The sequence below is a fragment of the Chitinophaga sp. 22308 genome (genome assembly GCF_052045305.1).
GTDB classification, from domain to species: domain Bacteria; phylum Bacteroidota; class Bacteroidia; order Chitinophagales; family Chitinophagaceae; genus Chitinophaga; species Chitinophaga varians_A.
In genome coordinates this window covers 862,268-977,610 of the sequence record NZ_JBQEOP010000002.1, presented here as the reverse complement: position 1 = coordinate 977,610, position 115,343 = coordinate 862,268, and the positions used below count along the sequence as shown (strand labels likewise).

Here is a 115,343-nt window from a genome sequence, read left to right as displayed (position 1 = left end):
ACCGGCTGCATATGATCGCCGAACACATTTCACAGATACGGACAAAATACGGAGAAGCAGGGTGAAGGTTTTTTATATTCAATTAATATTGTATATTGTTGGTATTGACCATTTCCCAAAAAATCCAAAAAAGACCAAAAATGCTCTCTACCCTGACTTTCCTTGCCGCCGCGTTTTTCGTGGCCCACGTTGGACTTCTCTTTACCTCCTTTGGCAAAAAAGGTTTCCAGAAAACAAAATACCTGTGGTCACATATCACCCTGTGGATCACCGGTGTGTTGGCGTGTATCATTACCCTGCTCTTTGCAGGCAAATCTGTTTCCGGTGTGATTGATGTATTTGACACACCGATGAAGTCATCTTTGTTGATCGTATTGTCACTGGTATTGTCGCTGGTGGCGCATACCATTGTAAAAACGATGGTATTGCCTAAATACCAGTAATTAATTACGAATTACAAATTACGAATTACGAATTGAGGACTTCCTGTTGGAAGGTTATTTAAGTAACCTTGCTGTATAGAAGCCCTAAATTCGTAATTCGTAATTCGTAATTCGTAATTCGTAATTCGTAATTCGTAATTCGTAATTATTTTTTGACTACCAGTCCCTGGTTGGGCACGTACTTATCATATTCCATCACACGGGCTACGCGAAGCGCTTCTTCCTCTCCTTTCAGTTTGGCTACAATATGCAGTGCGCCGTCTATTCCGGCCGAGATGCCGGCAGTAGTGATGATGCGGCCATTGTCCACATAGCGGACGTTGTCCAGCACTTTGGTACGGGGCAGTTTTTTCCGTAAGTTATCAATCTGGTCGTGATAGGTGGTAGCCGTTTGATTGTCCAGCAGGCCTGCATTACCGAGAATGAAAGCGCCGGTGCATACGGTGAAATAGCGGTCCGTGTTTTTGTCGCGGGATTTTATCCATGCCATCACTTCGGGGTCTTCCGCGGTGGGGCCGGCATTACCGCCAAAGACCGCGAGCATATCGGCCGGCGGGGCGTCTGCGAGGCTGTAGTCCGGCAGTACTTTGAGTACTCCCTGGGCGATGACCGGTTTCTTTTCCTTTGCTACGGTAAAAACCTGGAAGCCTGCGTCTGTAAATACCTCGAGCGGACCGGCAAAGTCGAGGATCTCGATGCCGTCGTACAGGAGGAAACAAACACTCATGCGTTTCTCCGCGGTGTCTTTTTTCATAAGTTTCATACCACAATGCGGACATTTTCCGGGCTTATGAAAGATGATGGTGTCGCAGGGACCGCAGGGAGGACAGACATATTTTGCCTGGTCCTGCGCAAAAAGCAGGCATGGCGCCAGCAGGAGCATTAACAGCAGCTGTTTCATGAAATCAAGAATTTATATCGCAAAGCTAGGAAGCAGGCAGTATCAAATCGGGACAACGAGGCAACAGATCAGGCCAGTTCGACGGATTTTTTTGGCCGGACCAACCGGCGGAGTTGGTTGGGACTTTTGAAACCGCACTCTTTGGCCACCCAGGCCACCTTTTGGCCGGATTTTAACAAAAGTATGGCTTTTTCCTTCCGCAGTTTCTGGATATAGTCGCCGATAGTAGTGCCAGTGGCGGATTTGAACAGGCGGGTCAGGTTACGGGGACTGATAAACACCTGCTCTGCCAGTTCCCCGATCGTCAGTTTTTGGTGGAGATGGGAGATAATATAGTCCTGTACCGCATGTACCTGGTGATTTATATGCTGTCTGTTTTGCAGAAAGATACTATCTTGCGGAGAGGAACCATCACGACGCATGGGCACAACCAGTACTTTTGCCAACAGACTGGCAAATGCTATTCCATGACGTTCTTCAATGAGAGCCAGCGCCATATCAATACCGGTAGCGATACCGGCACTAGTGTAGATACGGCCGCTTTTAACAAACAATCTGTTTTCCACCACCTTCAGGCGCGGAAATTGCTGTTGTAAGGAAGTTGTTTGAGCCCAGTGGGTAGTACATTGCTGCCCGTCAAGCAAACCGGCAGCGGCCAATGCGAAGGCCGCAGTACAAACAGAGCAGATGGTAGCTCCGCTGGCGGCAGCAGCCTGTAACCAGGGAACCCACAAGGCGTCGTCCGCACGGTCCCACCGCCGCAGGTCCATTCCGGCAACGATCAGGATATCTTCCTTTGTCACCGTCACGGAAGTGGGTGGGTCTACTGAAGCGAAGCCTAAACCGGAGGAAGTACCAGGTTGTGGATAAGGAGAAACATATCGCAGTTCATAGGACTGGCCGCAGCAGATGGCCTCCACAAATACGGTCACCGCGCCCGCCAGGTCCAGCAGATGCACCCCGTCGAAAAGAAAAAATATGACACGATTGGGTATCATCTGACGAAATTAGTATATTATTGACAAAAAGTTACGAGAGGTAATATGAACAGGAAAGATGTCTGGAGATACAAATCTCTGGAACAATTAGAAAACAAACGTTGGGAACCCGCCACAGAAGATTCCGTACTCACAAAAAGGTGCATCGCCCTCAGCAAAGTGCCCGTCATTAAGTTAACAGCCAGCGACCTAAGGGTATTGATAGGTCAAGCCTTTAATCCAAATTATCTGGTACCCCTGGCCATCGAAAAACTGAAGGACGATCTGTTGGTGGAAGCAGACCTGTACCCGGGCGATCTGTTAAAAAATGTACTGGACGTTCCCCCGCCGTTCTGGGAAGAACATCAGGAGCTGCATCATGACATGAAACAGATGATCCAGTCACGCGCAGTAGAAGTAGCATCTGAGATTGATTTACCCGGTTATTGGCAATCGTAAGCCGGTAGTTCTACAGGACAAGATCATCCCTCAAAATCGAAAAGTGATAACTGTGGATTAACAGGCTTATCCGAAACAGGACCCGCTTCTCCGAAATTAGACAACGTTATACCCAACAAACGTATCTGCTTATCTTCCGGCCCGGTAGCTGCCAACAATTGTTTGGCCGTGTGCAATATTGTGTCCAGGTCTCCTACCGGATAAGGGAAGGACTGATTGCGGGTGATCTGCCTAAAATCGCTGTACTTGATTTTCAGTGTAACGGTACGCCCTTTCAGACTGTAGCGCTCCAACCTGCCGTAAACGGTGCGGGCTATTTTTTCCAGCTCTGCATGCATGTCTTCCAGGACCGTCAGGTCGTGGGGAAAGGTATCTTCTGCGCCCAATGATTTGGTTTCGCGGTGCGGTTGCACCGCCCGGTGGTCTATTCCCCGCACTATCTGATAATAAAAAGTACCCACCTTGCCGAAATATTGCTTTAGCTCCTGCTCCGTCAACTTCTTCAGATCACCACCGGTAAAAAGCCCCATCCGCTTCATTTTATCGGCAGTCACCTTGCCCACGCCATGGAACTTTTCTACGGGCAACTGCTCCATAAATGCTTCAATTGCCGACGGGCCGATGAACGTGAAGCCGTCCGGCTTATTGAGGTCGGAAGCGATCTTCGCCACAAACTTATTCACCGAAATACCGGCGGAAGCCGTCAGCTGCAGCTCTTCCCGGATAGCCATTTTGATCTGCCGCGCAATGTCAATGGCGGAACCTATGTTCAATTTATCTTCCGTCACGTCCAGGTAGGCTTCATCCAATGACAACGGTTCTATCAGATCGGTATAACGTGCAAAAATTTCCCGTATCCTGCGGGACACTTCCTTGTAAGCATCAAAACGGGGACGAACAAAAATAAGCTGCGGATATAACTGCAACGCCCTTCTGGACGACATGGCCGACCGGATGCCATATTTCCGCGCTTCATAACTGGCGGTGGCCACTACGCCCCTCCCCTCCGGAGACCCGCCCACCGCGATCGCTTTGCCACGGTATTGCGGGTTGTCACGCTGCTCCACCGACGCATAAAATGCGTCCATATCGATGTGAATAATCTTACGTTGTATGTTATTTTCGGTCTGTTCCATTTGTTCTTCCGCAGGCACCGTAAAGATACGACAAAACAGGCTGCTGAACCGTTTCAGCAGCCTGTTATTCAGCCGTGTTTTCCGTATAGTTAAAACATAGGAGGAGCCGCGTTCAGATCGCTGTCCAGGAAGTCTTTCACCATCGGTATCCACCAGTCTGCATGGATCATCATACCGATATGCGTAGTGCCCGGCAGGATGGCCAACCGGGACTGCGGCAGCCCGTGAATATCTCCCATTTTCCCGCCGCCTTTGGCTTTGATCAGGTCCAGCGCATGCTCGTACCGCACGCCGTCTGCGTCACCAATGGCCATAAATATGGGCGCTTTGATATTTTTCACTTCTTTGGTCCAGTCGTACTTTACCGCGTCTATACTCAACACCTTTTTGATGTACGCAGGAAACTGCGCCGAATCATTACCGTAGCTGAGATAGGCTTTTTCTATCGGAGAACCTTTGAACATATCTGCGTTCATAGTAGCGAAGCTGGCCTCCACATCGGGCCACCAGCCGTTATGCGCATAGGTGCCCGACAAAATCACCAGCCTGCGCAACTGCTCCGGATGGCGTATGGCAAACTGAAAAGCAATACCGCCGCCCATACTGTACCCGGCCACGTCCGCGCTGTCTACCTTCAGGTGCTTCAGCAGACCGGACACATCGTCCGCCATTGCCTCATAGCTGAATTTGCGCGGGATATCCTTTGTACGGCCGTGCCCCTGCATTTCAGCCACAATTATTTTCCGGTCTTTAGCCAGCACAGGAATAATGTGCGCCCAGTTCATGGGAATATTCATAAAGGAACCATGCAACAGCACCAGTGGTTTGCCGCTGCCGTAGACTTCATAATACATCTTCAGTCCGTTCACATCCGCATAACCGCTCTCTGTCGGTTTGATGCTGTCTTTGGCAACAGTATCTTTGGGCATGTTGTTGGTGGTGGTTTGCTTGTCTTTCGGTGATTGCCGGCAGGCCACGAACATTATAGTTACAAACGATAAAAAGATGATCAGGTGCTTCATACGATGTTGTTTTGTGATGGTACAAATGTCTGCAACATCCGGTTGCAATGTGCTGTATGTATGCGACTTTCTACCGGGTCAAATGCGACCTGTGTCATTTGAAATGTGTAATTTTAAGGGATGGTCAAAATAGAAACACTGGAAATTTTTTACAGGGATAAAATCGGACGGACGCCTGAAAACCTCCGCCGCGGGGCAGGACATTTTGATATATTCAAGACCGATTACACCACCGGCCATCCTCTGCCCCATCCTGCCGCCTACCGGCGACGGGACTTCTATAAGATCAGCCTTTCCCGCGGTAAAAGTGAAGTACAGTTTGCCGATAAAACAATTCAGATCAAAAAACAGGCGCTCCTTTTCCTGAATCCGCAGATACCCTGCAGCGGGGACCAGTCACAGGTGAACAACAGTTTTTGTATCGTCTTCAACCAGCATTTTTTTCATCGTTATGGTAACCTGTATGAATACCCCGTTTACCAGCCGGGCGGCACACCCGTCTTCGAGCTGACAGATGAGCAGGTGAATCAGGTGGAAAACATTTTTCAGCGCATGCTGGAAGAGAAAGCCTCTGACTATGTGTACAAATACGATGTCTTGAGAAACCTCACGCTGGAATTAATTCACTTTGCGCTGAAAACGCAGCTCAGTGCAGCCACGCAGGCCAAACCGCCACACAATGCGGCAGAAAGGATTGCCACGCTTTTTACCACGCTGCTGGAACAACATTACGCGATTGACGATACCACACAACAGGTATCCCTTCGCTCTGCTGCCGATTTTGCCCGGCATATGAATATCCATGTCAACCACCTCAACCGGGCGCTGAAAGCAGTGACCGGTCATACCACTTCCCACCTTATCGCTGCCCGTTGCCTCAGCGAAGCTAAATCGCTGCTGCAACAAAGCAGCTGGAGCGTGGCTGAAATAGCCTATGCACTGGGTTTCCTGGAGCCCGCGCATTTTAACGCCTTCTTCAAAAAACAAACGGGTATCTCCCCTCAGAAATTCAGGAATGTTTGAATTTTAAAACAGATGGTTTGAATTTCGCTTTTCCCCGGCCCGCCGGCAAATGACCTTTGCTTATCGATCAGCCATTGTGCCATTAAAAAATCGAACAAGCATGAAAACAAGAAAATTAAGGGACCTCGAAGTATCGGCCATCGGTTACGGATGCATGGGGCTAAGCATGGGGTATGGCGCCGCACCGGACAAAGCAGAAGCCTTACGTCTGCTCCGTTACGCCTACGACCTCGGCTATACGCTTTTTGACACCGCAGAAAGATACGCCATGGGCGCCAATGAAGCCCTGATCGGCGAAGCATTGCAGGACGTGCGGAACAACGTAGCGCTGGCCACCAAATTTATGATAGAGAAAAGCGATATCGGCCATTATTCAAAAGAAAACCTGTTCCGCCATATTAAAGGGAAACTGGAGCAGTCGCTTGGCAGGCTGCGCACCGATCATGTGGAGCTGTATTACCAGCACCGTGTCAACAAAGACATACCGGTAGAAGATATCGCCTGGGTAATGGGTGAACTGATACAGGAAGGTAAAATACGCGGCTGGGGCCAGTCACAGGCCACAGCGGAAGAGATCAGGAGAGCGCACGCTGTTACGCCACTCACCGCTGTGCAAAGTGAATACTCTATTATGGAGCGGCAATTTGAAGCCGACGTGATCCCTGTCTGCGAAGCGCTGAACATTGGCTTTGTTCCGTTCTCCCCTTTGGCCAACGGTTTTCTCTCCGGCAAAATCAGTGCTGACACCACTTTCAAAGGCATCGATGCCCGGAGGGTGATCACCCGTTTCAACAAAGACAACATCAAAGCCAACCAGCCATTGCTGGACCTGCTACATCATTTTGCCAAGGAAAAAAATGCCACGCCGGCACAGATTTCACTGGCCTGGATGCTGCATAAAAAAGATTTCATGGTGCCGGTCCCTGGATCACGCAACCGGGAAAGGATACACGAAAATTTTGGCGCCGCGGCGGTAACGCTCTCCCGTGATGAGTTTGCCGCCATTGAAACAGCCCTGTCGACAATACAAATTCACGGCAACCGTACTGATGAAGACCTTGCGCGGCTACGGACATTGACAGCCGAATGATCAAAAAAAATGCGCCACTATAAAAGTGGCGCATTTTTTTATAAGGAGATGATCACATAACTGGTTTTATCCAGAAGCTGTATTCCTGATTGTGGAAAGGTATCCGGTATTGTTCCAGCGGCCATGCGCCCCAGCTGTCGATGCCCTGTACGCCGGACTGCTGAAGGTCAATGTGCATGTAGATTTCAGGCCTTGCCACCAGTTCACCGGAATGGTATTGTTTTTTGTCTGCTTCCGGATCGAGGTCGTTCAGGCTGTAAGGCAACGCTGAGAAATTGAGCAGGCTGTCGGCGTATTCAAAGCGGAGGCCTTTGCCTTTTTTGTTGGTCATGGCCACCCAGCGTACATCTGATTTGTTGCCGCTTTCCTGTGGCCTTGCATACGGGAAATATTGCTGATCAACAGACTGATGATAAATGCCGACGAAAGAAGCTGTTTTCCGGTCCCAATAATTTTCCCATGGGCCGCGGCCGTAGAAATCGATCTGGCTAAACTGCTGTTGCAGCTGCAGATCGTTGCCCAGGCGCAGGAGCAGCGTGTGTTTGCCTTTTACGGCAGCGAAGCCGTTGGTCACTTTCAGGCTGCCATCGCCGTATACTGCGATGGTTTGCGTCACTACTGCATCCCCGTCCACGATTTCTTTTTTCAGGACTACTTCATAGCCGTTGGCGGTTTTGTTGACCGCAGCTTCCAGCAGTTTACCGTCAGCATAGGCGTTGCGCCATTTGCGGAGGGAGTGGTTAAAACCTGCGCCGATGTCATTGTCGGTAGGCGCACGCCAGAAAGCAGGCTGCAGGCTGCCTTTCAGCAGTTCTTCCCCTTTCAGTTCGTATTTCTCAAGGGCGCCTTGTTGCAGGTTGAAGCTCACGGAGAAGCCGTTGCCTTTGATCACCGCGTGGCCCGCCTCCTGTTGCAGTGTCAGCTGTCCCGGTTGGATGGCCGCAGGCGCTACTGCCTCACCTTTGCCCCAGGCAAATTGTTCCGCGGCTATTTCAAAACCGGCAGGCAGGAAAGGCTCCTGTTGCTTCAGGACATAACGCACATTGAGGAAATATTCTTTTCCTGCGCGCACAGTGCTTTTCACCGGCAGGTGGATGGCCGCTGTTTGTTGCGGGGCCACAGACAACGCTTTTACGGCGCCTTTTTCGATGATCTTTCCATCTTCCAGCAGTTCCCAGTTGAGCTGGTAGTTGGCCAGGTCCCGGAAGAAATAGCCGTTGCGAACGGTTACCGTATTGTTGCCATCATAGCTGCTTTTGATATGCTGGTACACTTTCTTCACTTCTATCGCCATGGGGGTGAGCCCGCGATGGGCGGTCACCACGCCTTTCACGCAGAAATTATTATCGCTGAAAGTCTCGTTCACCGGGCCACTCAGCGGGAAGTCGCCGCCATAGGCGAGTATCCGCCTACCATTCTTCACGGTATCAATTCCCTGGTCGATCCATTCCCAGATGAAGCCGCCCTGGAGGAAAGGATGGTTCTCGATAGCGGTCCAGTATTCCTGGAAGTTACCGAGGCTGTTGCCCATGATATGGGCATATTCGCTCATGATCATCGGGCGGTCAGGATTGCGGCCGGAATATTTTACGAGCCAGTCAGGGTCGGGATATTGCGGCACGATGATATCGGTATTATAATCCATTTCAGCGCGTTCATACTGTACGGGGCGTGTATCGTGCGCTTTCAGCCAGTCGTAGGCTTCATAGAAGTTGGTACCGTTGCCTGCTTCGTTGCCCAGTGACCAGGTCACTACGCTGGGATGGTTTTTATCGCGTTCGTACATACGCAGTACTCTTTCGAGATGCGGCGTGCGCCACTGTTTGTCGTTGGCCAGCGTATAGGCGAGATCGTAGTAGCGGCCATGTGATTCGATGTTGGCTTCGTCGATCACGTACAGGCCGTATTCATCGCAAAGTTCCATCCAGTAAGGGTCCGGAGGGTAGTGCGAATGACGTACGGCATTCACATTGAGCTGTTTCATCATCTCCATGTCTTTGCGCATGTCTTCGCGGGTGAGCGTGTGGCCTTGTGTGGCGTTGTGCTCGTGGCGGTTCACCCCTTTGAGGAACACCCGTTTTCCGTTGACCAGGAAATTGCGGTCTTTCAGCTCGATGCTGCGGAAACCGATGCGTTGCGGCACTACTTCCAGCACGTCACCGGCCTTGTTTTTCAGTGTCAGGTAAAGCGTGTAGAGATATGGTTTTTCGGCCGACCAGCTTTGTACGCCAAGTACTTCCTGATGAAACTGTATATTAGTTTTATAGTTGCCCAGTACGGGTTTCAGTCCACTGTTTTCTTCTTTCAGCACTGTTTTGCCGGTGGCGTCCACCAGTTCCATGGCCACCGCGAAAGTGTCCGGTTTACTGTGGTTTGTTTTTTTGTCTATCCTGTAGTTGCTGACTTCCAGGTTGATGTCTAACACGCCGTTGGCATAAGATTTATCCAGTGACGCGGCGATTTTAAAATCGCGCATGTCCAGTTTGGGCGTAGCGTACAGGAATACTTCGCGTTCGATACCGGAGATACGCCACATGTCCTGGCACTCCAGGTAGGAGCCGTCGCTCCAGCGGTAAACCTGTAATGCGACTACGTTCTGCCCGGGTTTTACAAAACGGGTAATGTCAAATTCAGCGGCCAATTTGCTGTCTTCGCTATAGCCTACCTTCTCTCCGTTGATCCAGATAAAAAAGGCAGATTTAACGGCGCCGAGATGAATAAATACCTGTTTACCGTCCCAGTCCTTCGGCAGGTCAAATTTTTTCCGGTAAGATCCCACCGGGTTGTTGTCTTCCGGAATATCGTAAGGAGGTTTTAAAGCGGCGCCCATTTTAGCACGGCCGGTAAACTCATACGGATGGTTGACATAAATAGGCAGGCCATACCCGTTTACTTCCCAGTTGGCGGGCACTTTGAAATTGTCCCATCCGCTGTCGTTAAAATCCGGTTTGTAAAAATCGACCGGACGTTTACGCGGGTCCTGTACCCAGTTGAATTTCCAGGTACCGTTGAGCGACAGGAAGTTTCCTGATTTGGTTTTATCACGCTGGCCGGCCAATACTTTGTTTTCAAAGGCAAAGGCGGAAGCCCGCATGGGCAGGCGGTTTACGGACACTACTTCCGGCGTCTGTAATTCCGATGGAAGCTGTTGCGCCCACCCTGCCGTGGCGGCAGCGGTAAGCGCCAGGGTAAGTAATCTTTTTTTCATTGTTCTGTGCTACGATGATAATAAGCGTATAAAGTACGTGTAATTATATTTAAAAACGTAAACAAATACACGAACGGGAACGGAGGATAATGCAGACGGTGACCGATTTACCGAACAACCTTTCTTTCCCTGATGGATTTTCTTACTTTTATCGGAAAGAAATCCCGCTTACATGATCAGAAAAGGAGAAGGCTTCAAAGGTCAGCGCGCTATCGTCATCCCCCGCAATATTTTGCAGGAGAAATGCGCCGCCGACCCGGTGATGCAGACGATGTACATCACGGACATCGGCTATTATCCCAAAGCGAAGTTCCACTACCGTAAACGCCCCAACGGCGCGCCGGAGCATATCCTGATCTACTGTACCGAAGGCCGCGGCACTATCCGGACCAATAAAAAAGACCATCCCATCAAGGCGGGCGACTGTTTCATCATCCCGAAGGGCTCGCCCCACGCCTACCAGGCGCATGAATCAGATCCGTGGACCATCTACTGGGCACACTTTGCCGGCCATACCGCTGATGCGATCGTGCATACCGCCATGCAACAGCCTGGCAGCCACCAGACATATCTGCCACATGCGCAAGAGCGGCTGGCGTTGTTTGATAATATCTACCAACAATTGGAAAGAGGCTACCGCACGGAGAACCTGGTGTATGCCAGCATGAGCTTCTGGGCTTTCCTCGCTTCGTGTATCTATCCCAGCGCCTATCTCCCGGGGAAAACAAAGGCAGGGCAGGATACTATAGATAACGCCATCGACTATATGAACCAGCACCTGGACCGTATGCTGACGCTGGAACAGATGGCGCGGTCCATCAACCTGTCCATCTCCCATTTCTCTACTTTGTTCAAAAGCAATACCGGGTATTCACCGATCGAATATTTTAATCACCTGAAAGTACAGAAAGCCTGTCAGTACCTGCATTTCACCCATCTGCGGGTAAAAGAGATCGCGTCGCTGCTGGGCATGGAAGACCCCTATTATTTCTCCCGGCTGTTTACCAAAGTAATGGGTATTTCACCAGCGCAGTACCGCACCAAAAAACAGGAACCGTAAAATAATCCATCAAATTCCGCAGATCCTCTATCCGCTTAGTACCGGCAGACGATTACTTTTACAGTGGTTCAATGAAAAAAACACATGCGCTCTACATCCACGTTCAGGGCAGCCCTGCTGCTGTCCGTTGTTGCCGGTATGGTGGTGACAGCCTGCCATTCACGCAAGCGCACTGACTTCAGCACGGAAGTCAAGCCTATACTCAACAAACACTGTATCAGCTGCCATGGCGGCGTTAAACAAAGCGGCGGCTTCAGCGTCCTTTTCCGGGAAGAAGCCCTTGGCAACACCAAATCCGGTAAACCCGCCATCATCCCCGGTCACCCGGAGAAAAGCGAATTTATCCGCCGCCTGACCTGTAAAGATCCTAAAGAACGGATGCCACAGAAAGGCGAGCCGCTCACCGCTGCGGAAGTGGAAGTCCTCACCCGCTGGGTAAAAGAAGGCGCCGAATGGGGCGAACACTGGGCTTATGTTCCCCTGAAACCCGTTCCGGTGCCGGATATCAACGTCGAGAACGGAAATGATATCGACCGGTTTATTGTAGAAAAACTCAAACACGAAGGACTGAAGCCCTCCAAACAGGCAGACCCGATGACACTGCTGCGCCGCGTCAGTCTCGACCTGACCGGCTTACCGCCCACACCAGCCATGGCAGCGGCCTTCCAGGCAGACCACAGTCCCGCTGCCTATCGACGTATCGTCGACTCCCTGCTGCAGTCCCCGCATTATGGCGAACGCTGGGCCTCCATGTGGCTGGACCTGGCCCGTTATTCCGACACCAAAGGCTATGAAAGAGATGCCAGCAGGAATATCTGGCGCTATCGTGACTGGGTCATCGACGCGTTTAACCAGGACATGCCGTACGACAGCTTCACCATCGCGCAACTGGCCGGTGACCTGCTCCCGCATCCAACCAACAGCCAGCTGATAGCGACAGCTTTCAACCGCAATACCATGACCAACGACGAAGGCGGCACACAGGACGAAGAGTTCCGCACCGCCGCCGTTATGGACCGTGTGAGCACCACCATGGACGTATGGCAGGGCGTCACCATCGGCTGCGTGCAATGTCACAGCCATCCCTACGACCCATTCCGGTTTGAAGATTATTACAAGCTGCTCGCCTTCATGAACAATACCCGTGATGAAGATACCCACATGGAACACCCCAAGCTGCGCCTGTACGACAGTATTGGCCTCGCAGAGGTGAACCGTATCAGCCAATGGGTGCAACAACACGGCAACACCGCACAGGTGGCCGATGTACAGCAGTTCATGAAAGTGCTGGAGCCTAAAGTACATGCGCACGACTGCGACAACTACGTGAACGGCGCTTTGTATGATACCAAATACCTGGGCGTGCGCCACAACGGCAGCTGCCGCCTTCCTGCACAGGCTACTGGCGGTAAAACACAGCTGTTGATGAACTACTGGACCGGCAACAAAGGCGGCACGCTGGAATGCCGGCTGGACAGCCTCAACGGCCCGGTGTATTTCACGCAGGCACTGGCGCCCACCAACGACCGCCGGGTGATTTCCATCCCGCTGAAACCCACTACCGGCAGACATGACCTGTACCTGAAGTTCCGCAACGCTTCACTGAAGCCTAACGACCCGGTATGTATGGTAGAATGGTTCGCCTTCCGTGACGACCTGCCAGGTAAAGGGCAACCCGGCTATGATTCCATCAACAACCAGCTCCTGGCATTGGTGAACACGCAACCACAGGACATCCCGGTGATGATAGAAAACCCACCGGCCATGCAGCGCACCACCCGTATTTTTGAACGGGGCAACTGGCTCGTGTTAGGCAAGGCCGTTACCCCGGACGTACCGCACTCCCTGAATCCTTTCCCTGCCAAAGCCCCACGCAACCGCCTCGGGCTGGCCGAATGGATCACCGATCCCGGCAATCCGCTCACAGCGAGGGTGATGGTCAACCGTCTATGGGAACAAATATTCGGCACCGGTATCGTGGAAACCGTGGAAGACTTTGGCACACAGGGCTTCCTGCCTTCCCATCCCGCATTGCTGGACTGGCTCTCTTACCAGTATATTCATCAATACCGCTGGAGCACCAAAAAACTGTTGCGCGAAATCGTGTTATCAGCCGCCTATCAGCAGGACGCCGCCACTACTCCTGAATTACAGGAGAAAGACCCTGCCAACCGCCTGCTGGCCAGGGGCCCGCATTTCAGGCTCACCGCCGAAGAAGTGAGAGACCAGGCGCTGGCCGTGAGCGGGCTGCTGAACCGTAATATGCACGGTCCCGCTATCATGCCGTACCAGCCGGAAGGCATCTGGCAAAGCGTATGGAGCGGAGAATACTGGAACCAGGCAAAGGATGGCAACCAATACCGCCGCGCTATCTATGTGTTCCAGAAACGTACCAGTCCGTACCCGTCCATGATCACGTTCGACGGTTCCAGCCGCGAAGTATGCCTGCAACGGCGTATCCGGACCAACACGCCCCTGCAGGCGCTGGTGACGCTCAATGACCCGGTGTACGTGGAAACCGCCCGCGCGCTTGCACAGAATATGCAACGCAACAACAACAACGACGCCGCTGCGGGTATCCGTTGGGGTTACCAGACAGCAGTATGCCGGCAGCTGACCGATAACAAACTGGCGGTACTGCAAAGGCTGTACAACCAGGCATTGCAGCAGTATAAAAAATCCCCTTCCGATGCAAAAGCATTGCTGCAATGCAAGGACGCGCCGCCACAGCTGGCCGAACTGGCCGCGCTGACGGTAGTGGCCAATGCTATTATGAACCTCGATGAATTTCTGATCAAATCATAACTAACGATATGTCACGTTTGCACGATAAACTACTTCGGGAAGCCAATGAAGAAACATTGCGCTTCGTCACCCGCCGGCATTTTCTGCTGGACTGCGTGACCGGTCTTGGCGCGGCAGCACTGGGCTCTTTCCTGACCAGCTGCGGCAGCAGTTCCGTCAAACAACCGGATTTCAGTGCCGACCCTATGGCGCCCCGTGCCCCGCATTTTCCCGGCAGGGCCAAAAGCGTGATCTACCTGCATATGGCCGGCGCACCTTCACAGCTGGAACTGTTCGACTATAAACCAGACCTGCAAAAGCTGCATAACCAGCTCTGTCCGCAGTCCCTGCTGGAAGGAAAAAAATTCGCTTTCATCCGCGGCGTCCCTAAAATGCTGGGGCCCCAGGCCGTATTTGCGCAACATGGCGAATCACGGGCATGGGTATCCGACCATCTGCCGCATTTCGCCACCATGGCTGATGAAGTGAGCTTTCTCAAAGCCGTGCAGACCGACCAGTTCAACCACGGTCCTGCGCAGTTGCTGATGCAGACCGGCAGCGCCAGGCTCGGCAGGCCCAGTATCGGTTCCTGGGTGACCTATGGCCTCGGCACGGAAAACAGCAACCTTCCCGGATTTGTGGTGCTCACCTCCGGCGGTAAAACGCCCGATGCCGGCAAAAGCGTGTGGGGCAGCGGTTTCCTGCCATCTGTGTACCAGGGCGTGCAATGCCGCACCAAAGGCGATCCCGTGCTGTTCCTCACAGACCCTGAAGGAATGGACCGTAACCTTCGCAAACAGTCCATCGAAGCCATCAACGATATCAACCGACAGGAATACGAAAGTTTCGGCGACCCCGAAACAGTGGCCCGCATTGCGCAGTACGAGCTGGCCTACAAAATGCAGATCTCTGTTCCCGATGTCATGGACATCAACAAAGAGCCGGCATATATTCATGAGATGTACGGCACGCAGCCCGGCAAAGAGTCCTTCGCCAACAACTGCCTGCTGGCCCGCAAACTGGTAGAAAAAGGCGTACGTTTCGTACAGCTGTACGACTGGGGCTGGGACAGCCACGGTACCGACGAGAACCTGGCCATTGATTACGGGTTCCGTAACAAATGCCGCGAGATAGACCGCCCTATTACCGCACTGCTGAAAGACCTTAAACAACGCGGACTGCTTGACGAAACGCTGGTAGTATGGGGCGGTGAATTTGGCCGTACGCCCATGCAGGAAAACCGTGACGGCAAAGACACCCCTTACCTGGGCCGCGACCACCACGTAGAAGCCTTTACCATGTGGATGGCCGGCGCCGGCATTAAAAAAGGATTTACCTGGGGAGAAACAGATGAAATAGGTTACGCCGCCATTAAAGGCAAAGTGGCCATCAACGATATACACGCCACTATCCTGCAACAGCTGGGATTTGACCATGAGAAGCTGACCTATCAGTTCCAGGGCCGCCCCTTCAGGCTGACTGACGTAGGCGGGCATGTGATCACACCGATTCTGGGTTAATATTTAAAATCAACCAATGCATACCAGCAGAAGAAATTTCCTCCGGCAGTCTGCCGTTATGAGCGGCGCACTGGCCCTCTCCTCCCTTCCCTCCTTTGCAGCCCGGCCAGCCAATGGCTACCGGTTGACCGTCATGGCCACCAACTGGGGATACCCTGGCAGTATCGGTGACTTTTGTCGCGATGCCAAAGACGCCGGTTACGACGGCATCGAGCTATGGTGGCCGCAGGACAAAGCAGCGCAACAGGCGCTGTTCGCCGCCCTCGATCAATACAAACTGCAGGTAGGCTACCTCGCCGGTGGTCACGACAGCGACTATACGAAACATGCCAATCAGTTTGAAGCCAATCTCTCTGCCGCCACCAGCACCGGTCCACGGCCGCTATACATCAACACACAATCCGGCAAAGACTATTTCACCTTCGAGCAGAACGCCGCCCTCATTGATATCAGCACGCGTATCACGCAGCGCAACGGCGTTCCCATCTACCACGAAACACACCGCTCCCGTATGCTGTTTGCCGCGCATATAGCGCGCCAGTTCATTGAGAAGAAGCCCGACCTGCGCCTGACGCTCGATATCTCCCATTGGTGCAACGTGCATGAGTCGCTGTTGGAAGACCAGGCCGAAACGGTGAACAAAGCACTGGAACGCGCAGGACATATACACGCGCGTATCGGTCACCCCGAAGGGCCGCAGGTCAATGATCCCCGGGCACCTGAATGGGGGAAAGCCGTGCAGGCGCATTTCAACTGGTGGGACCAGGTAGTGCGCCGCCACCAGGAAGCAGGCAAGCCGCTTACCATACTGACCGAGTTTGGCCCGGCCGACTATATGCCCACGCTGCCCTATACGCGGCAGCCGCTTGGCAATCAGTGGGACATTAACGTATTTATGATGCATCAACTCAAACAGCGCTACGGGAAGTAATGAAGATATTAGCCGCAACCGGAAACTGGAATCTATTCATTGGCAGGATTCATCCGCTGATCGTACACCTGCCGATAGGTATCCTGATCATCGCTTTTATACTGGCGTTGCTGTCACGCAGCAGCAAGCGCGCCGGCCTGCGGGCCGCGCTGCCGTTGTTACTGCTGACAGCCGCCCTCTCGGCCGTCGCCAGCTGCGTGGCAGGTTACCTGCTATCGCTCGACGGCGGTTACGACGAACAGTTGTTGAACACTCACCTGTGGCTGGGTATAGGCGTAGCCGTTAGCAGCACCCTGCTGTACCTGCTGTGCGTTGTCCCTGCCGGCAAACGGCTGGTACGGTTACAGCTGCCGTTGCTGGCAGTGGTGCTGGTACTGGTGTCCGCCGCAGGCCACTATGGCGGGTCGCTCACGCATGGAGACGACTATCTTGTGCAGGCTATGCCGCCCGCTTTACAGGCTTTCAGCGGCAAACCCAAAACAGCTGATAACGCGCCTGCCTATACGAACGTAGCCGATGCACGGATATACGAAGACCTCGTGGCGCCCGTACTTTCCTCCCGTTGCTACGGCTGTCACAATGCGCAGAAACTAAAAGGAGGGCTACGCCTGGAGACGCCGGCACTGATCCGCCAGGGCGGAGAACACGGACCGGTATTAAAAGACAGTATGCCGGAAGAAAGTGAGCTGTTCAAAAGACTGGTGCTGTCTGACAACGACGAGCACCGGATGCCGCCTAAAGGCAAGCCCCAGCTGGCCCCCCGCGAGGTAGAACTGCTTTACTGGTGGATAGCGCAGGGCGCGCCTACTGGTAAAACGGTAAAAGAACTGAAGCCCACCCCACGTATACAGTTGGTGCTGGAAGCCATGACGCCGGGCAAAGCGCTGGACCACAATGAGTTTGTGCCGGACGCAGCGCCGTCTGCGCCGGATAAAAAGAGTGTGGCGGCCCTGGAGGCCAAAGGCGTGAAAGTGTTGCCGGTAGCGGCCAACAGTCCTTTTGTTTCCGTTACGTGTATCAACGCGGCCGGCTTCAGCGACGCAGACATGACGTTGTTGCACCCGTTGCGGTCACAGCTGGTGTGGCTGGACCTGTCCGGCACCCGCATCACCGATGCGGCGTTGCCTGCTATCGGTCAGCTGACCGCCCTTACGCGGCTGGAGCTGAAACATACGGCTGTCAAAGGTTCCGCGGCCACGCCGCTGGCAGGCTGCCAGGAGCTGCGGTTCCTGAACCTGAGCGGCACCGCCTGTACGCCCGCTTTCCTGAATACACTGGGGAAGAATAAAAAACTACAGCAGCTGTATTTATACCAGGCTAACGCTGACGCCAACACGTTGCGGCAGCTGCAGCAGCAACTGCCCAAACTGCGTATCGATACCGGCGGTTACCGGCTGGAGCAGCTGGCATCAGATACCATTATCTATAAAAAGAAAACTGTTTAAAACCATTTACTCTTATCAGGGTATTGCCGGATGTCGGTCATATTGTTGACGATCACCGCTATCAGCAGCAGTATGGCCACTCCGGAAGCCACCGGCGACAACACGTACCAGAAGCCCAGCTTCCGGATGGCCGGTGAACCGGCGATCGCGAGCAATGCCGTAGCCCCTCCCGGCGGATGCACCGTTTTTGTCACCTGCATCACCACCAGCGATACCGCCACAGCCAATGCGCAGGCCAGCCACTCCCATTCCGGCCATGGTACCAGGTAACGGACCGTTACGCCCACCAGGGCGCTTAACAGATGCCCTCCCACCAGGTTACGCGGCTGTGCCAGTGGGCTTTGGGTATGACCGTATATTAATACCGCCGATGCGCCGAAAGATCCTATCAGAAACAGGTTGTCCTTCACCGGGAGATAAAAATGACTGAGCAGCCCAACGCAGGCAATACCGGCAAAAGCGCCGATAAATGACCAATAAATATTTTTCTTATCGATCAGCGTCTCCCGATATATAACATAGCGGGCTACCCGTATACCACGGCGTAGTCTGATGAATTTTGTTTTTTGATGATGTTCGCGGTGTGCGGCTTTCCTTTCTTGTACAGATAACATTTTACTACTGTCAGCTTGCCCCTCGGGACTTGTTTTTCCGCCGCAAAGATATGTCATCTCCCGTCAAATCCCCTATCAGCAAGAAAAACACTCTTTCTTTTTTATTTTTTTCAGAAAAAAAATATCTGCGCAAAAAGACTGCGCACATGGTCTTGCATCTTTGTATCATCGAAGCGGTCAAGTAAAAGTTACTTCATCATTTGGGATTTACTTTCACCATTACCGCCTCAACTAAAGCTGTCGTCTAAATTGGCAAGACACCGGTATAGGAGTTTCGGAATTACCAAAAGGGTCAACCGGGGCTTACTTCCTGAGGGAACCGGGAATGTTGGTTCGAATCCAGCCTGCTTTTCTATCAAGGTCAATTGTCGCTTACTACGTTTTTCTACAAAAAACCAGCGGCAAAATTATCTGATTATAAATGTTAAAAACGATGAACAAGATTCTAAAAGTAGCTTTACGTCAACAGGCCATTTACATTCCTTCAACAGCGCTGAACGGCGCGACAGGAATGAATCCTGATACCGCTTTACTGGTGGCCAATATGGCAAAACTGGGATTTGGCGTATCAGAGCCGCTGTTGCGCGCACTGGAACAGACCGACGCCGCCTGCCAGGCGCAGATACTGGAGCAGCTCCGGGATGTAATGGGTGTAAAACTGAACTGGGCGCCGCTGGTAAAAAACTGGCATGTACCTACGGGAGAATCTTACGCCGATCATATCATCACTTACTTCACCAACTTATTAGGACTTACTGGTGGAACAAGACTGGCCTGTGGCCACCTGATACCGCCTCATACCTTTCCGCTGGAGCGTTACAACGGCTGCCCATTCTGCGGTACCCCCCTGGAAACCGCTGCCATAGAACATTACGGACAGCATAAAAAACTGCGTGTACTCGAACTGTGGACACTGGCAGATGCGGAACAGTACCTGGAGAACCTGCTGGCGTCCCGTACCGCGCTGGATGCCACACAGCAGAGCAGTCTGCGTCGTTTGCTGGCGGAACTGCCTTTGCCGGCAGGAAAAATCGCGATGCGGGAAACAGCGATCACGGTTATTGATGTCCTGTTGGAACAGGGCCGTGCTGAAAAAGCACAGGCATTGTTCACCACGCCTACGGATATACTCCGTTACCTGTGGTTTAAACATACCGGGTTCCTGCAACTGGTAGCGCCCAAAACCATTATCACGCGGACAAAGCGCAACGGGGCCGAACGCCGCGCCACCCAAAAAAACGAGACCAGCAAAGCAGCCATCGCCGCTTCGCTGAAACTGAAATACCGCCGTGAAGATGCACAGATCGTCGCCCGCTGGATCAATGGTCTGTCTATGGACGCCGCAAAGATCTGCGCCGATATGCATCCTAAACGCCAGATGTGGGTCCGTTTCATCCGCGCCCTGCGCCTGGCTGAATACAGCAAACGTGTAGGTTTTGAGCACCTGCGTACCATTATGGACAAATTTTACCATGGTGACTACGAAGTGTGGCAGGGACGGCTGGACCAGTTCCGCCTGCGTCATGATGCCTCCAGCACTTTTTACCTGTTGCAACAGCGGCCGGGATTATTTGCCCGTTCCCTGTTTGCCAACATGCTGTGGTTTGGTCCGGAAGCCTCTATCGATGCGTTTTCCAAGGTCGCCGATAAGGTGCCTGCCCGGCTGTTGTTCACCCTGCAGATGTATGCCGGTTATTATTTCGACCCTTATACTACTCGCGTGGTGAAACCATTGGGAGGTACGGCCAAGCAGCTGCCGGCCAATAAAATGCTGACCATCTACACTGCCGAAGAACTGGACGGGATGCAGCAGGCCGTGGCCAATCTGTGCCTGGAAGCCACCCGTAAACGTTTTGCGGCTATCCCTGCCAACGGTCGTACCATGTACATCGATCCTGCGTTGTATAAAATACCACTCTCCATCGGTGACCGTAGCGAACAGATACAGGACCTGCCTGCAGCCCTGATGGGAACCCGTTTCCAGCTGGAAGGCAACAGTATCCGCCTGTTCATGCAATGGGGCAAAGGGCTGCCAGCCCAGCACCTGGATATGGACCTGAGCTGCCAGATCAGCTATGACCATCAACTGGACTACTGTTCCTTCAGCCGCCTGCAAACCACCGGATGCCTGCATAGCGGCGATATCCGCTCCATACCTAACAATGTAGGGACCGCAGAATATATAGAACTGAACGTGGACCAACTGGCCGCTGCCGGTGCCCGTTACGTGTCCTTCACCTGTAACGCCTACTCCTCCGGAAGCCTGGTGCCTGAAATGGTAGTGGGATGGATGGATAGCCGCCATAAAATGAAGATATCCGAAAAAACAGGCGTAGCCTACGATCCTTCCTGTGTACAACACCAGGTGCGTATCACCCGCGGACTGGCCAAAGGCCTGGTCTTCGGAGTGCTCGATGTAGCCGCCCGTAACATCATCTGGCTGGAAATACCGTATGAAGGCCAGGTAGTGCAGCAGCTAAACAATAACAACATCACCGGCCTGCTGAAAAAGCTGGACCAGAAAATGACCATCGGGCAACTGCTGGAGATAAAAGCCTCCGCACAACAACTGCAACTGGCAGATACCGCCGACGCCGATGAGATATACACCGCTAAATGGGCGATGGACACCGCCGCCGTGACGCAATTATTCGTTGATTAAAACGTCCCAGGGCTGAAGCCCTGGGCTACGTTTTGCTTTTCAGGTCCTTTTATGGTCATAGGCTCTTCACACCCGCCCCCCTTCATTTCACGAATTATCGTTATTTTCGGGCGGTCATGGTTTTGATAAAAAAACTGCTACTCCCCATATTGCTCTGTTGTAGTGTAACGGTAACCGCCCGCCAGGCCCCATCTTCCGGCAACAGTACAGACACAACGGCCCCCCGGGGCTTGTATCAGCGTGTGCTTCATTATCTGGCGCATACCAACGATGAGCGTAAACACAAAAATCTGGACCTCAGTTTCATCGGTGGCCCTGTCTACACACCGGAGACCAGCGCCGGCATTGCGGTGATGCTGGCCGCACAGTACCGGACAGACCGGACAGACAGCCTGTTGCCGGTTTCCAATGTGGCCGTATATGGTTCTGTGGCGCTGACCGGCTTTTACGGCATCGGTATTAACAGTACCACCATTTTCCCAAAAGACCGTTTCAGGCTGATGATAAAAGCGTCTTTCAGCTCACGCCCCGATAAATACTGGGGCATCGGCTATGATGCCGGTTCCGCCAAAGACGATTATACCGACTATCTGCTGCTCACGGAAAAATTACAGGCCGATCTGGCGATTAACCTCAGCAACCGGTTTTATGCCGGCATCAGCGCCCATATACAGAACGGACAGGCAAAAGACATCGATACCGCCGGCGGTAAACCGCTGATGCAGCCGACGCGCGTTTTCGGTATGGGCGCAGGCCCTTTCATCGTTTACGATACCCGTGACTTCATTCCCAATCCGGCCCGCGGTATCTATGCGCGGATAGGATACCGCTTCTATCCTACTTTCCTCGGCAATAACACCAGCTTCACCAAACTGGAACTACAGTTTGACTGGTACAAACAACTCTGGAAAGGCAGCATCCTGGCCATGGACTTCTATGCAGAAGAACACAGCGGCGATGTGCCCTGGAACATGCTGGCACAGGCCGGTGGCTCCAACAGGTTACGCGGCTACTATGAAGGCCGGTACCGCGACCGCAATTATGTCTCCGGGCAGGTAGAACTACGGCAACACGTATACCGTCGCAGCGGCGCCGTAATATGGGTTGGCGGCGGCAACATATTCCCCCGCTTCGATGCCCTTTCTTTTCAGCAAACACTCCTCAGCTATGGCATCGGCTATCGCTGGGAATTCAAAAACCGCGTCAACATACGGCTGGACTACGGCCGCGGACAAGACCAGTCCGGCTTCTACTTCGGCATCAACGAAGTTTTCTGATGCTATCCGACACGGCTATACGTTTTTATTCCATCAATTTTACCAGCGTATAGCATTAAAATCTTTCCTTTGCGTTTTTAATGTTCACAACGACGGATAGATGAGAATTAATTTTAGGCTGCTGATTACCTACGCGGCCCTGCTGCTGATTGTTGCCTGTACCAAAGACGATATCCGGGAAACCGCTCCCATTCAGCCACCGGCCACAGTCGCTGACAATGACCACCTGCTGCTTGGCAATCCCACCGATGCTAAGTCCAACCTGATTTTCCTGGAGAACTTCCTGATGGACCAAACCTATTTTGTGGAAGCATATAGCAAAAATGCCGGTATCCCCGTATGGGTTAGCTGGCATCTGCAAGCAGAAGACTGCCCGGGCACCATAGACCGCTCCAACGACTTCAGGCCAGACCCCAGCCTTCCGCAGGGCTGGTACCAGGTAAACGCCGGCAGCTATAACGGCAGCAATACCGGCTTCGACAGAGGCCACAACTGCCCCTCCGCCGACCGCAGAGCAGCCAAAGAAGCCAACAGCGCCACTTTCCTCATGACCAACATGATACCGCAGGCTGCGGCCCTCAACCAGGTGCCTTGGGCCAATATGGAAGATTTTATCCGTCAACAGGTGAAAGATGACAAGGAGGCTTTCATCGTTATGGGCAGCTATGGCAAAGGTGGACGTGGCAAAGGCCAGACAGCTTTCATGGAAACTCTCGACAATGGTAACATCACCGTACCCGGACAAGTATGGAAAGTAGCGGTCATTATTCCTAAAGGCACTAACGACCTGGCACGTATCAACACCGGCGCCACGGTCATCGCAGTGGACATGCCGAATGACAACGACCTGTACACCGGCACCGGTAAAGCCGGCGCCTGGAAAAACTATCTCTGTACCGTGGAAACACTGGAAGCCAAAGCGAAAGCGGCAGGCGTGCCGCTAAACCTCTTTCAGAACGTACCGGAAGGCATACGGACACAACTCAAGAAAAAAATGTACAACCTCTAACTGTCCAGCCAACGGCGAAAGTCCGCACTACGCGAATGGCTCACAAAAATGGCATCATCTTTACAATGCTCCAGCAGGATGTGCGTACGACCGTTGGAATGCAGCCTTATCTGCTGAAGCGCTTTGATATGACAGAGGTATTTCCGGTTGATCCGGAAGAACGTCCTGGCAGACAAGGTCTCCGCCAGTTCATCAAGCGACTGGTCAGTGACGTTCATTTCTCCGTCAAACGTATAGACGTACACGTGTTTGTCCTGTGCTTTAATATAGGCGATATCGTTACAGTCGATGCTTCTCATGCCGTTATGCGTGCGGAACATCATCCGTTCGCGGGTACCTGTGGCAGGCGCCAGGGAAGCGATCAGTTTTTTCAGCTGATCGCCGGCAGCGTCAGGCGCCTGAAGAGGCCGAAGCGATTCATATTTGTCCAGCGCCGCGGATAATTCCGCTTCTTCAATGGGTTTCAGCAGGTAGTCGATACTGTTCACTTTAAAGGCCCTGATCGCATATTCATCATAAGCCGTAGTAAAAATCACCGGTACCTTCACCACTGTCTGTTTAAAAATGGTGAAACAATCGCCATCAGAGAGTTGGATGTCCATCAGGATGAGGTCCGGATGCGGGTTGTTAGTGAGCCACTGCACCGTTTCCCCGATACTTTCAGCAACGGGACAGATGTGCCAGTCCGGGCGCAGTTTGCGGAGCATATTCACCAGCTGCCTTGCAGCGGCTGTCTCGTCTTCAACAATTAAAGCTATCATTTTTCGCTGTTTAAATCCTCCGGGAGCAGTGGGATTCCCACCCGCCAGCAGGTTTTATCAGATGTAATGTTTACGGTTTTATCGGTCAGCGGCTGATAACGGCCTGTAATATTGGCCAGTCCGATACCCATGGAAGTAGTCCCTGACTGCCGGAGCTGCAGGTTGTTCTCTACAAAAAGATAGTCGTCCGTGGAGTAAATATTGATGTGCAATGGCCGCTGGCGGGATATTTCATTGTGTTTGAGCGCATTTTCCAGCAGCATCAGCAGGCTGTGTGAAACAATTTGTTGAGACAGGACGCTGTCCTTCACTGCTTTGCTGTAAAGGAGTTTGTCCCCGAAACGTTGGCCGCTGATGCCCAGGAAAGCGTCTGCAATAGCCAACTCCGTGGCCACTGTCACCGTGCCACTGGTCTCCTGCGCTAAGGAATACCTCAAAATACGGGAGAGGTGTTTCACAAAATCCACCGCCTGTTCTTCATCTTCCCGGATCAGGGAAGTCAGCGTGTTTAATGCGTTAAAGAGGAAGTGGGGATTGACCTGATTTCTTAACAGGTCCAGCTGACTTTGCGCCAGGCGCTGTTCCATTCTGGCGGTGGCTTCTATCCCCTGTTTCCAGTGGTCAATGAATTTGCCGAGGGTGGCAGCCAGCGTGATGGAGAGAAACAGCATGGCCGAATACAGCATGTTCCGCACATAGCCCTGCCAGGCAGGATCGGGCGTATGGAAAATAAAGACCTCCAGTTTCATAAAACACCCTATCAACGTAGCGCCAAAACATGCAGACACCAGTATAAAAACCAGGAAGCTCCTTTCTGTACGGGTATTCCAGTTCAATACTTTCCGGAGAAAAATATCGTTCAATGCTTTAAACCCAAAGAACCCAAAGATAGTCATCAACAGGGTGGTCACAATTTCCGCTCTCATATCAAACTCCCCGGGGGTGTATCCCGATAAATTGTTGATGATATTGATCACCACCACAATAAGCAGTATGATAACATATGACTTGAGTACACCTTTTACTTTTCCCATAAACACCACGCGTATTTTCGGAGGATGAAATTACTGTTTATTAACGATGTAGTCGTTATACTCCCGTACTACCGATTCAATGTTATTAAAGCTGTAATCGCCCCCCGTCTTTATTCTGCGCACCAGCAGGGTATCTTCTTTGAGCCAGGGTGTTAGGGAAGTGACGAAGTCTTTCCGTTTTTTACCGATAAAACAATAGCCGGTGGTATCACCGCTTTTTCTGAGGAAATAGTTTACATACTTGTTGTTCATAAACACACCGACTCCCGCTGAGGCAGGCCCTGCAAACCTGCCGGCCAGCGCCACATAACGCATGTATCCCACTTTGCCGGGTTTAAAGTACAAACGGTACAACTGTAGCGGCCCATCAATCACCTGTTCCGCAAATACCTTATCAAAATGATAATGCCAGATACGTGTTCTGATGGTGACATTTTTTAGCGTACAAAAAGAATGGTTCTCAAATGAAAAAGCCTGGCAGCCGGAGACTTTTATCTTCTCGTTTTTGTCTCCCAGCTGTTTTTTGAAATCGAAGGACAACAGGCCCATTTCCTGCATGGAGATGAAGCCGTCAATCTTTTGTCCTGTACTGTCGATGTAGGACCCTTTGAGATATTTGTTGTTTTTCTGAGCAGCAGTAGTAAAGACAGTCAACAGGCATAGCCCTGTCAGCCATAGGTTTTTGTAATAGTGACTTTTCATACAGCATATTTATGATATACTGCAAAGCACCTGAAATTAAAGGCAATGGACTGGGGAAAGGCGATGAGTTTCCAGGCCGCGGGGATAAATGACAGCGTTCTGCCGATGACCGCTGCTAAAAAGCGGGGATATGAAAGACCCGGAGGATCAGGCCCCTGGTTTGTTTTCCATTTGTTTGATGATATTGTTGACTTCTGTTTCCGTTGCCCTCAGTTTCTGCTGACAGAACTCTATCAGTACGGACGCGCGTTTTACTTTTTCCGCCAGTACGTCTACCGAAACGGTTTCATTTTCGATTTCTTCCGCTATCTGTTGTAATTCGGTGTAGGCGGCTTCATATGTCAGTTCCTGGTTCATCATGTGGTGTTTTAGCAATAACGGTGGCTTCCAGCGAAGCATCGTGCAGCCTGACGGTGATGGGGCTGCCTGTTTCCACGGGAAGTGCGCTGTTAATAATTTTATCGCCTGCATATACGATGGCAAAACCGCGCTTCAGTATATTAACAGGGCTCATGAGTTTGAATAGTGTATCGTAGTGCGCCAGTTGTCCGCGCCTGTTTTGCATATACAGCCGGTTAAACGAGCGGATATTGGCCGTTATGTTCAGCAGGTCGTTCTGTTTACCGGCAATCACCGCCCGTGGCCTCGCCAGGATGGCGCCTGACAGTGTGAGCAGTTCCCGCTGGTGATGTTGCAATACTGACCGGGAACCATGTGACACCAGGTTGTGGTAGTTGTGCAACGTTTCCCGCTGCCGGTGCAGGATGGTACGCGTTTGATTGATCACGGCCGCATTCAGCTGGGACAGCGCCTGGTAGTGACTGGAAAAAAGTTGTTGCGCCCTGATCAGGATAGTGTGTTGCAAGGCTGACACCCCGTCTTCAAATGCCTTGTTGTGCGCAATGATCAGCTCCGCCGCTTTAGTAGGCGTTTTCACCGGGCTGTGCGCCATCATGTCGGTGATGGTTTCGTTTTTCTGGTGACCGATACCGGTGATAATCGGAATAGGGAATTTGGCGACCGCCCTTCCCAGCAGGAAGGTATCAAACAGCAGGAAGTCTGTTTGCGCGCCGCCGCCGCGGATAATGACCACGGCATCGTAGGCCACGCCGCTATTGTATACGTCAATTAACCGTTGCTGCACCAGTTCGGCTTTTGATTCGCCCTGCACAACGGTGAAATAGGTGTCTACCTGGAAAGCATATGCAAAACGGTTATGTTCCAGCGTATGCCTGAAGTCCTGGAAACCGGCCGAATTCCCGGAGGTAATAATGGCGAGTTTTTGTATCACAGCGGGGAGCGGCAACTGATTGTTGCGGGTCACGTAACGGTCCCCTACTTTGCGGATAAAGTCGGAACACTCTGCCAGCAAGCGCAGCAGCGTTTGTTGTTTCTGCTGTTCCAGCATACCGATGGTGAAGCTGGTGTCGATATCAAGCAGGGTGATTTGCAGGCCATGTACCTGGTGGTAGTTGACCGACACTTTCACCAATACATGTATGTCGTTTTTAAACTGCTGACCAGTGACATATTCAAACTCACGGATACGGACAGACCCGTTGCCCCAGGCCACCGCAGCCACCTTGGCCACGATCGCGCTGGAGTTGGCATCTTTCTCTACCAGGTCAAAATAGTGATACCCTTTCTGTGCATAAAAAGCATGGTTGGTCACATCCGCCACTACCCAAAAGGTAGCTTCTCCAAATACATTGGAGAGTGCCTGCTGGATTTTGCCGGTCAGCGCAGAAAGTTTGATGGTCTCAGATGCAGTCATGGTGGACTGTAAAGATAGGGAAAAGCGCTGGCATACAACGTATCACATCACCTCAGCGCCGGCCGCAGTATACGGTCTATGGTAGCGCTTTTCAGGCCTTTCCCGATAAACACCAGCGTGGAGGAAGGCGGCGTATCGCCCCAGGGGCCAGCCGGAACAATGGTGAGATAGTTGCCGGTAGACTGTACCAGGTATTTCTCCGGACTGTCCTTTACCGCCACATATCCTTTGATGCGGTATAACTGATCAGTATATACGTTAAAATTCAGTTCCAGTACAAATGCCAGCATCTGCAGATCAAACGGCTGTGGAGACTCAAACAGTACGTTATTGATTTTGTGCGGCGTTTTTTCGGCTGGTGTGTCACAGGAGGCATCGCCGGCCGCAGGGGTCAGTGCCGGTGCCGGCACGCGGCGTTCCTGCGGCAGCATGTCTGCCAGTACTACCTGCCCGTCTGCGGTGGCGGTGATATACGCCAGCGGGTTCACGTTTTCCAGCAACGCCTGTAACCGCACCAGTTCTGTCACCGGCAGGTCTTTGGTTTTATTCAGCACGATCACATCGGCGCAGGAAAGTTGTTTGCCTACTTCGGTAACTTCTTCCAGGCGGCTCTCCACGTTTTCCGCATCGGCCACGCAGATGGTGGACACCAGCTGAAAACGGGCTTTCACGTCGGGGAGGGCGAACATACCGATAATATTGCCGGCGTCCGCGATGCCTGTTGTTTCAATGAAAATCTGGTCCGGCCGCTCTTCCAGCCGCAGGATATTGCCCAGCACCTCCAGCAGTTCATTGTCGAGCGAGCAACAGATACAACCTGCCGTCAGTTCGTATATATTTTCAATTTGCGCCGCCACCAGTGACGCGTCGATATTCACTTTGCCAAATTCGTTTTCAATGACGATGTTGCGGCGGTCGCGGCTCTGTTGCAACAGGCTGTTGAGCAGCGTGGTTTTGCCCGCGCCGAGGAAGCCGGTCAACAGGTATACTTTAATTCTCTCTTTTTGCATGTCTATCTCGATAATATCTCAGAAAATAAATACCGGCCGCTATCAGCGGTAAACTCAGCAGCTGTCCCATATTGAGCAGGTATCCGCTTTCGAACGGCTCCTGATTTTCCTTCAGGAATTCTATGATGAAACGCGCGCCAAATACCAGTACCAGAAAGAGCCCGAAGAAACATCCCGGTTTTTGCGCCAATTTACTTTTTTTATACAGGAAGATGAAAAGGCCGAAGATAACCGCGTAACAGAGCGCCTCATACAGCTGCGCCGGGTGCCGGGGCTGACTGTCTTCCCGTGCAAACACTATCGCCCATGGCAGGCCGGATGGTTTACCGATGATTTCCCCATTAAAAAAATTACCTATCCGTACAAAGGCGCCGGCCAGCGGCACCACAATGGACAGCCTGTCCAGCAGCCATATCAGCGATATCCTGTACCGGCGGGCAAACAACGCGACTGCCCCAAGTATGCCCACAGCCCCGCCATGGCTGGCCAGTCCCTGATAACCCGTCCATAAAAAACGTCCCTTCTCCCACCGGAACGGCAATACGATTTCCGCCGGATGATGCCGGAAATAATCCCATTCATAGAACAGGCAATGTCCCAGCCGAGCGCCGATGATCGTGCCCACTACCACGTATACCAGCAGCCGGTCCAGTAATGCGATGTCTTTTCCCTCCCGTCGGAAGATGTTACGCATCACCACATAGCTGAGCACAAAAGCCGCCATGAAGGCCACACTGTAATAACGAAGCGCAAAGCCACCGATCCGGAATATCTCCGGCGAAGGGTCCCAGGTTAAATTATGCAACATTGTTGCAAATGTAAAATAAATTTATGGATTTCGGGATTTATGAATTTGGGGATTTCGGGGGAATTTTAGCGCGTTTGAAATAACCCGATATCCAGATATCCAAATGCCCAAATAATTCTATCTTTGGCGGCATGTCACTTTTTATCACGTCATTGAATTCGGGGAGCAACGGAAACTGTTACTACATCGGTAACGGGCAGGAAGCAGTATTGATAGACGCAGGTATTTCCTGCCGGGAAACAGAGAAGCGGATGACGCGCCTCGGGTTGTCGATGACGAAAGTGAAAGCCATCTTTATCTCCCACGAACATACGGACCATATCAAAGGGGTAACAGTGCTGGCGAAAAAGCACCAGCTCCCGGTGTACATCACCCAAAGCACGCTGGCCGGCGGTAACCTGGCACTGCAAAGGGTCATGTCATTTGCGGCGTATCAGCCGGTACAGATAGGCGGTCTTACCGTCACCGCTTTTCCCAAATACCACGATGCCGTGGAACCACACAGCTTCATGGTGTCCGGCAACCAGGTCAACATCGGGATATTTACAGATATCGGCGCTCCCTGTGACCATGTGCTGAATCACTTCCGGCAATGCCACGCGGCCTTCCTGGAAGCCAACTACGATGAGCAGATGCTGGAACAGGGCAGATACCCCTATTACCTCAAAAACCGTATCCGTGGCGGGCACGGGCACTTGTCCAACCGGCAGGCGCTGGAAATATTCACGCAGCATCGTCCCTCGTTCATGACACACCTGCTGCTCTCCCACCTGTCACAGGACAACAACAACCCTGTCCTGGTAAAGGAAATGTTTGACCAGCACGCCAACGGCACGCAGATCATTGTAGCTTCCCGCCATGTGGAAACAGCCGTATTTCAGATACACGCTACCAACTTTGTGGAAACTGTTGCAGCAACGCCGCAATAAAGTACACCAGCGGCACCGCCGCCAGAAAAGCGTATTTCCAGTATGCCCGCTTTTTACCGCGCAGCAGTCCTACTACGATCACCACGACAACGATCAGCCATATTAGCAGCACCGGGCTGAAGAAAAATGACATGAACAGCAGTTCATCAAAATAGTCCCAGATATGCAGGGGATGATAAGTCCGTTTCCATAGCCATGGCCGGAGATGATGCGCGGAAAGGTACGCCTTGAAAGCCGCTTCATTACTGAACCGCTGTACCTCGCAACGTAGTTCATTGATCACAAAAAAACTGTGGCCGTCTTCCCCGATAATATGGTTTTTATAGAAATACCAGTTTTTCAGGGCTACGGGAGAATGGAGGGAATCACAATTTTCCTTGTAGAAAAAAGCCATGGCAGGCGCGGTGCCGTCATATTCCATTTTATTTCCTCCCGGCGTGGGTTCATTCCAGGCAGACAGGCCTCCGGCATAGGTGGGGCAACAGAGCAGCATATAGCCGCATAACAACAACAGACGTAAACAGTACTTCATTTTTTGGCAGAATAGCGTTAAAGATACACAAATCCACTGGCATACTTATAGCGGATGTTTCCGTAAAACCTGTCAGCTATGAACACAAACACAGCCACTGTAGAGACGCTCAACGATCTCATCGGCATTAACAATGACCGTATTTCCGGTTATGAAAAAGCGCTGAAGGACAATAAAGGCAAAGATGCCGACCTGCGGGCGCTTTTCACGCATATGATCGACGAAAGCCGCACGATGCGCAACACCCTGGGCAAAGAGGTGCAGGGGCTTGGCGGAGAGATGGAAACAGGCACCACCACCGGCGGAAAGCTGTACCGCGCATGGATGGAGCTGAAAAGCGTATTTGGCGGCCATGACCGTCATACCATCCTTTCCGATTGTGAAACAGAGGAAGATGCGGCCATGCGTGCCTATACACAGGCCCTACAGGAAGAGCACCTGCCTGCTTATCTGCGTGAACTGCTGACACAGCAACGCTCCGTCCTGAAAACGGAACACGATAAAATAAAGAAGATGCGCGACGCACAGGCATAGGCACTATCTGCGATATTAATCCTTTTGACGCCAATACTTTAGCAGCGGGATTTTTTATCTTAGCAGTAGCATATCCCAAATTTGAAGCCGTTATGTTACTACTACTGAAAAACCTGCTCCGGCTGGCTGCGCATCTGCTCAAAGCCATCTGGCTGTTCTTTCCCGGGATTATCTTCCTCCTGCTGATCTTCTTCATCTGCTGGTCGCTGGACCAGGGCAAAGACGTGATTGTTGCCTATACCGAAAACCACTACCGTGAACGCATCCTGTTTTTCCTGGCCATTGGTTTCTGGGTTTATGTGACCTGGTATTCGTCCCGGATCATCGCTTATATCAAACGCACCCGCCTGATTGCCGATGTGAAGGACGAAGCCATGATCACCGATGCGGCAGCCACCAAGGCTTACAACGATCATAATGAACATTTTCCCATCAGCCAGTTTTTCCTGGATGAATCCCCAAGGGTATTGGGCCACGGCTGCTTCCTGTTGCTGGAACTGGCCATGCTGCAATCACCGGTATTGTATCACCCGCTCAGCAGCACCGTTTGCTGGATTATTTTCGTTACGGTACTTACACTGCTGTATTTTCTCAACCGGCCCCTTAACCGGCTGTCAATGCAGCCTGCTTTCCGGAAAGTGTTCATGGTGCTGCTGATATCGTGGCTGGCCGCTACGGTGGCCACCAGCTTCATACCACGTATCAGCATCCTGCTGTTGCTGGCGTTGCTGGTGCTGCTGCACGCCCTCTTCCTGTTATACACCCACCTGCGGCGGGTGGAACTGGACATTTCCGCCAGAAAAAGCCTGTTGCTTACTCATACGCCGCTGGACACCATAATGCGCTACTTTTTTATTCCGCGCACGGAAAAAAGTTTCTTCCGCTGGTTTATTTTCATCGGCTGTGCGGCGCTCGTCACTTATGTGGCCGCTATTTACAGTCTGGGCTTTGCGCGGCGGCTGGGGCCATTCCCCTTTCTGTTGCTCGCATTCGGCATGTTGTTGTTATTTGGCAACATTGTCACCGCCTTGTCTGTCCGCTACCGTATCAGCTTCCATTTTCTTTTTGTGATCACCGCCCTTATTTTCGGGTTGAAAGAAACGCATTACGTGAAGCTGACCACCGCTAAAAATGGCAACCACTATGAATCCAGGCCATCGCTGGACACGTACCTGCGGGCCTGGCTGCGTACCCGCCCTGTTATGGCCGACAGCAGCTACGATGTATATTTTGTGATGGCCAATGGCGGCGCCTCCCGTTCTGCTTACTGGACCGCGGCCGTACTTGGCGAGATCGAAGACGCCAGCATCCGCGAAGATGCGCAGGACCGCTTCTCCCGTCATGTGTTCTGTCTGTCGGGCACCTCCGGCGGCGGCGTGGGCGTGGCCACCTTCTTTTCCCTGCTGAGAGACAGGGCACATGAACAGCCACTGTACGCCAAATCCGCCATGACATACCTGAAACAGGACTACTTCAGTTATACGTTCACCCGCATGCTGGGGCCCGATTTTTTCCGTTATATCATCCGTACCTCACGGGCGGGCGACAGGGCCGCCGCACTGGAAGAATCTTTCGAGCGCAGTGCCGACGTGGCCGGTGATTCCCTCTACCGCGTACCCTTCGATGCCGCACTGTCCACCTTCCCCGCCATGCGGGAAGACACCGTGTTCCTGCCGGTATTATGCATCAACACAACGCGTATGCAGGACGGCAATCCCGGAGTGGTCACCAACCTGCAACTGGATGCAGGCATCTTCAACAACCGCGTAGATGTACTCAGTCTCCTGCGCAACGATTCTGATATCACTATCACCTCCGGCGCCATACTGGGCGCCCGGTTCCCCTACCTGAGCCCCGCCGGCAGGATACAGAACCAGTATTTTGTAGATGGTGGCTATTTCGATAATTCCGGCGCCGGCGTTATCCAGGAGATCATCCGGGGTATTATCAATATCGGGGAAGACGACAGGCACCTGCATGGCGACAGCAGCCAGCTGTACCAGCAGATCAGCCGCCTTCATTTTAAGGTGCTGCATATCACCAACAGCCCTGTGATCCCCGGAGAAGAACATTTCCGTTCCGTGGCACCGGTGAAGAACGACCTGTTTGCGCCCGTACTGACCATCGCCGGCGCATACGGCATGCAAACTACGGTCAACGATAAACGACTTTCCCACTATGTCAGCGATATCAACGATTACTATTACAAGAAAGCGTCCTACATACAGATACCGTTGTATAAAGACAGCCTGGAATGGCAACTGGACCCATTAAGAAAAAGGTTCCCCAAAGGAGAACCTTCCTATACCATGAACTGGTTTATGTCAGATACAACTATCCGGAGAATTAATATACGGCTGGCCAACAATCAGGCGCTCCATGATTTTATCGCCACAATAAAAAAATAATAAAATGGCTAAATAGTCCGGTATCCTATTTTACCGACATCCGGCGATAACGGCGGTATCCCCACCAGCCCAATACTGCCATGATCAGCAGCGGCCATATCTGGATAAAAAACAGGAGCAGGTCGCGCAGCAGGTTGGCGCCGTCCACTACGGCCGTACGTATTTCCGTACCAAAGCCGGCGCGGGAAACATAACGGGGGTTGATGATCGTTTCCATGCTGGCAGCCTGTGACTGGAACAGTTCCACCGTAAAGGTGGCATAGGCCACATCGTCCAGTATCTTCAGGTTGGAGATGTTTCTGTCTACTTTCGTTTCTTCCTGCTGGTCTTCATATTTCGCCACATCCAGTGTAGTGGTGTTTTTATCGGTCACCACCTTTGCCGCATGCTGGCCTGCTTTTTTATTTTTCAATGCGTTGGCCAGATAAGCCAGCGTATAGTCCTGGTCTGTTTTTGTACGATAATCAATCAGCACCGCCATAGAAGTGAGGATGCTCACCACAGAATCCAGGCTGGCCACAGGCACGCGTAAGGTAAGATTGGCCGTAGGCGTGTACAGCTGCATTCTTTTCAGTGAATCCGCCGTGTAGGGAAGGTCATACTGTCCTGCATACTGGTTCTTCATAGTGCTTTCCACTACAATGCCCTGTACCGAAGACACTACCTGCTCCATACGCGTGGAAGCATGGAACACGTCTGTTACGCGGCAGCGTACATCCGCTGTGCGCACGCGTTTGCGGGACGCAGCAGTTAAAGACGACATGTCACCGGAAAAGTCAGTGGAATCTGCCGACGCGATATACTGATCGGCGCTTTTTTCTGTCGTGGAAGCAGCATTATCATGGTAAGGTGCGCTTTTGCCACAGGCGGCAAGCACAATAGCGGGAATAACTAAATAACGGACTGGTATACGCATAAGGGGCATTTTTCCGTTTATACCAACAACCGGAAAAGGTAACCTTTCAGAAATGTTAAAAAAATCACAACCGGTCAAAAACAGATAAATAAAGTTATCTTCCTGTAATGAAAAAAATTTCTAACCATATCATCACCAGCTTATGTATACTGATGTTGGGAGCGTGCAGTGAACAAAAAGACTACGGGCCCTTTACAGTCATCACCAGCAAACAACGGTACAACAACCTGGAAAGTAAAAACACCGCCTACAATTATCGCATCCGTTACAAAGGACATAATATTTCACCGGCAGACGTCACTAACCGGTCCAATGAATCCGGCTACTACATTGGCGTACAGCCGCTGGACAGCCTGCCCGGAAAACTGCTGGTACACATTGCGCAGACATTCAACTTTCCGGTATACCTGATAGAAGAACAACAGGGCAAGCCGCATTACTGGTTTCTCTATAACAACGGCAATCAAATTCCTTATCAATTATTGCGTGACCGTTACCTGGTGCATGAAAAAGAATTCATTCCTGAAGAAGGTTATTTTCAAAACATTATTTTCGATCTGGCGGCAGACAAACAACAACCTTACCGCATGCCGGCATCTTCCGTAGCATACGATGTATCACCCGACCAGCGTGCCATTGCGGCCGTCAGTGGGTTCTTCGGTAAAGACACCTGCCTGATCAATACCGTTTCATTATCGGATAACAACATTACCAGTGAACGGATACCGGCTGCGCTGCAACAGCTGCTACGCGAAAAGCTCAACGACCGGATGACCGCCGCTGAGCGTAAATCCTTTTTTGACCGCTATTTCCGATGGAAAGAACAGAACGGTCAATACTATGCTGTGCTAAAACCCTAGTCGATCCGTGACGGACTTACCCCGAAATGTTTGCTGAACTCCTTACTAAAATGCTGTACAGTGGTATATCCTGCTTCATAGGCCACTGCCGTCACTGACAACTCCTTTTTCTTCAGCAGCTGCCATGCCAGGTCCAGCCGGTATTCTCTCAGATAACCGAATACACTGTTATTAAATACTTTCCTGAACCCAGCTTTCAGCTTAAATTCATTGAGCCCTGTTTGCCGCGCCAGTTGCCCCAGTGACGGTGGCTGATGTACATTGGCCAGCAGGCATTCCCGCGCTGTGTGTATTTTTCGTATATCCGTTTCAGATAGTTTTATATTCGTCTTTGCCGCCTGTTGCCGCTGTTCCTGTTGTTCACAACGGAGCAACAGCAGTTCCAGCGCTTTGGTTTGCAGGTAAAGGTCTTTCATCTTGCCCTGGAACCGGCAGGTATTAATATCGTTTATAACGATTTGCATTTGCCGGGTAACGGGCATATTTTCTTTGTGTTCCCATTCTTTCCCGGCCACCATATTATCTGCCACCTGGTACAGTACGGGACCTGCGTGTTCCGCCAGTTGCAGGAAACGTTCCGGTGCGAAGCCGATCAGCAGCAGCTGCAGGTTCTGTTGTTGATAGAAAACGCTGGATTGCGGATTGTACGGATTCCGGAAGAAGTTATGCTGTCCCTCGCCGAAGCTATGCGTGACACGGCTGTTATGGCCGGTGGCGGTGATTTTTCCCTGCTGCACGAACACCATTCCCGGGATAGGATCGTCCGGCGCGCTGGTTACGTAGAGGTCTTCCCGCACATTAATATTACAATGCGCCACATGTACGCCATCGCAGTAGTGCTGTTGCAGATCGATGTCCCAGAAAGGCAGCCGCAGTTGTCTTTCCGTCGTCTGCATCACTTCCTGCAGGCGCATGTTGTTTTGTTCTACATATAGTACATCTCCGGAGTTGTTTCTGAAAGTATTCGCCATAAAAAAAATCCGTTTAGCGTAAAAGTCTATCCGTTTGCCGCAACACCTTGCTGTGCAATTGTTGTCTTTTTGTATTGGGCATCGGTTGTGGTACCGACACTTCAGCGGGCAGTTACCCTGCGCCGCCGCTATGCTTTAACTTTTTTTTAACCAATGAGTATGAAATACAGGGCCTCTCCTGACGGGTTAGCGTGGTTCATTTTCTTTTTATTATACCGGGTGATGCGTTATCGCTACACGGAGGTCATACAGAATCTGTCGCGTTCTTTTCCCGAGAAATCGTATGGCGAGATCAGGCGGATAGCCGTTGATTTTTACCGGCATTTCAGCCGGCTTTTCACGGAGATGCCGGTACTGATGATGGTATCGGGGCGACGTATCCGGGAACGGCTGGTGCTGCATAATTCCGGGTTGATCGGGGAGTACCATGCACAGGGCCGGCCGGTGATTATTATGCTTGGTCATTATGGTAATTGGGAATGTATGTCATTGTTACCGCTGTTGTTACGTTGTCCGGTATATGCCGTGTTTAAACCGCTGAACAACCGTTTTTTCAACCAGCTGATGAAGCGGACACGTTCCCGCTTCGGACTGCGGATGTTGGCGATGGACGAGGCGCCCCGTCATTTGCTGCAACACAGCGTTCCCGGAGCTTATATCTTTATTGCAGACCAGTCGGCGCCCAACAGTCATCATGTGGTGGATTTCCTGCATCAGCCTACCCGGGTGATCACCGGTACGGAGCGGCTGGCCAAAGCGGTGGACGCTGCCGTTGTGTATGCCGTTATCCGTAGGCTGCAGGGATACCGGTGGGAGATCACATTTTCTTTAATTACCGATCAGCCCTCCACCATGGCTCCTTTTGAGATCACCAGGATTTTTAACGCACGCCTGGAAAAGGACATTTGCCAGTCGCCCGCCTACTGGCTGTGGACCCACCGGCGCTGGAAGACAAACTCACGCTCATGAATACACTCTTATTGGTGCTGGCCTGCCTCTCTTTGGCAGGACTGGCTTTCGTCCTCATACTGGCAGCGTTGCTGTACCTGATGATGATACAACACCGCGACAGTACGCAATAAAAAAGCTGCCAGCGTCCGGCGGGGGATGACCCTCCGCCGGCTGCCAGCAGCTTTTACATATCATTATACAGCGTTATTTTGCCAGTTTCACCCGTACCGCGTTAGGGCCTTTGTGTCCCATTTCCACTTCAAAAGTGACTTTGGAATTCTCCCGTACCCGGTCCAGCAATCCGTTGATATGAACGAAGATGCTTTCCTGTGTCCGCTGGTCTTTAATAAAGCCGTAGCCTTTGGATTCGTTGAAGAAAGTGACTATGCCTGTACGGATCTGGCTGACAGGTTCTCCTTCCTGTTGCCGCGCCACACCGATCTGAATGTCCTCCAGGTTGACTTCTTTCTTTTTGCTGGGGTCCGGAGGAGTAGAGGTAATGTTCCCATCCTCATCGATGTAGGCCATCATGTCTTCCAGACTTTTGCCTTTTTTACTTTTTGCCTGTCTTTCCTCTTTTTTCTCCTGTTTTTCCCTCTGTTTTTGCAGTTTTCTTTTTTCGACTTCTTTTTTACTGAGATTTTCCTTTTTACCGGAGTTTTCTGATGACTTATTCATAATTTTTCATTTGCCGGTAAATGGTCCCTCCGTTCAGTTTTTTTAAAGATTGCATTTACCTTCCCCGAAGATACAAAAAAATCACATACTACCACACATCTCAAATACGCTATCAGCAAAGGTTTCGTGATAACAGTAAAATCCGGAAAAACGCATGAAATATAATCATATATATCTACCGGCAAAAAGCGGGCGTATTTACAGGAGGATACTCCCATTCGTCATCCCCTTCGGGTAATCCTTGCACTTCTTCTCCCCCCTCCTGCTTTTTCAATCGGAACCGATGACCAGCCTTGAACTGTTACCGGATGATCACATCCCTGCGAGGATGCTTTCAAATATGTCCAGTTGTTCACCGCAGCTGGGGCAGCAGGCCGTACCGAACAGGAAGGGCCAGCGGGCTTTCAGCACAGGCATGTTCAGCTGCGAAAGGAAATGATACCCCCAGGCGTAACCGTTGGCCTCCGTAATGGTGATACCGTCCCAGGCCGGCGCCTGGTCCGGGTGAGGCGTTACCGGCATTTCCTCCTGCTCCTTTTTAAACACGGGGTCTTCCCGGAAACAAACCAACCCGTCTTCTTTCGGCCACACAAAAATATCTGTACCACAGCATACGCAGTGCGCGATATACTCCTCCCCTTCGTAGTAACGGATAAAAACGCGGGCAAAAGCGCGTTGACCGTATGCTACGGCCATAGCTGCCAGGAAATAACTTTTCCCGTCTTCCGCCTGCAGGCGCACGGTTGGTAGCAGCGCTGCGCATAACGCAGGCAGTTGCGCCAGTGCCTTCAGGTAATCATTATATATGCCGCGCACCTGCTCCGGCGCCAGGTCGGCGTTGTCAGCATATTCCGCCGGAATATTGTCCGGCGTAGGCTCATTGGCATCTTCCGCGATCAATACCGCCAGGCTGCAGAGGATATCGGCCTGCGCCTCCGCATCGGTACCGTTGGCCGCCAGCTCCAGCAGGTGGGGGATTGTCGCGAAAGTATTTTCGTACAGGGTGTTCTGATGATAAATTCGTTCCCAGATAATATCATCCAGCAGTTCTTTTGAATAGCCTGTCTTCAATTCAGCAATGGCTTCCGGCAGATTTTCATCGATGCCGTACGGGCCGCTCAGGAATTGCCAGGCCCTGTCGTCTAATGTTAACATAAGGGCAAGATATATCAATTACAAATGACGAATTACAAATTACGAATTACGAATGAAGGGATACCTTTTAGAACGGCATCTAAATAACCGCTCTGGAAAAAAGCCCTTCATTCGTAATTCGTAATTCGTCATTCGTAATTATCATTATTTTGTATTATTTTCATACCACACTCCTGTTATATCAACAAGACCACTTTTGGACCACGATAATGAAAAACAATGGTTGCTCGCCGTTGCCAGCGGCGATGAACGCAGCTTCCGGCAGCTGGTACAGCAATACTGGCCGCAGGTGTATGGGACCGCATTACGCCTCACCCGCTCACCGGAACAAGCCAAAGACCTCTCACAGGATATCTTCCTGAAACTGTGGAACAACCGTCAGAAACTTTCCGAGGTAGACAATGCCGGCGCCTTTATTTATGTGTGCGCCCGCAACCTGATCATGGACTTTCTCTCCAGGAAAGTACTGCGTACTGACAACCTGGACACGCTGACAGGCCACCTGCAGGCCGACCCGCTTCCCGACGCACAGGCACGCCTGGAATACCGGGAACTGGAGAGCACCCTCAGCAAAGCGATCGAACACCTGCCTGCTAAAGTGAAAGAAGTATTTATCCTTCACCGCTTCCAGGGGCTCAGTCACCCGCAGATAGCCCGGCAGCTGAATATCTCGGTGGTCAGCTCCCAAACCTATATTGTCAGGGCCCTGCGCAGCATCCGTGAATACCTCGAGCGCCATCCGGAGGGGATTTTCACGTTATTGGCCCTCCTGATCGCATTCTCTTAAAATATTTTTTCATTTTACTGTCTTACCCTGTTCCTGTTTTCCGTCCTTTATCATAAGAGGGAAAACAGATGACCTTAAACCAGCATCCGCATGTCTGACACATCATTTGAAGCACTGTTCAAAGGTTATATGAACGGCACGCTCAATGCGTCCGAGATACACCGTTTCCGCCAGATGGCCATGGAACGGGACAACAAGGCCCTGCTTTCCCGCCTGCTGGAGGAAGCATTCAGTAACCCTGCCTATGCGGAGGCCGCCGACTATGACCCGGCGGAAATGGCTGATGAAATTCTGCTGAAAGCACAACAACAGGACGTACAATTATCGATGTTGCCGCCAACACGCAAACCACCCGTTTTCCGGCCCTGGTTCAAATACGCGGCCGCAGCAGCCATCTTCGGCCTTCTGATGGCCGGCACCTGGAAATTCGCCTCCCGGCACAGACACAATGCCACTGCCCTGGCAGCCGGCAAACCTGTCAGGCCCGGCACCGCACAACCCGTGCTGATACTCGGCGACGGCTCCCGCGTAGCACTCGACAGCATCGCTAACGGCACCATCGCCCAACAAGGCAACGCCCGCATCGTTAAACTCGCCAACGGACAGGTAGCCTACCAGTTGACCGAAGGCAAGGATAATAACAACATCCTGTACAATACCATGCAAACACCGCATGGCTGCATGTACCAGCTCACCCTGCCCGACGGCTCACGGGTATGGCTCAACGCCGCCTCGTCTATCCGCTATCCCGCCGCGTTCGCAGCCAACAACCGGCACGTGGAGGTAACAGGCGAAGCCTATTTCGATATCGCCAAAGATGAACACAAACCATTTACCGTTACTGTCAACAAACTGGATATACAAGTGCTCGGCACCGCCTTCAACGTAATGGCCTACGCGGATGAAAACGCCATCAGGACCACCCTCGTGCAAGGCGCCGTCAACGTTATTAACGGGGCGGACAAACAGCTGTTACACCCTGGCGAACAGGCCACCATCGCTCCTTCCGGCGGGGCTTTCCTCATCAGCAAACCCAACCTGGATGAAACCCTCAGCTGGAAAAACGGTGAGTTTTACTTCCGGGACACCAATATCCGCAGCATCATGCGGGAAGTGGCCCGCTGGTATAATGTGGAAGTCAGATATGAAGGCGATATGGATGATATCACCCTTTCCGGAATTGTATCCAGGAATGAGGAAATCGGCCAGCTGCTGAAAGCACTCGAGATGACGAAGATGGTACGTTTTCGTATAAGCGGGAACGTTGTTTTCGTTTCGCCGGGGTCCCAGGGCTGAAGCCCTGGGCTACGATTAGTTCAGGGTTTAAACTGCAACATTAATAACTAACAAACCAAAATCAATAATTAAGTACAATTAAACCAACGTTCAACAACTAAATAGTAAAGCCAGAACAAACGCCACTCTTCTTCCGCCAAAACATTTTCAGCCCGGGGGTTAATGCCCCGGGGACCAAAATTGCCGGGGGCCCCCGGTGCAGGATAGTATTGGGTGAAACGTCCACGTTTTATGATTGCTTCATGTATAAAATCCACGAGTAAAAAAATATGAAATTCTTTGCCACGCGCATTCCCACAGCTGTGAAAATACAGCCGGCCAGGCCGTTGTGGGCAATACTGACCATTGCACTGCTGCTGGCAGGTACAGCCGGCTTTGCACAGAAAGTAACTGTCTCCCTGAAAAATGTACCGCTGGAAAAAGTGTTTTCCTCGCTGAAACAGCAAACAGGTTATTCTTTCATCTGGCGCGGCGAATCGGCTGCGGCCTACAAAAACGTATCCCTGGAATGCAAAGACGCGCCCCTGGAACAGGTGCTGAAATCATTCCTCGACGGGCTGTCCCTTACCTATCAGATCACAGACCGCATTGTGGTGGTGACACGCAAAGAAAGCAGTCCACCGCCAGACAACCAGGTGCAGGCCGCCCGGCTGCCTGTGTCAGGAAAAATTACGGACGATAAAGGTCAACCGCTGCCCGGTGTCAGTGTCCGGGTCAAGGGCACCGCTACCGGCGTCACCACTGATGCACAGGGAAACTACACCTTGTCTGTTCCAGGGCACAACAGCATACTGCTCTGCACCTCCGTCGGCTTCGAGTCGAAAGAAGTGGCAGTCAACGGTCAACAGGCGCTGTACATTGTACTGCAACAAAAAAGCAATTCCCTGAATGACCTGGTAGTGGTGGGATACGGCACCCAGCAGAAAAAGAACCTGACATCGTCCGTTTCTTCCATTAAAGGCAGCGAACTGACCGGCGTGGCCGTTACCAACCTGGACGCCGCCCTGCAGGGAAAAGCCCCCGGCGTACAGGTGGTACAGAACTCCGGCGCTCCCGGCGATGAAACGTATATTCGTATCCGTGGTAACGGCTCCCTCTTCGGAGAAAACCGTCCGCTGTACATCATCGACGGCGTACCGATGAGCAACCTGCCCGCCGCACAATACGGCGTATCCGGCGACGGGCAACGGATTACGGCCACCAACAACATCAACCCCAACGATATCCAGTCGGTGGAAATACTGAAAGACGCCGCCGCCACCGCCATCTATGGCTCCCGGGGCGCCAACGGCGTTATCCTCATCACCACCAAAAGAGGCGCAGAAGGCAAGTCACGCTTCAACTTCAGCATGTACACCGGATTTTCCGACGTACCGAAAAGACTGCCGCTGCTCAACGGCGACCAGTTCGTGGACCTGTTCAACGAATCCCGCACTAATGCCGGCCTCCCTTTAGACCCGGCCATTGTAAAGACAGGCAGGAACACCGACTGGCAGAACGCTATTTTCCGTTCCGCCCCTGTGTCCAATTATAACCTGTCTATTTCCGGCGGCACGCCGCGCACCTCCCATTACGTTTCTGTCGGTTATCTCGACCAGACCGGCACTATCGTAGGCGTGCAACATTTCAAGCGGGTCAACGGCCGCGTGAACTTCGATTTCATGGCCACCGACAAGATAAAGATCGGCGTGAACCTCACCGGTGTACATTCCATCAACAACCGTATGGACAACAGCTTCTCCGGACAGTCCGTGCTGGCGCTGGCACTGATAGAGAATCCCAATGACCCGATCTATAATTCCAACGGCACCTTTTATACAGATCCCAACCGCCGGTGGACCAATCCCGTGATGATCGCCAACTCCCTGCGGTTCCAGTCGGGCGTAGACAGCTACATCGGTAACCTGTACGGTGAATACACCATAATTCCCGGACTGAAATTCAGGACCAGCTTCGGCTTCGACAACCAGCAGGTGACCGATGACCGCTACCAGTCCAAACTGGTCAACAACCAATCACCGGCCACCGGCTTCGTATCCGTGTTTTCCCAGTTCCTGTGGGTCAATGAAAACACCCTTTCGTATACGCCGGCGCTCCGCGGCAAACACAAGCTCACCGCCCTGCTGGGACAGAGCGCGCAGGAAGCCAATGTGCGCCGTATCAGCGTTTCCGGTAATACCAATTCCACCGATATCATTCAGGCCGTTACCGGCTTCACCAACCTTTTCTCGCCGCTGGACTATCGCTCCAAATGGGGACTGGTCAGCTATTTTGGCCGGGTAAGCTATGGCTACGACGACCGTTACCTGCTGGAAGGCGTACTGCGTACCGATGGTTCTTCCCGCTTTGGCGCCAACAGAAAATATGGTTTCTTCCCTTCCATCTCCGCCGCCTGGCGTATCATCAACGAGCAGTTCATGAAGGACCAGCGTTTCTTCAGTGACCTGAAACTACGCGGCAGTGTAGGCGTTACCGGTAACAACGAAGGGCTTGGCAGTGACTTCCCTTCGCTGGCCACCTACTCCACCGGCTACAACTATGGCGCTGCGGCAGGCATCGCTCCTACCTCGCTTTCCAACCGCGATCTTAGCTGGGAAGCCACCACCGCCACCAACCTGGCACTGGACATGAGTTTTCTCGACAGCCGCATCAACGTTACCGTAGAAGCCTACCGGAAAATCACCAACCGGCTGATCTTTAAACTGGAACTTCCCTACACCTCCGGATTTAACCGTACCAACGGCGCCAACATCGGGCAACTGATGAACAAAGGCCTCGAGATAGGCATCAACACAGAAAACATCCGCGGTAAATTCACCTGGAACACCAACTTCAACCTCTATTTCAACCGCAATAAAATTACCAGCCTGCCTGAAACCGTGGCCGGCGATCCTTCCAGTTCCGACTTTACCGAAAGCCTGCCTGGCTCCTTCTACACCAGTCAGCCTACCAGTATTTTCCGTGTAGGCGAACCCGTTGGCTCTTTCTTCGGTTACCGCAACAAAGGCGTAGATCCCGCTACCGGCAATATGATTTATGACGATATCAATAAAGATGGCAAGATTACCGCTGCAGACCGGGTGATCCTTGGCAACGCGCTCCCGGACTTCACCGGCGGCCTGACCAACACTTTCAGCTATAAAGGTGTAGACCTCAGCTTTTTCCTCTACTGGTCGTACGGCAACAAAGTCTATAACCAGACCCGCAGCATGCTCGAGCGAATGAGCAACTACAATAACGGTGACGCCAAAACGCTGAACCGCTGGACGCCCACCAACACGCAGACCGATGTGCCTAAAGCCATCTTCAATGATCCCGTGACACCGGGCAGCCTCACCAACGGCGAGGTATCGCAACGTTTTGTGGAAGACGGTTCCTTCATCCGCATGAAGAATATCACGGTTGGCTATACGTTCCCTACCGCTTTGCTGAAACGCGTACGCATCAGCAGCGCACGGGTGTATGTGAGCGGCCAGAACCTCTTTATGATCACTAATTATTCCGGTTATGACCCCGAGTCACAGAACCAGTCCGTTAAAAACTCCCAGCTGGGCATCGACTGGGCCGTACAGCCGCAGCCCCGCACTTTTATGGCTGGATTAAACCTGAACTTCTAAAGCAGCAGACATGAAAAAAACAGGACTTCTTTTAATCGCTATAACTTTCGCCTCCTGTACCAAAGTACTGGACCAGGTGCCGGAATACACCATCGCAGAAGACAACTTCTGGCAAACCGCCAATGATGCGGAGAGCGCCGCCGTAGGCATCTATCCAGCCGTCCAACAGCTGTCGCAGCAGTTCCCGGTGGCTTTTGATGCCGGCTCCGACGCCACCACCGCGTTGCTTATCAACTATGCGCCTTTCAGTCAACATGGCATCCCGGTAGATAATCCAATTGTGGCCGCCTACTGGCAGAACAACTACACCGGTATCGGCAGGGCCAACGATCTGCTGAAAAACGTGCCTGCCATGAAAGACAGCCTGTTTACCGGCAACCGCAAACAGGAGCTGCTGGGAGAAGCACGTTGCCTCCGGGCTTACTTCTACTTTAACCTGCTCAAAGCCTATGGGCCTGTGCCACTGGTAACACAGCCCTATAACTCCTTCAATGCGGATTTTACCATAGAGCGTTCTCCCGTTGACGTTATTTTTCAACAGATCATTGCAGACCTGACCATTGCCGAGTCATCGCTGCCCGCCAGCTTCGCCACCGGCGCCGACACCCGTGGGCGCGCCACACAAGGCACCGCCAAAGCCCTGCTGGCCAAAGCATACCTCAGCATGAAGAAATATGACTCTGCCGCCATCAAGGCACAGGATGTCATCAACAGCCCTGTATATGCGCTGGTGAGCGGCAGTACCGCCTACAGTAATATGTTTACCGTGAGTGGCAAAAACAGTACAGAATCCATCTTTGAGATACAGTATGTCAGCTCTTCCGCGCAGGCCAATGGTCTGTACAGTTTTTATATGCCCGTTACCGGTATCCCTGCCGGTCAACAGACAGGCAGTTACCAGATAGCGCCTACCAACAAGATCATCAATGCCTATGCCGCCGGTGATATCCGGAAGAGCGCCAGCCTGGGCGTTTCCGCAGCCACTACGCCGGTGACCTATGTCAGCAAATACGTGCGGCTGACGAACGGCACGGAGCCTAACCTCATCGCGCTGCGGTTGGCAGATATTATCCTGGTGAGGGCCGAAGCGCTGGACAAACTGGGTAAACATGCCGAAGCTGTTGACATGCTCAACATCATCCGCCGTCGCGCATTCGGTCAGCCTACCACCGCTCCTTCCGCCTACGATTTCCCTGCTGCCGGTGAAACAGATGCCGATCTTACCATCGCCATCGAAAATGAGCGGTTCAAAGAGCTGGCTTTTGAAGGCCATCGTTTTTATGATCTCGCACGTACCGGTCGTGCTACCGCCGTACTGGGCATCAGCGCCGACCAGACGCTATGGCCTATTCCGCTGCGGGAGCTGGGCCGTAATCCCCGCCTTATACAAAATCACGGATATTAATCATTGTCTCTTTTCACCCTCAAACTCCACCGTATATGAAAAAAACATTTACCGTATTATCAGGCCTGCTGCTGGCATATGCCAGCAGCCAGGGCCAGTATATCACCACCTGGATGGGCAATAATTTCTCTGATGTCAACAAACATGTGGGCAACTGTGCCCGCTCTATGTGGGTATCTCCGCAGGGCGTGGTATATACCTCTTCCGGCTGGGATGAAAAAGGCCGTAACATCGGTATCTACCAAAACGGCACCACCCTTGGCTCCATGGGCGGCAACAAAGAATCGCAGGGCTGCGCCATCGGCGGTGACAATACCTATATCTTCACCGCACAGGAAACACCCAACAACGGTAAAGTGGGACGCTACAACCGCGCCACCAAAGTGCGCGACCTGCTCTTTACCGTAAATACCGGCACCAACGACGCCGTGCCAGGCATTGCCGTATCCTATGGACGTGTATACACCAGCGATCTTGTCAACAACATGATCAAGGTATTCACTACCGGCGGTGTGGCCATCAGGCAATGGTCCGTAGCTACGCCTGGCGCGCTGGCCATCGACAGCAGCGGCCACCTGTGGGTGGCACAGCTCAACAGCGGCACCGTGGCCAGCTTTGACACTACCGGTGTAGCCGGTCCCGTTATCACGCTGGGAACTACTGCGCGGCCTTCGGCCCTGTATGCCGACAGTGCCCGCGGCCAGCTGCTGATCGGCGACCAGGGACCGGACATGCAGATCAAAATTTACAGCAACCTAACGGGAACGCCTGTACCGTCCGGTACCTTCGGCGTACAGGGTGGGTACCTGGACCAGTCCACCGCCCTGCGCGGCACCGTGGGCGACAAACGTTTCACCCGTGTGGTAGGTATCGGCCGGGATGCGGCAGACAACCTCTATGTGCTCAACAACCCGTGGGGAGGCACATGGGACCTGGGCCGCAACGGCGCCACTGATATCCACTGCTACAACAGTGCCGGCAACCTTCAATGGACATTACAGGCGCTCAACTTTGAAGGCAACGCTTCTGCCGACGCCGGCAGCGACGGCACCTACTTCTACAGTGGCAACATCCTCTACTCCTATACCGGTACCGACGGCGGCACTTATGTGGCCAACACCGTAGATCCCTACCGCTATCCGCTGGACGCCCGCATACAAATGACGGACCACGGCAGGGGCGAACATTTCGGGCATCTCGCCAATGTGAACGGCCATAAAATACTCATCGCCAACAACCAGAACGCCGATGTATTTTACCGCTACTACTTTAATGAAGCGACGGACGGCCACATTGCCATACCGTTAGACACCATCAGCAAAGTGCGCAACGGCTTCTGCCTCGACTCCATCGGCGATGTATGGATATCGCAGGATAAGACCAATGCCATCCAGCATTATCCGCTGACCAGCTTCGCCGCCAACGGCAAGCCCATATACGGACCGGTGGTGTCCACGCCAACGCCCACTTCCATTATGCCGTTGAACCGCATTGAATATGTTCCCGCCAGCGATATGATGGTGCTGGCCGGCGGCAACACCGACTGGACGCTGATCGGCAACAGGATAGAAGTGTACCGCGGATGGAAAACAGGCAACCGCACCCCTAACCTGGTGATCACGCTGAGCCGTGCGCAGGCCAAATCCATGTCGGCCGCCGGCAACTATCTCTTTGTGGGATACTATGCTATTCCTGATATAGATGTGTTTGACCTCAGCAGCGGCGCACTGGTGCTGACCATGAACAGCAGCAACCCTGCCGTGTATGTGGGCAACGACGTGGATTCACAGTATGGCATCAAAGCCTATCATCGTACCACCGGGGAATACCTGATCACCAAAGATGATTACAATGCCAATAAAGTAGTGTTGTACCGCTGGACGCCGGCGCCACCGCCTCCCGGCCCCGACAGCACCGCCGCCACTTCCGCCATGCTCACCCGTAATGCCGGCGCAGCTTTCAAAGTGTTTCCCAATCCGGTAGATAAAACACTGTACATCGACCTGAAACAAAGCGCGTCAAAAGGGTTTAAGCTCGACATCTTTGATTTCACCGGTAAAACCATAAAAACCATACAGGCGGCCAATGCAGGTGCTATCACCGCCGATGTGGCCAACCTGATGCCCGGCTCCTATGTATTGCGCATCACCGATGCCGCCAGCAGCAAGGTCATAGGGCAACAGAAATTCATCAAGCTATAAAAAGAAAAAACGAATGAAATATTTATGGATACTCGGGCTGTTGGTCAGCAGCGGGTATAACGGTATGGCACAAATGAAAGCGCCAGCCGACTGGGTCCACTACGAAGAGGTGCTGGGCGTAAAAAACAATCAGCGGCATTACGACTATGATGTGAGCGTAGTGCGTGCGTCCTGCCCCACTAACGTATTGTGGCCCGGAGAACAACCGTCTTACACCCTGCAGGTGGTGAACCGGCTCAACGAGCCAATAATAGCCACCGGCAGCATTGAACTGATACCTTACGGCACCCGCGGCCTTCCCGGCGATATCTGGTTGCCCGAGATGGTCCGCCAGGGAGAAGTGACCACCGTTCCCGTGAAAGTGAACATCCCCGCCGGCGGATATATCAACATAGAACATTTACCCAGCATACCCGCCCGCTTTGGCGGGTATGCCCTGGTGATGGACCTGGGGCGGTATGGCCGCCGTATGATCACCAGCCTGGTGCGTACTTTCGCCGCTAACCCGCAACGGTTGCAGTACCCCAAACAATCGCTCGACGATATGGGCGCTGATTTTCTGCAACGTATAGGCGTGCAGGCGATCCGGATGGGCGTGGATTACACGCCTACTACCGCTCCCGACTACACGCAGAAAATGAAGGAACTGGACGCTAAAATAAAAGAGTACCAGTCCAAAAACATTACGGTGCTGCTCATGTTTGGCGCCGGCACAGCGCCGCTGCCACTGGGCATGCCGCGTTCTTTCCTCGATTCCAACCGCGTGATGAAAAAGACCAAGCAGGATTTTGTATGGGCGCCTGGCTCCGATGCTGATTTCCAGCTGTTCGTCAACCGGCTTTGTGTACAGTACGGCTGGCCCAGGGGGCCGGTCACCGCGGTATCGCTGTGGAACGAGCCCTGGGAGGGCGCTTCCATCTCCGGATGGCAGTCAGACATACTGCGCTACCGCGAGATATATACCGTGATGGCGCAAGCCGTGCTGGACGCACGGAAGAAAGGCGCCGATGTATTAGTCGGCGGTGGCGATTCCAACTCCAATGCCTGGGACAAACTTTTTGCCGATGGCAAAATGACCTTCCTGCCTGTTTTCGATTTCTGCTCCATTCATTATCAGGGCATTGAAACGCCGGCCCTTTATCCGGAGTGGGTTAACCGCCAATCACCCAGAGGCCGTGTTAAAATCTGGGACACAGAAAGCTGGGTAGGCAATACCGATGATCGTATAGGCCTTACCGTAGCCACTAACCGGGCCTCCGGCTACGACCGTTCCATGGGCATTTATGCCGGTTACATGTATACCGGCGGCCGTGGCAGCGAACATTTCACGCAGAAAGTACGGACGCCGGAAGGCACCAAAGAAATTACGCGCATCCCGGATACCTGGTCACAGGCGGCCGCGCTGGGCGCAGTGCAGCACCTGGTAGGCGAACGTAATTTCAACCGGCTGCTGTTCACCAACGGGCTGCCCTGGATCATGGTATTTGACGGACAAAACAATCCGGACGACGGTACCGCTGTCGTATCAGGCGATATCGGTGAAGCATTTGGTCCCGAAAGAGTGCTGTTCCGTGATGTAAGAGGTTTGCCCGAAATGGCAGACAAAGAGCAAATCAGGGCCGCGCTGGCTGCCGGCAGCGCTAATGCTGACAGCCTGCAACAGGCGCTGCAGCAATACCGCCCGCTGAGCGGCGGCCGTATGCTGCTGCCTGCCGCCTCCTATCTGCGGCTATACGATTTCTACGGCAACCAGCTGTTTGCAGAGAACGGGTATCTGACCATACCGCTCAACAGCCAGGGCTACTACCTGCGCACCGACGGTTCGAAAGGTGCTTTCATCAAACTGCTGGCCGCGTTAAAAACCGCGCGGATAGAAGGTTATGAGCCTGTGGAGATTATCGCCAAAGATATGACCGCCCGTATTTCACAGTCTCCGGTGATGCGGTTGCAGCTGACCAATATTCTGAACCGGCCGGTGAAAGGGCGTCTCGCTGTGGCGTTGCAGGGACTGCGTGTATCCGTTCCCGATACCGTGACGCTCGCCCCGCATGAAACCCGTACTATTCCCGTGCAGATCACCGGGGGCGTGGCCGCCGCCAATAACACCTATCCCCTCTCCGTGCATTTTGATGCCGGCACAGACGGGATGGCCACCCACTATGAAGATATGCATGTGAACGTGATATCGCGGTTAAGCATACGCGTAGATGGCAAGCTGGACGACTGGCAGCAGGCTTTACCGCAGACCGTCAGCAGCAAAGGCGCCGCCACCGTGAGCGTGACAGAGGCCGCCTGGTACCCGTTCAAAAACTTTGATACCAACGCCAACGGCTATGCCAACGGGTACTTCGCCTATGACGACCAATACTTTTATTTCGCCGCCAAAGTGGCCGACAGTACGCCGCATCCCGGCACGTACCGCTTTGCGCAGCGGCCGGACGACGAGTTCTTTTATCCCGATACCTCCTATGTACTGGACATGCAGCAGTCACTTATCATCAAAGAAAACAGCGTGCCCGCCACCGATGCGGGCGCCTTACAGCTGCCCAATGGCGACGGGCGTATCATGCACTACTGGGAAAGCGGCGACAATACCAATTCCTTCGGGCTGGACCTTCATCTGCCGAAAGCCACACAGGTAGCATTGTACCTGCCATCGCTGCGGGTGTCTTCCGCCAGGCTGGAAGTGTATGATAACGCCACCGGCAAAAACCTGTTCCGCCGTACACTCACCAACCTGTGGGGCGGCGCCTGGGAAGTGCTGCGCCTCGAAGGCGATGTGCGCATCGTGCTGCACAGCAACGCCTGGTGGTATACCGCTAAACTGGCCGCGCTCATGTTTGACCAGCCATCATCCGACAGCATTTTTGTAAAAGAGGATTTTGATACACGCGGCAACTGGAAAGGCGTATATGGCGCATGGGGGCATCACATCGTGGGAACAGCCGCGCGTTTACCCGCCGGCGTTACCATCACACCCGCCTTTAAAGAGATCAAACAGCCGTTGATATGGCCGGCAGGCGTACGGCACTACACCTATCAGAAAAACCCTGTAACGCCCGATAACTCAGGACTGGGGTATTCGTACGACAATGTATTGCTGGCGTTCAATATTATTCCGGAAGGGAAAGACGGTATGTTGTCCCATCCGCCGGGCACAATGCCGCGTTTTACCGGTTACAAATGCACCGACTATGAATATGCGTTTAATCCCGTAGCCGCCCAATATGGCGGAGGCACGGAGATGTGGCGGCTGCTGGTACCGGGGCTTAACCGGAAACACTTCTTTCCGCGGCAGCCTAAATCTGAAAAAGAGGGGCCTGTTACCAACAGCAAGCTGGTGGTCCGCCGTGAAGGCAATACCGTGATCACCGAATGCGCCATCCCCTGGAGCGAGATACCCGACGTAAAAGCCGCTATGGACAAAGGAGAACGGATAAAGCTTTCTTTCCGTGTAAACGACAACGGCGCTCCCGGCAGCTGCATGGAACTGGCCAAAGAACGGAGCGTGTCCAAACTCAATGCCCGTGCCTTTCACCCCGACTGGAAAGTACACTGGGCCAATGAAGTAGAATTTGGCGTGGAAAAGTAACTCAGTCTTTTGCGAACCGTATAATCATGTCCGTTACCTGGAAACTGCTGCGTGCAGGTTTCTTTTCTCCGGGTACTACCAATCTGAAGGGCCCTTTTCCGGCGGGCAGCGGTTGTCCGCCGGATTCATCTGCCAGTATCACCACTCTGTCCGTAAAACTGCTGTCCAGTTCCGCCAGCGAGAACAACACCTCATAACCATCGGCACACCGTACCAACAGGTATTTGCTGAGGTTCTCCCCTCTTAACGTTTTACCGGTAGTAACACCTGCCTGTTCCAGGATTTCCTGCACAGGCACGCCGGTATAGGCGTGATCGTTACCGTCGCGGTCTTTCAGGGAAACCGTGGTGCGTTTCATCTGGCGCAGGTTTTCAGGATAGAGCGTCAGCGGACGGGTTACCTCTCCGGATACTTTCACCGCCGGTTTTTGTTGAGCCATGGAGGTCGTACCTGTGAGCAGCAGCAGTCCTAAAAAACAGTTTTTTATCATCAGCTTAATTATTATCAAAAGGGTTGGAAAAGCGTGGGTCTGTAATAAACGTTGAATCCGTGAGCATATGCAGGAAGGCCAGCAGGTCCTTTTTTTCCTGCGAAGTCAGTAGCAACGGCTGTTGCAAAAAGGGGCTTAGTGTCCCGCTATGGACCACGTGTTCGCTGTAATGATCGATCACACTTTCCAGGTCGGGAAAACGGCCGTCATGCATATACGGCGCTGTAAGGGCGATATTACGCAGCGTGGCCACCCTGAAACGGCCTTTATCATACGCCTGCCCGGTGATCTGCTGCCGGCCTGCATCAGCAGGGAGACTGTCCAGCCCATTGTTGTGAAACAGGTCGCTATACGTTTTAGGGCCACCGTGGCAATGTGCGCAGCCGGCCCCGCGGATACCGCGCACCAGGTCAGTGTTGGCATAGAACAGTGTGATGCCGTTTCTTTCAGCAGCAGACGGCTGGTATTTCCCCTGTAGATACTGATCATAGCGGGAGTTGGCCGAAATAAGCGTACGTTCAAACTGCGCCAGCGCTTTCACGATGCCGTCAGCTGTAATAGTGTCCGAGCCAAAGGCCTGGCGGAACAGCGCAGGATAACGTGGCAGTTGTTGCAGTTTAGCGGCGGATATTTGCAGTGACTGTCCCATTTCATGAGGGGCCGTGAGCGGTATCGCCGCCTGCTCTTCCAGGCTGCCGGCGCGGCCGTCCCAGAAAAGTTGCCGTACCCACAGCAAGTTGGCCAGCGACATGGTATTGCGGGGTTGCAGCACACCATCGGCGCCGGCGCTGAAACGTTTACCATCGGTGAAAGCTTTTGTCTGCTGGTGGCACGTGGCGCAGCTCATCTGACTGGTGACAGACAACGCCTTTTCGTAAAACAAACGGCGGCCCAGCGCTATCCCTTCTTCCGTAACCGGGTTGCCGGCAGGCAAAAACACCCGGTTACCGAAATAATCCGGCCACGACAGGGTTACCGGCACAGGCACGCGCCTGGCAGGCATCTGCGCGGTCATGACGATCATCATCAGCAACAGTCCTGATAATATCATTTTACGGGACGACACTTTTTTGAGGGTAAATATAACAGAAAGCGGTCAACGTTCCCCTAAAGCGCAACTTCCGGAAAAAATAACACGCCCCCTGCGGAATGTATGTCCAACCAACGTACCTTGCAGGGCATTTTATCCATTATTCAGAAACCATATTGTTGTTATCATGAAAAAGGCAATTCTGTTGCTCGGTATCTGTGCCGTGGCAAGTACTACACAGGCCCAGTTATTTGACCGCATCAAAAATAAGGTACAGCAGAAAGTCAATGAGAAAATCGACAAAACCATTGACGACGTTACCGCCCCCAAAAAGAAAGGCGACCAGGGCACTACCAACTCCGGTAACACCACCTCCGGAGAAACCACCAATACCACGCCGGCAGCCGATAACAGCGGTACTGCCAATACAGATATCAAGTCCTATTCCCGGTTTGATTTTGTACCGGGGGAAAAAATCATCATGCACGAGAATTTCGCGCAGGATGCCGTGGGCGAATTCCCCGGCCAGTGGAACACCCGTTCCGGCGCAGAGATCGTGACGGTGAGCAACCGGCCCGGTAAATGGCTGGCCATGAAACAGGACGGCACCTTCTACCCCGAGTACCTGGCCAGCAACCTGCCGGACAACTTCACGCTGCAGGTGGACGTGATGGCCAGCAACGGCATAGCTGGCATCGGCATGCTGACCATCAGCATGCTCAAAGCCGCCAATGCCAATGAAAAATTTGACCTGGCCACTGACAATCAGGTCTCAGCGCCTTCCTTTAAAGTAAGCCTGGCGCCTAAATCGTCCGGAGATGGCTTCTTCCGTTATTCCTCCAATGTGATCGGCAGCAATACTATTAATGGTATGCCGGTGTTCAACGTACCGAAGAAAAACTATGTGCGCGTTTCGCTCTGGCGCCAGAAACAACGGGTACGCGTATACCTGGACAGTACCAAAATACTGGACCTGCCACGCGCACTGGATGCCGGCACTATACTCAATACCCTCGCCTTTAACGCGTATGCGCCCGACTATGACAAAAAGGACGGTACTTTTTACATCAGCAATATTACCCTGGCAGTAGGTGCGCCGGACACCCGCAACAAGCTGATGACCGAAGGCAAGTTCATCTCCCATGGTATCCTGTTCGATACCAACAGCGATCAGATCAAACCGGAGTCTTACGGCGCGCTGAAAGATATCGCCAATGTGCTCACGGAAAATGCAGCCGTAAAAGTGAAAATTGTAGGCCATACAGATGCAGACGGCAACGACAAACTGAACCTGGACCTTTCCAAACGCCGCGCTGACGCCGTAAAGGCAGCCCTGGGCAAAGATTTCGGTATCGATGTGGCGCGACTGGAAACAGACGGCAAAGGTAAAACCCAGCCTATCGATAATAACAACACCGAAGTAGGCAAGGCCAACAACCGCAGGGTAGAATTTATCAAATTATAAATAACGGGCACCATGCACTATTTTTAGTGTCATGAGAAAATTCCTGTTATGCATACTGACTTTGAGCAGTCTTTCCGTGGCTGCTCAAAGTCCGCTTCCCTGGGACCTTTCCCGTCTTCGCGAGACACCCCGCACCTATCCTGCCGACTCCTGCCAGGTACCCGGTTTCCGTTCCTTCTTTTATGAAGGCCTTCCTTACAAATCAAATCCCACAAGGGTTTTCGCCTATTATAAAACGCCAGCCGGCACACCGCCGCCGGGAGGATGGCCCGCCGTGATATGTGTACATGGCGGCGGCGGCACTGCCTTTCCCGCATGGGTGCAGGCATGGGTAGACCATGGTTTCGCCGCCATAGCCATGGACCTGGAAGGACATCTGCCTTCCGGCAGTCATCCCAACAGACCGGCGCATGCCTATGGCGGGCCGCCGCGTATAACCACCTTCGGCGACATTGAACTGGCCAAAGAGGAGCAATGGTTCTATCACGCCGTAGCCGACGTGAGCAGAGCGATGTCACTGCTCCGGTCCTTCCCGGAGATCGATTCCCAACGGATAGGCATACACGGTATTTCCTGGGGTGGCGTGATCACGTCTGCCGTTATCGGGATAGACGACCGTTTCGCCTTTGCCATTCCGGTGTATGGCTGTGGTTACCTCTATCAGACCACCGCTCCCGGTTTTAAAATACATTTTGATGCGATGACGCCCAGGCAGCTGGCTACCTACAAACAGCAGTGGGACCCGTCGGTATACCTGAAGAACAGCCATGCGCCTGTCCTTTGGGTAACGGGCACCAACGATCCCGCTTTTCCGCTGGACATCTGGCAACAGTCGGTCTTAACAGGCCAGGGGCCGCAGCTGCAATCGCTGGCCATCACCAGTAAACATGGCCACCAGTGGGAACAGCCGGAGATATTTGCTTTCGCCCGGCAAGTTGTAAAAGACACTGCAGCACTACCGAAATTTACGCTTGCAGCAGCCGAAGACGGACAGTTGGTCATTGCACTGCCGCCAGGATATGAAGCCGCCAAAGCAGCATTGTGTTATACCACTGACACTGCCAACTGGCAGCAACGGCAATGGCATAGCGCTCCTGCAATGATCAGCGGACAAAAAATAAAAGCGGCAGCACCGGAAGGTGCTACCGCTTTGTTTTTTAATATCACCGGTAAAGATTCCCTGACTTACAGCTCAGTGGTGTGCCCTGTTGTGTACCGCAGGAAATAATTACAGCTTGCTTTTCCAGGTGTTGTTGTCCGGTGTGGCATCCATAAAGAGGTTGCCGTCCAGCGAGATAGAGGCCACTGCTTTGTTTGCCGGTACCGTCAATTGCAGCGTACGCGGATTTTTCTTCCACACCGCCGGTGTCTGATGCACTGTCGATTTGGTGCCATCAGTATAGTTCACTACAACGTCAAATGGAATAGCAAAACCACCTTCGTTGCTGATGTTGAGCGTGGCTGTTTTTCCTTTGGCCAGCACACTTTCCAGTTTCAGATCGATGTAGTTATTGCTGAAGAACCAGTTCTGCCAGAACCAGTTGAGGTCTTGTCCGGCCGCAGCATTGAAGCAATAGAAAAAATCCCATGGAATAGGGTGTTTTCCATGCCATTTGTCCATATAAGTGTGCAGGCATTTGCGAAACAGGGCGTCTCCCAGCAGGTCTTTCACCGCCAGATAGGACAGTGAGGCCTTACCGTAGGAGTTGACAGAATAACCGTCGCCCGTCACCTGGTTGGACATGGTAATGATGGGTTGGTCTTCTTCTGCGGACGGGTCGCCGATGTAACGGGCCACGCGGAACTTTTTGTAGAAGTCGTCCGCGCTGGCTTTTCCTTTTTCGTGTATGCGTACAAAATATTCGAACGTAGTGGCCCATCCTTCATCCATATAAGCATAGCGGCTTTCATTGATGCCCATATAGAAAGGGAAATAGGTGTGCGCCATTTCGTGGTCCTGCAGCAGTTGTGCAAAATCAAGGTCCTGTCCCAATGAGCCGTCGTTGACCATCATCGGGTATTCCATGTCCGCATATCCCTGGAAGGCAGTCATCACCGGATAAGGATAAGGTACGCCTGGCCAGTGATGCGAGAAGTATGACAAAGCCGTATGCGCAAAGGCCACCGACTGGCGGAAGTCGTAGGCCGTATCATTGTAGGCCGCCTGTATGCTGGAGCGGCGGCGTGTGGTGCTGTCCACCATCACGCTGGCAGCGTCCCATACATAGTGGTTGCTAAGGCCCAGGGTTACGTCCACAATATCGTTGTAACTGAACTTCCAGGTATTCCAGTCCTGCTGACGGGTCACTTTTCCGGCCAGCATTTCTTCGCGGGTGGCGATGTGCATGACAGCATCGCTGCCGTAGGATGTTTTCAGCCGGGCCGCATATTCCGGTTGCAGTACATCCGCAGCGTTCAGCAGGTTGCCCGTTCCCCATACCACAAAATTCTTCGGCACTTTTACTGCCACTGTATAGTCACTGAAATCATTGTAGAACTCAGCGCGCCCCAGATGTTGCAGCATGTTCCAGCCGTTGTAGTCATCGTATACGGCTACACGCGGATAATAGTAGGCCAGGAAATAGGTGGTACTGTCGATAATGCCTTCCCGCCCGCTTTCCACTGACAGTTCATAGTGCCAGCTGATATGCATTTGCAGGCTGTCTTTCGATGCCAGCGGTGATGGCAGTGATACGGTGCCTACAGTGCCGTTGTCATTGTTGTATGCAACCGTTTTGCCATTGATCACCAGTGTGTCGATCACCATACCGGCAGACAGGTAATCTTTGCTGACATATCCCGAGCGGGGTGATTGTGGCTTGTGTTGATTACCAATCAGATCGAGCACAAGCGTTTCCAGTGCGTCCGGACTGTTGTTGATATAGGTGATGGATTCCCTGCCATATACCACCGGAGAAGGAGGATTAACAGTAAGATGAATATCGTACCGTCCTTTGTTCTGCCAATAGTTGGGACCGGGATTACCGCTACGGGAGCGGGTTTTATTCTCATACGCCTTCCTGATGTTACGTGGTTCGTACAATTGTTGTGCCTGTGCAGCCATCGTTGTAACAGCCAGTAATAACAGGACGTTTAAACATCTTTTCATAAGCCTGAATTGTTGCAGCCTTAAAAATAGGAAAAGTTGGCCCAAAAAAATGGTGTTGTTCAGTCTGCTCGATGGCATACAGGCATAATGATTGTGGTTCGTTTCATAAAACGACAGCCATGAGCACATTTCATATCGATTATCACGGACAGCTGCTGGCCGTTTCACAGGAGTCGGCCGACAGTTTCCTGGTATCATTGCCCAACAGGACCATGCAGTTAGTGAGGAAACAAGACAGTGACGGCGCTGACTTCTGGTTTGAGAAAGACACGGACAATGAAACGCCTGAAACAGCGGAACTGGGCGCAGCCATTAAAGTGGTATTGGGCAGCTGACCCGACATCTCCCTAATTTTAGGTATTTTTTAATTTCGTGTCCCGTGGTTGATGTTCAACTGCGGGACTTTCTTTATCTTTACATATTACTTGATACGACCGGCCGCTTAACCCAATTATTACTGGATCATTTTAGATAGGAAACCTTACTTGATTACTATTCACCTGATATGAAAAACATCTATCGCCCATGATGGCACATTATGATGTCACCAAACTGGAACATCTTGAAAAAAAAACCGACTGGAAAAGGAATTACGCGCATTTCACATCTGGTAACAAATCGTTGTTATTGCCTACCCTGCTGATTATTGCAGGCAGTCTTACGCTGTATGCCCTCAACGGGGGCAGGCTGCTGCAGAGCGGCTACGGGCTGACGGCCGGGCTGATTACAATAGCCGGAGTAGCGCTCTTCGTTATCATCTCCGGAAAAGGGAAACAACAAGTGTTGGAAAACATCTCCCGGAAACCTGTATGTCTCGCCAAGATCATCAAATCCAATGAGCAGCAACAGCTGTACTATGGTATCTTCAGCACCAGCGATACCCGCTGGGACACGGCGCTGCTGCAAAACATTTCCGACCGGGTGGACAATATTCCATTTGACACTAATAATCCTGATGACAAAACTATTGTACGGCTGTTGCGCGCTTCGCAGGTGGGGGTTAACATGCAGACTTACTCCCTGCCCGCTTCCTTCACAGGCGGGCATCAGATCTACCTGAAATCTTTTGATTTTAGCATCCTCGACAAAGCGACGTGTGACTACATACAGCACCGCAACGGTATTTTTCCGGTACTGTATGTAGACAACAGCTATGTGCCGGTAATACTGAAAGATTACATTATTGCTTAGCAGGCGGCACCATCTTGTGGAACAGTGTGTCCAGCCCGCCATAGAGGCTGCGGTGCAGTATCGTGAGATGGTTCTCTGCCGGCATAGGCACGTACTTTGCGTTGATCAGCTGCGGATTGGCCGCCGCCAGTATCCCCGCAAAACGGGTAGCGTCATTTTTCATCACAGCGCCTTCTTCTCCTACGGACAAGTACACACTGACCGGCTGCTTCAGGTTGGCCTGCAACAGTGCCGGCGCTTCCGCCAACAGTGACTGGTTGCTCCACCAGAAGCTGGGGCTGATGATGGCATACTGCTCAAAGAGCGAAGGACGGCGCAACAGCACTTCCGCCGCCAGCAAACCACCCAGCGACTGCCCTACCAGCGTACGGTTGGGCCTTACACGGTAATGCTTCGAAATATAAGGCTGCAGGTCTTTCTCCAGGAAAGCGATAAACTTCGCGGAACCACCGGTAGTGGGATAGGCTTTTTTATCTTCCGCAATCGTGGTCGGGAAAGTGAAGTCCCGTTTACGGTCCACATTGGCGATACCTACCAATATCACCGGCGGCATAAAACGGATCATGGTCAGGTACTGCACCAGGCCCGACACATGTATAAAGTCCTCATTGGCCGATCCATCCAACAGATACACCACCGGATAGGTGGCCGTGTCTTTACTGTAGCCTTCCGGCAGATAGATATTTAATGTTCTGGATTCTCCAAGCTCGCGCGAGGTTATTTTATCAGTTACACCAAGCACAAAAGGGGTTTGCTGGGCCTTTGCCACTATAATGCTGCCCAGTAACAGGCAGCTGATTAAAAATTTCTTCATAAAAAAACAGGTCAACTTGTTGTTCGTGCCCGAAGATAACGGCTATTTGTTTATCTTTTTTGCGATTTTATGTGTATGTTACCACTGCGGTGCTGTTGCCGGCACTGCCCAAAATTCGCACTATATTAGTAACCAGGTCAGAAAGGGAGCGAATATGTCTATGCAATCAGATACACTGGAGCCAGCCAGTCTTTTTAAAGCCTACTACCAGCGGCTGTGTTATTTTGCCTTCCAGTTTACGGGAGACAAAGACCAGGCGCGTGATATTGCACAGGAAGCCTTTGTCAGCTACCTGGGACAACGCGGGCAGGTAGCGCCTCACCCGGTGGCCATCAGGAATTTTCTGTACACCACCGTCCGCAATGCCTGTCTGAACCTTTTACGCCATGAAAAAGTAGTGGAGAAATTTGCCGCTTCGCAGCCTGTTCCTCCGTCCGATGACGCCACCGTGGTATTGACCATGATCCGGTCTGAGGTACTGGGAGAAATTAATCGTGTACTACAGACACTTCCTGAAGCATGTCAGGAAATCATCCGCCTTGGTTATATAGAAGGCCTGAAAAACCAGGAGATCGCCCAACAGCTGAACATCAGCATCAATACCGTCAAAACGCAGAAGAAGCGGGGCCTTCACCTGCTACGGCAACGGCTGAACCCTGAAATTTACAGCCTGCTTTTCCTTTAATTCTTTCTTTTGAAAAAAAACTTTCTGTGTTTGTCACCCCTTTTTTGAGGTAACGTTTCTTTATCATGGAAACGACCAAATGGACCAACATCACGATACTTTTGACCAAGCCGCGCTGATATTGCGTTGCCTGCGCGGAGAAGCCACCAGCGCCGAACAGCAACAGCTGCAAATATGGCTGGCGGCAGATCCGCGTCACGAAGCGTTGTTCCGTGACCTGCAAGACCCGGAGCAACTGGCCGCCGGTATTGCCTTCCAGGAAACGATAGACGTACAGGCCGACTGGGAGGCCGTGCAGGCCCGCATTTCCACGCCGCCGCCTGTCCGCAGGCCGGTATGGATAAAACTGGCCGCATGGACCGCCGCCGCTGCCGCCGTGGTCACCGGCATTGTATGGTTGTACTCCCGGCCGGAAAACAGCAGGGATGCCCGGATTGTAGCAGACCAATCGCACACTTTCCGTAACGACGTGCTGCCCGGCGGCAACCAGGCCGTATTACAACTGGGCAACGGCAAAACAGTGACCTTGGGCGGCAAGGGCAGCCAGACCATCACCGAAGCCGATGGCACCACTATTCAACGGGGCAATGGCAGTCTTGTTTATACAGATGCCAACGACAGCGCCACCACCAGCTTATACAATACGCTGACCACCAACAGGGCCGGGCAATACCAGCTGACGCTGGAAGACGGCACCAAAGTATGGCTTAATGCCGCGTCCTCCCTCACTTTCCCCGTTCATTTCAACGGAACAGAGCGGAAAGTGGCCCTTACCGGCGAAGGATATTTTGAAGTGGCAGCCAATGCCCGTCAGCCTTTTAAAGTGACTGTCAACGGCGTGGACGTGCTGGTACTGGGGACCAGCTTCAATATCGGGGCCTATGACCATACCGTCAACACCACACTGGTCAGCGGGGCCGTTAAAGTACAGTTGCCCAGCAAACGGTCCTGGCAGCTTGTACCCGGCCAGCAGGCCCGTGTACAGCACGAGCAGGTGTCCATCACCTATGCCGATACCGAAAAAGCCATAGCCTGGAAAGAAGGCATCTTTTATTTTAAAGACGATGATCTCCGCGACATCATGGAGCAGGTGGCCCGCTGGTACGACCTGGAGCTGGACTTCAAAGGCCCCCTGCCCACCGGAAAAATCAGCGGCAACATCAGCAGGCAGGCAAGACTGTCACAAGTACTGGAGATGCTGAATTATGTAAGCGGCGCCCATTTTGATATCCGGGGCCGTAAAGTCAGCGTAGGCCTATAACGTAAACGAGTACACGCGAATTAACAATACCTGTAATGAAGAACACTGAAATGCCAAAATTAACGGGACATAACCGCTATTAATCTAAAATTCAAACTGATGATGAAAAGATTTATTTCCGCCTGCCGGCGGGGCATGCTATTCCCTTTGCCTGTAAAAATCCGTGCGGCGGCGCACCTGACCGCCCTACTGCTGTTGCTGGCCGCGCTGAGCGTATCGGCCACCGGCTATGCGCAAAAGATCACACTTTCCATGCAGCAGGCGCCGCTGGAACAGGTGTTTGCCGCCATCCGTCAACAGACAGGCTACTATTTCCTGTATAACAACGAGCTGCTGAAAAAAACCGGTAAAGTCAACGTACAGGTAAAAGATGCAGACATCACCACCGTGATGGACCAATGCCTCGCCGGGCAACCGCTTGCCTACAAGATCATTGACCGTACCATCTCCCTGAAAGAAGCGCCGGTAAAGCAGCCCGCCTCCCACCTCGCAGCAGACACCCTCATCACCGGTAAAGTGACCGATGAAAAAGATGTGCCGCTGCCCGGTGTGACCGTTACCGTAGAAGGCTCCACCAAAGGCACCGTGACCGATGGCACCGGCAGATACAGCATACAGCTGCCCGCCGGCGCCAAAGCCCTGCTGTTTTCTTTCATCGGTTACAGCAAACAACGCCTCGAACCCAATGGCAGCACCCAGCTGAACGTGAAGATGAGCGAAGGCCCCAAAGGTCTGTCAGAAGTAGTGGTGACCGCGTTAGGCATCAAAAGGGAAAGTAAATCGCTCGGTTATACCGTGGCGGAACTAAAAGGCGCTGATCTTTCCGAAGGAAAAGAAGTGAATGTGGCCAATGCCCTCTCCGGTAAAGTGGCCGGCGTACAGGTAAGCCGCCCCGCCTCCGGCGCTGGCGGTTCTTCCAAAATCGTTATCCGCGGCAACAACTCCCTGCAGGGCAACAGCCAGCCGCTGTACGTGGTGGACGGCGTGCCACTCGACAACCAGAACATCGGCGCAGCCGGCAGCACCGGCGGTGTAGACTATGGCGATGGCATCTCCAATATCAACCAGGACGATATCGAAAGCATCTCCATCCTGAAAGGCCCCAACGCCGCCGCCTTGTACGGCCAACGGGGTAGCAACGGCGTGGTGCTTATCACCACCAAGTCCGGCAGCTCGCGCAAAGGCATCGGCATCAAATTCAGCAGTGACTACTCTATCGGCCATCCACTGGTGACGCCCGATTTCCAGGATGAATACGGCCAGGGCCTCAATGGTGATTTCACCCACTTCCGCGCTACCGATGGCAAGATATACACCATGGAACAGGCTAAAGCACAAGGCCTGAAAGGAATGCCCAAAATGAGCGCTGGCCGCGACCGTATCGCCCGCAGCAGCTGGGGCCCTAAAATGGAAGGCCAGCAATATGAAGACCAGTGGGGCAATATCCTCAGCCTCACTCCTCAACCCAATACCTACAAACAATTCTTTAACCTGGAAAAACAACTCGTCAATAATATCAGCGCCGAAGGCGGCAATGATAAAGTCAACTACCGTTTTTCCTACTCCAATACGCACGTAGACGGCTATGTGCCTTCCAATACGCTGGACCGTAATACGTTTACCCTCCGCGCGCAGGCATCCATCACACCGAAGCTGCAACTGGATGCTAAAATGAACTACATCAACCAAAAAGGAAAAAACAGGCCTACCCTCTCCGATGCATCCGATAACCCCGCTTATCTGTTCATCAGCCAGCCACGCAGCATGCCTATGTCTATCCTCGCAGACTACGCCTGGACAGCGGCAGATGTGGCCAAACAGCTCGGCTACAGCGGCGTTACGCCCGGACTGGAAAAAACCTATGCCACCAACAGTTCCACCGCCAATCCTTACTGGACCATCCATAAAACTTACAACGCCGATCAGCGCGACCGTGTGCTGGGCATGCTCCGCCTGTCGTACGACTTCACCAAATGGCTGAAACTCACAGCCCGCGGCGGTACCGATTTTTACACCGAACAACGCCTGCGCTACCGCGCCAAAGGCACCTATCAAAGCCAAAACAGAAACGGAGATATCGAAGAAAGAGTGCTGCGGGTAAGGGAAGACAACTACGACGTGTTGCTCAATGCCAACCTGCCACTCAACAAAGACTTTACGCTGGGCCTCAACGCCGGCAGCAGCCATCAGAAAAAATTCTACCGCATGACCGGCAACACCGGCAAAGAATTCATTGTACCGGACCTGCATGTGATCAATAACACACTGACCAATTCCTACCTTTTTGATCTCCAGGAATCTGAAATCAACTCCGTGTATGGCTTCGGCCAGCTGTCCTTCCGCGACTACTGGTTCCTCGATTTCTCCGCCCGCAACGATTGGTCTTCTACCCTGTCCGCGAAAAACAATTCATTCTTCTATCCTTCCGTGAGCACCAGTGTGATCATGACCGACATGCTCAACCTGAAAAGCAATGTGCTCACCTACTGGAAGCTCCGCGGCTCAGTAGCACAGGCAGGCAGCTCCGGCAACCCTTACCAGTTGACCGGTACCTACAGCCTCGATCAGTTCACCCATGGCGGTCAGCCGCTGGGCTATTTTACCTCAGTGATCCCTGACCCTAACCTGAAAAACGAGCTGACCACCTCCGTGGAATTCGGCACAGACCTACGGTTGCTGAATAATCGTTTAGGCATCAGCTTTACTTACTATAACGCCGCTACGAAAAATCAGATCCTGGACGTGCCGCTCCCGCCGTCCAGCAAGTTTGAAGCACGCCGCATCAACGCCGGTGAAATCCGCAACCGCGGCATCGAAGTGTCTATCAACGGCACTCCGCTGAAACTGGCCAACGGCTTCACCTGGGAAAGCGCCTTCAATTTCTCCCGTAACCGCAACGAAGTGGTGTCCCTTACCGCCGGCGTAGAAACCTTTGTGCTCGGCAGCGACAGGGGCATCAACGTGATAGCCGCTCCCGGAAAGCCTTTCGGCACCATGATCGGCACCGGCTTCGCCTGGCTGAAAGATGAAAACGGCAACCGCCTGATAGACCCCGCTACCGGGTTGCCGCTGCGTACACAGGGCCGCCAGCTGACAGAACTGGGTAACGCGCTCCCCGACTGGACCGGCGGTTTCTCCAATACTTTCCGTTATAAAGGCTTTACCCTCGGCACACTGATAGACATCCGCCAGGGCGGTATGGTTTACTCCCAAAGTAACCGGGAAGAACTGATCTATGGCACCACTAAAAAGACGCTCGCCGGCCGCGACGGCAGTTATGTGGCCAGCGGCATGATCGCCGCCAAAGACAACAACGGCAACTGGGTAAGCACCGGTAAAGCCAATACAATGGCCGTAAAAGCACAGGACTACTGGAACGTAGTAGCCAGCGACAAAGAAAACGTAGTGTCTGAAGAGATGATGAACGATGCCAGCTACATCGCGATGCGGGAAATAAGCCTGAGCTATCAGCTGCCCGCCCGGCTGTTCACCGGCAAAATCATCAAACGTGCCGGCATCGGTATTTATGGCCGCAACCTGTTCTACTTCCAGCGTAAAACAGATGGTTTCTCCCCCGAAGCATCCGGCTTCAACGTCAACAACTCCTCCCTGGGCCTGGAATCTACCGCGCTGCCCATGATGCGGAACTTTGGCATCAACCTGAGCCTGGATTTATAATCAAAAAAAGAAAAGAGATGAAAACACGTAACCGTTCCATATATGCCGCCCTGCTGCTGGGAAGCCTTTCCCTCGGCAGCTGCACCAAGAACTTCAACGAGCTGAACACACCGCCCACCTCTGTCACCAATATAGATGCGGCCATCCTGCTCTCCAAAGTACAGAAAGACGCCGCCTTTGCAGAAGGTACCGAAACAGCCAATATACAAGTCGGCTCCTGGGTACAGTATTGGGCCGGTGGCCTGGTAGCACCCACCTCCCGGTATATACAACAACCTGATAACAATATGTGGGCGAACCATTACACGCTGCTGCGCAATCTCGGCCAGATACGCAACCAGGCGCTTAAAGGCAAGGAAGACGACCCCACCGGCCGTACCAAACTGGCCATCGCCCGCATCGTGGAGATCTATGTATGGCAACGGCTGACCGACCTCTTTGGCGACGTGCCTTTTTCGCACACCACAGAAGACGCCGGCAATGTGAACAACAAACCGGTTTATGATAGCCAGGAAGCTATCTATAAACAACTGATCACCGATCTGGACGCAGCCATAGCCAAACTGAACAGCAGCGACGCCTCCTATGGCAACGCCGACTTCTACTACAAAGGCAATGTCGATAACTGGAAAAAATTCGGCAACTCACTCAAACTGCGTTTAGGCATGCGCCTCAAATACGCATCGCCGCAACTGGCTGAAAAGACTGTTCGGGAAGCTATGGGCGGACCGTTGTTCACCGACAATAAAGATAACGCTACCGTACCTACGTTCAACGATGCACAGACCACCAACGCCCATCCCATCCTGGCACAGTTTATCAGCGGCAGCCCCGATCTGCGTTACCTCGCCAGCGCTTTCGTTAATACGCTGAACAATAAAAAAGATCCGCGGCTGCCTTTCATCGCAGCGCCTACGGTGAATTCAAAAAACAGCGGCACACCGGTATACCGTGGTATTGGCGTAGCACTCACAGATGCATTGCTGGCAGGTATCATCAAAGACGATTACTCTACAGCATCTACCACTACCTATTTTAACAGAACACTGGCTACGCCCATTCCCTGTTATGTGTTCACCTACGCGGACGTCTGTTTCTTTAAAGCAGAAGCCGCACTGATGGGCTGGGGCGCAGCACCTGCCGATGCAGAAAAATTCTACCAGGACGGTATTAAGGCAGCCATGGCCATGCAGCCGTATAATATCACTGCTATACCGCAGGCGTATATCGATGCTGAATTCTCTTTCGCCGGTCTCACCCCCGAACAACAGCTGGAGAAAATCATGACCCAGAAATGGATACAGCTGTTCGGCCGCGATTACGAAGCATATGCCGAATGGCGCCGCACCGGCTACCCTGTGCTTACGCCCGGCCCCAATCAGGGCTCTACCAATGGTACTATTCCGCGCAGGGCAGTATATTCTTCGCTGGAAACATTGCTGAACACAGACAACTATCAACAGGCAGTGAAAGGACTGTCTAAAGGCGATACCTATCTCTCTAAAGTATGGTGGGATAAAAAGTAACCCAGGGCTTCAGCCCCGGGAATCCCGGGAGCCTTGGGCTACAAAGCGAAACCGCCGTGCTTTCAACAGCACGGCGGTTTCGCTTTTATGATATTCTGCGTGTTACCACACGTCCGCATCCGGATTAAACGGCACCACTCCCGTTATTTCCAGCGGCAGTGTTTTTCCGTTTCGCAGCAGGTATACATACCGATCATTTCTTTTGCATAACAAAGGGTAAGTGAGTACCGCTGATTCCGCGTACGGATTATCGGCCGGCGGCAACATCACCTCTTTGAACTGCTCTGCTGTCACGGCTTTACCGGCAGCATCCAGTATGGTAAAACGCGCCTCTTTGTATACCAGGAAACCGGTGTTGTTTCTACCAACGAACACTCTGTCATAAAGGGCCGGTACCAAAACTTTACCATCACGATCAGCCATTCCTTTGCTATAGGTACGGGTGTAGTTGTCTTCAGATTTATATAAGGGCAAATAGGTACTGTCTTCGTAATCGTAAATATAACCGTGTACGTTATAATCATATTCGAGGGGCACCAGTAGCTTACCAGTTGTATCGGCGTAGCCATATTTCCAGGCATAGCCATTTTGTTTTGCCAGGAGTATAACGCCCTGTTGCAATATCGACACGCCATCGTAAATGGCCGGCACCACTTCCTGTCCAATTGCATTGATGACGCCCATTTTACCGTTTTTTGTGACAGACGCCACGCCAAAGCCAAACTCACCGATAGCGCATGATAGCGTAGTATCATCCTGGTATTTCCTCACCATTGGGAAAGGTGCTGAAACCGGTTTACCAGTGCGCACATCCCAGAGCCAGGAACTACGGCCGTCCGACACGATGAGCGTATTGGCCACGCGGGCCTGGGCAATATCCTTATATGGCAGGGCAGTGATTTTGCCTGTGGCCAGCGAGAATACCGCCGTTTCCCTGTCTTTCATCAGCAGGTACTGGTCCTTATTCAGCGGACCGACAGAAGTATATACAGGCGGCACCAGTTCTTTACCCGCTAAACTATACAGGCCATACACCAGGTCGCCGGATTCGTTTTCCGCGGTAACGCTCAACAGCGTACTGTCTGGTGCTATGGGATTGATGTATTTGAATTTGGCCGGAATGATTTCCTGTTGATTACCGATATCGAAAACACCGGTGCCATTGCCGGTTTTGACAGCCAGAAGCCGGTCTGTCAGCCGCTCACAGGCATCGTACTTTACCGGCAGCAGCAGCGTACCATCTGCATTGTACAGTCCCGGTTTTTCCTGGTAAACGACCTGTATCAGTCCTTTGTCCCTGCCGGAGGTGATCCGGTCCACCTCATGAAATGCCGGGGCGATCACCTTTCCGTTTGCCGGGTTAAAAAAGCCATACAACGCTTTTTGTTTCAGGGCGAAAAGGGTGGCGCCACCGGAGACCTTCAGCGGTTCGATATCGTTATAATCTTCTGGCAGCATGGGTTTGCCGGTGCTGTCAAACACATTGTACATGCCGTTGCGCGCTGCAATAATGTAGTCATCCGTGCAGGACACTTCTTCGTCCAGCACGGGCTCAATGATGATACGTCCGTCAGTATTGACGATGCCGGTTTTATCCCCTTTGCGGACCGTGAGATAAGGCCCGGTGGCATAGTCTCCGTACGGATCAGCAATATCGTCATATACAAAATCGAGCACCTGTTGCCCGTTACGATTGATCAGTCCAAAGCGGCCGCCTTTCTTCAGTTTCAGCATACCGTTGCCGATCACTTCCATCTGGCTGTATAACGGCGCCCCATATACTTTTTTTTGGGGGATGTTCACCACCACGTCTTTACCGTTCTGTTTGAAGCTGCATACCCACTCATCGCTGCGCATCATGGAATGACTGTGCTCAAAAGCAAATGGCACCAGCACTTCATTGGCTGCGCTGATGATTCCCCACTTGCCGTTTTTCTTTGCATAGAGATAATCACTTTTGCTCCCGCAGCCGCCACAGTAGTCAATTTCGTCGTATACCGCCGGAATTGTCAGCTGCCGCTGCTTCACATCGTATATGCCCCATTTTCCGTTTTGTTTTACATCATAGCGGTCATCGTCCAGTATGCCTGCCTTTTCAAACTGCAGCGGCAGCAGTAGTTTGCCCCAGGTGTCCGCATAGGTCATCTTTCCCTGTTTATATAGGGCGAGGTAAACATTGAAAGCCACTTCCAGCTTGTCGTATTCGGGTTTCAGCACCCACTGCCCTTTTTCGTTGACCAGCCCTTTCTTGCCGTTGCTGCTTACAATGGCCATGCTGCAATCGTTATTGGCAAAGATGTTTTGCTCAGAAACACTGTCTACCGGGTGATAGACCGCTTCTATCTTATCAAAGACTTTCTGACCGGTCGTATCAATATACCAACTCTTTTCCTTTGTGGCTATACGGGCGAACCCGTTGATGAAAACTGAGCCTTGCTGTGCCACCAGCGTATGTGTGGCCAGCAGCAGGCCAATCAGGCCCGTCCATGCTTTTTTATTGATCATAACCCTTTCTTCTTTTTAGAACGCCAGGGCAAAGGTTTTCCCTGTTCATCCAGATACAAATACCATTCACCCTGTTTTACCAGCACCGGGAACCGGGAGTTCGTGCCCCAGTCCTGGTTCTGTTCCAGGTCATCATACACCGGCGGAATGATGGCAGTGCCGTCTGCCGCTACCATACCTGCTTTGCCGTCTTTGGTCACATCAAAAAACCGCGTGTCTTTGTTATAGCGGACCTCCTCGTACACCGCCGGCAGTAGTTCTTTTCCTTCCCCATTCAACACGCCTTTTTTGCCATTGCGGGTCACAATGTAGAGCGCAGTATCATAAATCCGGTCGATGTCTTCATACGTCAGCGGCAGGAACACCGTACCATCTTTGCGTAACAGTCCTGCTTTATCGCCTTTTTTCATTTTTACCAGTTCATTATCCGCACTTTCCATGTCATCTAACTCCAACGGATATACTTCTTTTTTGTTGATATCGATAATACCTGCGCGTTTTTCCTGGTTGACAGCTACCGCCAGTCCATTGCAGAAATCACCTACGTATGTGTACTGATCAAAGACGACCAATTTTCCGGTGGTGTCCACAAACTGGTTTTCCCGGCTGCCTGCCTTTACCTTCAGCAGACCGTTGTTGAACTGTATGGGCCTTGTTTTGTTGGAGTCCGGCACCAGCAGGCGGTTGTAGGAAGATGCAGCGAACTCCCAGGATTTATTTTGATACAATATCTTTCCTTCTTTATTGATCAGCAGCGTCTCGCCAACATCATTGGTATAACGTCTTTCCACGATGAGGTCAGGGCTTACTGCATCGAAGGCGCCGTATGGGGTCAACGGGCGGATAATTTTGCCTGTCTTGTCAGCGATACAGGCGCTGTCGCCTTGTTCAAGCCGGAGCATCTCCGCGTTCTGCCACCGGATGCTGGTATACTTTGCCGGCACCGCCATCTGGCCTGTAGCGATATTGAACATCCCTGTTTTTTCGCCTTTCATCACGCCAATGAAGTGAGGTTTCTCCGCACCGGCTGCATCATCATCGTAATTGCTGGTGCTATAGCCTACTGCCAGCCCCGCAAACTGCACGGGCATCAGCAGCTTACCGGAAAAATCCGCCAGACCGCACAGAGTATCCTTTACCGGTACTACATATACTTTACCATTAATTGACAGCGGGCCGATATCGCTGTATTCGTAGGGCATCAATTGTTTGCCTGACACGTCATAAAAAGCAGCTGCATCGCCTTTTTTCGCCACCATATAGTAAGGCGGCACATAGCTTAATGGTGACGGCAATGCGCCCAAAACACTGCTACCTTTGCTGTCGTACAGGCGGATTTCCGTATGGACGGCAGGAATCACTTCTTTGCCGGTCGTATCCGTCAGGCCGCAGAGGTTTCCTTTCCATACCTGGAAGAGTGGCCCCATGCGGGACACCTTTGAATACTGTAACGGCACTGTAAGTTTGCCGGTGGCCACTTCCAGCAGGCCAATCTTACCCTGCTGCGTTACTGCCACCAGTTTGTCAGAAGGGCCTTCCGCGATATCGTCATACACGGCAGGCGTCAGCACTTTTCCCTGACGGTCCATCAGGCCGCATTTTCCGCTGGGAGCATAATAGCTGAACAGCTGCCCGCCATTGTTCCAACCGATAAAACGCTCGTACTTTGGCGGCACCAGCACCGTGCCGTCTTCCAGTGCCAGTCCGAATTTGCCTTGTGATTTTACCAGGATGGCATGTTCCGGCACATACGCGGGAGATACCTCTTCGTACTTCGGCTCCTGCAACACTTTGCCGGATTTCATATCGCACCAGCCATATAACCCGTTTTTCTTTATGCTGAATACCTTGGAGGTCAGGACATCAATAGCACTGTATTCCGCCTGGCATAACACATTGCCCAGGCTGTCCACCGCTCCCATCTTACCCTGCTGTTTAACGGTGACCAGGCAGTAATTTTCTTCCGGACTGTCTTTTTTATTTTCACCCAACACGCGCACGGCATCGTAACGGAACGGGGCAACGATATCACCCTTCCGGTTGATGGCGCCATAAGCGCCGTTCTTCACTACCGATGCGATCTGGTAGTAGCTGACCTGTTCCAGTTTGTCCACCACTACTTTACCGCTGCGGTGCAGCAATTGCTGGTGGCCATTGACCAGTATTTTGGCAAATTCCCCCTCAAAGTGGTCAAGGTAACCGGCTGTTTGCGGCGCCTGCGCAAAAGCGGTGCTGGTCAACAAGAGCAGGCTTCCGGTGAACCGGGCGACAAATGTTTTTTGCTTCATATCATCGATGGGTTTCTGATCATTATTTAACAGGGTTACGCAGTACCTGCAGGGTTCCGTCTGCGGTTTTCACGGCCGCATGACTTTCGGCAAAATCCGATATTTTTTTATAGACCGGAGGTATCACCATTTTTCCGGTGGTGTCTACAAAGCCCCATTTATCTTCCACCTGTACCGCCATCAGGCCAGCAAAGAAAGCACGATGGGAGTCATATATACAATGGCCTTCGGCATTGCAGAGCGGTGTTTTGCCGGTGGATTGCCCGGTGGTATTGTATATCTGCAGATAGCCGTCACGGTTACCCTCCGCGTTACCATTCACCTGAGTAAAAAATACACCGCAGGAGACAGGGTAAGGCTGGTCAGCAAAGGTGGGCGCTATCAGGAAATTTCCTTTTTTATCCATCAGCCCCCATTTATCGTCCTGGTAAAAGAGGGCCGCCCCGTCAACAAATTCTTCCAGCCCCTTTACCGCTGTGGTGAAGAGCGGTTTACCGGCACTGTCGATGACCAGGGTGGTATATTCCGGTCGCCCGGCGGGTAATTTATTGTATAACTGCGCCAGCTCACTATTGCCCGGCATACTGTCCTGCTGTATTTCCTTTCCGGTTACCACGGCCACACCATCAGAAAACTCACGGGCCCACGCATAGGCAGGGGGAATCACCCAATGACCGGCAGTATCCACAAAGCCGTACAGTTTTCCTTTTCGTACCAGCAGACGGCCGTTATGAAATGAAAGCGGCCGGGCTTTTATTTCGGTATAGGCACCGCCGTAGGTTTTATCGATGATGGAGTCTATACGGATAAACGCAGGGCCCAGGGCCGTTTTCCCCTGGCGGTCGATATACTCCCATACATCATTTTTTCTGACGGCTGCCCGTCCGCAAGAGAAGTCGTAGGCATCTTCATACTGGCAGGGCACCACCAGACGCCCCTGCCGGTTGACGTACCCATAGCGGATAGTCCCGTTCACTGACTGGCCTACGATGGCCAATCCTTCGCGGAAGGTGCCGGCTTCCCGGAATTGCGGCCTGATGACCATTTTACCGGTGGTATCTATATAACCATAGTTTCCGTCGGGCGTCAGCGCCCAGGCAAGGCCTTCTGTAAACAGGCCGATATCACGGATATCTTTATCGGGAACAAAGGCAATAAGAGGTTGTTGGGCAACAGCTGCTTTGGCAAACAGACAACATGCAATCAATAAAACGATGTTCTTCATCCTGTCAGGGTGTGGTTAAAACAGGCACAAAGATGACAAACTTTAGGGATTTACGGCAATTTTCAGGGGCTACATGACATCTACAAGCAGAGAAAAACATCTATCTACAAAACATATACAACGACGGCTAAACGCTCCCTGATGGCGGATTAATCCGCCATCAGGGGCGCCAGGGCCTTTCCTAAAATTCTTTGCAACAGGCTTTTATCGTCTGTCATAATTTCAGCCGTTCCTGTCAGTACCGGTTGCCGCGGGATCTGTTTACCTGCGGTAGACAACATGCCTTGTGTGAGCTTTACTTCCACCAGGAAGCTGCTATCTGTTTCCGCGACAGCGTCGGCCATCACGGTGCCGGGAAGCAGGCCGTAGGTGTCTGACGGGTAGGCCGTGAGGCGCAGCATTACCTGTTGACCGGCTTTCACCCGCCACGCATCGGCGGCAGGGATATATCCTTTCACCAGGAACGACTGTTGCTGCGGCGTTACCCTGACAGGCATCGGCAGTACGTCGGGATAACGGAAGAACCAGGCCCCGATGAGGGCCAGCACCACCGCTACGGCGATCAGCGTGATACCGCTGCGGACCATCCACGGCGGCATCTTGCCCATAATTTCCTGTACTTCCTCGCTCCTCACCTCGGTGAGGGAGGAATGCAGTGTATGGCCGTTAATACGTTTTATCGGTTTATTTTCCGGCATAACATTTATCCTCCCAGTTCCAGTTGATTTTTTACCAGTTCATAATAATTGCCCTTCCGTGCAGTCAATGTGGCGTGGTTGCCGGTTTCCACGATACGGCCCCGGTCCAGCACAATGATCTGGTCAGCATTTTTCACGGTGCTGAGGCGGTGGGCGATCACCACTACCGTCTTGCCACGGAAGAACTGATCCAGGTTGTCCATGATCACCCGTTCGTTGTTGGCGTCGAGCGCGCTGGTAGCTTCATCGAAGAACAGGTAATGCGGATTTTTGTAGATGGCGCGCGCAATCTGTATTCTTTGTTTCTGGCCCGCGCTGATGCCGTTGCCGGCGTTGCCTATTTTGGTCTGGTAGCCCAGCGGCAGGTCTTCTATAAAATGACGGATGTTCGCCATTTCAGCGGCATGCACCAGTTTTTCGTTGTTAATGGTTTCATCGCTGATGGCGATGTTTTTGGCGATGGTGCCGGAGAAGATGAACCCGTCCTGCATCACATTGCCGCATTGACGGCGCCACCATTTGGGTGATAAGTCCAGCAGGTCATGCTCTCCTACTTTTATCTGTCCGCCGGTAGGCTCATAAAATTGCAGCAGCAGTTTCATGAGCGTTGTTTTGCCGCTGCCGCTGGTGCCTACAATGGCCGTCACTTTTCCTTCCGGCACAACGAGGTTGATATCCTGCAATACAAATGGCGATCTTGCGCCGCCGTATTGAAAAGACACATTTTCCAGCACGATATCACCTTTGCCCTCAGACTGTGATGGCGGCGGTATCACCAGGTCGCGCGTTTCTTCCTCCGGACGGTTGTGTATCTCTCCCAACCTGTCCAGGCTCATTTTAGCGTCCTGGGCGGACTGGATAAAAGTCAACAGCTGGTCCAGCGGGCTGTTCATCTGTCCGATGATGTAGCTCACAGACAGCATCATACCGAGGGTGAGGTTTCCATTCATCACCTCACGGGCACTGATAAACGAAATCAGGATGTTTTTCAGCTGATTGAAGAAAACGGAGCCTATTTGCTGGTACTGTCCCAGCGCAAGGCTTTTGACGTTGATCCGGTACAGGCCGGCCTGTACATGCTCCCATTCCCAGCGCCGGGCTGTTTCACAGTTGTTGAGTTTAATTTCCTGCATACCGGTGATGAGCTCAAAAAGCACGTTCTCATTGTCGCTCATACGCTGGAAGCGCCGGTAGTCCAGCGCTTTACGGCGGCGCAGGAAAAAGAAGATCCAGGTAATGGCCGCTGCGCTGAACAACACGAACACCAGCAGTATTTTCATACTGTACACCGCCAGTACCGCGGTAAACACCAGCAGGTTCACGAAAGAGAACAAGGTTGACAGGGTAGTCCCTGTGAGGAAAGTCTGGATACGGGTATGGTCGCCGATGCGCTGGTGGATATCCCCGATCATCTTACTGTCGAAAAAGCGGATCGGCAGTTTCATCAGTTTGATCAGAAAATCGGAGATGATATTGATATTGATACGGCTGTTCATATGCAGCAGTATCCAGCTTCGGATCATCTCAATGGCCGTGGAGCCGGCAAACAGCACCAGTTGGGATATCAACACCAGGTATACGAAATGTACATTGTGGCGGTTGATGCCATAGTCCACCAGGCTCTGTGTGAGGAAGGGCATAATGAGCGACAGGAGGCTGGCCAGTATCAGGCCCAGGAACAGCTGCACCACGTATTTGCGGTACGGGCGCAGGTAGCTGAACAGGAAGCGGAAGCCGGTGGCTGCGCGTTCCGGCGCCTGTTGCCGGTGGAACTGCTCTCCCGGCTCCAGCATCAGTACTACGCCATGGGTCTGTTTGCCTTGCCAGCAGTGGAGGAAAGTGTCTTTGTCCACCTTGACAAGGCCATGGCCCGGATCTGCCACCAGTATTTTGTCTTTGGGATTGTGCCGGTTGTAGTCCTGCGGCGGCAACACCACGAAGTGTTGTTGGTTCCAGTGCAGGATACAGGGCAGTTCCACATTTTCATCCAGTTGTTCGAAAGTGATCTTCACGGCGTTGGTGCGGAACCCGATTTTTTCTGCGGCTTCACTGATACCGAGCAGGCTTACGCCTTCCCGGGTGATGCTGGCCAGTTCGCGCAGGTAGTCGAGCGGATATTCGCGGCCGTAGTGTTTGGCCACCATCCGCAGGCAGGTAGGCCCGCAGTCCATCGCGTCCAGTTGTCTGTAAGTAGTAAAAGCCATTTATTTCAGTGTTGCTTCCATCGCCAGTTGTGATAAATAATATTTCTCCAGGAAATGATAGATCACCATTTCGTGTTTGCGTTGTTTGGCCACAAATATCCTGTTGAGGAACATATGAATATGGCTGGCCAGGATATCGAAGTAGCGGTTGTCGTTCTGGTAATGCTGCCGTATCTGCTTTGCCAGCGGGGCGGTGACGGCCGACCGTTGACGGAAGAACTCCACTGCTTCTGCTATTTCGTTGGCCTCATCATTTTCGGCGCGCAGGAAAGAAGCGATTTCCTGCTGGTGCTTACGGTATTTGTCGTTGAGTGGCTTGTGCTGTACTTTGGCGCCGCCGAATTCGGACGCAAAACCTTCGCGCAGGCCAGCCAGCAGTTGTTTGCGTTCTGTTGGCGTGAGACCGAAATCTTCCAGCAGCATATCTGTTCCCCGCAGGGCCATGCGCCAGCGGTAGCTCTCTCCTTCTGCGCCTTCCAGCATGTTCACCACGCCCAGTACGGCGAGGCTGTCGGCGCTGAAAAGCTGTTCGCTGATCTCTATCGTTGCGGCGCCGTAGCGTTCTATTTCACGAATATAGGTATCGCATTGGATTTTAGACACCTGCCCGTTGTCCACCATTGGCTGTAATCCGGTCTGGATGCGGTGCAGGATCTCATCATTATTACCGGGACGATGGCGGTTGCGGAAGCGGAGGCGGATATGTGGCAGGGGATCGCCGTAGCGGAGGAAGAAGAAATCTTCAAACAGGCCATCTTCCTGCCATTGCGGCAATTGTTCCGCAAACCAGGTGGCCAGCAGTTCTTCGGCCACACGGAAACCGCAATATACTTTTACGTATAGCCATTCACTGCCGGGGGCAAAACTGCGTTCCGGCAAAGCTGCCGGCGCTGCCGCCGCAGTGGCGGGCCGGGGCTTGTCACCCGCTTTTTCCGCCACGGGCACGCTACGCATGGGTATCAGTACTTCATGGGCGTATTCGCCGTTGTGGATGTCCCGTACGATACCGCTTTCTTCGGCCAGCAGACATTCCTTCAGTTTTACGGACGACATTTTCTTCACATGGTCGATGAGCAGTCCCACAGCGGCAGGCGCGGTGAGGTCCAGCAACAGCTCATTGTCTGCTTCGGCGAGCAATACCTTGTCCGGCATTTTCTGCTGTTCACGGTACTGATCAATGAAACGCAGGTTTGCTGCCGCGTCATCGCCCAGGTGTTCCACCTCTTTGGCGGTGAGCGTCCACATGGCCCTGCTGAGAATGATGTTTTTATACACCACGCGTGGCAGGCGTTTGCGGTTGGCGAACACGCCCCAGTCCCAGTGCAGGAAGGAGATCAGCGACTGATGTTGCAGATCGCACAGGAATTTGTAGATGGGCAGGCTGTTGTAACCGTAGTTATGGGCGGAGCTCAGACGGGGCAATATGCGTTTGTTGAGCCGTTTGCTTCTAAGGACTACTTCATTCTGTCTGACAGACACCATGATATCGGCCACCGGTATGCGGAATTCTTCCGGTGTGCCGGCCACGCCGATATAGGGTATCTCATAAGGGCGCAGGGTGGGCCTTATCAGCACATTGGCCGCGCGGGCTTCGGGGAAGTGCACTACTTCCGCGATGACCAGGTCGGGATAAGCGGCGGCTTCTTCATCGAGGATGGCTTTCACTTTTTCTGTCAGCACTTCGTCGCCGTTGCAGAAGCGGCCGAGCAGGTTGGCGGCAGACGGGCCGCCCATGGAGTTGAGGGCAAAGCGGTAGTCGCCTTTATCGGCCGCTTCGGCGGAAGGTCCCAGCAGGCTGCCGAAGAGGTAGCAGCTGCGGGCCATATTCACCGTTTCGGGATCGCCGAGTTTTTGCAGGTCTTCGTCAGTGATGGCCACTTCCGAGAGGTCCTGTTGTAAAAACTGTTCGTATTTGTCGAGGCCGAGTTGTTGCAGCGGCGACCAGTTCACGGTCTGGTTTTCGCTGGCAGGCGCGCCGGCCACATCTTCCACGAAGGGGGCGTGCACGGTGTTTTCGATAGCGGCGCCGTAGCCGATGCCTGTTTCACCGTCCAGTACCAGGTTGAGCGGCACTTCCTGTGATTCATAGCGTTCCATGAAACGTGTCATGAAAGACGACATTTCCGATTGTCCTTTGGAATAGCCGAGGCAGAGCGCCATCAGGCTATGTACCTGTGACAGGATGTCGTTGACCAGCGTTTCGCTCAACTGGCATTGTTGTGCGGTCTTGAACAGGTCTATTTGCAGCAGGTCTTTGGGGATGCTGACGGGGAAGGCGGTTTCACACTGTTGATGGATGGCGGCCAGGCGGGAGCGTTCAAAGTCCTGCTGCCGGAACAGCTGTTGCAGGGCAAGCAGCGCGTCGCGGAAGGTACTGGCCTCGGGGATGGATAAAAGGCGGTCTGTGAGGGATTGCAGGTTGTCTTCACCTGTAATTCGTGGCTCGGTGTCTGCGATGAGCAATTGTGATTCTATCAGTTCACGGACGAAGCCGGTGGCTTCTTCTTCCGTCACGGAGGGGTCTTGCTCATGTATCACCTGTACGATCTGTGCGATCGTCAGGCCGGCGGCGGCTTCCCGGATGATAGCGGTCATAAACACCGAATCTTCCACTGCGGTGAGCAGGTATTTGCGCCTGTTGTTGTTGATGGTATATTCCGCGTAGCGGTATTTATCACCGGTTTTATAGATGCTGTTATTGGGATAATAGCGTAATGCCATGCTGATGTCCGGCTGCTGGCTGATATGATTACAGATACGGGTATAGTAGTCCATATCGAGGCGCACGTATTGATAGGCGTCTTTCATATCATTGAGCAGCAGTTGGGTATCAGCGCCGATGGTGCCGGTGGTACAACCGGCGAAGAGTCCATAGGGCGTGCTGCGGGAGCAGGCGCGCACCCAGTATTTATACAGCGATTTACGCAGCTTGTCGGTCTTCTTCTTGTTGAAGGACGCCGGATCACTGAGGAATCTCTCCAGCTCTTTGAGCAGGTCGCCGGAGGCGATGCAAAGGGCGTACAGGAACAGCGGGTTCTTGTCCGCCAGCTCCTGGAGGCTGTCTTCCAACACGTCACGATACCTGTTCACCGGGTATAGCGGGCTTCTTAATAGGAAAAATCCTGTATGTGATAAGGCCATAGTCGTTCCTTTTGCAGATGTTTACAATAATTTTCAGGAGAGCAGAAAACACTCGTCCCATGGCAGCGGCTGTGAGTGCAGCTGTGACAGCATAGACAGTCCTACGCCGCTGCTGCCGTCCAGCAGGTCCCATACGTATTCCCACTGTTTGTCTTTTCCCAGCCACATTTTAATCCCGTGTTTACTATGGTCTTCCGGGAAAGTGATTTTTTCGACCGCTTTCTCCTGCCAGTGATTGGCACATTGCAGGAAGGCTTCGTCCTGTGTTTCAAACCAGAATCTGCGGTAGAAAGCGGCGATACCGCCGGAGCCGTGGCACAGGCAGTTGTCCATGATACCGGCGGCTTCGTCGGTATCGCGGCGCATATTGTAACGCATGATATGCAGTGCTTCCTCTTTCCACAGTTGCTCGTTGAACAGTTTACCACAATACCACAGCATCATGGCCACGTTCAGATCGCCGTAGCACCAGGATAGGCGGCTTTGGGTGGACTTGCCATCCAGGATGGCCGGGTACAGGGCATGAAGGGAGTCATCGGTAAAAGTATTTTTATGTTCCATGATGAACGGAATACTTTCTGAGATAAGGCGGTGGCACAGTTCCTGTGCGATACCGGCCTCGTATATTTTTGCTACAATAATCAGCAGGGAGCAGGAGCCGTGGGCGAGGCTGAAGGAGTTACAGAAGATGCCTTCGGGTTTATCGTGCGTATAGAAGAAAGGCAGGCTGCGGCCTTTGTCGGTCATGACGCTGTTGTTCCAGAGGGTTTGTACAAAATATTCAAGGTGTTCGGCCACATCGGGGCGGCTGGCGAACCTGATGAGGAAGTTGCACATACCGGAGCTGCCATGCAGAAAGTCATAGTTTTGGTGTTCGAGGTGGAATTTACTTTGCAGGATAGTGGCTGTCACGAAATCGGAGGCCAGTTCATTGATATCCAGGTCAAGGAATTCGTGGCGGGTAAGGTGTTCCAGCAGCCAGAAAGGGCCGGTATGGCCGTTGCAGAAGGAGTAGTTGTCTCCTTTTTCCGGTGCGTATTCAGCATATATTTCCTCCAGCAGTGCGGTGGCGTTGTCCGCCTGGTCGTCGGCATACTGCTCGTAATAAAACATGAACAACAGGGCGCCCCAGGGTCCTTTGAACAGGCTGGTGTTATAGTCGGCTCCGTATTTACGTTCCCGTAACATGGGAATGAGGTCATGATAGATGTATCTTAACTGAGTGGCGGTATTATTCATTTGGCAGCATAGATTTAATGGTGTACAACAGGGAAAGACGGGCTTTCCCTGTTGGGAAAAGAACGGAGACAGGGGGTGTGCTCATGCAGGAGTTTCTCCCTGGTCATCCGGTGACCGATACCCTTTTACCATCAGGGTATCTGGCAGCAGGGTGAGTTAGGCGACGGACGCGTAGCTCTGCAACTGGAGATAGCACGTGTATCTTCAGTGCAAACGATATCGCGCGTAACGGCGCCTCCCACCAGATGCTGCTGCTGGGATTCGTTCAATGATGCGACAGTTTCTTTGTTCAGTAGCAGTTTTCTGCTGAGATCGATTTTTTTCTTTTTCATATGGGTGAACAGAAAAATAAGCCCTCCCCTGTCTGTAGCCATGGGGCGGATGTTCGGCTATGACAGGATCAGATGGTTGTTCTTACACAACCGGCAGGGCAGGTCACTTCATCAGTTTCCACGCAACATGCGCTCCACCAGGTGATGGGGGCTCCACCAGCGAGTTTTGCCTGTTCTTGTTGGTTCAGTGTTACAACGGTGTCTTTTTTGAGGAGCAGTTTTTTGCTCAGTTGAAGTGTTTTCTTTTTCATGATCGTGTGGGTTTTAGGTGGACACAGGTCTTAGCCGTCCGCGGTTACGGCCGATAGTATGTCCGGGTTTTGGGAAAATTTATGCAGTTGGTTGAGAAGTCCGGACGCAGCCTTCAGGACAGGTTACCTCACGGGTGTTTTCACAGCAGGCGCTCCACCAGGTCAATGGAACACCACCGGCGATTTTGGTTTGCTGTTGCACATTCAAGGTTGCAACGGCGTCTTTTTTCAGTGACAGCTTTTTACTGAGTGCCAGTTTCTTTTTCATAATTGTGATAGTTTATTGATAAGGATTTCAAATAAAAAATCAAGCGCGTCCGCACCCACGGGTGGTGTATACTACGCAGTCATCAGGACAAGTAGCCTCATTGGTGTCCACGCAGCAAACGCTGAACATCGTTCTGGGCATACCACCGGCGATTTTGGCTTGCTGTTGCGGGTTTAACGATGCAACCGCTTCTTTTTTCAGGGACAGCTTTTTGCTGAGCGTCAGTGTTTTCTTTTTCATAAGATCAAGATTACAGGAGGGTTAAAAAATCAGGGTACTCTGCATTCGCCAACGCAGTATGTTTCGGGCTCTGTGAGGCAGCAGACGGTCCAGCAGGTAACACAGGAATACACCTGTGACAGTGCTGTCTGCGGCGCGGCCAACGCCCCCACTACCGCTTTATTCAGCGAAAGTTTTTTACGGAGATCAGCTTTTTTCTTTTTCATACAACGGATATTGAATTTTGGTTACCGTATCAGAAAACAGCAGAAATCAGCAAAGCTCGCAGAAAGAAACAGTGGTGGCCTGGCAACAACGGGTGGTCCGGGTCAACGGCGCTCCGCCAGCTACGCCTGCTTGTTGGGTTACGGTAAGTTCTACTACTGAATCTTTTTTCAGTTGCAGTTTTTTACTGAGTGTGACTTTTTTCTTTTTCATATGCAGTTTGATTTGAGGGAGGTCATACCCCTCTGTGGAGGGGTATTTTCCGGGTTAAAAATTAAGCTTCAGGGCAGATGTAGCATTGGTCCTGCCCAGGCATATACGTGATACAGGTTTGGACTACTGTCTCGATGCAACGGGGCATCACAGTAAAAGGCCCGCCACCTACAACAGCCTGCTGTTGTACGGTCAGCGTGGAAATGGCAGCTTTGTTCAGGGACAATTTCTTGCCGAGGGCAATTTTTCTTTTTCTCATAACAGGGTTTTACGGGTTAAATCGGGTTTACCATCGTTGATGCCGGGTTAACAGCCATCACTACATGCAAACATTCGTTGGACGGGGATGGGACTCGCAGGTCCATTGCGGATCATAGGTGTCGCAATTGGTGGAAAGACGGCCACCTTTTAATCCTACCTGCTGTTTTACGGTCAGGGAGGCTACCGTTGCTTTGGCGAGGGTCAGTTTTTTCGCCAGGTCAATTGTTTTCTTTTTCATATCTGATTAATTTCATAAGGCCCTCCCCTGTCTTTAACCAAGCAGTAACGCCATGGGGCGGATTTTCAGCGTATAGACTTAAGGGTGATGGGAATTGGCAGATTCAGATCCTGATTTATATAAGTTGAACATAGACATATCGGAAAGCGGCTATTTTGAGATTTTGACCTTTTGAAGATAAATAATTTATCAAGAAAAACAAATTTTAACCCGGATTCTTTGGATTTGGGAGGATAAAACTGATCAAGCTGCTTCCGACGCGCCTTCTCCCTTGCCATATAGTTATCATGACAGCCGGCTACTCCCTGATGCCCTTTTTTCCACCCGTATAACTTCTCTGTAAACCATCATGGTTTCAGCGGTTTCGGTTGCCAGTTTATAAAATAAGATGCTAACGAAATACCTATCATTGTAACAGCTTTTCCCTCAAACCTGTTCCAACCCATGAAACGATACCTTGCCATCTTTGTGCTCCTGTTTTCCGTCAGTGCCCACGCGCAAAAGCGCCCGCTCAACGACACGGACTTCACCACCTGGAACCTGGCCCTCAATCCCAAAATCAGCGACAACGGCCGGTACGCATCATTTTATATCTACAATCAGCCACCCGGACAAGCCACACAGGTCATACAGGCCATCGATCATTCCTGGAAAAAAGAGCTGCTGGCATTTCAGCCTGTTGCCTTTACGGCCGACAGCAAACTGGCGGTCACAAAACTGACGGACAACCACCTCCTGTTAGTAACATTGGGCACTTCAAAAGAAGAAAAGATAGCATTGGTAAAAAAATTCTCCCTGTTTCAACAAACAGACACAGGATGGCTGGCCATTCAAAAAACAGATAACCACCTCGAAGTCCGTAACCTGACATCCGGCAAGGCTTACCACTACGATCAGGTTACAGACTATGTTACCAGTGGCAACGGGCACCTCCTTTTTCTTAAATGTAAGACAGACACCAACACCTATACTATCCGGACGGTAGACCTCTCCGATCATAACACCCGGGAAATTTATACGGGAAAAGAACCCGTCAACATTATCACGGATGAAAAAGGAACGCAGTGTGTTTTTATAACGGTCAACAAAGAACAGGCGCCCTCCTGCTGGTATTACCACCGCGATCAGACAGGAAAAGCCATTATGGCAACTCCGCGCATGCAGATCAACGACCGGCTGACGTTCAGCTACTTCGACAGGTTCAGCAGTGACGGTTCTTTTATCTTCTGTACGCTGACCGCCCCCAAACCTGCGCCTGATACGCTTAATTCTGCGAAGCTGCACCTGCGCACCTTCCTCGATACCAAGCTCCATGACAACAATGAACCGCTCCGCTGCCAGGCAATTTGGTATCTCCATAATAATACCATCCTTCAGACACAGGACAAAGACGAATCTACCTTCTACATGGCAGCCTATTATCCTGGCTTCTATAACCCGCGCAACAACTACCAGCTACTCGACAAAACGCTTGCCCACAAAGGAGAATGGAACTGGAATGAAGCAGCCTTGCCGTCCCGGACGCTGGTCAACCTGACCGACGGCTCCAGAAAAATGATCACCACCCCCGGTGACCGCAACAGCGCTTCGTACACCCTCTCGCCGCAAGGCAGGTGGATCATCTATTTCGATGCGGAGCAGCAAAACTATTTCAGCTACAATATTGCCACCAGCGAACGTAAGAACATCACCGCCGACATATCCGCCAACTGGACCACCTACGATAATGACGACATTCCTTTTGCACCTTATCTCAATCTCCCGCTTGGCGGTTTCAATAACGACGAAACAATACTATACCTGTGTGACCAATATGATATTTACCAGATTGACCTCACCGGCAAATCAGCGCCTGTTAACATAACAGGTGGTTATGGAAAAACTAATAACATTGTATTCCGTTTTGCCTTTCCGGCCAACGAACACACCGGCAAATCCATTTTACTGACCGCTTTCAACCGCGCCACCAAAGAAGACGGTTTCTATGAAATCACCAACGGAAAACTTCGCAAACTAAGCATGGAACCGGCTTTGATCACAGGCCCGGAAGAAAGCAAATATTTCATGCGCGCCGCCCCCGTCAAAGCAAAAAATGCAGCCGTATATCTGGTACAGAAAATGGATGCCTCCAGCGCGCCCAATATTTATGTTACGAGAGACTTTGTTCATTTTGATGCGATCAGCGACGTTCACCCTGAACGGCAGGTCAACTGGCTGACGACCGAGCTGGTAAACTTTAAAACCCGCGACGGGAAGGCGGCACAGGGCATCCTGTATAAACCGGAGAACTTCGACCCACAAAAAAAATATCCTGTTATCTTTTACTATTATGAGAAGATCAGTGAGTGCCTGCACCTTTACATACGGCCGGAACCCAGTATGGGGCCAATGAACATTCCCTATTTCGTCAGCAACGGCTTCCTCGTTTTTACGCCCGATGTACATTTTGAAATAGGGTATCCGGGCCGCAGTTCCCTGAATACGGTGATGGGCGCTGCTGACAGACTGGTACAGCTGCCCTATGTGGACTCCACCAGGATGGGCCTTCAGGGGCACAGTTTCGGCGGCTTCCAGACCAACTACATCATCACGCATACCGGCCGTTTCGCGGCCGCCTGTTCAGCCGCCGGCTTTACTAATTTCGTCAGCGCATACGGCTCTATCATCGGCTCCGGATATTCCAGACAGGGCCAGTACGAGTTATATCGCGACCGTATCGGCGCTTCACTGTGGGACAGGCCGGACCTGTACCTGGAGAACTCTCCCGTGTTCAACATCGATAAGATACAAACGCCTTTACTACTCATGCATAATATGGACGATGGTGATGTGCCCGTAGGGCAGGGAATTGAGTTTTTCACCGGTATGAGGCGCATGGGCAAGGTGGTTTATTTCCTGCAATATGAAGGACAGGGCCATAGTATCTTCGACAAGCCTGCGCTGGATTATAACACGCGCATGCTGGAGTTTTTCAGCTATTACCTGAAGGGCGCACCGCTTCCGGCATGGATGACCAACAAACAGGCCAACGTTCTGAAAGTCACGGGGACGAAGGCCCCGCTTCACCTGCTAACAAAATAATAAACACAAAAGCGCGAAGCTGTATGGCTTCGCGCTTTTGTAATTTTTTTAATCCGCGTGCGTTATTTCCAGGCATGACGCAGGAACCGTAACCAGTTCCCGTGCATGATGTTCTCAATATCTGCGGCTTTATAGCCTCTTCCGGACAACATATCCGGTAACTTCTGCAGGTCTGCGATCGTTTCCAGATCATAAGGGCATTGCTCTTTTCCGAAAGCGCCGTCCAGGTCTGTACCGATACCTACATGCAGGGAGTTGCCGGCTATCTGGCAGATATGGTCCATGTGATCGATAAGTTTTTCGAGATTGCAGTGCATGCCTTCAGGGGTGGACTGTGCCCGTACCCATCCCGGGACCATCATCCAGGCATCGAGTGCGCCTCCTATGACAGCGCCTTTCTGCACCAGTGTTTTGATCATATCGTCGCTGAACTGGCGATTGTGGTCCACCAGGGCGCGACAGTTGTTATGACTGGCCCATACCGCGCCGTTAAAGATGTCCATGGCGTCCCAGAAAGCATCGTCGCACAGGTGGGTGGCGTCGAGTATCATGTTCAGCTTTTCCATCTCCCGGACCAGCTGGCGTCCCTGTTCATTCAGATGGCCGGTAGCGTCGGTACCGTTGGCATAACGTCCGGGCCCGTAGTGGGCAGGTCCTACGGCACGGAGGCCGTTTTGGTAAGCCCTGTGCAGGTGGTCCAATGTCACCAGTGAATCGGCTCCTTCGAGGCTCAGGATATATCCAATGGGTTTGTTGTCATTGGGCGTGCCATCGTTCCACAGGGCGATATGCTGTTCCAATGCAGGCAGGTCTTTGATCATTACCATTTCACCGGCATCTTCCATGGCCTTGTACCATGCCAGCTGTCCCTGTGTCTGTGCCCATGCCTGCTCAGGCGAATGCCAGCCCGGCAAAGGATTGTCAGGCGCCACATAACGTCCTATCTGTGTGGCCACTACGAGGCCGATGTTTCCTTTACGAAGCTCGGGAAAAGCCACTACGCCTTTAGCCCTGTCCGGTTTATCCTGTAGACCTGCCTCCCGGCTGCGGATGGCCATTACCGGCTGCCGCAGGTCCCTGTTCCATTCCAGGGCGTTCATACTGAGGTCGAGGTGTGCATCAATCGTAAACATAATAAAAGTAGTTATCGTACTATCCTTCCCGAAGGGCCGTTGGCCATCAGGTCGGTCACTTCCCGTTCATTCACCAGTGCCCAGTCGCCGTGGATGCTCTGTTTGAGCGTGCCACAGGCTACAGCGAAATCGATGATACGCTGTGGCGGGTACTGTTTCATGACGCCAAACAAAACACCTGCTGTAAAAGCATCGCCGGCGCCTATCTGGTCGGTGACCTGCGGAACAGTAAATCCTTCTGAAAAATAATACTGGTCGCCCTGTGCGAGCGCCCCGAAATACACCAGCTGATTGCCCTGTATTTTCCGGAAACTCATGGCCAGTGTTTTCAGCTTCGGCATGTGCCGGCGCAACTGATCGTAACACTGTTCAAATCTTTTCTCCGGCGGGAGCTGTTTATCTGTTTCAATATTGTAATATACGTTCACTGCGTCCAGATCGGCCACGGTCATATCGCTGTGTTGCAATAAGGCAGGCATCACGGCAGAAGGGTGCTGTCCGTATTTCCAGAGCGTGGCACGGTAGTTAAAATCTGACGAGATGGTAAGACCTGCTGCACCAGCTGCTTCCAGCGCTTCCGCGCAAACGGCCGCGCTGCTGGCGGACAATGCGGCAGCCACGCCGGACCAGTGAAACACATCGATGTCTGCCAGTACAGATGACCAGGCGATATCCCCCAGCTGCAAAGTGGCGAAAGAGGAACCGGCACGGTCATAGATCACACGCCCGGGGCGTATGCCGTTACCGGATTCGGTAAAATACAACCCCAGCCTGTCGCCGCCACAGACAACCCTTCCGGTGCCTACGCCATGGCCACGCAGCTGTTGCAGTCCTGTTAAGACCAGGTCGTTGTCCGGCACCCGGGTGATATACTCCGTGGATATGCCCAGGCGGGACAACAGTACGCATACGTTAGCCTCCGCACCGGCGTAAAAAGGAATATATCCGTCTGACTGACCGAAACGTTTACCGCTGTTGCTGTGAAGCCTCAGCAGAAATTCACCGAAGGCCGCCAACCTGACTGCTGTTGTTCCATCCCGCTTTTGCATGATCCAAATTTTAAGGGAAAGATAATATTTTCCCCGGCATCTGCTGCAGCCATCTTAATACAATTCAAACAAGGCTTCTATCTCTACCGGGATATTGTCGGGCAGGGAACCGAAGCCTACGGCGCTGCGTACGCCGATACCGTTTTCTTCTCCCCAGATGGCGGCAAACAGTTCGCTGCAACCATTGATGATATAAGGATGCCGTTCAAACTCCGGCGTACAGTTGACCATGCCCAACACTTTGATCACCCTTTTCACTTTCTCCAAACCTACATGTGTGTTGATGGTAGACAACATCGTCAGGCCCACCTGCCGGGCGGCCAGTTTACCCTGTTCCATGTCCATCTCACTGCCTATCCGGCCAATGATCAGCGACTTGTCTTGCTGCACCGGTCCGTGGCCAGACAGATAAAGATACTTCCCGTCAATCAGGAAAGGTTTGTACACGCCCAGTGGCGTTGGCGCCGGTGGTAATTCCAGGCCTAATGCTTTTAATTTTTCTGCTGCTTTGTTTTCCATATATTCTGGTTTAATAAATGCTTTAATGACCAATCAGCGCGTTGAGCGCCAGTACCCCCAGCAGGCCCATGACGCCCACAATAGTTTCCATCACGGACCACGACAGGAAGGTGTCTTTTATGCTGATGTTAAAGTACTCTTTGAACATCCAGAAACCGGCATCGTTGACATGTGAGAACATCAGGCTGCCCGCTCCTATCGACAGTACCATCAGGTTAGGATCTACCTGCCCCGTGGCAATAAACGGCGCCATCATGCCTGCGGCCGTGAGCCCGGCCACGGTAGCGGAACCAATGCTGGCGCGGATGACAGCGGCCATCAGCCAGCCCAGCACCAACACCGGGATGTGCCAGGAACTCATGGCCCCGGCTATCTGCGCACTCACGCCGCTACCGGCCAGCACTTCCTTCAACGCACCCGACCCCGCTATGATCAACATCACCATGGCAATGTCTTTCACCGATTCTGCGTATATGTTCATGATGTCTTTCAGCGACTTCCGCTGCGCGACGCCCAACGAAAAAGTGGCGATCAGCAAACAACACAGCATCACTACCGATGCATCGCCGGCAAAAGAGAGAAAACCATGCAGCCGCGAATTCACCGGGGTGATATGCAACACCCCGGTGGTGATAACAAGCAACAATACCGGCAACAAGGCCGTTAAAAAACTGTTCACTGCTCCAGGCAAAACATGCGCCTGATTTTCCTGCGACTGAAAAAGAGGAGATGGCGACGCCGGTATTTTTTTCAGATAACGGGCAAATAACGGTCCCGCCACTACGATGGCCGGCACCGCCACTATCAGGCCGTATATCAGCGTCAGTCCCATATTGGCGTGAAACTGTGTCACCAGCGCCACCGGCGAGGGATGCGGCGGTAAAAAGCCATGGGTGACAGACAAAGCCGCCAGCGTGGGTAACCCGATATATACCGCCGGCAGCTTGTATTGGTAGACCACAGAAAATATCAAGGGAACGAGCAACACGAAGCCCACACCGTAATACAACGGGATGCCGATAATAAAGCCAGCCACCAGCAATGCCCACTGTATGTAACGCGTACCGAATAAACGGATCAGCGTCTGCGCGATCTGCCGCGCCGCGCCGCTCTCCGCTACCAGCTTGCCCAACATGGCCCCCAGGATGATGATGATCAATAACCCGCCCATCGTGTCACCGATGCCTTTCTGCATGGCGCCGGTAATGGACTGTAACGGCATGCCCAGCCACCAGCCCGCCAGTGCGGACACGATCAGAAAAGCCACAAAGACGTTGCATTTGGCCAGTGTTACCAGTACCATCAGCAACAGGATGCATAAAACAACGATCAAAAATGCCATGCCGTATAAAATGTAATGCTAACGTGGAATCAATACGCACAGCATCAGTTAACAATAATTTCGTCCGCCAGCAACATAGCCCTGCCTCCGGCGCCATATTCGCCGGCAGGGACCACGCCCCTGTTGATGGCAGTCACTTTAATATACCGCGCCTGTACCGGTTTTACGGTCAACCGTACGGCATTAATACCATTTACCGGGAAACTATCAGCCACGGCTATACGCTCAAAGCTTTTACCGTCTGAAGACGCTTCAAACACCAGCGACACAGGCGCCCACATTTTCTGCCAGTGATAGTTGAGCACATTGGCGCCCACCAGCTTTATTTCCTGTACGTTGCCCAGGTCTATGGTCGCCTGCAGGTCCCGGGCAGAGAAGCCCAGCCACTGCCCGTCATTGAAACGGTGCGTACCGGCGATCCCGTTTACCAGCAATGAAGGCGCAGCGGTATATTTGGTATTGGGCGGTTGCTGCCATGTTACCCGCGCGCCGGTAGCTTTGCAGATTTCAAACGGTTGACGGAACAACCGCCCCACTGGTTTGCCCTGCACAAACAATTGCGCCTGTAATATGGCACTGCGGCCAATATGAACAGGGCCCTTATACGCCGGGCTACCGGCAACGGGCACACTCCCATCTGTTGTATAACGGACCACTGCGCCCGGCTGATGTGCGTGCAGGCTCACGTACAGACTGCCAGGGGCCAGGCTGTCCAACCGGTAGTTGATCTCTTTATAGGTGGTATAACGGTCACCCGTTAACGCAGCGAGCCTTTGTGTGAACTGGTTGTAATCCCTCACGGTGGCTGGCGACCAGGCCCTTTCGGCCGTCGCCTGCAACCGGGGATAGATCATATAGTTGGCCTTTGTTTCTGTAGACAGATATTCACTCCATATGCCGCCCTGAATGCCTGCGATATAAGGCAGCAACGCCGTATCACCGGCAGCCACCAGTGGCTCATAACCATACACAGCTTCCAGTGGCGTATAACCAGCCGCCGCGGTCTGCTCCTCAGGGTACAGTGACTGGTAGTGGTCAAAATACAATTCATCTTCCGGTGTCATGATCACCTGCTGCTGTTGTCTGGCGGCCATCACCGCACCTTCCACGCCGCGCCAGCTCATCACCGTGGCGCCCGGCGCCAGCCCTCCTTCCAGGATCTCGTCCCAGCCGATGATACGGCGCCCTTTGCTGTTCACATAATCGCTGATACGGCGGATGAAATAACTCTGCAAGGCGTCTTCATCAGCCAGATGTTCCACCTTCATCCGTTGCTGGCAGGCCGCACACTCCTTCCATCTCACCTTTGGGCATTCGTCACCACCGATATGAATATACGAAGAAGGGAACAGGGCGATCACTTCATCCAGCACGTCCTGTAAAAAGAGGAAGGTGCTGTCCTTACCTGCACAGAACACATCATCGAAGATGCCCCAGAACTGAGCGGTTTTATAAGGGCCACCGGTGCAGCCCAGCGACGGATAAGCCGCCATGGCGGCCAGCGCATGGCCGGGCATTTCTATTTCCGGAATTACATTAATGTGCCGGGCGGCGGCATAGGCCACTACTTCCTTCACCTGCTCCTGCGTGTAGTAGCCGCCGTATTTTTCACCGTCGAAACGATGCGGCAGCTCTTTCTTATGCCCGATCATGGTCTGATCGCGCCAGGCTGCCACTTCCTGCAGGCGGGGATATTTTTTGATCTCAATGCGCCATCCCTGGTCGTCCGTCAGATGCCAGTGGAAATTGTTGAACTTATACAACGCCAGCTGATCAATGAAATTTTTGACATAGTCTATTGAAAAGAAATGCCGGCTCACATCCAGGTGCATGCCACGGTACCCAAAGCGGGGATAGTCCGTGATCATCGCTCCCGGCAATACCAGTCCGCCGCCGGCTGCCGGTTTCCACAGCTGCCGCAGCGTAGCGATGCCATGACCGATGCCCGCTGCATCATGTGCCGTCAGCGTCACCTGCTGCGGCGTTACGCGCAACAGGTATCCTTCCGGCTGTTTCACCGCCAGTGAATCGATAGACAAACTAACGGCAGCGGCTGTACGTCGTTTTACCGGACGGTCGCTAACGGCCTGCATATACGATTGCAGCAACGCTGCGTCCTGCTCCAGGCCGGGCATGGCCTTTATTGCCGCGCGGGCGGTAATAAAAGCGCTGTCAGCTGTCCAGGAAGCGGCCACCGGCAAAGGAATCAGGGCTGCCGGAGCGGCAACCCTTTTTCCTTGTGCGAGGAGGCATGTATGAACCGTTATGAGTACAGAAAACAGGAATACTCTTTTCATGATTATTTGTCCCACCATATTCTGGTTGTTAATAAATCTGGTCCTTGTCTCTTTACGGCTTCATTGTAGTTGGGCCCGTTGATACCCTGCTCTGTCTGCGAATAGGGCAGCCTGCGCGGGATGGTGCCGCCTGTTACATTACCGGTGTAGTTCACCGGCACCAGTACCGGGTAACCGGTACGACGCCAGTTCGCGTAAGCCTCCTGCTCGTCAAGCAGCAACGCTACCCAGAACTGGGTATGGATCTGTTCCATCTGTGCATCAAAGGAGCCGCCGGTATTCAGGGCGTTATCCGTCACATATTGGCTGATACGCTCCGGCGCGATGGTGCCCGCAGCGCCAAACAGGCTCCAGTTGCGCAAGGCGGCAGTCACACCGTTGGCATACAGCTGTGCTTTATCACCGGAGCTCCAGCCACGCAGCGCTACTTCACTGAGCAGCAGGTTCATCTCCGCATTGGTCATCACCAGCAGCGGTGAAGCATAGTTGAGGATAGTAGCCGGGTTAGGCTCTGAATAAGAAGCGGGGTTGGCCGGTTTCACATCGGTACCGTTGGCCATGCCTTTTTGTAAAGCGGCGGTAGTATCCGGGTTGCCGTTCGTCCATACCACGGACACTACGCCCAGCCGCGGATCATTATGGTTTTTCAGGAAATCGATAAACGTCTTGCTGAACTTGCCCCATTCCTGGTTGCTGGCGCCTTTGGAAGAAGGCACATAGTCCTGGTTTACCAGTTCAAAAGCAATGGGATTGTTGTTATAGGTCTGCGGACCGTTGGAATATCTTACCACCGCATTGTCTGCTGCATCGGTGATCACGCCGCCGGCCACTGCTTTCTGTGCCCAGTCTTTGGCGATCACTTTGGTGCTGGTGGCGCGGGTGGTGCGCATGGCCAGCCGCAGCATCAGGGAGTAGCCGAATTTTTTCCATTGGGCGATGTTGCCTTTATAGATCAGGTCTGCATTGCCAAAGGTGGTCTTGGAAGCATCGAATGATTTAATAGCGTCTTCCGTTTCTTTCAGCAGCGCGGCATAGATATCTTCCTGCGCATCATATTTAGGCTGAAAGAGATTGGATTTACCACGGGTAGCCTCGCTGTAAGGCACATCGCCGTACAGGTCAGTGATACGCTGCATGAGCAGTACTTTCCAGAGACGGGCCACCGCGAGCTTGTTCACATTCTCCGGCGCCTGCGCTGCTTCGATGATCTCGGCCAGCGTGGTCATCGTATTCGTATAGATGTTCCGGTAGTAAAAGCTCTGGTAGAAATCATTGACGGCGTATTTGTCACCGGCGCCGGAGCCGGCCATCTCCTTGGCGATGGCATAATGCTGGATATACGTGCCGCTATGCAGGTACGAGGTGAAGAAATAAGCACGGTCCAGTGGCAGGTTACCTTTCAGCAGACTTTGCGTGAACAGCAAATCAATATTTGGTTTTTCGGAAGCATTCGGGTTTACGTTGAGCGCTTCAAAGTCTTTGTCACAGGAAGCTAACCCCAACACCGCTCCTAAGAGCAAAATGAATTTATATCTGGCAATACGTTGCATGAGCTGATCAATTTTAAGAATGAACTAAAGTTTTACCTGGAGATTTACGCCATAGCTCCGGGTACGGGGCACCCCGAACATTTCAAAGCCTTGCGCATTGGAGTTGCTGAAGGTTGATTCCGGATCAATATTGGGCGCATTCTTATACAGGATAAACAGGTTCCTTGCTACGAAAGAAACGGTAGCGCCCTGCAGTTTGGCAAAGGCAAACACTTTCGTCGGGATGTTGTAGCTGAGCACCACCTGACGCAGTTTGATGAAGCTGGCGTCGTATACAAATTTCTCAGAGAGGTTTTTGTAGTTGTCGTAGTACGCCTGCAGACCGGTAGCGTAGGTAAATGTTTTGGTAAACGGTTTGCCGTCCTGGTCTACGCCGGTAACGGTAAGACCGTCTTCCCTGCCTGGCAGGGTGATCTTGTTCAGGCCGAAGCGGGTAGCATACAGGTTGGTAGCGGAATATACATGTCCGCCGAATTTACCGTCGATCAGGAAGCTCAGGTTAAAACGTTTGTAGGTAAAGTTGTTGGTGATACCCGCAGAGAACGGGGACACGCCGGTGCCGAGGTCAGTCAGGCCGGTACGCATTTCATAGCCGGTGGCTTTGTCGTATACGGTATTGCCGCTGGCGTCTTTCAGTACTTTAAAGCCTTTGATGGTGCTGTAGGCTTTGCCGATTTCCGCAAAAATATAGGCGTAGCTGTTAACGCTTACGTCCAGCTGGAGGCTGTTGATGCCTTCAGTCAGTTTCAGCACTTCGTTTTTATTATAGGCCATATTGTAGCTGATGTCCCAGGAGAAATTCTTCTGTTTGACCGGCACGCCGGTCAGCAATACTTCCACGCCTTTGTTGCTCATTTCGCCTACGTTGAGGATAGCGAAGTTATACCCTGACGCCGGGGAGATGGCCGCCTGCATGATATCGTTGGTGGTTTTGCGGCTATACACCGTAATGTCAGCAGACAAGCGGTTGTTGAGCATACGCGCTTCGATACCGGCTTCGAAAGTAGTAGAGAGCAGCGGCTTCAGGTTGGGGTTGGGTGCTTGCAGCAGACCGGAACCGCTACCCTGGGAAGTAGTCTGGGTAGGCGTTTGCAGCGGTTGGCCGAGGTGGCCGCCGCCGGAAAGCACGGAGTAAGTCTGACGCAGGATATAAGGCTGTGGCGTAGCACCGCCTACCTGTGCCCATGACGTACGTACTTTGGCGTAGTTGATCCAGGAAGGCATTTTCACTGCTTCAGACAGCAGGAAGCTGGCACCTACGGAAGGATAAAAGATGTTGTTGTTTTGTGGCGACAGCGTAGAGAACCAGTCATTGCGGCCGGTGGCGGTCAGGAACAACAGGTCTTTGAAAGACAGGTCCACGGAGCCGAACAGGGAGTTGGTGGCCTGCCGCTGGTTTACGTTGGTGGTGTTAAGGCTTACCACGTTGGACGGGTCATAGAAGCCGGGCGCGAAGAAGTCCGTACCGTTCAGGTTTGTTCCGTCAGATATGGATTTGCGCCTGTTGCCGCCTGCCATGGCGGTGATGGCGAGGTCGCGGCTCAGTTTGCCCTGGTAGTTGATGGTCAGTTCGCCGTTGGTTTCAGTGGCGATGGTATTGTACTGCTGATAGAGGCCTTTCGGAGCGAAGAGCGTACCAGTGGGCACGATACCGGTGTAGTTGATGTTCAGATAATCATGGCTTACACGACCGCGCACGAAGAGGTTGTCCAGCAGGTTGTATTTGATGCTGGCGTTACCGATAAAACGTTTGCGGTCATCGTTGTTACGAAAGCGGTTAGCTACAAAGTAGGGGTTGGAAGCGAAACCGGAGGGGTTCCATTCCACTTCTTTATCGGTGGCGTCATAACCCGGATTGAGGTTACGGATATCTACGGTGTTGGCGATCATGTACGTGCCCCAGTTAACGTTGCCGGGCGCGTCGGAGACGCTGCTTCTGTTTTTGGCCTTTTCCACGTTGTACTGCGCATAGGCCTCAATGGAGAGGCGTTTGCCCAGGTTGGAGGCAATGCTTACCGAGCCGATTTTTTTGTTGAGCGACTGGCTGGGCACCAGGCTGCGGTTGTTCATATCGGACAGGGATACACGATATTTTGTGTTTTCGTTGCCGCCGGAGAACGCCAGTGTATTGGTGAACGTGTTGCCGGTGTTATAGAAGTTTTTGATGTTGTTTTTCTGGGCCACATAAGGGCGTTCCACCCCGTCGAACTGGACCACGTTGCTGCCGTCGATTTTCGGTCCCCAGGAGAGGCGGCCTGCCGCGATAGCTTCAGCTTTGGTGGTGGGCTTTTTGCCTTTCTCGCCGGAGCCGTACTCATATTGCCAGTCAGGAATAATGGACGGTGTTTCCAGGGTGTAGGTGGTGTTATAGTCTACGCCGATGCCTTTCTGTGCCACGCCTTTTTTGGTGGTGATAAGGATAACGCCATTGGAGGCGCGGGCGCCGTAGAGGGCTGCTGCCGGGCCGCCTTTGAGCACGGTGATGGATTCAATATCGTCGGGGTTGATGCCTGCGATACCGTCGCCGCGGTCATAGTTGAGCCCATTGGAAGCGCCGCTGGTGATGGTGCTTTGGGTGGTGTTGTCGATGGGCATGCCGTTTACCACGTACAGCGGCTGGTTGTCGCCGTTGAGGGAGCCGTTGCCGCGGATGATGACACGGCTGGAGCCACCGGGGCCGCTGGCGAGGCTGGAGGCGTTCACGCCGGCGATTTTACCGGTGAGTGCGTCTGCCACGTTGATTTCGCGGGCCTGTGTGAATTCGCTGCCTTTTACTTCGGTGACAGCATAGGCCAGTGCTTTTTTCTCTTTTTTGATACCCAGTGCCGTTACCACCAGTTCACCCAGCGCTTTGGTATTTGTTGTCAGCTGGATGTTGATGTTGGACTGTCCCCGGGATACTTTTACCTCTTTACGGTCGTACCCTACGAAGGTGACGGCGAGGGTAATTTCACCGGTGACGGAGGAAGGTATTTTAATAGAAAACTGACCGGTTTCGCTGGTCAGGGCGCCGATGCCTTTAGCGCCGACGAGCGACACGGAGGCGCCGATGATTTTTTGTCCGTCGCCTGCGCTGGTGACGGTCCCGGATACCAGGTCGGACTGGGCATAGCTACAGACAGAAAATAACAGGCCCAGGAGTGGCAGGAATATCTTCGGAAAGTTGGCCACGGTTATGATATGCTTCATCATGTGGTTTGGTTGATAGTTAGTTCTTCAAATAATGCGGAAATTACAGGGATAAAAATAGGAATTCCTGCGAAAACTGCAAATTATTTGCAATTATTTTGCGGTCAACATGCAAAAAACACTAATAACAATAAAACAATATCAACATAATTGTTTAAAAGTCAAACATTTAAATCATTACAAAAAATGCAGAAAAATTATTTATCTTCCAAAAGTGCAAAATTCTGTCGGTTCTGTTATTTTTGCCCCAGACCCATGTTATGGCCATGCAAAAAAGGAGCGGTGCGTTTTTTGCATATGCCCGTTTTTTTGTCTATCATCACCCTTTGAATTTATCAGATGCTATGGATAGTATGAACACACAGGACCAGATACCCCCGGTTTCCCTCACGAAGAAGTCCAGGAAACAGCTTATCATTCAGCAGGTAAACATCCATACCCGTATCACTTATAGTGAATTGGTAAGCCTGATCAATGTTTCTGAAGACACCATCCGCCGGGATGTGAACGAGTTGGCAGACGACGGGGAAGTTGTGAAGATCAAGGGAGGCGCCATGTCCATTGCCTATCATTATGGCCACGAGTCGGAGACCTATGCGCAAACCAATAAACTGGTCATTGCCGAGAAAACGCTGCAACTGCTGCGGGATGACATGATCGTGCTCATCGGCGGCGGCACCACCATCCGCGAATTCATCAAAAAAATCCCCCCTACCCTGCGGGCCACCTTTATTACCGTCAACGTCTTATCAGCCGTGGAACTGCTGGACAAGCCCATGATCAAAACCATCGTGATCGGCGGCCAGATCTCTGCCTACAGCCAGATGACCGTCAGTGGCGAAGTGTTTGAATACCTGTCCAATATCAAGGCTGACCTGTGCATCATCGGCACCAACGCCATCGATCCGGTCAACGGCCTCACCGACGCCGACTGGGAAACTATCCAGGTCAAAAAAGCCATGATCAAAGCTGCCGATAAAGTGGCCATCCTCGCTATATCCGAAAAGCTCAACAGTTCCATGAAAATGAAAATCGCCGATTTACAGGACATACACTATCTCATCACTGAGCTGCCGGCCGGCAGCGAGGCATTACAAGGGTATAAAGCCAAAAACCTGGAGATACTGTAAATGCCTTTTAACCCCAGGGCTGAAGCCCCGGGCGACATTCTGTTATTTGGTTTTCTTTAATAAAGCCCCGTGTTGAGGCTGAATGACATGTTTTCCCTAAATAAGCCTGAACAGGTCTATTCGTATAGCTAACTACCGTTATCCTGCCAGACAGAACATGCACCCTTGTTTTCAATGACAATTTCATGACAATAATATTTACCCCGACAGCGCCCGTTCACTGCTTTTGTCATGCAGAGGGATTTATATATTATATTGATAATCAATTATTTAATTTAACACAGAATCAGTCACCCACCAAAGAATAATCATTCATTTATACTTCTTTTTAGAAAAAATATGACAATCATAAAAATATCTGGATATTTTTTAAGAATTTAGCGCCTACCTTTAAAATTATGAAAATGAGCAAAATACCCGCTACCTTATTTGACAAAGTATGGGATTCACATGCGGTCAGGAAAATCGAAGACGGTCCTGATGTGTTGTTTATTGACCGTCACTTCATTCACGAAGTAACCAGCCCGGTAGCCTTTCTGGGACTGGAAAACAGGGGCCTGAGCGTGATGTTCCCTGAAAAAACCTTTGCTACTGCCGATCACAATACGCCTACTATCAACCAGCACCTGCCGGTACAGGACCCGCTTTCCGCCAACCAGCTGAAAGCACTGGAGTCCAATACCGCTAAATATGGCATCTCCCACTGGGGACTGGGCAATCCCCGCAATGGTATCGTTCACGTGGTGGGACCGGAAAACGGTATCACCCTGCCAGGCATGACCATTGTATGTGGCGACTCCCACACTTCCACCCACGGAGCCTTTGGCGCGATCGCTTTCGGCATCGGCACCTCCGAAGTGGAAATGGTGCTCTCCTCTCAGTGCATCATGCAGCAGAAACCGAAGAAAATGCGTATAACCGTTACCGGTACCACCGGTAAAGGCATTACGCCAAAAGACGTAACGCTTTATATCATCTCCCAGCTCACCGCCGCAGGGGCCACCGGTTATTTCGTGGAATATGCGGGTGAAGTATTTGAGCAAATGAGCATGGAAGGCCGTATGACCGTCTGCAACATGAGCATCGAAATGGGCGCCCGCGGCGGTATCATCGCTCCGGACGAGACCACCTTCGCCTATATCAAAGGCCGCGAAAAAGCCCCGCAAGGAGCTGCCTGGGATAACGCTGTCGCCTATTGGAAAACATTAAAAACAGAAGAAGGCGCCACCTTCGACAAAGAATACACCTTCAACGCCGCGGACATTGAACCGATGATCACCTATGGCACCAACCCCGGCATGGGCATGGGCATCACCCAACGCATCCCGGTGGCACAGGAAGCCGGAGGCAGCGCCGCCAGCTACGAAAAATCACTGCAATACATGGGCTTCCAGGAACAGGAACCTATGCTCGGCAAAAAAGTGGACTATGTATTCATCGGCAGCTGTACCAACGGCCGCATCGAAGACTTCCGCGCTTTCGCCTCTGTCGTAAAAGGACGCAAAAAAGCAGATGGCGTGACCGCCTGGATCGTTCCCGGTTCACACATCGTAGAGCAACAGATCCGTGAAGAAGGTATCCTCGACATCCTCACCGCCGCCGGCTTTGAGCTGCGCCAGCCCGGATGTTCCGCCTGCCTCGCCATGAACGACGATAAAGTTCCGGCCGGCAAATATGCGGTCAGCACCAGCAACCGCAACTTCGAAGGCCGCCAGGGCCCCGGTTCCCGTACCATGCTCGCCAGCCCGCTGGTAGCCGCTGCCGCCGCCGTAACCGGCGTGGTAACCGACCCGCGCGAACTGATCTGATCCCTTTTCTGTCATCCTTTAACAACACAAACAACAACATGGCTTACGATAAATTTACGGTACTGAAAAGCTCGGCGGTGCCGATGCCGATTGAAAACGTGGACACCGACCAGATCATCCCGGCCCGCTTCCTGAAAGCGACCGAACGCAAAGGATTTGGCGACAACCTGTTCCGCGACTGGCGATATAACGCTGACGGCTCTCCGAAAAATGATTTCGTTTTAAACAACCCGATCTACTCCGGTAAAATACTGGTCGGCGGTAAAAACTTCGGTAGCGGCTCCAGCCGCGAACACGCTGCCTGGGCCATCTACGACTACGGCTTCCGTTGCGTGGTGTCCAGCTTCTTCGCCGACATCTTCAAAAACAATTCACTCAACATCGGTATCCTGCCCGTACAGGTAAGCCCGGAGTTCTTACATAAAATATTCACCGCCATAGAAAGCAACCCTGCCTCCGAACTGGTGGTAGACCTCCCGGCACAAACCATCACCATCTCCGCTACCGGCGAAAGCGAGACATTCGATATCAACAGCTACAAAAAGCACAACCTGATCAACGGTTATGACGACATCGACTATCTGCAGGCCATGAAAGAAGACATCAAAACCTTCGCCGCCAAGAGTATGTATTAACGATAATTATTCAGCCTTATGCCAGTACCGCAGCGCCACATTGAAATAATGGACACCACCCTCCGCGACGGTGAACAAACCAGCGGCGTTTCCTTTTCGCCCTCGGAAAAACTGACCATCGCCCAGGTCCTGCTCACAGAAGTAAAAGTAGACAGGATTGAAATCGCCTCCGCCCGCGTGTCGGACGGCGAACTAGCGGCCGTGAAAGCGATTACCAAATGGGCGAAGACGAACGGCCTGCTCAACAAAGTGGAAGTGCTCACCTTCGTTGATGGCGACGTGTCTGTACAATGGATGTTGCAGGCCGGCGCCAAAGTCATGAACCTGCTCACCAAAGGTTCACTCAACCATCTCACCCATCAGCTGAAGAAAAAACCGGCGGAACACTTTACAGACGTCGGCGAAGTCATCGCCCTCGCCCGCCAAAAAGGACTGGACTGCAACGTATACCTCGAAGACTGGAGCAACGGCATGCGCCACTCCCGCGACTACGTATATCAATACCTCGATTTCCTGCAACACCAGCCTGTTAAAAGGGTGATGCTGCCCGATACCCTGGGCGTGCTCACCCCCGGCGAAGTACAGGAATATATCAGCGAGATCGTGCAGCGGTACCCGCAGATGCATTTCGATTTCCACGCCCATAACGACTACGACCTGGGCACCGCCAATGTGCTGGAAGGCGTGAAAGCCGGCGCACATGGCATCCACCTCACCATCAACGGGATGGGCGAAAGGGCCGGTAACGCGCCCCTCGCCAGCGCTATCGCCGTACTCAACGATTTTCTGCCCGGCGTTAAAACAGCCGTGTCTGAAAAATCACTCTACAGCGCCAGCAAACTGGTGGAAACCTTCTCCGGTATCCGTATCCCGGCCAACAAACCAGTGGTGGGCGACAATGTGTTCACCCAAACGGCCGGCATCCATGCCGACGGCGATAAAAAGAACAAACTGTATTTCAGCGACCTGATGCCGGAACGCTTCGGACGTCAACGCCTGTACGCACTTGGCAAAACCAGCGGCAAGGCCAATATCGAAAATAACCTGCACCAGCTGGGCATACAGCTGTCCGATGCCAACCTGAAAAAGGTGACGCAACGCATCATCGAACTGGGCGATAAAAAGGAAGTGGTTACACAGGCCGACCTCCCCTACATCATCTCGGATATTCTCGACAGCAGCCGGATAGAGGAAAAGGTGAAAATAGAAAACTATGTGCTCACCCATTCCAAAAACCTCCACCCTTCCGTGACGCTCAGAATATCAGTGGAAGGGGAACTTTTTGAAGAACATTCGCAGGGTGACGGTCAATACGACGCCTTCATGAATGCCCTGAAAAAAGTATACCAAAAGAAAAAACGCGAACTGCCGGCACTCACCGACTATTCCGTTCACATCCCTCCCGGCGGTAAGAGTGACGCCCTGTGCGAAACGATCATCACCTGGAGCTTCCAGAACAAAGAGTTCAAAACGCGGGGACTGGACAGCGATCAGACCGTGTCTGCCATCAAAGCCACCCAAAAAATGCTCAATTTAATCTGACATCATTATCATGGCAACCAAACATATTTTAATTGTTCCCGGCGACGGGATCGGACAGGAAGTAACGGCCGTAGGAAAAAAAGTGCTCGACAAAATAGCTGCCCGCTTTGGCCATACCTTCACCTATGACGAAGCCCTCGTGGGCCACGCCGCCATAGAAGCCACCGGCAACCCGCTGCCGGATGAAACACTGACCAAAATGCGCGCCTCCGACGCCATCCTGTTCGGCGCCGTAGGTCACCCGAAATATGACAACGACCCTTCCGCCAAAGTAAGGCCGGAACAGGGACTGCTGAAGATGCGCAAGGAGCTGGGCCTGTACGCCAACCTGCGCCCCATTAAACTGTTCGACGAACTGCTCGATGCTTCCAGTATCAAACCGGAAATCCTGAAAGGCGCCGACATTCTGTTCTTCCGGGAACTGACCGGCGACATCTACTTCGGTGACAAAGGCCGTAAAAACAATGGCGATACCGCCTTCGATATCGCGGAATACAGCCGCTTTGAAGTAGAACGCATTGCCCGCAAAGCTTTTGAAGCCGCCCGCACCCGCCGCAAAAAACTCTGCTCCGTTGACAAAGCCAACGTGATAGAGACCTCCCGGCTGTGGCGTGAAGTGATTCAGAAAATAGCGCCCGAATATCCTGACGTGGAAGTGGAACACCAGTTCGTAGATGCCACCGCCATGCTGCTGATAAAAGACCCGCGCCGCTTCGATGTGGTGGTGACCGCCAACCTCTTTGGCGACATCCTTACCGATGAAGCGTCCCAGATAGCCGGCTCCATGGGCATGCTGGCTTCCGCGTCCGTAGGTGATGGCACCGGTGTATACGAGCCTATCCACGGTTCCGCGCACGACATCACCGGCAAAGGCGTGGCCAACCCGCTGGCCTCCATCCTCTCCGCCGCCCTCCTGCTGGACATCTCCTTCGGCATGAAAGCAGAGTCCGACGCGGTGATCAACGCAGTAGACCAGGTACTGAAAGCCGGTTTCCGCACCCGCGATATCGCCAACGCACAAACGCCGACCGATATGATCAAAGGCACCGATGCTATCGGAGAAGAAGTACTGAAAAGAATATAACCTTTTTAATACCCAACGCCCGCCAGAAGCCGCTATGGCCTCTTGGCGGGCGTTTCATTTTAGCGTAACTTCAGCTATCATTCTCCAAAAACATATCTTATGGGACCATTGATCATTACCGCCTCCATGCAGATGGCCAAACCACCACAGGAAATCTTCGACGCCATCGTTGATCCGGAGAAAATGAGCAATTACTTCATCGCCTCCGGCAGCGGCCGGATGGTGGAAGGGGAAACCGTCGTATGGGCGTTTGCAGAAGAGCCGACCAGGTTCGACATTCCCGTAAAGAAAATCGTACCGGACAAAGAAATCCACTTTGAATGGGAAGGCGCTGCACAGCATCAGACACAGGTAAAGATCGAGCTGGCGCCCACCAAAAGCGGCGGCACCCTGGTCACCGTTACAGAAGGCGAACTGCCACTGGACGCGAAAGGGTTAAAATGGTTCTCACAAAATACTTTCGGCTGGACCAACTTCCTCGACTGCCTGAAAGCTTATCTCGAATATAGTATCAATCTGCGCAAAGGCGCTTTTGACTTCGTACAGGCATCATCCTGATATAAAATCAGACGGCGGCAGGTCATCGCCCGGACACAAAAAAAAGACCGGTCCATACGGGCCGGTCTTTTTGTATAAAATATATTGTCGTTATTCGATGTCCAGTTTCCGGAGAACGTTGTTGACAACCCTGTCGCACCGGATAAGGTGGAATGGGAACACCACATCGTTTTTATAGAAGTTGGAAATATGTTCACGGAGCATCAACTTCGCCCTGATCTGGCGGACTTTCACATTGACCCGGGAGATATCCAGCACTTTGGCCGTTTCGGCGACATTGAGTTGTTCCAGTTCCCGCAGTACGAAAACGGCCCGGTATTTCTCCGGGATGCTCAGCAGCGCTTTTTCCAGCACTTCGCCCAACTCTTTGTTAATGACTGTGTCCACAGGTGTTTTGGTTTTCGCAGTATCCTGACGCTCCTCCACAGCTGAAATATCCTCGCTGGCCCCTCTTTTCGCCCTTTTCAGGTGCTGGTGGCACTCATTGATCATAATCCTTTTGAGCCAGGTGCCAAAAGCGGCTTCCTGCCGGAACTGGTCCAGGTGCTGATAGGCGTTGATGTAGGTCTGCTGCATCACATCCTCCGTGTCCATGTCATTGTTCAGGAAAGACATCCCGATCCGGAACAGACTGGCGTTATAGCGGCGCATCAGCGTTTCATATAACCTTTTCTCTCCTGCCAGCACCCTGGCGATAATTTCATTGTCAGTAAGCGTCTCAACGGGTTGAATAATACTCATTCAGATAGTAATTAGATGGTTAAAGTGAAAATAAGTTACAAAAAATGGAAACATTTTGTAACCTTTTCTGAAATCCGTACTCTAATCCATATCAACAGGCCCATAAAAGCCTGACTATTAACCTAAGTAAACCTAATAAGCGCAAACTAAAACAATGATCACAGGCCGAAAACATCAACAGACCGCCGTTACCCTGCCACCTTTAACGCACCAGCGTATCCAGGAGTTGAAACAAACCCCTAAAGGCCAGCATATTATGCAGGAAGCGTTCCAGGTCTTCCCGGAACTGGTCAAATCCCTTACCGCCGCCTTACAGGAGAAACTTACCCGTTTTGAACAAGCCCGTACTAAAGATGCCGGCTCCCCGGAAGGATTGACCCTCAACACGCTGGTGGATGATTACCAGTTTCTGGAATTCGTTCAGCATATTATGTTCGTGAAATGGAGGGAAGAAAAGAATAAACAGTATTCCCCCGAAGATACACAGGTGAATTAACCGGTTGTATTTCAGGCGTTCATTGTTCCTGTTCTTAACAGGTACAGGTTTCCATGCCCAAATTGCAGGGTTTGATATACCTCAAAGCCCCTTTTGGTGGGCCTCCATGGCACCCGACAAGATAAATACCTGGTAATTTTTTTTGGAGGAAAATGATTTCCTGCTAATTTTGCCGCCATGAGATAACTATTTACACCTTCCTTCGCGGGTATCCTGCCTGCCGCCGTCCGGGCTTCCTATTGCCGGGCGCTTTTTTTTATTTATTTATTTCAACTTTTACCTCCTGTATTCATATGCAATCTGCATATCATCCTTCCCGTTTGCTATTCATCGTGTTGGTGGTAGTGATAGACACTGCCGGTTTTGGTTTGATTTTCCCGGTACTTCCCCAGTTGCTCCGCGAGCTGCTTCATGCCGACATCAGTACAGCAGCCCGTTACGGTGGCTGGCTGGCTTTTGCCTATGCCTCCATGCAATTTGTATTTGCACCGGTGCTGGGCGGACTAAGCGACCGTTACGGCAGGCGGCCGGTGTTGCTGTTTTCCCTGCTGGGCTTTTCTGTTGATTGTTTGTTCCTCGCTGTTGCGCCCAATGTGCAGTGGTTATTTGCAGGCCGCGCCATTGCGGGCATCACCGGCGCCAGCTACGCCGTTGCCTCCGCCTGTGTGGCCGATATCAGCACCAGCGAGAACCGTACCCGTTATTACGGGTTGATCAATGCCGCCTTTGGCCTCGGCTTCATCATCGGTCCGGTGCTGGGCGGATCACTGGGACGGTGGGGCACACATATGCCCTTCATCGCAGCGGCAGCGCTCAGCTTCTTCAATTTCCTGCTGGGATATTCCTTTTTCCCTGAATCCCTGCCGGTGGCGAAACGCCGGGCTTTTGACTGGAAGAGGGCCAATCCGCTGGGCGCTTTGCGGCACCTGACGCGCTTTCCGCTGGTCAAATCACTGATACTGTCTATGCTGCTGGTATCTTTCGCCACACACAGCATGGAGAGCGTGTGGGCTTTCTTCACCATAGAAAAGTTCTGTTGGAGCAACCAGCTGGTGGGTTATTCACTGGCTTTAACCGGCGTCTTGTCCATCCTGTCACAAACATGGCTGGTAAGCGCATTGACTACCCGGCTCAGTGACCGGCAGATGGCCATTATCGGACTGTTATGTATGACCATTGGTTACCTGTTGTTCGCTTTTGCCGGATGGCAGTGGGTATTGCTGCCTGCCCTCATTATTTACATTGCCGGCAGCATACAGGGCACCGCAATGCAGAGTATTGTCGCCGGCGCCATGCCCGACAATGAACAGGGTGAGTTGCAGGGTGGACTGGGCAGCCTCATGGGACTAACCACGCTGCTGGCACCGCCGCTGCTGACCAGCAGCTTCGCCTGGGCCACGGCGCGTACTTCACCGGTGTATTTTCCCGGCATGCCCTATCTGATAGCAGCGGTGCTGACGGTATGCGGGCTTTTACTGTTGCTGAAAGGGTTTCGTCAGTCAGCGCGGTAGCTTTTTCGTATAGCCATATCATGCAGGCACGGTAGCAGCAGTAATACAATCCACGACCAGGACAGCATCACAGGAGTTAAGGCCTGCGCCCCAGCAGGCGTTGAACTCGAGCACAAACCAGCCTGTTTGCGGGGAACAGGCGATATCCACAACAACGGCGGCCGGCAAATCGCCGGCATGATGCTGCAGAAAGGCGTTAACAAATGCTTCTCCGGCGAACAGGTCGGCTTCCCCCTCATACAGCGCGATGTCTTTCACCTGGCCGTTCAGCACAAAACAACGGGCTTCGGCTATAATGGGCGAAACGATGGACGACATCATTACTGCCTCTTCCGGAGGCAGTGTGCCCGTTGCCTCCCGGAAATCGGCCAGCGTATTAAAGATGCCGGGCCTGAACATTTTTGGGATAACAGGTTTTACAAAAACAGGGAAATCCGTCTCCCGCAGGGCGCCTGCTTCGCGCAGCGAAATAGTCCGCTGGCTCCAACGGACGCCTAACCGGGTAATCAGCGTATCATCCGGCGACAATAGTTCAGCGCCATACAGTTGTGCCAACACAAAAGCAAAAGCCTGATTGCCATACACCGCCACGGGCCGTCCGGCGATCGTTTCATCGCTGACCCAGTATTTACCCAGGCGGCGGACTTCCCCGCCCCTGTCAGCCCATGCGGCCGCCACTGCGTCCAACTCCACGTCTGTCTTTTCAGGAATTAATAATATTGGTAACATATCTCCCGGAAATTAGTAAAAAGCAGACAGCACCACAACTATTCAATAAAATCATTGAATAGTTGATTTTTCCGTATTTTTATACCTTATGAAAACAGCTGCGAGAAAATTCAAAGACACGGTTTATGCAGAGTTGTCCAAAACCGCGAAAGCACTGGGCAACCCGCACCGCATGGAGATCATAGACCTTTTGGCACAGGGGCCTTTTACAGTGGAGACCATCGCCCGCTATACAGGCATGAGCATCGCCAATACATCACAGCACCTGCAGGTATTGAAGAACGCGCAGCTGGTGACCATTAGCCGTAAAGGCAACTACATCCACTATCAGTTGGCCGGAGAAAATGTGTACGCCGCCTGGACATCCCTGCGGGAGCTGGGCATGGCGCACAATACCGAAGTCAGAAAAGCGATCGACCACTACCGCAAAGGACGCCGTAACGGCGAAGTGGTCACCGCAGAAGAGCTGCTGGACAAAGTGCATGCCGGCGACGTTATTGTACTGGACGTAAGGCCGGAAGATGAATATCACCGCGGACATATACACCGGGCCATTTCCATTCCGCTGGACCAGCTCCAGGAACGTATCCGCGAACTGTCCAAAAAACAGGAGATCGTCGCCTACTGCCGCGGTTCCCTCTGCATGCTGGTAGATGAGGCTGTGAACCTGCTCATACAGGAAGGCTATAAAGCCAGCAAATTTAATGACGGATACAAGGACTGGGCACTGAGAGGGTACCCTACCGCTATGACAATGTAAAAGAGATGAGTTATCTGAAAAACACTTTCCGGGAAGTAAACAACCCGCAGGATTTTAAACAGGAATACCTGTCCAGCCCCGCCCACTCTTTCTGCGAGGCCTGCGACAATATTGCACAGCAACAGACCAGCAATTTTTTCGAGATAGCCACGCTGGAGCAACTGAAGCGTCTGCATAAAAACAAGACTTTCTCCGCCACCCGCCGCAAGTTTTATTCTATCATTCTACTGACAGGCGGCACTGTACAGGAAACCATCGGGTACAATACCTATACCTTTGAGCCGGGAGTGCTGTACTTTATTCCCGAAAGCCAGCTGCATGCGATTCACCACTGGAGCGAAGATGTAACCGGTTACCACTGTATTTTCGACGCAGACTATTTCCTCCTTTGTTTGAAAAATCAGGTCAAGCTGCACCAATACCCTTTTTTCCAGCATGATAAAAAACCATTCATCCGTTTGTCTTCTGCTGAAACAGAAATGGTGGCGGGCCTGTTCAACAAGTTAAAGGAAGAACATTGTAACCGGCAGACATTCAACGACGACCTGCTGGTACGTTTATACCTCAATGTATTATTGATAGAAACAGAGCGGATATTCCTGGCGCTGCACAGCGAAGCCGATCCGCATATGCCCCGCAAAGAGCAGCTGGTAGCCTCATTCAGGAACCTGGTCACTAAACATTACCGCGAATACAAACAAGTATCGGACTATGCCAAACTGTTGTTTGTAAACCCGCATCACCTGAATGACACCGTCAAAGAAATCACGGGAAATCCGGCCAGCAGCTTTATCCACCGGCAACTGATCACAGAAGCCAAAGCTCAGCTGATACAAAGCAGCGAGAGTATTGCAGACATTGCGGACCATCTCAACTTTGCCGACCAGTCGTATTTCTGCCGTTTCTTTAAAAAACATACAGGCATCACGCCCATGCAGTACCGCCATGGCCACCGGCATCAGGGGCATTAAAAAACTGCCGTTTGTACTAAAACTCCGCCGGAACGTATCACGATTCCCGCGGCCACCCCGCCTAATTTTGCTGGTATAAAAACGAGATGATATGAGCCAGCAACACGCAACGCTACTACAGTTCTTTGCCACGTGGTGTTACCCCTGCAAAGTGCTGACGCCCATCGTCAACGCGGTGGAAACAAAAATGAATGACCAGCTTCAGGTGAGCCGTATTGATATTGACCAGGAAGAAGACCTGGGCAGCCGTTTTCATATAATGGCCGTGCCCACCCTGGTACTCATGAAAGATAACACGGAAATATGGCGCCATACCGGCGTACTGTCTGAACAACAACTCAAAACAGCGCTGGGATCAGCGCTGTCCGGCAAGCTATAAATATCAATGGTTGGTTTCTGTGACTACAGAAAGCATAAAAAAAAGGTGTTCAATCCCGGGGGACCAGTCACGGTATCCCCGTTTTTTTTACCTGTACCAGTAGTGTCCATAGTAATGGTGATGGTAATACGGGCGGTGGTAATATCCCGGGCGGTCATGGACCACCAGGCAACTACTTAATCCTCCCACCAACACCAGCGCTATGACGATGAACTTTAACGTTTTCATAATCATAAACTTTTGTTGTGATGCATTGGCGGTTCCCTCAAACCCTGCAGCAGTTCGGGTTCCTGGAGGTAATAATGATAAAAGCGTGCCAGAGTGGGGCAAGGAATGTTATTTAGTGTTAATGGCTGTAGCGGACATGATTATGGCTCATCCAAAGGTCTTTCTATCCAACTCACACTGTCGGGATAAGGCACGGAAAAATCCATAAAGTCTTTGTAAAAGACCAAAAGTCTGTTGTTGTTGATGTCCCCTTCCGCATACACAACAGGAAGATGTTTATCCATCAGAAGGCGGCAGCGCAGCGTAGACAATCCTTCGATGATCTGTTCATTTTGATATAGTTTTCCATCCACATAAAAATAATACAACAATTTCACTCCAGGGCTTCTGGCGGGAAGTGAGAAGCCTATCACAGTTCCCTCTACCACCTTATGGTGGTACTTTAACATGTCAGCTCTTTTGGTGGTACAGATCAAACCATAAATACATAAAACTACCAACGTGACAACTATGGTAAACTGAAATCCCACCTGCTTATCATCTATCCATTCTTTTAGTCGCTGATATTTTGAGCGTTCCATTTTTCCTTTTTACTAACTGCAACATTCCCTTTTTGCAAAAGGAATCACAGGTAGATTTTTATGATACCTGAATCCGACACCATCAAACTATCTCCCCAGCTTCTCCACAGCCTGCTCCACCGTCGGCACAAAACTAATATGCCGGCCCTTATTGCTTTCATAAATAAAATCACGGATGCTCTTGCCGGGATATTTTTCGAAATCGCCGATAATGCTCAGTTGCATATGATAGTTAATAAACTTCTGCAGCACTTCACCGGCGATACCGGTTTTCAGGTCAAAGAAATCGGGTATGATGTTCTTTTCATGTATCATCATCTTATCGAAATCCTGGTAGTGTACATCAACAATTAATTGCAATGCTTCATCGGGGTTATTGATCAGTATTTTATCTGAAATCACTTCAGCAATGCGTACCGTACCGGTTTCGTGAATAGCCAGGGTCATTTCTCTCTGAATTTTAACAGGCAGCAAGATAGATTTTTTTTGGAAGATGCCCGAAAATACGCCAATTTGCCTCCTTGTTAACCAGCCGCACATCAGTGCCTGAAAGAAAATAATAATCATGTCATGTCGCACCGTATCTACCTCTACAACCTGGACAACGAAGTGAACCGCCCCGCTCCGGAAATTCCGGCTGATGGTACTTTGGAGAGTATATTGCCTGTTATCGGTGGCCATGATGGCCACAGCATTACCTTGATGGAATGGAAGTATGAATTTCCTTTTTTCCTCCATCCATTATTTGCCGGTCGCCCTTACCTGGGCACTCCCGCTTACAACGGGCAAAACGGCGGCCTCTATGCTGACGCACCGGCAGGTATTGCCGCACTGAAAAGACTATACGATTTTATCGATACCCATGCCGGTGTGCTCACCGATAATCCGGTAGCTTTCCGGGCTGCTAAAGAAAACATCTTTGATTTCCTGGAAAACAAAGCCGGTCATGACAGCTTTCATCTGGATGCGTGGGACGTGTTCAACATGAGCGATGAGCCCCATGAAGAACAGGCCGAGGAACTGCTGGAGCAGATCAAAGACACCAATGCCGCCATTGAAGCGGCTATTGCCGCCAATGATCCGCTGCTGCTCAACGAATGCCCTGATGTGCAGCACAACCCTTATCACTTCAAAACCTTCCGGGACTTTTTTAGTACCAGTGCCTATGGTTACGGCTGGGATGTCATCCAATCGGGCTATTATGAGGCTGAAGAAGAAGATTCCAACCAGCAGGCATTCACTGAAAATGGCCTCACCGGCCTGAAAGTGGACGGTCAGGTGGTGATACCAGCGGCATACGACGAAGTATTTATCTTTCCGGAAAATGAAGACTTCGCGATCGTTAGCCGGGAAGGCAAATGGGGCTATGTAAACCGGCAGGGGCAACTGGTTTCCGGCCTGGTATATGATGAGGCGTACGACGTGGTTAGCGGTCAGGCCCTGGTAAAATCAGGTACGCAGATGTATATCGTTGTACCGGGGAATGCTCTCCCGGCTAACGGCTACGATGATATCTTTTACCTTTCTGAAACACCCTTGTTATATATCGTGGGCAGGGAAGAGCGCTATGGCGTCGTTGACGCCGCAGGCGACCAGCTCCTGCCCATGGTGTTCGCGCAGGACATTGAACTGTCAGACTTCTCGGGGGTACAGATCATTTCCGCACGCCATTCCGATACCAATATAAGGCACTACTATACTTCCGGCTTCACCCGCGTCGGCGATGACAGCATCGACGAAGTACAATGGGGCGGCACCTGCAAGGACGACTCCCTCCTTCTTTTCATCCGCTACAAACCCGGAAAACAATGTGGTCTTTTTAGCCCGGAAGGAAAGGAATTGCTACCGATCATCTACGATGAGCTGGAGGTGCTAATGGGTGGGACCGTGGTGGTACGGCAGGGCAGGAACAGTGGTATCTATTCCCTGAATAAAGGCTGGCAGGTCCCGTTGTCTCCCATAGAAATTGAATCCATCGGAGAATATGCCTGTCTGCTTACGCAAAACGGTAAAACAGGGCTGTTCGTGAGCCAACATGATGTGGTCATACCACCGGCCTATGATGTGATTGCCCGGGAATTTATCTGGCATGATACCAATGAATGGGACACTCTTGCAGTTAATGCTGACGGCGCGTTTTCCATCCATCACGACGGCAGGGTAACCCCGCTGACAATGGCCGATATTTCAGCCATACTGGGTGAAGATACACGTTACCGTTATTCGAAAGAAATGCTGGATGCCCTTGCCCGGCTGGCCGGCGACGACCTTCCGGCAGACCTGTTGCATGAAAGAGGATCTGCGGCGCTGGAGGCACAGCAATACGAAGAGGCGGTACGTTTGTTTAAAGTGGCTGCCGATAAAGGCAGCAAAGACGCGATGAGCGACCTGGGCTATATCTATGAGGCTATCGAAGGCTACACCGATGACATAGCCGCATTTGAATGGTACGCCCGTGGCGTGGCAGCCGGTTCACCCCATGCTGCCAACGGGCTCGGCAACTGCTATCAGTATGGCACCGGCACTTCGCCCGACATTCGCAAAGCACTGGAACTATACCAGCAAGCGGCGTCACAACATGTGCCCTACGCACATTACAACCTGGGTATGTTATACTATGAAGGTATTAAAGTACCGAAAGATGATCAGCAGGCGCTAAAACACTTCGTATATGCGAGCAGGTTTGGTATTGATTGTTATAACTACGTAGGTACGCTCTTCGAAGTGGCCGAAGACTATAAAAACGCAGTAGACGCCTATCGCAGTGGCATTAAAAACAAAGATGAATACTGCGCCTTCAATATGGCCCGGCTTTATGAACTGGGACAAGGTGTAAAAACAGATGCCCGTAAGGCACTCTCCCACTATATGAAAGCCGTGGAGTTTGGAATGGACGATGCGCTCCTGGAACTGCGCCGCATGTATCTCTACAACGAAGATGTAAAAGACGAAACACGGGCACGCCAGTACGAACAACAGGCCCGCGATGCCGGACTGGACATCCCCGGATGATATAAAACAGGGCCGCCCTGACCGTTATTTTTCTTTAGGATAATCAACCCCTGCTTTGTCCATCAGATCATAGCCATACTGTATCAGCATGCCGATCACCGGCAGCGCCTCCTTTCCTTTGTCAGTGAGCCGGTACTCTACCTTTGGGGGCGCCACTGGGAAAACAGTCCGTTCAATCATGCCCAGCGTTTCCAGCTCCCTCAGCTGAGTGGTCAGCATCTTATGCGTGATATATGGAATTTCATTCTTCAACTCCCCATAACGCAGCACTTTCTCCCGCAACCTCCACAGTATCGGTATCTTCCAGGTACCACCAATATGATGGAGCGCAAATTCCACCGGGTTATAAAAAACTTTGTTATCAACAATAAATTCGGGCATGTATGAATTTTTTAACAGCTATACTCACCTAAAAGTAAGTATCACACTTAAAAGTATAACAGCGATTATTACCAGCGCCCGGGACAACTTTGCGTAAAAATTTTTTTATGCAGACATACAACAGGCAGGTCAATGCAAATGTACAGGCTTATCTGGAAAGTGTAAATACCCACCACTCTTCCACACCGGCAACACTGGAGGCTTTCCGGCAGGCAACGCTGGATGCGATGCCGGTATGGAGCGGGGAAAAAACACCACTCTATCAGGTTTTACAACAACAGGTCAACACTCACGTGAGCGTTGCTGTTTACAGGCCCGGACCGGGCATACTGCCGGCAGTGCTCTATTTCCATGGCGGTGGGTGGGTACGTGGCAGCGTAGCCACACATGATTGGTTGTGCCGTAACCTGGCCGCACAATCCGGCGCTATCGTCGTTTCAGTGGAATACCGGCTGTCCCCCGAACATGTATTTCCCGCTGCGCTGGATGACGGCTACGACGCGTTATTATGGCTGATGGACAATGCCACCTCACTGGACATCGACGCGCAGCGTATAGCCATTGGCGGTGACAGCTCCGGTGGCAATATCGCTATCGCCACCCTGCTGCGTGCCAGGGACGCAGGTATTGGCCTTTCAGCACAACTGCTTGTCTACCCTCCTGTGGAAGCCCGCTTTGATACCGGCTCGTATAACACGTATGCAGAAGGTTATCACCTCACCCGTCAAACAATGCAGCAGTGCTGGCAGGCGTATACGGGCCAGGAAGAGAATGCACTGCATCCGCTGGCCGCTGTGGTCCATAATGATTTCAGGGGACTGCCACCGGCGCTGATCATCGCAGCGGAATGTGACCCGCTGCGCGATGACGGCCGGCAACTGGCCGGTCGATACCGGGAAGATGGTGTTGCTGTCCGTTATTCACTGTATCCGGGCACGATACATCCTTTCTTCCTCATGCCGGCATTGTTGCCGGAGGCGCGGGAAGCGCAACAGGAAGCAGCGCTCTTCTTACGGGACATGCTACAATAAATACCTGCGGCGGGACTACCTGTTCCGTCGCTTTTTTATTCCGGCCGGCGCAACACAAAATAAGCCGCTTCTTTCTGGTCACGCACAATATTATGCGGCGCCCTGCTAAAGCCGGCTTTTATCAACACTTTCTGTGAACCGATATTCTCCAGGTGTGTCAGTGCTACCACATCCCTGACGGAAGTATGCGTAAAACAATATTCCACCAGCGCCCTGCTTACCGCGGTGGCGATGCCTTTGCCCCAGTATGCTTTCGCCAGGGTATAGCCAATCTCCAACTGGCCAGGCACTTCTACAAAAGGCCGTGCCAGGCAGGTGCCGATAAAATCGTTGGTCATCGCGTCCCAGATGCCCCAGCGGCTGAACAAGCCTTTGCTGTAGTCTTCCAGCGCCGCGGCAAACAGTTGTTTGTAACGCTCCGGCGTAACGGCAGGCAGGTAACGTGTCACTTCCGGGTCTTGCAACAGGGTCAGGAACAGGTCCAGGTCTTCCGGTAAAAATTCGCGGACAATAATACTGTCGCTTTTGTACAGTGTATGCATGGTCATCGGGTGTTATTTGTTGGCAG

Annotated in this window: 97 protein-coding genes and 1 tRNA gene (1 of these 98 cut by a window edge); 47 read left to right on the top strand and 51 right to left on the bottom strand. The window is 52.2% G+C overall.

From position 1 onward, the window contains the following. Positions 1–65 carry the 3' end of an ankyrin repeat domain-containing protein gene (locus tag ACTJJS_RS10850; protein ID WP_168872953.1) on the top strand. The gene continues 772 nt to the left of window position 1, outside the view, so the window shows 65 of its 837 coding nt (coding positions 773–837); the start codon falls outside the window, past its left edge; its stop codon occupies positions 63–65. Positions 66–140: 75 nt separating this feature from the next. Then, complete coding sequence (locus ACTJJS_RS10845) at positions 141–443, top strand: hypothetical protein (RefSeq protein ID WP_168872952.1); 303 nt, start codon at positions 141–143, stop codon at positions 441–443. Between the two features lie 145 nt (positions 444–588). On the opposite strand, the gene ACTJJS_RS10840 is transcribed toward ACTJJS_RS10845, so the two are convergent. After that, the gene (locus ACTJJS_RS10840) at positions 589–1,344 is read right to left on the bottom strand and encodes a DJ-1/PfpI family protein (protein ID WP_440663698.1); all 756 of its coding nucleotides are present in this window, start codon (positions 1,342–1,344) and stop codon (positions 589–591) included. Positions 1,345–1,412: 68 nt separating this feature from the next. Beyond that, positions 1,413–2,342, bottom strand: a complete 930-nt coding sequence (locus ACTJJS_RS10835) for a GlxA family transcriptional regulator (protein ID WP_440663697.1) — start codon at positions 2,340–2,342, stop codon at positions 1,413–1,415. Between the two features lie 45 nt (positions 2,343–2,387). On the opposite strand from ACTJJS_RS10835, the gene ACTJJS_RS10830 reads away from it, so the two are divergent. Continuing rightward, on the top strand, positions 2,388–2,780 hold the full coding sequence (locus ACTJJS_RS10830; protein WP_440663696.1) for a contact-dependent growth inhibition system immunity protein: 393 nt from the start codon (positions 2,388–2,390) through the stop codon (positions 2,778–2,780). A 23-nt stretch (positions 2,781–2,803) separates the two neighbouring features. Here ACTJJS_RS10830 and dinB read toward each other — a convergent pair whose 3' ends face one another. Next, positions 2,804–3,916, bottom strand: a complete 1,113-nt coding sequence (dinB, locus tag ACTJJS_RS10825) for a DNA polymerase IV (RefSeq protein WP_440663695.1) — start codon at positions 3,914–3,916, stop codon at positions 2,804–2,806. Positions 3,917–4,005: 89 nt separating this feature from the next. Beyond that, positions 4,006–4,938, bottom strand: a complete 933-nt coding sequence (locus ACTJJS_RS10820) for an alpha/beta fold hydrolase (protein ID WP_440663694.1) — start codon at positions 4,936–4,938, stop codon at positions 4,006–4,008. A gap of 120 nt (positions 4,939–5,058) precedes the next feature. Between ACTJJS_RS10820 and ACTJJS_RS10815 the strand changes: the two genes are divergently transcribed. After that, positions 5,059–5,961, top strand: coding sequence for a helix-turn-helix domain-containing protein (locus ACTJJS_RS10815; RefSeq protein WP_440663693.1), 903 nt, complete (start codon positions 5,059–5,061; stop codon positions 5,959–5,961). A 100-nt stretch (positions 5,962–6,061) separates the two neighbouring features. Next, positions 6,062–7,051 carry an aldo/keto reductase gene (locus ACTJJS_RS10810; protein WP_440663692.1) on the top strand — a complete coding sequence of 330 codons (990 nt, stop codon included), beginning with the start codon at positions 6,062–6,064 and terminating at the stop codon, positions 7,049–7,051. 52 nt (positions 7,052–7,103) lie between these two features. Here ACTJJS_RS10810 and ACTJJS_RS10805 read toward each other — a convergent pair whose 3' ends face one another. Next, positions 7,104–10,259: a glycoside hydrolase family 2 TIM barrel-domain containing protein gene (locus tag ACTJJS_RS10805; protein WP_440663691.1), complete on the bottom strand. Its 3,156-nt coding sequence runs from the start codon at positions 10,257–10,259 to the stop codon at positions 7,104–7,106. A 172-nt stretch (positions 10,260–10,431) separates the two neighbouring features. Between ACTJJS_RS10805 and ACTJJS_RS10800 the strand changes: the two genes are divergently transcribed. The 5 genes from ACTJJS_RS10800 (at position 10,432) to ACTJJS_RS10780 (ending at position 17,999) form a co-directional block, all read left to right on the top strand. After that, positions 10,432–11,319, top strand: a complete 888-nt coding sequence (locus ACTJJS_RS10800; RefSeq protein ID WP_440663690.1) for an AraC family transcriptional regulator — start codon at positions 10,432–10,434, stop codon at positions 11,317–11,319. 84 nt (positions 11,320–11,403) lie between these two features. After that, a complete protein-coding gene (locus tag ACTJJS_RS10795) occupies positions 11,404–14,124 on the top strand; it encodes a DUF1553 domain-containing protein (RefSeq protein ID WP_440663689.1) in 2,721 nt (906 codons plus the stop codon). Between the two features lie 8 nt (positions 14,125–14,132). Beyond that, positions 14,133–15,623, top strand: coding sequence for a DUF1501 domain-containing protein (locus tag ACTJJS_RS10790; protein ID WP_440663688.1), 1,491 nt, complete (start codon positions 14,133–14,135; stop codon positions 15,621–15,623). Between the two features lie 16 nt (positions 15,624–15,639). Further along, a complete protein-coding gene (locus ACTJJS_RS10785) occupies positions 15,640–16,554 on the top strand; it encodes a twin-arginine translocation signal domain-containing protein (protein ID WP_440663687.1) in 915 nt (304 codons plus the stop codon). Next, on the top strand, positions 16,554–17,999 hold the full coding sequence (locus tag ACTJJS_RS10780) for a c-type cytochrome domain-containing protein (protein ID WP_440663686.1): 1,446 nt from the start codon (positions 16,554–16,556) through the stop codon (positions 17,997–17,999). Before ACTJJS_RS10785 ends, ACTJJS_RS10780 begins: the two co-directional genes overlap by 1 nt. On the opposite strand, the gene ACTJJS_RS10775 is transcribed toward ACTJJS_RS10780, so the two are convergent. Beyond that, positions 17,996–18,613 carry an HPP family protein gene (locus ACTJJS_RS10775; protein ID WP_440663685.1) on the bottom strand — a complete coding sequence of 206 codons (618 nt, stop codon included), beginning with the start codon at positions 18,611–18,613 and terminating at the stop codon, positions 17,996–17,998. The genes ACTJJS_RS10780 and ACTJJS_RS10775 overlap by 4 nt on opposite strands. Before the next feature lie 233 nt (positions 18,614–18,846). On the opposite strand from ACTJJS_RS10775, the gene ACTJJS_RS10770 reads away from it, so the two are divergent. The 4 genes from ACTJJS_RS10770 to ACTJJS_RS10755 all read left to right on the top strand — a co-directional run bounded on the left by ACTJJS_RS10770 (position 18,847) and on the right by ACTJJS_RS10755 (position 23,561). Beyond that, positions 18,847–18,965: transfer RNA gene (locus tag ACTJJS_RS10770), tRNA-OTHER, on the top strand. Positions 18,966–19,046: 81 nt separating this feature from the next. Further along, positions 19,047–21,275, top strand: a complete 2,229-nt coding sequence (locus ACTJJS_RS10765; RefSeq protein ID WP_440663684.1) for a hypothetical protein — start codon at positions 19,047–19,049, stop codon at positions 21,273–21,275. A gap of 116 nt (positions 21,276–21,391) precedes the next feature. After that, positions 21,392–22,552 carry a BamA/TamA family outer membrane protein gene (locus ACTJJS_RS10760; RefSeq protein ID WP_440663683.1) on the top strand — a complete coding sequence of 387 codons (1,161 nt, stop codon included), beginning with the start codon at positions 21,392–21,394 and terminating at the stop codon, positions 22,550–22,552. 100 nt (positions 22,553–22,652) lie between these two features. Continuing rightward, positions 22,653–23,561: a DNA/RNA non-specific endonuclease gene (locus ACTJJS_RS10755; protein WP_440663682.1), complete on the top strand. Its 909-nt coding sequence runs from the start codon at positions 22,653–22,655 to the stop codon at positions 23,559–23,561. On the opposite strand, the gene ACTJJS_RS10750 is transcribed toward ACTJJS_RS10755, so the two are convergent. From ACTJJS_RS10750 to lgt, 7 genes are all read right to left on the bottom strand, one after another. Further along, entirely contained in the window at positions 23,558–24,322 is a 765-nt protein-coding gene (locus tag ACTJJS_RS10750) for a LytR/AlgR family response regulator transcription factor (RefSeq protein WP_440663681.1), read from the bottom strand. The genes ACTJJS_RS10755 and ACTJJS_RS10750 overlap by 4 nt on opposite strands. Then, complete coding sequence (locus ACTJJS_RS10745) at positions 24,319–25,356, bottom strand: sensor histidine kinase (protein WP_440663680.1); 1,038 nt, start codon at positions 25,354–25,356, stop codon at positions 24,319–24,321. The genes ACTJJS_RS10750 and ACTJJS_RS10745 overlap by 4 nt, the downstream gene beginning before the upstream one ends. A gap of 30 nt (positions 25,357–25,386) precedes the next feature. Beyond that, entirely contained in the window at positions 25,387–26,058 is a 672-nt protein-coding gene (locus ACTJJS_RS10740; protein ID WP_440663679.1) for a hypothetical protein, read from the bottom strand. 147 nt (positions 26,059–26,205) lie between these two features. Continuing rightward, positions 26,206–26,418 carry an exodeoxyribonuclease VII small subunit gene (xseB, locus tag ACTJJS_RS10735; RefSeq protein WP_247654996.1) on the bottom strand — a complete coding sequence of 71 codons (213 nt, stop codon included), beginning with the start codon at positions 26,416–26,418 and terminating at the stop codon, positions 26,206–26,208. Continuing rightward, positions 26,393–27,832, bottom strand: coding sequence for an exodeoxyribonuclease VII large subunit (gene xseA, locus ACTJJS_RS10730; protein WP_440663678.1), 1,440 nt, complete (start codon positions 27,830–27,832; stop codon positions 26,393–26,395). Before xseA ends, xseB begins: the two co-directional genes overlap by 26 nt. 47 nt (positions 27,833–27,879) lie before the next feature. Continuing rightward, the gene (locus tag ACTJJS_RS10725) at positions 27,880–28,842 is read right to left on the bottom strand and encodes a CobW family GTP-binding protein (protein WP_440663677.1); all 963 of its coding nucleotides are present in this window, start codon (positions 28,840–28,842) and stop codon (positions 27,880–27,882) included. Beyond that, positions 28,823–29,650, bottom strand: coding sequence for a prolipoprotein diacylglyceryl transferase (lgt, locus tag ACTJJS_RS10720; RefSeq protein WP_440663676.1), 828 nt, complete (start codon positions 29,648–29,650; stop codon positions 28,823–28,825). The genes ACTJJS_RS10725 and lgt overlap by 20 nt, the downstream gene beginning before the upstream one ends. A 131-nt stretch (positions 29,651–29,781) precedes the next feature. On the opposite strand from lgt, the gene ACTJJS_RS10715 reads away from it, so the two are divergent. Continuing rightward, positions 29,782–30,579, top strand: coding sequence for an MBL fold metallo-hydrolase (locus ACTJJS_RS10715; protein WP_168872930.1), 798 nt, complete (start codon positions 29,782–29,784; stop codon positions 30,577–30,579). On the opposite strand, the gene ACTJJS_RS10710 is transcribed toward ACTJJS_RS10715, so the two are convergent. Further along, on the bottom strand, positions 30,539–31,111 hold the full coding sequence (locus ACTJJS_RS10710) for a hypothetical protein (RefSeq protein ID WP_440663675.1): 573 nt from the start codon (positions 31,109–31,111) through the stop codon (positions 30,539–30,541). The two genes, ACTJJS_RS10715 and ACTJJS_RS10710, sit on opposite strands and share 41 nt — an antisense overlap. A gap of 78 nt (positions 31,112–31,189) precedes the next feature. Here ACTJJS_RS10710 and ACTJJS_RS10705 point away from each other — a divergent pair, with 78 nt between their 5' ends. Continuing rightward, positions 31,190–31,645 (top strand): PA2169 family four-helix-bundle protein, encoded by a 456-nt coding sequence (locus ACTJJS_RS10705; RefSeq protein WP_440663674.1) that lies wholly within the window; start codon positions 31,190–31,192, stop codon positions 31,643–31,645. 92 nt (positions 31,646–31,737) lie between these two features. Next, the gene (locus ACTJJS_RS10700) at positions 31,738–34,053 is read left to right on the top strand and encodes a patatin-like phospholipase family protein (protein WP_440663673.1); all 2,316 of its coding nucleotides are present in this window, start codon (positions 31,738–31,740) and stop codon (positions 34,051–34,053) included. Between the two features lie 25 nt (positions 34,054–34,078). On the opposite strand, the gene ACTJJS_RS10695 is transcribed toward ACTJJS_RS10700, so the two are convergent. Further along, entirely contained in the window at positions 34,079–34,969 is an 891-nt protein-coding gene (locus tag ACTJJS_RS10695) for a DUF4349 domain-containing protein (RefSeq protein ID WP_440663672.1), read from the bottom strand. Positions 34,970–35,076: 107 nt separating this feature from the next. Between ACTJJS_RS10695 and ACTJJS_RS10690 the strand changes: the two genes are divergently transcribed. After that, the gene (locus ACTJJS_RS10690) at positions 35,077–35,829 is read left to right on the top strand and encodes a hypothetical protein (RefSeq protein ID WP_440663671.1); all 753 of its coding nucleotides are present in this window, start codon (positions 35,077–35,079) and stop codon (positions 35,827–35,829) included. On the opposite strand, the gene ACTJJS_RS10685 is transcribed toward ACTJJS_RS10690, so the two are convergent. Next, on the bottom strand, positions 35,826–36,800 hold the full coding sequence (locus ACTJJS_RS10685; RefSeq protein ID WP_440663670.1) for a helix-turn-helix transcriptional regulator: 975 nt from the start codon (positions 36,798–36,800) through the stop codon (positions 35,826–35,828). The two genes, ACTJJS_RS10690 and ACTJJS_RS10685, sit on opposite strands and share 4 nt — an antisense overlap. Before the next feature lie 159 nt (positions 36,801–36,959). Here ACTJJS_RS10685 and ACTJJS_RS10680 point away from each other — a divergent pair, with 159 nt between their 5' ends. Next, on the top strand, positions 36,960–37,769 hold the full coding sequence (locus tag ACTJJS_RS10680) for a lysophospholipid acyltransferase family protein (RefSeq protein ID WP_440663669.1): 810 nt from the start codon (positions 36,960–36,962) through the stop codon (positions 37,767–37,769). A gap of 186 nt (positions 37,770–37,955) precedes the next feature. On the opposite strand, the gene ACTJJS_RS10675 is transcribed toward ACTJJS_RS10680, so the two are convergent. Beyond that, on the bottom strand, positions 37,956–38,429 hold the full coding sequence (locus tag ACTJJS_RS10675) for a cold-shock protein (protein ID WP_440663668.1): 474 nt from the start codon (positions 38,427–38,429) through the stop codon (positions 37,956–37,958). A 312-nt stretch (positions 38,430–38,741) separates the two neighbouring features. After that, the gene (locus ACTJJS_RS10670) at positions 38,742–39,584 is read right to left on the bottom strand and encodes a hypothetical protein (protein ID WP_440663667.1); all 843 of its coding nucleotides are present in this window, start codon (positions 39,582–39,584) and stop codon (positions 38,742–38,744) included. A 196-nt stretch (positions 39,585–39,780) separates the two neighbouring features. Here ACTJJS_RS10670 and ACTJJS_RS10665 point away from each other — a divergent pair, with 196 nt between their 5' ends. From ACTJJS_RS10665 to ACTJJS_RS10640, 6 genes are all read left to right on the top strand, one after another. Then, entirely contained in the window at positions 39,781–40,371 is a 591-nt protein-coding gene (locus tag ACTJJS_RS10665; RefSeq protein ID WP_440663666.1) for an RNA polymerase sigma factor, read from the top strand. A 90-nt stretch (positions 40,372–40,461) separates the two neighbouring features. Next, positions 40,462–41,667 (top strand): FecR family protein, encoded by a 1,206-nt coding sequence (locus ACTJJS_RS10660; RefSeq protein WP_440663665.1) that lies wholly within the window; start codon positions 40,462–40,464, stop codon positions 41,665–41,667. Between the two features lie 269 nt (positions 41,668–41,936). Continuing rightward, a complete protein-coding gene (locus ACTJJS_RS10655) occupies positions 41,937–45,284 on the top strand; it encodes a TonB-dependent receptor (protein ID WP_440663664.1) in 3,348 nt (1,115 codons plus the stop codon). 10 nt (positions 45,285–45,294) lie between these two features. Further along, the gene (locus tag ACTJJS_RS10650; protein ID WP_440663662.1) at positions 45,295–46,689 is read left to right on the top strand and encodes a RagB/SusD family nutrient uptake outer membrane protein; all 1,395 of its coding nucleotides are present in this window, start codon (positions 45,295–45,297) and stop codon (positions 46,687–46,689) included. Positions 46,690–46,724: 35 nt separating this feature from the next. Beyond that, the gene (locus tag ACTJJS_RS10645; RefSeq protein WP_440663661.1) at positions 46,725–48,890 is read left to right on the top strand and encodes a T9SS type A sorting domain-containing protein; all 2,166 of its coding nucleotides are present in this window, start codon (positions 46,725–46,727) and stop codon (positions 48,888–48,890) included. Between the two features lie 13 nt (positions 48,891–48,903). Continuing rightward, a complete protein-coding gene (locus ACTJJS_RS10640) occupies positions 48,904–52,482 on the top strand; it encodes a hypothetical protein (protein WP_440663660.1) in 3,579 nt (1,192 codons plus the stop codon). 1 nt (position 52,483) lies between these two features. On the opposite strand, the gene ACTJJS_RS10635 is transcribed toward ACTJJS_RS10640, so the two are convergent. Continuing rightward, positions 52,484–52,972 (bottom strand): molybdopterin-dependent oxidoreductase, encoded by a 489-nt coding sequence (locus ACTJJS_RS10635; RefSeq protein ID WP_440663659.1) that lies wholly within the window; start codon positions 52,970–52,972, stop codon positions 52,484–52,486. Positions 52,973–52,976: 4 nt separating this feature from the next. Continuing rightward, positions 52,977–54,023 carry a cytochrome-c peroxidase gene (locus ACTJJS_RS10630; protein WP_440663658.1) on the bottom strand — a complete coding sequence of 349 codons (1,047 nt, stop codon included), beginning with the start codon at positions 54,021–54,023 and terminating at the stop codon, positions 52,977–52,979. Between the two features lie 166 nt (positions 54,024–54,189). Between ACTJJS_RS10630 and ACTJJS_RS10625 the strand changes: the two genes are divergently transcribed. Beyond that, positions 54,190–55,467 (top strand): OmpA family protein, encoded by a 1,278-nt coding sequence (locus ACTJJS_RS10625; protein WP_440663657.1) that lies wholly within the window; start codon positions 54,190–54,192, stop codon positions 55,465–55,467. 31 nt (positions 55,468–55,498) lie between these two features. Further along, a complete protein-coding gene (locus ACTJJS_RS10620; protein WP_440663656.1) occupies positions 55,499–56,695 on the top strand; it encodes an alpha/beta hydrolase family protein in 1,197 nt (398 codons plus the stop codon). Here the strand turns inward: ACTJJS_RS10620 and ACTJJS_RS10615 are convergent, their stop codons facing one another. Continuing rightward, complete coding sequence (locus ACTJJS_RS10615; protein WP_440663655.1) at positions 56,696–58,576, bottom strand: M1 family metallopeptidase; 1,881 nt, start codon at positions 58,574–58,576, stop codon at positions 56,696–56,698. Positions 58,577–58,695: 119 nt separating this feature from the next. Between ACTJJS_RS10615 and ACTJJS_RS10610 the strand changes: the two genes are divergently transcribed. After that, entirely contained in the window at positions 58,696–58,911 is a 216-nt protein-coding gene (locus ACTJJS_RS10610) for a hypothetical protein (protein WP_168872909.1), read from the top strand. A gap of 190 nt (positions 58,912–59,101) precedes the next feature. Further along, on the top strand, positions 59,102–59,767 hold the full coding sequence (locus ACTJJS_RS10605; protein ID WP_440663654.1) for a hypothetical protein: 666 nt from the start codon (positions 59,102–59,104) through the stop codon (positions 59,765–59,767). Here the strand turns inward: ACTJJS_RS10605 and ACTJJS_RS10600 are convergent. After that, positions 59,757–60,581 (bottom strand): alpha/beta hydrolase, encoded by an 825-nt coding sequence (locus ACTJJS_RS10600; protein ID WP_440663653.1) that lies wholly within the window; start codon positions 60,579–60,581, stop codon positions 59,757–59,759. The two genes, ACTJJS_RS10605 and ACTJJS_RS10600, sit on opposite strands and share 11 nt — an antisense overlap. A 154-nt stretch (positions 60,582–60,735) precedes the next feature. On the opposite strand from ACTJJS_RS10600, the gene ACTJJS_RS10595 reads away from it, so the two are divergent. From ACTJJS_RS10595 to ACTJJS_RS10580, 4 genes are all read left to right on the top strand, one after another. Next, entirely contained in the window at positions 60,736–61,266 is a 531-nt protein-coding gene (locus ACTJJS_RS10595) for an RNA polymerase sigma-70 factor (protein WP_440663652.1), read from the top strand. Between the two features lie 79 nt (positions 61,267–61,345). Then, positions 61,346–62,527, top strand: a complete 1,182-nt coding sequence (locus ACTJJS_RS10590) for a FecR family protein (protein WP_440663651.1) — start codon at positions 61,346–61,348, stop codon at positions 62,525–62,527. A gap of 99 nt (positions 62,528–62,626) precedes the next feature. Beyond that, entirely contained in the window at positions 62,627–66,205 is a 3,579-nt protein-coding gene (locus tag ACTJJS_RS10585; RefSeq protein ID WP_440663650.1) for a SusC/RagA family TonB-linked outer membrane protein, read from the top strand. Positions 66,206–66,222: 17 nt separating this feature from the next. Then, entirely contained in the window at positions 66,223–67,731 is a 1,509-nt protein-coding gene (locus ACTJJS_RS10580; RefSeq protein WP_440663649.1) for a SusD/RagB family nutrient-binding outer membrane lipoprotein, read from the top strand. A 102-nt stretch (positions 67,732–67,833) separates the two neighbouring features. On the opposite strand, the gene ACTJJS_RS10575 is transcribed toward ACTJJS_RS10580, so the two are convergent. The 15 genes from ACTJJS_RS10575 to ACTJJS_RS10505 all read right to left on the bottom strand — a co-directional run bounded on the left by ACTJJS_RS10575 (position 67,834) and on the right by ACTJJS_RS10505 (position 83,038). Further along, complete coding sequence (locus tag ACTJJS_RS10575; protein ID WP_440663648.1) at positions 67,834–70,236, bottom strand: WG repeat-containing protein; 2,403 nt, start codon at positions 70,234–70,236, stop codon at positions 67,834–67,836. Further along, entirely contained in the window at positions 70,233–72,524 is a 2,292-nt protein-coding gene (locus tag ACTJJS_RS10570; RefSeq protein WP_440663647.1) for a WG repeat-containing protein, read from the bottom strand. The genes ACTJJS_RS10575 and ACTJJS_RS10570 overlap by 4 nt, the downstream gene beginning before the upstream one ends. A 22-nt stretch (positions 72,525–72,546) precedes the next feature. Beyond that, positions 72,547–73,749: a WG repeat-containing protein gene (locus ACTJJS_RS10565; protein ID WP_440663646.1), complete on the bottom strand. Its 1,203-nt coding sequence runs from the start codon at positions 73,747–73,749 to the stop codon at positions 72,547–72,549. Between the two features lie 149 nt (positions 73,750–73,898). Beyond that, positions 73,899–74,447, bottom strand: a complete 549-nt coding sequence (locus ACTJJS_RS10560) for a hypothetical protein (RefSeq protein WP_168872900.1) — start codon at positions 74,445–74,447, stop codon at positions 73,899–73,901. A 5-nt stretch (positions 74,448–74,452) separates the two neighbouring features. Next, positions 74,453–76,651, bottom strand: coding sequence for a peptidase domain-containing ABC transporter (locus ACTJJS_RS10555; protein WP_343744257.1), 2,199 nt, complete (start codon positions 76,649–76,651; stop codon positions 74,453–74,455). Next, a complete protein-coding gene (locus ACTJJS_RS10550) occupies positions 76,652–79,792 on the bottom strand; it encodes a lantibiotic dehydratase (protein WP_440663645.1) in 3,141 nt (1,046 codons plus the stop codon). A gap of 33 nt (positions 79,793–79,825) precedes the next feature. Beyond that, the gene (locus ACTJJS_RS10545; RefSeq protein WP_440663644.1) at positions 79,826–81,031 is read right to left on the bottom strand and encodes a lanthionine synthetase LanC family protein; all 1,206 of its coding nucleotides are present in this window, start codon (positions 81,029–81,031) and stop codon (positions 79,826–79,828) included. 131 nt (positions 81,032–81,162) lie between these two features. Beyond that, entirely contained in the window at positions 81,163–81,363 is a 201-nt protein-coding gene (locus ACTJJS_RS10540; protein ID WP_168872896.1) for a class I lanthipeptide, read from the bottom strand. A 68-nt stretch (positions 81,364–81,431) separates the two neighbouring features. Further along, positions 81,432–81,614 (bottom strand): class I lanthipeptide, encoded by a 183-nt coding sequence (locus ACTJJS_RS10535; RefSeq protein WP_440663643.1) that lies wholly within the window; start codon positions 81,612–81,614, stop codon positions 81,432–81,434. Positions 81,615–81,693: 79 nt separating this feature from the next. Next, complete coding sequence (locus tag ACTJJS_RS10530) at positions 81,694–81,882, bottom strand: class I lanthipeptide (RefSeq protein WP_168872894.1); 189 nt, start codon at positions 81,880–81,882, stop codon at positions 81,694–81,696. A gap of 39 nt (positions 81,883–81,921) precedes the next feature. Further along, complete coding sequence (locus ACTJJS_RS10525; RefSeq protein ID WP_168872893.1) at positions 81,922–82,122, bottom strand: class I lanthipeptide; 201 nt, start codon at positions 82,120–82,122, stop codon at positions 81,922–81,924. A gap of 29 nt (positions 82,123–82,151) precedes the next feature. Continuing rightward, positions 82,152–82,328, bottom strand: coding sequence for a class I lanthipeptide (locus ACTJJS_RS10520; RefSeq protein ID WP_168872892.1), 177 nt, complete (start codon positions 82,326–82,328; stop codon positions 82,152–82,154). Positions 82,329–82,374: 46 nt separating this feature from the next. Continuing rightward, positions 82,375–82,539 carry a class I lanthipeptide gene (locus tag ACTJJS_RS10515; RefSeq protein ID WP_168872891.1) on the bottom strand — a complete coding sequence of 55 codons (165 nt, stop codon included), beginning with the start codon at positions 82,537–82,539 and terminating at the stop codon, positions 82,375–82,377. A gap of 61 nt (positions 82,540–82,600) precedes the next feature. Then, the gene (locus ACTJJS_RS10510) at positions 82,601–82,798 is read right to left on the bottom strand and encodes a class I lanthipeptide (protein WP_168872890.1); all 198 of its coding nucleotides are present in this window, start codon (positions 82,796–82,798) and stop codon (positions 82,601–82,603) included. A 60-nt stretch (positions 82,799–82,858) separates the two neighbouring features. Continuing rightward, positions 82,859–83,038, bottom strand: a complete 180-nt coding sequence (locus ACTJJS_RS10505) for a class I lanthipeptide (RefSeq protein WP_168872889.1) — start codon at positions 83,036–83,038, stop codon at positions 82,859–82,861. Between the two features lie 444 nt (positions 83,039–83,482). Between ACTJJS_RS10505 and ACTJJS_RS10500 the strand changes: the two genes are divergently transcribed. Continuing rightward, complete coding sequence (locus tag ACTJJS_RS10500; RefSeq protein ID WP_440663642.1) at positions 83,483–86,119, top strand: prolyl oligopeptidase family serine peptidase; 2,637 nt, start codon at positions 83,483–83,485, stop codon at positions 86,117–86,119. A gap of 62 nt (positions 86,120–86,181) precedes the next feature. On the opposite strand, the gene ACTJJS_RS10495 is transcribed toward ACTJJS_RS10500, so the two are convergent. Genes ACTJJS_RS10495 through ACTJJS_RS10465 form a run of 7 tightly spaced genes read right to left on the bottom strand, consistent with a single transcriptional unit; the run spans position 86,182 to position 97,201 of the window. Then, positions 86,182–87,252, bottom strand: a complete 1,071-nt coding sequence (locus ACTJJS_RS10495) for a dipeptidase (protein WP_168872887.1) — start codon at positions 87,250–87,252, stop codon at positions 86,182–86,184. A gap of 11 nt (positions 87,253–87,263) precedes the next feature. Further along, positions 87,264–88,301, bottom strand: a complete 1,038-nt coding sequence (locus ACTJJS_RS10490) for a PfkB family carbohydrate kinase (protein WP_440663641.1) — start codon at positions 88,299–88,301, stop codon at positions 87,264–87,266. 54 nt (positions 88,302–88,355) lie between these two features. Further along, positions 88,356–88,820: a RidA family protein gene (locus ACTJJS_RS10485; RefSeq protein ID WP_168872885.1), complete on the bottom strand. Its 465-nt coding sequence runs from the start codon at positions 88,818–88,820 to the stop codon at positions 88,356–88,358. A 22-nt stretch (positions 88,821–88,842) separates the two neighbouring features. Continuing rightward, on the bottom strand, positions 88,843–90,162 hold the full coding sequence (locus ACTJJS_RS10480) for a gluconate:H+ symporter (protein WP_440663640.1): 1,320 nt from the start codon (positions 90,160–90,162) through the stop codon (positions 88,843–88,845). A gap of 44 nt (positions 90,163–90,206) precedes the next feature. Further along, a complete protein-coding gene (locus tag ACTJJS_RS10475; RefSeq protein ID WP_440663639.1) occupies positions 90,207–92,459 on the bottom strand; it encodes a glycoside hydrolase family 20 protein in 2,253 nt (750 codons plus the stop codon). A gap of 2 nt (positions 92,460–92,461) precedes the next feature. Beyond that, positions 92,462–94,009, bottom strand: coding sequence for a SusD/RagB family nutrient-binding outer membrane lipoprotein (locus ACTJJS_RS10470; RefSeq protein ID WP_440663638.1), 1,548 nt, complete (start codon positions 94,007–94,009; stop codon positions 92,462–92,464). A 24-nt stretch (positions 94,010–94,033) separates the two neighbouring features. After that, on the bottom strand, positions 94,034–97,201 hold the full coding sequence (locus ACTJJS_RS10465; RefSeq protein ID WP_440663637.1) for a SusC/RagA family TonB-linked outer membrane protein: 3,168 nt from the start codon (positions 97,199–97,201) through the stop codon (positions 94,034–94,036). Between the two features lie 341 nt (positions 97,202–97,542). Between ACTJJS_RS10465 and ACTJJS_RS10460 the strand changes: the two genes are divergently transcribed. The 6 genes from ACTJJS_RS10460 (at position 97,543) to ACTJJS_RS10435 (ending at position 103,955) form a co-directional block, all read left to right on the top strand. Continuing rightward, entirely contained in the window at positions 97,543–98,328 is a 786-nt protein-coding gene (locus ACTJJS_RS10460; RefSeq protein ID WP_440663636.1) for a DeoR/GlpR family DNA-binding transcription regulator, read from the top strand. A 404-nt stretch (positions 98,329–98,732) separates the two neighbouring features. Continuing rightward, positions 98,733–100,136: a 3-isopropylmalate dehydratase large subunit gene (gene leuC / locus ACTJJS_RS10455; RefSeq protein WP_168872880.1), complete on the top strand. Its 1,404-nt coding sequence runs from the start codon at positions 98,733–98,735 to the stop codon at positions 100,134–100,136. Positions 100,137–100,174: 38 nt separating this feature from the next. Continuing rightward, positions 100,175–100,771 (top strand): 3-isopropylmalate dehydratase small subunit, encoded by a 597-nt coding sequence (leuD, locus tag ACTJJS_RS10450; protein WP_168872879.1) that lies wholly within the window; start codon positions 100,175–100,177, stop codon positions 100,769–100,771. An 18-nt stretch (positions 100,772–100,789) separates the two neighbouring features. Then, the gene (locus ACTJJS_RS10445; RefSeq protein WP_343744246.1) at positions 100,790–102,313 is read left to right on the top strand and encodes an alpha-isopropylmalate synthase regulatory domain-containing protein; all 1,524 of its coding nucleotides are present in this window, start codon (positions 100,790–100,792) and stop codon (positions 102,311–102,313) included. 10 nt (positions 102,314–102,323) lie between these two features. After that, the gene (gene leuB / locus ACTJJS_RS10440; protein ID WP_440663635.1) at positions 102,324–103,397 is read left to right on the top strand and encodes a 3-isopropylmalate dehydrogenase; all 1,074 of its coding nucleotides are present in this window, start codon (positions 102,324–102,326) and stop codon (positions 103,395–103,397) included. 99 nt (positions 103,398–103,496) lie between these two features. Next, on the top strand, positions 103,497–103,955 hold the full coding sequence (locus tag ACTJJS_RS10435) for an SRPBCC domain-containing protein (RefSeq protein WP_440663634.1): 459 nt from the start codon (positions 103,497–103,499) through the stop codon (positions 103,953–103,955). A gap of 90 nt (positions 103,956–104,045) precedes the next feature. Here ACTJJS_RS10435 and ACTJJS_RS10430 read toward each other — a convergent pair whose 3' ends face one another. Then, positions 104,046–104,696 carry an RNA polymerase sigma factor gene (locus ACTJJS_RS10430; protein WP_168872875.1) on the bottom strand — a complete coding sequence of 217 codons (651 nt, stop codon included), beginning with the start codon at positions 104,694–104,696 and terminating at the stop codon, positions 104,046–104,048. 154 nt (positions 104,697–104,850) lie between these two features. Here ACTJJS_RS10430 and ACTJJS_RS10425 point away from each other — a divergent pair, with 154 nt between their 5' ends. Both ACTJJS_RS10425 and ACTJJS_RS10420 read left to right on the top strand, forming a co-directional pair. Next, the gene (locus ACTJJS_RS10425; protein ID WP_440663633.1) at positions 104,851–105,192 is read left to right on the top strand and encodes a hypothetical protein; all 342 of its coding nucleotides are present in this window, start codon (positions 104,851–104,853) and stop codon (positions 105,190–105,192) included. A gap of 293 nt (positions 105,193–105,485) precedes the next feature. Then, entirely contained in the window at positions 105,486–106,703 is a 1,218-nt protein-coding gene (locus ACTJJS_RS10420) for a TCR/Tet family MFS transporter (protein WP_440663632.1), read from the top strand. A gap of 18 nt (positions 106,704–106,721) precedes the next feature. Here ACTJJS_RS10420 and ACTJJS_RS10415 read toward each other — a convergent pair whose 3' ends face one another. Further along, positions 106,722–107,432, bottom strand: coding sequence for an ATP-grasp domain-containing protein (locus ACTJJS_RS10415; RefSeq protein WP_440663631.1), 711 nt, complete (start codon positions 107,430–107,432; stop codon positions 106,722–106,724). Positions 107,433–107,520: 88 nt separating this feature from the next. On the opposite strand from ACTJJS_RS10415, the gene ACTJJS_RS10410 reads away from it, so the two are divergent. From ACTJJS_RS10410 to ACTJJS_RS10400, 3 genes are all read left to right on the top strand, one after another. Continuing rightward, complete coding sequence (locus ACTJJS_RS10410; RefSeq protein ID WP_440663630.1) at positions 107,521–108,192, top strand: ArsR/SmtB family transcription factor; 672 nt, start codon at positions 107,521–107,523, stop codon at positions 108,190–108,192. Between the two features lie 5 nt (positions 108,193–108,197). Continuing rightward, entirely contained in the window at positions 108,198–109,163 is a 966-nt protein-coding gene (locus ACTJJS_RS10405) for a helix-turn-helix domain-containing protein (protein WP_440663629.1), read from the top strand. 91 nt (positions 109,164–109,254) lie between these two features. Next, on the top strand, positions 109,255–109,542 hold the full coding sequence (locus ACTJJS_RS10400) for a thioredoxin family protein (protein WP_440663628.1): 288 nt from the start codon (positions 109,255–109,257) through the stop codon (positions 109,540–109,542). Positions 109,543–109,629: 87 nt separating this feature from the next. Here ACTJJS_RS10400 and ACTJJS_RS10395 read toward each other — a convergent pair whose 3' ends face one another. The 3 genes from ACTJJS_RS10395 to ACTJJS_RS10385 all read right to left on the bottom strand — a co-directional run bounded on the left by ACTJJS_RS10395 (position 109,630) and on the right by ACTJJS_RS10385 (position 110,798). Beyond that, on the bottom strand, positions 109,630–109,770 hold the full coding sequence (locus tag ACTJJS_RS10395; protein WP_168872868.1) for a hypothetical protein: 141 nt from the start codon (positions 109,768–109,770) through the stop codon (positions 109,630–109,632). A gap of 140 nt (positions 109,771–109,910) precedes the next feature. Then, the gene (locus tag ACTJJS_RS10390; RefSeq protein WP_440663627.1) at positions 109,911–110,351 is read right to left on the bottom strand and encodes a hypothetical protein; all 441 of its coding nucleotides are present in this window, start codon (positions 110,349–110,351) and stop codon (positions 109,911–109,913) included. 87 nt (positions 110,352–110,438) lie between these two features. Continuing rightward, on the bottom strand, positions 110,439–110,798 hold the full coding sequence (locus ACTJJS_RS10385; RefSeq protein WP_440663626.1) for a DUF4180 domain-containing protein: 360 nt from the start codon (positions 110,796–110,798) through the stop codon (positions 110,439–110,441). Positions 110,799–110,921: 123 nt separating this feature from the next. On the opposite strand from ACTJJS_RS10385, the gene ACTJJS_RS10380 reads away from it, so the two are divergent. Continuing rightward, positions 110,922–113,363 (top strand): SEL1-like repeat protein, encoded by a 2,442-nt coding sequence (locus ACTJJS_RS10380; RefSeq protein WP_440663625.1) that lies wholly within the window; start codon positions 110,922–110,924, stop codon positions 113,361–113,363. Between the two features lie 24 nt (positions 113,364–113,387). Here the strand turns inward: ACTJJS_RS10380 and ACTJJS_RS10375 are convergent, their stop codons facing one another. Next, on the bottom strand, positions 113,388–113,744 hold the full coding sequence (locus ACTJJS_RS10375) for a winged helix-turn-helix transcriptional regulator (RefSeq protein ID WP_440663624.1): 357 nt from the start codon (positions 113,742–113,744) through the stop codon (positions 113,388–113,390). A 107-nt stretch (positions 113,745–113,851) separates the two neighbouring features. Between ACTJJS_RS10375 and ACTJJS_RS10370 the strand changes: the two genes are divergently transcribed. Next, positions 113,852–114,775, top strand: a complete 924-nt coding sequence (locus ACTJJS_RS10370) for an alpha/beta hydrolase (RefSeq protein WP_440663622.1) — start codon at positions 113,852–113,854, stop codon at positions 114,773–114,775. 35 nt (positions 114,776–114,810) lie between these two features. On the opposite strand, the gene ACTJJS_RS10365 is transcribed toward ACTJJS_RS10370, so the two are convergent. Next, entirely contained in the window at positions 114,811–115,323 is a 513-nt protein-coding gene (locus ACTJJS_RS10365) for a GNAT family N-acetyltransferase (protein WP_440663621.1), read from the bottom strand. Between the last annotated feature and the right edge of the window lie 20 nt (positions 115,324–115,343).

Coding starts and splice junctions, on each gene's coding strand:
- ACTJJS_RS10845 (WP_168872952.1), top strand. CDS start 141: ATGCTCTCTACCCTGACTTTCCTTGCCGCCGCGTTTTTCGTGGCCCAC.
- ACTJJS_RS10840 (WP_440663698.1), bottom strand. CDS start 1,344: ATGAAACAGCTGCTGTTAATGCTCCTGCTGGCGCCATGCCTGCTTTTT.
- ACTJJS_RS10835 (WP_440663697.1), bottom strand. CDS start 2,342: ATGATACCCAATCGTGTCATATTTTTTCTTTTCGACGGGGTGCATCTG.
- ACTJJS_RS10830 (WP_440663696.1), top strand. CDS start 2,388: ATGAACAGGAAAGATGTCTGGAGATACAAATCTCTGGAACAATTAGAA.
- dinB (WP_440663695.1), bottom strand. CDS start 3,916: ATGGAACAGACCGAAAATAACATACAACGTAAGATTATTCACATCGAT.
- ACTJJS_RS10820 (WP_440663694.1), bottom strand. CDS start 4,938: ATGAAGCACCTGATCATCTTTTTATCGTTTGTAACTATAATGTTCGTG.
- ACTJJS_RS10815 (WP_440663693.1), top strand. CDS start 5,059: ATGGTCAAAATAGAAACACTGGAAATTTTTTACAGGGATAAAATCGGA.
- ACTJJS_RS10810 (WP_440663692.1), top strand. CDS start 6,062: ATGAAAACAAGAAAATTAAGGGACCTCGAAGTATCGGCCATCGGTTAC.
- ACTJJS_RS10805 (WP_440663691.1), bottom strand. CDS start 10,259: ATGAAAAAAAGATTACTTACCCTGGCGCTTACCGCTGCCGCCACGGCA.
- ACTJJS_RS10800 (WP_440663690.1), top strand. CDS start 10,432: ATGATCAGAAAAGGAGAAGGCTTCAAAGGTCAGCGCGCTATCGTCATC.
- ACTJJS_RS10795 (WP_440663689.1), top strand. CDS start 11,404: ATGCGCTCTACATCCACGTTCAGGGCAGCCCTGCTGCTGTCCGTTGTT.
- ACTJJS_RS10790 (WP_440663688.1), top strand. CDS start 14,133: ATGTCACGTTTGCACGATAAACTACTTCGGGAAGCCAATGAAGAAACA.
- ACTJJS_RS10785 (WP_440663687.1), top strand. CDS start 15,640: ATGCATACCAGCAGAAGAAATTTCCTCCGGCAGTCTGCCGTTATGAGC.
- ACTJJS_RS10780 (WP_440663686.1), top strand. CDS start 16,554: ATGAAGATATTAGCCGCAACCGGAAACTGGAATCTATTCATTGGCAGG.
- ACTJJS_RS10775 (WP_440663685.1), bottom strand. CDS start 18,613: ATGTTATCTGTACAAGAAAGGAAAGCCGCACACCGCGAACATCATCAA.
- ACTJJS_RS10765 (WP_440663684.1), top strand. CDS start 19,047: ATGAACAAGATTCTAAAAGTAGCTTTACGTCAACAGGCCATTTACATT.
- ACTJJS_RS10760 (WP_440663683.1), top strand. CDS start 21,392: ATGGTTTTGATAAAAAAACTGCTACTCCCCATATTGCTCTGTTGTAGT.
- ACTJJS_RS10755 (WP_440663682.1), top strand. CDS start 22,653: ATGAGAATTAATTTTAGGCTGCTGATTACCTACGCGGCCCTGCTGCTG.
- ACTJJS_RS10750 (WP_440663681.1), bottom strand. CDS start 24,322: ATGATAGCTTTAATTGTTGAAGACGAGACAGCCGCTGCAAGGCAGCTG.
- ACTJJS_RS10745 (WP_440663680.1), bottom strand. CDS start 25,356: ATGGGAAAAGTAAAAGGTGTACTCAAGTCATATGTTATCATACTGCTT.
- ACTJJS_RS10740 (WP_440663679.1), bottom strand. CDS start 26,058: ATGAAAAGTCACTATTACAAAAACCTATGGCTGACAGGGCTATGCCTG.
- xseB (WP_247654996.1), bottom strand. CDS start 26,418: ATGATGAACCAGGAACTGACATATGAAGCCGCCTACACCGAATTACAA.
- xseA (WP_440663678.1), bottom strand. CDS start 27,832: ATGACTGCATCTGAGACCATCAAACTTTCTGCGCTGACCGGCAAAATC.
- ACTJJS_RS10725 (WP_440663677.1), bottom strand. CDS start 28,842: ATGCAAAAAGAGAGAATTAAAGTATACCTGTTGACCGGCTTCCTCGGC.
- lgt (WP_440663676.1), bottom strand. CDS start 29,650: ATGTTGCATAATTTAACCTGGGACCCTTCGCCGGAGATATTCCGGATC.
- ACTJJS_RS10715 (WP_168872930.1), top strand. CDS start 29,782: ATGTCACTTTTTATCACGTCATTGAATTCGGGGAGCAACGGAAACTGT.
- ACTJJS_RS10710 (WP_440663675.1), bottom strand. CDS start 31,111: ATGAAGTACTGTTTACGTCTGTTGTTGTTATGCGGCTATATGCTGCTC.
- ACTJJS_RS10705 (WP_440663674.1), top strand. CDS start 31,190: ATGAACACAAACACAGCCACTGTAGAGACGCTCAACGATCTCATCGGC.
- ACTJJS_RS10700 (WP_440663673.1), top strand. CDS start 31,738: ATGTTACTACTACTGAAAAACCTGCTCCGGCTGGCTGCGCATCTGCTC.
- ACTJJS_RS10695 (WP_440663672.1), bottom strand. CDS start 34,969: ATGCGTATACCAGTCCGTTATTTAGTTATTCCCGCTATTGTGCTTGCC.
- ACTJJS_RS10690 (WP_440663671.1), top strand. CDS start 35,077: ATGAAAAAAATTTCTAACCATATCATCACCAGCTTATGTATACTGATG.
- ACTJJS_RS10685 (WP_440663670.1), bottom strand. CDS start 36,800: ATGGCGAATACTTTCAGAAACAACTCCGGAGATGTACTATATGTAGAA.
- ACTJJS_RS10680 (WP_440663669.1), top strand. CDS start 36,960: ATGAAATACAGGGCCTCTCCTGACGGGTTAGCGTGGTTCATTTTCTTT.
- ACTJJS_RS10675 (WP_440663668.1), bottom strand. CDS start 38,429: ATGAATAAGTCATCAGAAAACTCCGGTAAAAAGGAAAATCTCAGTAAA.
- ACTJJS_RS10670 (WP_440663667.1), bottom strand. CDS start 39,584: ATGTTAACATTAGACGACAGGGCCTGGCAATTCCTGAGCGGCCCGTAC.
- ACTJJS_RS10660 (WP_440663665.1), top strand. CDS start 40,462: ATGTCTGACACATCATTTGAAGCACTGTTCAAAGGTTATATGAACGGC.
- ACTJJS_RS10655 (WP_440663664.1), top strand. CDS start 41,937: ATGAAATTCTTTGCCACGCGCATTCCCACAGCTGTGAAAATACAGCCG.
- ACTJJS_RS10650 (WP_440663662.1), top strand. CDS start 45,295: ATGAAAAAAACAGGACTTCTTTTAATCGCTATAACTTTCGCCTCCTGT.
- ACTJJS_RS10645 (WP_440663661.1), top strand. CDS start 46,725: ATGAAAAAAACATTTACCGTATTATCAGGCCTGCTGCTGGCATATGCC.
- ACTJJS_RS10640 (WP_440663660.1), top strand. CDS start 48,904: ATGAAATATTTATGGATACTCGGGCTGTTGGTCAGCAGCGGGTATAAC.
- ACTJJS_RS10635 (WP_440663659.1), bottom strand. CDS start 52,972: ATGATAAAAAACTGTTTTTTAGGACTGCTGCTGCTCACAGGTACGACC.
- ACTJJS_RS10630 (WP_440663658.1), bottom strand. CDS start 54,023: ATGATATTATCAGGACTGTTGCTGATGATGATCGTCATGACCGCGCAG.
- ACTJJS_RS10625 (WP_440663657.1), top strand. CDS start 54,190: ATGAAAAAGGCAATTCTGTTGCTCGGTATCTGTGCCGTGGCAAGTACT.
- ACTJJS_RS10620 (WP_440663656.1), top strand. CDS start 55,499: ATGAGAAAATTCCTGTTATGCATACTGACTTTGAGCAGTCTTTCCGTG.
- ACTJJS_RS10615 (WP_440663655.1), bottom strand. CDS start 58,576: ATGAAAAGATGTTTAAACGTCCTGTTATTACTGGCTGTTACAACGATG.
- ACTJJS_RS10610 (WP_168872909.1), top strand. CDS start 58,696: ATGAGCACATTTCATATCGATTATCACGGACAGCTGCTGGCCGTTTCA.
- ACTJJS_RS10605 (WP_440663654.1), top strand. CDS start 59,102: ATGATGGCACATTATGATGTCACCAAACTGGAACATCTTGAAAAAAAA.
- ACTJJS_RS10600 (WP_440663653.1), bottom strand. CDS start 60,581: ATGAAGAAATTTTTAATCAGCTGCCTGTTACTGGGCAGCATTATAGTG.
- ACTJJS_RS10595 (WP_440663652.1), top strand. CDS start 60,736: ATGTCTATGCAATCAGATACACTGGAGCCAGCCAGTCTTTTTAAAGCC.
- ACTJJS_RS10590 (WP_440663651.1), top strand. CDS start 61,346: ATGGACCAACATCACGATACTTTTGACCAAGCCGCGCTGATATTGCGT.
- ACTJJS_RS10585 (WP_440663650.1), top strand. CDS start 62,627: ATGATGAAAAGATTTATTTCCGCCTGCCGGCGGGGCATGCTATTCCCT.
- ACTJJS_RS10580 (WP_440663649.1), top strand. CDS start 66,223: ATGAAAACACGTAACCGTTCCATATATGCCGCCCTGCTGCTGGGAAGC.
- ACTJJS_RS10575 (WP_440663648.1), bottom strand. CDS start 70,236: ATGATCAATAAAAAAGCATGGACGGGCCTGATTGGCCTGCTGCTGGCC.
- ACTJJS_RS10570 (WP_440663647.1), bottom strand. CDS start 72,524: ATGAAGCAAAAAACATTTGTCGCCCGGTTCACCGGAAGCCTGCTCTTG.
- ACTJJS_RS10565 (WP_440663646.1), bottom strand. CDS start 73,749: ATGAAGAACATCGTTTTATTGATTGCATGTTGTCTGTTTGCCAAAGCA.
- ACTJJS_RS10560 (WP_168872900.1), bottom strand. CDS start 74,447: ATGCCGGAAAATAAACCGATAAAACGTATTAACGGCCATACACTGCAT.
- ACTJJS_RS10555 (WP_343744257.1), bottom strand. CDS start 76,651: ATGGCTTTTACTACTTACAGACAACTGGACGCGATGGACTGCGGGCCT.
- ACTJJS_RS10550 (WP_440663645.1), bottom strand. CDS start 79,792: ATGGCCTTATCACATACAGGATTTTTCCTATTAAGAAGCCCGCTATAC.
- ACTJJS_RS10545 (WP_440663644.1), bottom strand. CDS start 81,031: ATGAATAATACCGCCACTCAGTTAAGATACATCTATCATGACCTCATT.
- ACTJJS_RS10540 (WP_168872896.1), bottom strand. CDS start 81,363: ATGAAAAAGAAAAAAATCGATCTCAGCAGAAAACTGCTACTGAACAAA.
- ACTJJS_RS10535 (WP_440663643.1), bottom strand. CDS start 81,614: ATGAAAAAGAAAACACTTCAACTGAGCAAAAAACTGCTCCTCAAAAAA.
- ACTJJS_RS10530 (WP_168872894.1), bottom strand. CDS start 81,882: ATGAAAAAGAAACTGGCACTCAGTAAAAAGCTGTCACTGAAAAAAGAC.
- ACTJJS_RS10525 (WP_168872893.1), bottom strand. CDS start 82,122: ATGAAAAAGAAAACACTGACGCTCAGCAAAAAGCTGTCCCTGAAAAAA.
- ACTJJS_RS10520 (WP_168872892.1), bottom strand. CDS start 82,328: ATGAAAAAGAAAAAAGCTGATCTCCGTAAAAAACTTTCGCTGAATAAA.
- ACTJJS_RS10515 (WP_168872891.1), bottom strand. CDS start 82,539: ATGAAAAAGAAAAAAGTCACACTCAGTAAAAAACTGCAACTGAAAAAA.
- ACTJJS_RS10510 (WP_168872890.1), bottom strand. CDS start 82,798: ATGAGAAAAAGAAAAATTGCCCTCGGCAAGAAATTGTCCCTGAACAAA.
- ACTJJS_RS10505 (WP_168872889.1), bottom strand. CDS start 83,038: ATGAAAAAGAAAACAATTGACCTGGCGAAAAAACTGACCCTCGCCAAA.
- ACTJJS_RS10500 (WP_440663642.1), top strand. CDS start 83,483: ATGAAACGATACCTTGCCATCTTTGTGCTCCTGTTTTCCGTCAGTGCC.
- ACTJJS_RS10495 (WP_168872887.1), bottom strand. CDS start 87,252: ATGTTTACGATTGATGCACACCTCGACCTCAGTATGAACGCCCTGGAA.
- ACTJJS_RS10490 (WP_440663641.1), bottom strand. CDS start 88,301: ATGCAAAAGCGGGATGGAACAACAGCAGTCAGGTTGGCGGCCTTCGGT.
- ACTJJS_RS10485 (WP_168872885.1), bottom strand. CDS start 88,820: ATGGAAAACAAAGCAGCAGAAAAATTAAAAGCATTAGGCCTGGAATTA.
- ACTJJS_RS10480 (WP_440663640.1), bottom strand. CDS start 90,162: ATGGCATTTTTGATCGTTGTTTTATGCATCCTGTTGCTGATGGTACTG.
- ACTJJS_RS10475 (WP_440663639.1), bottom strand. CDS start 92,459: ATGAAAAGAGTATTCCTGTTTTCTGTACTCATAACGGTTCATACATGC.
- ACTJJS_RS10470 (WP_440663638.1), bottom strand. CDS start 94,009: ATGCAACGTATTGCCAGATATAAATTCATTTTGCTCTTAGGAGCGGTG.
- ACTJJS_RS10465 (WP_440663637.1), bottom strand. CDS start 97,201: ATGATGAAGCATATCATAACCGTGGCCAACTTTCCGAAGATATTCCTG.
- ACTJJS_RS10460 (WP_440663636.1), top strand. CDS start 97,543: ATGGATAGTATGAACACACAGGACCAGATACCCCCGGTTTCCCTCACG.
- leuC (WP_168872880.1), top strand. CDS start 98,733: ATGAGCAAAATACCCGCTACCTTATTTGACAAAGTATGGGATTCACAT.
- leuD (WP_168872879.1), top strand. CDS start 100,175: ATGGCTTACGATAAATTTACGGTACTGAAAAGCTCGGCGGTGCCGATG.
- ACTJJS_RS10445 (WP_343744246.1), top strand. CDS start 100,790: ATGCCAGTACCGCAGCGCCACATTGAAATAATGGACACCACCCTCCGC.
- leuB (WP_440663635.1), top strand. CDS start 102,324: ATGGCAACCAAACATATTTTAATTGTTCCCGGCGACGGGATCGGACAG.
- ACTJJS_RS10435 (WP_440663634.1), top strand. CDS start 103,497: ATGGGACCATTGATCATTACCGCCTCCATGCAGATGGCCAAACCACCA.
- ACTJJS_RS10430 (WP_168872875.1), bottom strand. CDS start 104,696: ATGAGTATTATTCAACCCGTTGAGACGCTTACTGACAATGAAATTATC.
- ACTJJS_RS10425 (WP_440663633.1), top strand. CDS start 104,851: ATGATCACAGGCCGAAAACATCAACAGACCGCCGTTACCCTGCCACCT.
- ACTJJS_RS10420 (WP_440663632.1), top strand. CDS start 105,486: ATGCAATCTGCATATCATCCTTCCCGTTTGCTATTCATCGTGTTGGTG.
- ACTJJS_RS10415 (WP_440663631.1), bottom strand. CDS start 107,432: ATGTTACCAATATTATTAATTCCTGAAAAGACAGACGTGGAGTTGGAC.
- ACTJJS_RS10410 (WP_440663630.1), top strand. CDS start 107,521: ATGAAAACAGCTGCGAGAAAATTCAAAGACACGGTTTATGCAGAGTTG.
- ACTJJS_RS10405 (WP_440663629.1), top strand. CDS start 108,198: ATGAGTTATCTGAAAAACACTTTCCGGGAAGTAAACAACCCGCAGGAT.
- ACTJJS_RS10400 (WP_440663628.1), top strand. CDS start 109,255: ATGAGCCAGCAACACGCAACGCTACTACAGTTCTTTGCCACGTGGTGT.
- ACTJJS_RS10395 (WP_168872868.1), bottom strand. CDS start 109,770: ATGAAAACGTTAAAGTTCATCGTCATAGCGCTGGTGTTGGTGGGAGGA.
- ACTJJS_RS10390 (WP_440663627.1), bottom strand. CDS start 110,351: ATGGAACGCTCAAAATATCAGCGACTAAAAGAATGGATAGATGATAAG.
- ACTJJS_RS10385 (WP_440663626.1), bottom strand. CDS start 110,798: ATGACCCTGGCTATTCACGAAACCGGTACGGTACGCATTGCTGAAGTG.
- ACTJJS_RS10380 (WP_440663625.1), top strand. CDS start 110,922: ATGTCGCACCGTATCTACCTCTACAACCTGGACAACGAAGTGAACCGC.
- ACTJJS_RS10375 (WP_440663624.1), bottom strand. CDS start 113,744: ATGCCCGAATTTATTGTTGATAACAAAGTTTTTTATAACCCGGTGGAA.
- ACTJJS_RS10370 (WP_440663622.1), top strand. CDS start 113,852: ATGCAGACATACAACAGGCAGGTCAATGCAAATGTACAGGCTTATCTG.
- ACTJJS_RS10365 (WP_440663621.1), bottom strand. CDS start 115,323: ATGACCATGCATACACTGTACAAAAGCGACAGTATTATTGTCCGCGAA.